General features: G+C 52.8%; 64 protein-coding genes, 2 tRNA genes and 1 pseudogene (1 of these 67 only partly in view). 36 read left to right on the top strand and 31 right to left on the bottom strand.

Annotated elements, in window-relative coordinates:
• The 12 genes from MWU64_RS11030 to MWU64_RS11085 form a co-directional block, all read left to right on the top strand.
• Window positions 1–581 carry the 3' portion of a YCF48-related protein gene (locus tag MWU64_RS11030; protein WP_247064366.1) on the top strand. 568 nt of this gene lie to the left of the window's left edge, so only the last 581 of its 1,149 coding nucleotides appear in the window; the start codon falls outside the window, past its left edge; its stop codon occupies window positions 579–581.
• Between the two features lie 45 nt (window positions 582–626).
• Entirely contained in the window at window positions 627–3,017 is a 2,391-nt protein-coding gene (locus tag MWU64_RS11035) for an MMPL family transporter (protein ID WP_247064368.1), read from the top strand.
• Between the two features lie 186 nt (window positions 3,018–3,203).
• A complete protein-coding gene (locus tag MWU64_RS11040) occupies window positions 3,204–4,187 on the top strand; it encodes a TAXI family TRAP transporter solute-binding subunit (protein WP_247064370.1) in 984 nt (327 codons plus the stop codon).
• Window positions 4,188–4,266: 79 nt separating this feature from the next.
• The gene (locus MWU64_RS11045; RefSeq protein ID WP_247064372.1) at window positions 4,267–6,867 is read left to right on the top strand and encodes a TRAP transporter permease; all 2,601 of its coding nucleotides are present in this window, start codon (window positions 4,267–4,269) and stop codon (window positions 6,865–6,867) included.
• Between the two features lie 160 nt (window positions 6,868–7,027).
• Entirely contained in the window at window positions 7,028–8,953 is a 1,926-nt protein-coding gene (gene thrS / locus MWU64_RS11050; protein ID WP_247064374.1) for a threonine--tRNA ligase, read from the top strand.
• Window positions 8,954–8,955: 2 nt separating this feature from the next.
• Window positions 8,956–9,492, top strand: coding sequence for a translation initiation factor IF-3 (infC, locus tag MWU64_RS11055; RefSeq protein WP_247064482.1), 537 nt, complete (start codon window positions 8,956–8,958; stop codon window positions 9,490–9,492).
• A 94-nt stretch (window positions 9,493–9,586) separates the two neighbouring features.
• Window positions 9,587–9,778, top strand: a complete 192-nt coding sequence (gene rpmI / locus MWU64_RS11060; protein ID WP_007151842.1) for a 50S ribosomal protein L35 — start codon at window positions 9,587–9,589, stop codon at window positions 9,776–9,778.
• A gap of 50 nt (window positions 9,779–9,828) precedes the next feature.
• Window positions 9,829–10,182 (top strand): 50S ribosomal protein L20, encoded by a 354-nt coding sequence (rplT, locus tag MWU64_RS11065; RefSeq protein ID WP_114333214.1) that lies wholly within the window; start codon window positions 9,829–9,831, stop codon window positions 10,180–10,182.
• Window positions 10,183–10,321: 139 nt separating this feature from the next.
• Entirely contained in the window at window positions 10,322–11,320 is a 999-nt protein-coding gene (gene pheS, locus MWU64_RS11070) for a phenylalanine--tRNA ligase subunit alpha (RefSeq protein WP_114333215.1), read from the top strand.
• A gap of 74 nt (window positions 11,321–11,394) precedes the next feature.
• Complete coding sequence (gene pheT, locus MWU64_RS11075) at window positions 11,395–13,767, top strand: phenylalanine--tRNA ligase subunit beta (RefSeq protein ID WP_247064376.1); 2,373 nt, start codon at window positions 11,395–11,397, stop codon at window positions 13,765–13,767.
• Between the two features lie 3 nt (window positions 13,768–13,770).
• Complete coding sequence (gene ihfA / locus MWU64_RS11080; RefSeq protein WP_022989370.1) at window positions 13,771–14,073, top strand: integration host factor subunit alpha; 303 nt, start codon at window positions 13,771–13,773, stop codon at window positions 14,071–14,073.
• Window positions 14,054–14,419, top strand: a complete 366-nt coding sequence (locus tag MWU64_RS11085; RefSeq protein ID WP_133006060.1) for a MerR family transcriptional regulator — start codon at window positions 14,054–14,056, stop codon at window positions 14,417–14,419. Before ihfA ends, MWU64_RS11085 begins: the two co-directional genes overlap by 20 nt.
• Before the next feature lie 82 nt (window positions 14,420–14,501).
• On the opposite strand, the gene MWU64_RS11090 is transcribed toward MWU64_RS11085, so the two are convergent.
• The 4 genes from MWU64_RS11090 to MWU64_RS11105 all read right to left on the bottom strand — a co-directional run bounded on the left by MWU64_RS11090 (window position 14,502) and on the right by MWU64_RS11105 (window position 18,678).
• Complete coding sequence (locus MWU64_RS11090) at window positions 14,502–15,638, bottom strand: glycerate kinase (protein ID WP_247064378.1); 1,137 nt, start codon at window positions 15,636–15,638, stop codon at window positions 14,502–14,504.
• Window position 15,639: 1 nt separating this feature from the next.
• On the bottom strand, window positions 15,640–16,983 hold the full coding sequence (locus tag MWU64_RS11095) for a GntP family permease (protein ID WP_247064379.1): 1,344 nt from the start codon (window positions 16,981–16,983) through the stop codon (window positions 15,640–15,642).
• A 136-nt stretch (window positions 16,984–17,119) separates the two neighbouring features.
• Complete coding sequence (locus MWU64_RS11100) at window positions 17,120–18,226, bottom strand: sugar diacid recognition domain-containing protein (protein WP_247064381.1); 1,107 nt, start codon at window positions 18,224–18,226, stop codon at window positions 17,120–17,122.
• A complete protein-coding gene (locus MWU64_RS11105; protein WP_247064383.1) occupies window positions 18,226–18,678 on the bottom strand; it encodes a winged helix-turn-helix transcriptional regulator in 453 nt (150 codons plus the stop codon). The genes MWU64_RS11100 and MWU64_RS11105 overlap by 1 nt, the downstream gene beginning before the upstream one ends.
• Before the next feature lie 200 nt (window positions 18,679–18,878).
• Here MWU64_RS11105 and putA point away from each other — a divergent pair, with 200 nt between their 5' ends.
• The gene (gene putA, locus MWU64_RS11110) at window positions 18,879–22,505 is read left to right on the top strand and encodes a bifunctional proline dehydrogenase/L-glutamate gamma-semialdehyde dehydrogenase PutA (protein ID WP_247064385.1); all 3,627 of its coding nucleotides are present in this window, start codon (window positions 18,879–18,881) and stop codon (window positions 22,503–22,505) included.
• Window positions 22,506–22,655: 150 nt separating this feature from the next.
• Complete coding sequence (locus MWU64_RS11115; protein WP_247064387.1) at window positions 22,656–23,219, top strand: NAD(P)H-dependent oxidoreductase; 564 nt, start codon at window positions 22,656–22,658, stop codon at window positions 23,217–23,219.
• Window positions 23,220–24,661: 1,442 nt separating this feature from the next.
• Here the strand turns inward: MWU64_RS11115 and MWU64_RS11120 are convergent.
• Window positions 24,662–26,056 carry a P-loop NTPase fold protein gene (locus tag MWU64_RS11120; protein WP_247064389.1) on the bottom strand — a complete coding sequence of 465 codons (1,395 nt, stop codon included), beginning with the start codon at window positions 26,054–26,056 and terminating at the stop codon, window positions 24,662–24,664.
• 193 nt (window positions 26,057–26,249) lie between these two features.
• Here MWU64_RS11120 and MWU64_RS11125 point away from each other — a divergent pair, with 193 nt between their 5' ends.
• From MWU64_RS11125 to MWU64_RS11140, 4 genes are all read left to right on the top strand, one after another.
• Window positions 26,250–29,027 carry a DNA methyltransferase gene (locus MWU64_RS11125; protein ID WP_247064484.1) on the top strand — a complete coding sequence of 926 codons (2,778 nt, stop codon included), beginning with the start codon at window positions 26,250–26,252 and terminating at the stop codon, window positions 29,025–29,027.
• Window positions 29,017–29,805 (top strand): hypothetical protein, encoded by a 789-nt coding sequence (locus MWU64_RS11130; RefSeq protein WP_247064391.1) that lies wholly within the window; start codon window positions 29,017–29,019, stop codon window positions 29,803–29,805. Before MWU64_RS11125 ends, MWU64_RS11130 begins: the two co-directional genes overlap by 11 nt.
• A 267-nt stretch (window positions 29,806–30,072) precedes the next feature.
• Window positions 30,073–32,163, top strand: a complete 2,091-nt coding sequence (locus MWU64_RS11135) for a DEAD/DEAH box helicase (RefSeq protein ID WP_247064393.1) — start codon at window positions 30,073–30,075, stop codon at window positions 32,161–32,163.
• On the top strand, window positions 32,153–33,328 hold the full coding sequence (locus tag MWU64_RS11140) for a GIY-YIG nuclease family protein (RefSeq protein ID WP_247064395.1): 1,176 nt from the start codon (window positions 32,153–32,155) through the stop codon (window positions 33,326–33,328). Before MWU64_RS11135 ends, MWU64_RS11140 begins: the two co-directional genes overlap by 11 nt.
• Before the next feature lie 125 nt (window positions 33,329–33,453).
• Here the strand turns inward: MWU64_RS11140 and MWU64_RS11145 are convergent.
• Window positions 33,454–33,530: transfer RNA gene (locus MWU64_RS11145), tRNA-Pro, on the bottom strand.
• Window positions 33,531–33,642: 112 nt separating this feature from the next.
• A complete protein-coding gene (locus MWU64_RS11150; protein ID WP_247064397.1) occupies window positions 33,643–35,286 on the bottom strand; it encodes an FMN-binding glutamate synthase family protein in 1,644 nt (547 codons plus the stop codon).
• Between the two features lie 266 nt (window positions 35,287–35,552).
• Here MWU64_RS11150 and MWU64_RS11155 point away from each other — a divergent pair, with 266 nt between their 5' ends.
• Entirely contained in the window at window positions 35,553–37,145 is a 1,593-nt protein-coding gene (locus MWU64_RS11155) for a BCCT family transporter (RefSeq protein WP_247064399.1), read from the top strand.
• A gap of 66 nt (window positions 37,146–37,211) precedes the next feature.
• On the opposite strand, the gene MWU64_RS11160 is transcribed toward MWU64_RS11155, so the two are convergent.
• From MWU64_RS11160 to MWU64_RS11175, 4 genes are all read right to left on the bottom strand, one after another.
• Window positions 37,212–38,159, bottom strand: coding sequence for an alpha-L-glutamate ligase-like protein (locus MWU64_RS11160; RefSeq protein ID WP_247064400.1), 948 nt, complete (start codon window positions 38,157–38,159; stop codon window positions 37,212–37,214).
• Window position 38,160: 1 nt separating this feature from the next.
• The gene (locus MWU64_RS11165; protein WP_247064402.1) at window positions 38,161–39,678 is read right to left on the bottom strand and encodes an inactive transglutaminase family protein; all 1,518 of its coding nucleotides are present in this window, start codon (window positions 39,676–39,678) and stop codon (window positions 38,161–38,163) included.
• The gene (locus MWU64_RS11170) at window positions 39,675–40,382 is read right to left on the bottom strand and encodes a RimK/LysX family protein (protein WP_247064404.1); all 708 of its coding nucleotides are present in this window, start codon (window positions 40,380–40,382) and stop codon (window positions 39,675–39,677) included. The genes MWU64_RS11165 and MWU64_RS11170 overlap by 4 nt, the downstream gene beginning before the upstream one ends.
• Before the next feature lie 234 nt (window positions 40,383–40,616).
• A complete protein-coding gene (locus MWU64_RS11175; protein WP_247064406.1) occupies window positions 40,617–41,000 on the bottom strand; it encodes a hypothetical protein in 384 nt (127 codons plus the stop codon).
• A 314-nt stretch (window positions 41,001–41,314) separates the two neighbouring features.
• Between MWU64_RS11175 and rmuC the strand changes: the two genes are divergently transcribed.
• Window positions 41,315–42,709 (top strand): DNA recombination protein RmuC, encoded by a 1,395-nt coding sequence (gene rmuC, locus MWU64_RS11180; RefSeq protein WP_247064486.1) that lies wholly within the window; start codon window positions 41,315–41,317, stop codon window positions 42,707–42,709.
• Window positions 42,710–42,713: 4 nt separating this feature from the next.
• Window positions 42,714–43,592, top strand: a complete 879-nt coding sequence (locus MWU64_RS11185) for a hypothetical protein (protein WP_247064408.1) — start codon at window positions 42,714–42,716, stop codon at window positions 43,590–43,592.
• A 3-nt stretch (window positions 43,593–43,595) separates the two neighbouring features.
• On the opposite strand, the gene MWU64_RS11190 is transcribed toward MWU64_RS11185, so the two are convergent.
• Window positions 43,596–44,618, bottom strand: coding sequence for an AraC family transcriptional regulator (locus tag MWU64_RS11190; protein WP_247064410.1), 1,023 nt, complete (start codon window positions 44,616–44,618; stop codon window positions 43,596–43,598).
• A gap of 187 nt (window positions 44,619–44,805) precedes the next feature.
• Here MWU64_RS11190 and MWU64_RS11195 point away from each other — a divergent pair, with 187 nt between their 5' ends.
• A complete protein-coding gene (locus MWU64_RS11195) occupies window positions 44,806–45,864 on the top strand; it encodes a CaiB/BaiF CoA-transferase family protein (protein ID WP_247064412.1) in 1,059 nt (352 codons plus the stop codon).
• Window positions 45,865–45,952: 88 nt separating this feature from the next.
• Here MWU64_RS11195 and MWU64_RS11200 read toward each other — a convergent pair whose 3' ends face one another.
• Window positions 45,953–48,700, bottom strand: a complete 2,748-nt coding sequence (locus MWU64_RS11200) for a hypothetical protein (protein ID WP_247064414.1) — start codon at window positions 48,698–48,700, stop codon at window positions 45,953–45,955.
• 472 nt (window positions 48,701–49,172) lie between these two features.
• Between MWU64_RS11200 and MWU64_RS11205 the strand changes: the two genes are divergently transcribed.
• Window positions 49,173–50,687: a fumarate hydratase gene (locus MWU64_RS11205; RefSeq protein ID WP_247064416.1), complete on the top strand. Its 1,515-nt coding sequence runs from the start codon at window positions 49,173–49,175 to the stop codon at window positions 50,685–50,687.
• Window positions 50,688–50,729: 42 nt separating this feature from the next.
• Here the strand turns inward: MWU64_RS11205 and MWU64_RS11210 are convergent.
• Both MWU64_RS11210 and MWU64_RS11215 read right to left on the bottom strand, forming a co-directional pair.
• Window positions 50,730–51,022: pseudogene (locus MWU64_RS11210) on the bottom strand (MGMT family protein).
• Window positions 51,023–51,044: 22 nt separating this feature from the next.
• Window positions 51,045–51,806, bottom strand: a complete 762-nt coding sequence (locus MWU64_RS11215) for an SDR family oxidoreductase (protein ID WP_247064418.1) — start codon at window positions 51,804–51,806, stop codon at window positions 51,045–51,047.
• Between the two features lie 129 nt (window positions 51,807–51,935).
• Between MWU64_RS11215 and MWU64_RS11220 the strand changes: the two genes are divergently transcribed.
• The 4 genes from MWU64_RS11220 (at window position 51,936) to MWU64_RS11235 (ending at window position 55,662) form a co-directional block, all read left to right on the top strand.
• Complete coding sequence (locus tag MWU64_RS11220) at window positions 51,936–52,448, top strand: FxsA family protein (RefSeq protein ID WP_247064420.1); 513 nt, start codon at window positions 51,936–51,938, stop codon at window positions 52,446–52,448.
• Window positions 52,449–52,644: 196 nt separating this feature from the next.
• Complete coding sequence (groES, locus tag MWU64_RS11225) at window positions 52,645–52,932, top strand: co-chaperone GroES (RefSeq protein ID WP_114333243.1); 288 nt, start codon at window positions 52,645–52,647, stop codon at window positions 52,930–52,932.
• Window positions 52,933–53,007: 75 nt separating this feature from the next.
• Window positions 53,008–54,669, top strand: coding sequence for a chaperonin GroEL (gene groL / locus MWU64_RS11230; protein WP_247064422.1), 1,662 nt, complete (start codon window positions 53,008–53,010; stop codon window positions 54,667–54,669).
• Between the two features lie 189 nt (window positions 54,670–54,858).
• Window positions 54,859–55,662 carry a MerR family transcriptional regulator gene (locus MWU64_RS11235; protein ID WP_247064424.1) on the top strand — a complete coding sequence of 268 codons (804 nt, stop codon included), beginning with the start codon at window positions 54,859–54,861 and terminating at the stop codon, window positions 55,660–55,662.
• Between the two features lie 121 nt (window positions 55,663–55,783).
• Here MWU64_RS11235 and MWU64_RS11240 read toward each other — a convergent pair whose 3' ends face one another.
• Window positions 55,784–56,773 (bottom strand): metal-dependent hydrolase, encoded by a 990-nt coding sequence (locus tag MWU64_RS11240; RefSeq protein WP_247064426.1) that lies wholly within the window; start codon window positions 56,771–56,773, stop codon window positions 55,784–55,786.
• A gap of 19 nt (window positions 56,774–56,792) precedes the next feature.
• Window positions 56,793–58,547, bottom strand: coding sequence for an SDR family oxidoreductase (locus MWU64_RS11245; RefSeq protein ID WP_247064429.1), 1,755 nt, complete (start codon window positions 58,545–58,547; stop codon window positions 56,793–56,795).
• A 242-nt stretch (window positions 58,548–58,789) separates the two neighbouring features.
• Here MWU64_RS11245 and MWU64_RS11250 point away from each other — a divergent pair, with 242 nt between their 5' ends.
• The gene (locus MWU64_RS11250) at window positions 58,790–59,632 is read left to right on the top strand and encodes an SDR family NAD(P)-dependent oxidoreductase (RefSeq protein WP_247064431.1); all 843 of its coding nucleotides are present in this window, start codon (window positions 58,790–58,792) and stop codon (window positions 59,630–59,632) included.
• Window positions 59,633–59,691: 59 nt separating this feature from the next.
• Here the strand turns inward: MWU64_RS11250 and MWU64_RS11255 are convergent, their stop codons facing one another.
• On the bottom strand, window positions 59,692–60,549 hold the full coding sequence (locus tag MWU64_RS11255) for a metal-dependent hydrolase (RefSeq protein ID WP_247064433.1): 858 nt from the start codon (window positions 60,547–60,549) through the stop codon (window positions 59,692–59,694).
• A gap of 161 nt (window positions 60,550–60,710) precedes the next feature.
• Between MWU64_RS11255 and MWU64_RS11260 the strand changes: the two genes are divergently transcribed.
• The 4 genes from MWU64_RS11260 to gspD all read left to right on the top strand — a co-directional run bounded on the left by MWU64_RS11260 (window position 60,711) and on the right by gspD (window position 66,056).
• Entirely contained in the window at window positions 60,711–62,219 is a 1,509-nt protein-coding gene (locus MWU64_RS11260) for an NAD(P)/FAD-dependent oxidoreductase (protein WP_247064435.1), read from the top strand.
• Between the two features lie 195 nt (window positions 62,220–62,414).
• The gene (gspN, locus tag MWU64_RS11265) at window positions 62,415–63,206 is read left to right on the top strand and encodes a type II secretion system protein N (protein WP_247064437.1); all 792 of its coding nucleotides are present in this window, start codon (window positions 62,415–62,417) and stop codon (window positions 63,204–63,206) included.
• A gap of 1 nt (window position 63,207) precedes the next feature.
• Complete coding sequence (locus MWU64_RS11270) at window positions 63,208–64,074, top strand: type II secretion system protein N (RefSeq protein WP_247064439.1); 867 nt, start codon at window positions 63,208–63,210, stop codon at window positions 64,072–64,074.
• A 32-nt stretch (window positions 64,075–64,106) separates the two neighbouring features.
• On the top strand, window positions 64,107–66,056 hold the full coding sequence (gspD, locus tag MWU64_RS11275) for a type II secretion system secretin GspD (RefSeq protein ID WP_247064441.1): 1,950 nt from the start codon (window positions 64,107–64,109) through the stop codon (window positions 66,054–66,056).
• Between the two features lie 359 nt (window positions 66,057–66,415).
• Here the strand turns inward: gspD and MWU64_RS11280 are convergent, their stop codons facing one another.
• Complete coding sequence (locus MWU64_RS11280) at window positions 66,416–67,534, bottom strand: AraC family transcriptional regulator (protein ID WP_247064443.1); 1,119 nt, start codon at window positions 67,532–67,534, stop codon at window positions 66,416–66,418.
• 157 nt (window positions 67,535–67,691) lie between these two features.
• On the opposite strand from MWU64_RS11280, the gene MWU64_RS11285 reads away from it, so the two are divergent.
• The gene (locus MWU64_RS11285) at window positions 67,692–70,190 is read left to right on the top strand and encodes a penicillin acylase family protein (RefSeq protein ID WP_247064446.1); all 2,499 of its coding nucleotides are present in this window, start codon (window positions 67,692–67,694) and stop codon (window positions 70,188–70,190) included.
• A gap of 244 nt (window positions 70,191–70,434) precedes the next feature.
• Here the strand turns inward: MWU64_RS11285 and MWU64_RS11290 are convergent, their stop codons facing one another.
• The 12 genes from MWU64_RS11290 to purE form a co-directional block, all read right to left on the bottom strand.
• A complete protein-coding gene (locus MWU64_RS11290) occupies window positions 70,435–71,298 on the bottom strand; it encodes a hypothetical protein (RefSeq protein WP_247064448.1) in 864 nt (287 codons plus the stop codon).
• A gap of 84 nt (window positions 71,299–71,382) precedes the next feature.
• A complete protein-coding gene (locus tag MWU64_RS11295) occupies window positions 71,383–71,955 on the bottom strand; it encodes a hypothetical protein (protein ID WP_247064450.1) in 573 nt (190 codons plus the stop codon).
• Window positions 71,956–72,040: 85 nt separating this feature from the next.
• A complete protein-coding gene (locus MWU64_RS11300) occupies window positions 72,041–72,622 on the bottom strand; it encodes a hypothetical protein (protein WP_247064452.1) in 582 nt (193 codons plus the stop codon).
• A 157-nt stretch (window positions 72,623–72,779) separates the two neighbouring features.
• Window positions 72,780–73,358 carry a hypothetical protein gene (locus MWU64_RS11305; RefSeq protein WP_247064454.1) on the bottom strand — a complete coding sequence of 193 codons (579 nt, stop codon included), beginning with the start codon at window positions 73,356–73,358 and terminating at the stop codon, window positions 72,780–72,782.
• An 84-nt stretch (window positions 73,359–73,442) separates the two neighbouring features.
• Window positions 73,443–74,960, bottom strand: a complete 1,518-nt coding sequence (locus MWU64_RS15480) for an LA2681 family HEPN domain-containing protein (protein ID WP_247064456.1) — start codon at window positions 74,958–74,960, stop codon at window positions 73,443–73,445.
• 92 nt (window positions 74,961–75,052) lie between these two features.
• The gene (locus MWU64_RS11315) at window positions 75,053–75,706 is read right to left on the bottom strand and encodes a uracil-DNA glycosylase family protein (RefSeq protein ID WP_247064458.1); all 654 of its coding nucleotides are present in this window, start codon (window positions 75,704–75,706) and stop codon (window positions 75,053–75,055) included.
• A gap of 258 nt (window positions 75,707–75,964) precedes the next feature.
• Window positions 75,965–77,947, bottom strand: coding sequence for a M48 family metallopeptidase (locus MWU64_RS11320; RefSeq protein WP_247064460.1), 1,983 nt, complete (start codon window positions 77,945–77,947; stop codon window positions 75,965–75,967).
• Window positions 77,948–77,957: 10 nt separating this feature from the next.
• Window positions 77,958–78,548, bottom strand: coding sequence for a LemA family protein (locus tag MWU64_RS11325; protein WP_247064462.1), 591 nt, complete (start codon window positions 78,546–78,548; stop codon window positions 77,958–77,960).
• Between the two features lie 20 nt (window positions 78,549–78,568).
• Window positions 78,569–80,638 (bottom strand): GGDEF domain-containing phosphodiesterase, encoded by a 2,070-nt coding sequence (locus tag MWU64_RS11330; RefSeq protein ID WP_247064464.1) that lies wholly within the window; start codon window positions 80,636–80,638, stop codon window positions 78,569–78,571.
• 251 nt (window positions 80,639–80,889) lie between these two features.
• Entirely contained in the window at window positions 80,890–81,468 is a 579-nt protein-coding gene (locus MWU64_RS11335) for a Fe-Mn family superoxide dismutase (RefSeq protein WP_247064466.1), read from the bottom strand.
• Between the two features lie 71 nt (window positions 81,469–81,539).
• On the bottom strand, window positions 81,540–82,658 hold the full coding sequence (locus MWU64_RS11340) for a 5-(carboxyamino)imidazole ribonucleotide synthase (RefSeq protein WP_247064468.1): 1,119 nt from the start codon (window positions 82,656–82,658) through the stop codon (window positions 81,540–81,542).
• Window positions 82,659–82,695: 37 nt separating this feature from the next.
• Window positions 82,696–83,187 carry a 5-(carboxyamino)imidazole ribonucleotide mutase gene (purE, locus tag MWU64_RS11345; RefSeq protein ID WP_247064470.1) on the bottom strand — a complete coding sequence of 164 codons (492 nt, stop codon included), beginning with the start codon at window positions 83,185–83,187 and terminating at the stop codon, window positions 82,696–82,698.
• A 175-nt stretch (window positions 83,188–83,362) separates the two neighbouring features.
• Between purE and MWU64_RS11350 the strand changes: the two genes are divergently transcribed.
• From MWU64_RS11350 to MWU64_RS11360, 3 genes are all read left to right on the top strand, one after another.
• Window positions 83,363–84,313 carry a hypothetical protein gene (locus tag MWU64_RS11350; RefSeq protein WP_247064472.1) on the top strand — a complete coding sequence of 317 codons (951 nt, stop codon included), beginning with the start codon at window positions 83,363–83,365 and terminating at the stop codon, window positions 84,311–84,313.
• A gap of 129 nt (window positions 84,314–84,442) precedes the next feature.
• On the top strand, window positions 84,443–85,303 hold the full coding sequence (locus tag MWU64_RS11355; protein WP_247064474.1) for a DUF2846 domain-containing protein: 861 nt from the start codon (window positions 84,443–84,445) through the stop codon (window positions 85,301–85,303).
• A gap of 255 nt (window positions 85,304–85,558) precedes the next feature.
• Window positions 85,559–85,634, top strand: a tRNA-Val gene (locus MWU64_RS11360).

Consider the following 85,634-nt stretch of genomic DNA (forward strand, 5'->3'; position numbering starts at 1 on the left):
ATAACCAGCACGGTTTTGCGGTTGGCGCTTATGGCATGATCCTGAGGACCCAAGACGGTGGTGAATCCTGGCAGGATTGGTCGCCGTACATCGATAACGCGCAGAACTTCCATTACAACGGCATTGATCAGGTCGCCGGTGGTGCGCTGGTGCTTGTCGGAGAAGCTGGTCAGATTCATGTGTCGGTTGATAATGGCGATACCTGGGAAAAGCGCGAAAGCCCGTATCCCGGCTCATTGTTCGGCGTTACCGGCACCGGAAATGTCAACGAAATATTGGCTTTCGGTCTGCGCGGAACGACGATTTTTTCCAGTGACCTGGGGCGCAGCTGGACCATCGTTCCAAACGAAGGCAACACCACGTTGAATAATGCGCTGGTGACAGAAGATGGCCGCATTACGCTGGTGGGTAACGGCGGAGCTGTTTTGATGAGCGCCAACGGTGGCCAGAGCTTCCGCGCATACTTCCGCAGTGATCGGGGGAGTGTCATGGGGGCGGTTCCGCTGTCCGACACCAACCTTTTGCTGGTTGGTGAGGACGGTGTGAAATTTACCGATTCTCGCGGCAAGAACCTTAAATAACGCCCTGGTGTGGCATCAACAGAATAAAGGATAGAGGGCTTATTAATGTCTGACCCGATGCATGACAGGGGTGAACATTACCTGACAACGCCAAAAGCGGAACCGTTTCTTGAGCGTTTGCTTTTTAATAACCGGGCGCTGATTTTGCTCGGATTTCTCGTGCTGACACTGTTTCTTGGCTATAACGCGGCCAAGATTCAGCCGGATGCCAGTTTCGAGCGGATGATTCCGCTTGAGCATCCGTACATCGTCAACATGCTTGATCACCGGGATGATCTGGAAAATCTGGGCAACTTCGTTCGGATTGCCGTAGCGGTTGAAGACGGTGACATTTTTGATCCCGAGTATATGGAAACCCTGAAACAAATCACTGATGAGATGTTCTATCTCAACGGTGTAGACCGTTCGGGCCTGAAATCGCTGTGGACCTCGAACGTTCGCTGGGTCGAGGTAACTGAACAAGGTTTCCAGGGCGGCACGGTTATCCCGGACAACTACGACGGATCGCGGGAAAGTCTCGAAAAACTGCGTCAAAACGTTCTGCGTTCGAACGAAGTGGGTCGTCTGGTTTCGGATAACTTCCAGTCAACGGTGGTTTACGCGCCACTTTACGAGAAGAATCCGGAAACCGGGGAAGCGTTGGATTACGCGGAGTTTTCCCGACAACTGGAAGAGAAAATCCGTGATAAATATGAGGGCCAGAACCCTGAAATCAGTATCCACATTGTTGGCTTTGCCAAGAAAGTGGGTGACCTGATCGAAGGCATTGGATCTATTGCCTGGTTTGCCGGTATTACCATTCTGCTGACCACCCTGCTGCTATTCTGGTACTCACGCTGCATCGCCGGAACGTTGGTGCCGGTGTTTACCTCGATCATTGCGGTGTTCTGGCAACTGGGGGCGTTGAAGCTGCTTGGCTACGGTTTGGACCCCTACTCGGTGCTGGTTCCTTTCCTGGTATTCGCGATCGGTATCAGTCACGGCGTTCAGATCGTTAACGCCATGGCGGTTGAATCGGCCAAAGGTTTTGACGCTGTCACCTCGGCTCGATTGGCTTTCCGGGCGCTTTATATCCCCGGCATGCTGGCGCTGATCTCCGATGCCATGGGCTTCCTGACTCTGGTATTCATTGAAATTGACGTTATCCGCGATCTGGCGGTGGCTGCCGGTTTGGGTGTTGCGTTCGTGATCGTGACGAACCTGGTGCTGCACGTTTTGATCATGTCTTACATCGGTATTTCCAAAGGCGGTGTGCGTCACGTTCAGAATCATGGTGAGAAACAGGACCGCAAGTGGCGGATCATGTCTTATTTCTCGCACCCGGGTGTTGCGCCTATTTCGCTGCTGATCGCGGTCATCGGTCTTGGTTTGGGTATGTACTACAAGCAAGACCTGAAAGTCGGTGACCTTGACCAAGGTGCGCCAGAGCTGCGGGCAGACTCGCGTTACAACAAAGACAACGCCTTCATCATCAACAATTATTCCACCAGTGCCGATGTGTTGGTTGTGATGGTGAAAACGCCTGAAGAGCAGTGTACGCAGTACAACGTGCTTCGGGCCATGGATAGCCTGCAATGGGAGCTGCAAAACACGCCGGGCGTTCAGGGGTCTGTCTCGCTGGCGGATGTGTCCAAGCTGGTCACCAAGGCGCTTAACGAAGGTAACTGGAAGTGGTTCGAGATTTCTCGTAACCAGACCATTATCAATGCGTCGATCCGCGATGCACCTTCAGGGCTGATCAACACAAGCTGTGATCTGACGCCGGTGCTGGTGTTCCTGGAAGACCACAAGGCCGAGACTCTGCAAACCGTTATTGAGCGGACTGAAGCGTTTGCTCAGGCGAACAGCAATGAGGAGCATACTTTCTTGCTGGCAGCCGGTAACGCCGGTATCGAAGCGGCTACGAACGAAGTGATTTCGGGCGCTAAGGACATCATGCTGCTGTTGGTCTACAGCGTGGTCAGTTTGTTGTGCTTCCTGACGTTCCGTTCGTTGCGTGCCGTAGCATGTATTGTGATCCCGCTGGGGCTGACTTCGATCTTGTGCGAAGCCATCATGGCTATGTCTGGCATTGGTATCAAAGTAGCGACCTTGCCGGTTATTGCTCTGGGTGTGGGTATTGGTGTTGACTACGGTATCTATATCTACAGCAAACTTGAGCACTTCCTGCTTGAAGGAAAGACCCTGCAGGAAGCCTATTACGAAACCCTGCGTTCCACGGGTAAGGCGGTTATCTTTACCGGTGTAACCCTGGGGCTTGGTGTGGTGACATGGATATTCTCCCCCATCAAATTCCAGGCAGATATGGGCTTCTTGTTGTTCTTCATGTTCCTGTGGAACATGGTTGGTGCAATCTGGTTGTTGCCGGCGCTGGCGAGGTTCTTGTTACGGCCTGATAAAATGCTGGCCAAGGCAAGAGCCGCGTCCAAGTCCTGATAGCAGTCAGATATTATGAAAAAGCCCGCATTTGCGGGCTTTTTTTGTTTTCTGTTCAGCTGTTTAGCGACACAATCGTTTCTTTATTTATCGCCTGATGTGTTCTATGTTTTAATTCGAGCGAAAGATTTGCCCATGGACAGAGTGGGCGAGTGACAATAACGACCTAAGAAGGGAAGAGTACACATGACACTAAAACTTAAAGCGTCTGCAATGGCTGTCGCCGCTGCCGTCAGCCTTGGCGCAGCCTCAACTTCTGTATCCGCCCAAGATCAGCGTTTCGTGACGATCGGCACCGGTGGCGTAACAGGTGTTTATTACCCGGCAGGTGGTGCAATTTGTCGTTTGGTTAACATGGACCGCAAAGAGCACGGCATTCGTTGTTCAGTGGAGAGTACCGGCGGTTCGGTATACAACCTGAATGCGATCCGCGCTGGCGAGCTGGACTTGGCTGTAGCCCAGTCTGATTGGCAGTACCACGCATACAACGGCACCAGCCAGTTTGAAGACTCAGGCAAAGACGAGAAGCTCCGCGCGGTTTTCTCTTTGCACCCAGAGCCGTTCACTGTAATTGCCAGCAAAGGTTCCGGCATCAAGAACTTTGAAGATCTGGAAGGTAAGCGCGTTTCCGTAGGCAACCCGGGTTCAGGTCAGCGGGCCACGGCTGAAGTACTGATGGACGCCATGGGTTGGGAAATGGATAAGTTCTCTCTGGCCGCTGAAATCAAAGCTGCCGAGCAGTCTCAAGCGCTTTGCGATGGCAACATCGACGCGTTTTTCTATACCGTTGGCCACCCGTCCGGTGCCATCAAAGAAGCCACCACTTCTTGTGACAGTGTTGTGGTAAACGTAGACAACAAAGCCAGCCAGAAGCTGATCGCTGATAACCCATACTACCGTCAAGCGACCATTCCGGGTGGCATGTATCGCGGAACCGATGAAGACGTGACCACCTTCGGTGTGGCGGCCACCTTCGTTTCCTCGACAGACGTACCCGATGATGTGGTTTACGCGGTTGTTAAAGCGGTGTTCGAGAACTTTGACAGCTTCAAGCGTTTGCACCCTGCGTTTGGCAACCTGAAGAAAGAAGAAATGGTTGCTGATGCTCTGAGTGCGCCTCTGCACCCAGGTGCTGCTAAGTACTACCGTGAAGCCGGCCTGATCGACTAACAGGCCGTGCACGCATCAGGGCGAGCACTGCTCGCCCTGAGTTTCCCATCAAGTTATCTACACATCACAGGTACATTCAATGACAAAGAATGACTCCGGTTCCGGCGCGAGTGTGGATGCTGCCAAAGTCGAACAGGTTTTACAGACGGAAACCGGGGGCAGGGCGCTTGTCGGGCCTGCAGCTGCAATCCTCTTCATTATTCCAGTGTGCTGGTCTTTGTTTCAGCTTTGGATTGCATCACCACTTCCGTTCATTCTGAATTTCGGCATCTTCAACTCTACAGAAGCGCGTTCGATCCATTTGGCATTCGCTGTATTTTTGGCGTTTTCTGCATTCCCCATGATCAAGGGGGTGCATACCACCAAAGTGCCCATTTACGATTGGATCCTGGCAGCGGCAGCGGCGGCTGCAGCCTCTTATTTATACGTTTTCTATGATCAACTGGCCCAACGCCCGGGTGCGCCCATTACTCAGGACCTCTGGGTTGCGCTGGGTGGTTTGGTTTTACTGTTGGAAGCAACTCGTCGGGCCCTTGGGCTTCCGTTAACGGTTGTGGCGGCAGTGTTCATCGGGTATTCACTGGCTGGCCCCTATATGCCAGATGTGATTTCTCACAAAGGCGTAAGCCTTAACAAACTGGCCTCGCACCAATGGTTGGGGACTGAAGGTGTCTTTGGCGTTGCTTTGGGCGTTTCAACCAGTTTTGTTTTCTTGTTTGTGCTCTTTGGTGCATTGCTGGAGCGTGCGGGCGCGGGTAATTACTTTATTAAAGTTGCCTACGCCATGCTTGGTCACATGAAAGGCGGCCCCGCAAAGGCGGCTGTTGTTTCCAGTGGTCTTAGTGGTGTCATTTCCGGTTCATCCATCGCCAACGTGGTGACGACGGGTACGTTTACCATCCCTTTGATGAAACGTGTTGGTTTTCCGGCGACGAAGGCCGGTGCTGTTGAGGTGGCGGCTTCCACCAATGGCCAGCTAACACCGCCCATTATGGGCGCAGCAGCCTTTCTGATGGTGGAATATGTAGGCATCTCCTACCTGGAAGTTATCAAACACGCGATTCTACCGGCGTTGATCTCTTACGTCGCTTTGGTTTATATCGTGCACCTTGAGGCCTGTAAGCTGAAGATGCAGGGCATTGAGCGCTTGAACCGCCCAACGCTGGCGCAGCGCATGCTGAACTGGGTGGTGGTCTTGCTCGGGTTGTGCGCGCTGACCGCGGTGGTCTATTACGGCATTGGCTGGACGAAAGAATACCTGGGCGCTGCGGCAATATGGGTGTTAGGCGGTGCCTTGTTGCTGAGTTACGTGGGTTTGATTGCCTACGCGACCAAATTCCCCGAACTGGAGGTGGACGATCCGGACGAGGATATGGGTGAGCTTCCGGAGGTGGGGCCCACGGTCAAAACCGGCTTGTATTATCTGTTGCCAGTTGTAGTGCTTGTCTGGTGTCTGACGGTTGAGCGTTTTTCTCCGCAGCTTTCCGCTTTCTGGGCAACCTTGTTCATGATTTTTATCGTCATAACCCAGCGCCCGTTGAAGGCTTTCTTCCGCAAGCACGGCGGCCTGATGAGCGAGTTCGTTGGTGGCATCTCAGACCTCTTTCACTCCCTGGCGACCGGTGGGCGAAACATGGTTGGCATCGGTGTGGCCACGGCAACAGCGGGTATTGTGGTGGGCACGGTTACCCTGACCGGCATCGGGTTGGTCATGACCCAGTTCGTGGAGTTCTTGTCAGGCGGTAATCTGCTGCTGATGCTCATGTTCACGGCAGTGATCAGCCTGGTGCTGGGTATGGGGTTGCCTACCACAGCGAACTACATCGTCGTGTCTACCTTGATGGCACCGGTTATTGTCACCTTGGGCGCACAGAATGGCTTGTTGGTGCCGCTTATTGCGGTGCATCTGTTCGTGTTCTACTTCGGGATACTGGCGGATGATACGCCGCCCGTGGGGTTGGCCGCCTATGCGGCGGCCGCGATATCCGGAGCAGATCCAATACGCACGGGTGTTCAAGGCTTCACCTACGACATTCGTACCGCGATCTTACCGTTCATGTTCATTTTCAACACGCAGTTGTTGTTGATCGGGCTGACGGGCTGGTTTGATCTGTTGGTCACCATAGCCAGTGCGGTCACGGCAATGCTGGTGTTCTCGGCAGCCACGCAAGGCTTCTGGTTCACTCGCACCCGTTGGTGGGAGACGATCGCGCTGTTGCTGATCACCTTCGCGCTGTTCCGCCCGGGTTTCTTCTGGGATATGGTCTATCCGCCCCACGAAGAAGTGCAGGGCGCAGCGATTATGGAGTACGTTGAAACGGCTCCGAAAGACGAAGAAGTCGTATTCAGAGTATCTGGAATGTCACTTGATGGCAGCGACGTAACCACCTACGTGCAGCTCGACATGCCCGCGGGAGACACCGGGGCAGAGCGGTTGGCCGCTGCGGGGCTTGAAGTTTCGGAGTTTGATGGCGCGTTGGCCGTAGATTTCGTCAACTTCGGTAGTCCGGCTGAAAAAGCTGGCATTCAGTTTGGTTGGACCATTGAAGCGGTTCAGGCCAAGTTGGATCGACCGCCGAGGGAGTTGGTGTTTATACCGGCTCTGCTCCTGCTCGGGTTTGTCGCTTACGGCCAGCTCAGGCGAAAGGCCAAAGAAGAGGCGCAACCGCAGCCGGCTTAAATTCAAGGGTAGGTTGGTGTTAGTAGAAGCCCGGCATTGTTGCCGGGCTTTTTTCTGTTAAACTCGCCCTCAAATCGGCCCGCGGTTTGTGTCGCGGAGGCTGACAACCATGTGATCTTTGGTATAGATCACCGCTGAGAAAAACCATCAGGAGAATTCCATGCCCGTCATTACCCTGCCAGATGGCAGTCACCGCAGTTTTGCAGAACCCGTTACCGTACACGACGTTGCCGCCGATATTGGTGCAGGCCTGGCGAAAGCCGCCCTGGCAGGCAAGGTGGATGGCCAGCTCGTAGATACCAGTTATTTGATTGAGAAAGATGCTGAACTGGCGATCGTAACGGAGCGTGATGAAGACGGCGTGGACGTTGTCCGCCACTCGACCGCGCACCTGCTGGCGATGGCGGTCAAAGAGCTGTTCCCGGAAGCGCAGGTGACGATCGGCCCCGTGGTAGACAACGGTTTCTACTACGACTTCAAATACGACCGTCCGTTTACTAATGAGGACCTGGCGCGAATTGAAAAGCGCATGGAAGAGCTGGCGAAGCAGGATATTCCGGTTTCCCGTTCTGTTATGTCCCGGGAAGACGCGGTCAAGCTGTTTGAAGAAATGGGCGAAGAGTACAAAGTCCAGATCATCGAAGACATTCCCGGTGATGAGGATCTGTCGTTCTATCGGCAGGGTGATTTCATTGACTTGTGCCGTGGCCCTCACGTGCCAAGCACGGGCAAGTTGAAAGCGTTCAAGCTGACCAAAGTGGCGGGCGCCTTCTGGCGTGGTGACCACAACAATGAGCAGTTGCAGCGTGTTTACGGCACCGCTTGGGGCAACAAGAAAGATCTTAAGGCTTACCTGAATCGTCTGGAAGAAGCGGAAAAGCGTGACCACCGCAAAATTGGTAAGAAGCTGAAGCTGTTCCATATGCAGGAAGAGTCCCCGGGCATGGTGTTCTGGCACCCGGACGGCTGGTCGCTGTATCAGGAAATCGAACAGTACATGCGCGGCAAACTGCGCAATCACGGCTATCAGGAAATCAAAACGCCGCAGGTGGTTTCCCGCACGCTGTGGGAAAAGTCCGGGCACTGGGACAAGTTCTCGGATGCCATGTTTACCACAGAGTCCGAGAAGCACGATTACGCGATCAAACCTATGAACTGCCCCTGCCACGTGCAGGTGTTTAACCAGGGGCTGAAGAGTTACAAAGATTTGCCGCTGCGTCTGGCAGAGTTTGGCTCGTGCCACCGAAACGAAGCGTCGGGTGCGTTGCACGGTTTGATGCGGGTTCGTGGCTTCACTCAGGACGATGCGCATATTTTCTGTGAAGAAGATGCGATTCAGGAAGAGGTGTCGGCGTTTATCCACCTCTTGCACGAGGTTTATGAAGACTTCGGTTTCTCTGAAATCCTTTACAAGCTGTCAACCCGTCCGGAAAAACGGGTGGGTTCTGACGAAGTATGGGATAAGTCCGAGGCGGCTCTTGAAGAAGCTCTGAACCGTGCCGGTGTTGACTGGGAATTGCTGCCGGGTGAAGGTGCGTTCTACGGTCCGAAAATCGAGTTCTCTCTGAAAGACTGCATCGGCCGAGTTTGGCAGTGCGGTACGATTCAGGTAGATTTCTCAATGCCCGGTCGTTTGGGTGCCCAGTATGTGGCCGATAATTCCGAGCGGAAAACGCCGGTTATGTTGCATCGCGCCGTTCTCGGGTCTTTTGAGCGATTTATCGGTATACTGATCGAAGAATACGAAGGTGCGTTCCCCACCTGGTTGGCCCCAACACAAATTGCGGTGCTGAATATCACCGATAATCAGCGTGATTACTGTGAAAAATTGGCCAAAAAATGGGATTCTTTGGGATATCGGGTAAATGCTGACTTGAGAAACGAGAAGATCGGCTTTAAAATCCGCGAGCATACTCTTAACAAGGTTCCCTACCTTGTCGTTGTGGGCGACAAGGAAATCGAAAACAATGCGGTTGCCGTGCGTACCCGCAAAGGTGAAGATTTAGGGACCTTATCGCTTGAAGCGTTTGAGCAGCTGTTGGCTGCCGACATTGAACGCAAAGGCAAAACTGAAACGGAGATCTAATTATTAAACAGCGAGCGAATCGGGGGCGTACTCCAAAAGCGCCTATCAATGAGAATATTGACGCAACTGAAGTCCGCTTGATCGATGCCGAAGGCAATCAGGTTGGTGTTGTTCCAATTGAGGACGCTCTTCGCATGGCGGAAGAAGCGACACTTGATCTGGTGCAGGTTACGGATTCCGATCCGATCGTCTGTAAAATAATGGACTACGGCAAGAAAATCTTCGAAGAGAAGAAGGCGAAAGCGGCTGCCAAGAAAAAGCAGAAGCAGACGCAGGTCAAAGAGCTTAAGTTCCGTCCAGGAACTGAAGAAGGGGATTATCAGGTAAAACTACGCAACCTGGTACGTTTCCTTGAAGCCGGGGACCGCGGCAAGATCACTATCCGTTTCCGGGGCCGTGAGATGGCACACCAAGAAATTGGTATGAAGCTCATGAACCGAATCGAAGCGGATATTGAAGAGCTTGCATCGGTAGAAATGCGGCCGAAAATGGAAGGCCGGCAGATGACCATGATTGTGGCTCCCCGCAAAAAGAAGTGAACCTGATCCAATGATGGGTCCCCCGCATTAGCGGGGGATTTGTCGTTCAGGGGCACAATTGTTTTTCCTAAAATAGAATGCGGAGTTTTAAAAAATGCCTAAGATGAAAACTAAGAGCGGAGCCACCAAGCGGTTCAAGAAAACCGCCACTGGCTTCAAGCACAAGCAGTCCTTCACCAGTCACATCCTGACCAAGAAGAGCCCTAAGCGTAAGCGTCAGCTGCGTGGCACCAAGCTGATTGCCAAGTCCGACGTGGCTTCAATCAAGCGCATGACGGCGTGCTGATTCAGCCGCTAACTTCTTGATCAAGTATATTAAGGTAGAAGGATAATAGTATGGCTCGTGTAAAACGTGGCGTGGTAGCACGTCGTCGTCATAAGAAGATTCTCAAGCAGGCCAAGGGTTACTACGGCGCTCGTAGTCGTGTATTCCGCGTTGCCAAGCAAGCGGTTATCAAAGCCGGTCAGTACGCATACCGTGACCGTCGTAACCGTAAGCGTGCTTTCCGCGCTCTGTGGATCGCTCGTATCAACGCTGGTGCTCGTGCAAACGGTCTGTCTTACAGCCGTCTGATCGCTGGTCTGAAGAAAGCGAATGTTGAGATCGACCGTAAGGTTCTGGCTGACCTGGCCATGAACGAGCAGCAGACTTTTGCTGTTATCGTTGAGAAGGCCAAAGCATCCCTGTGATCGCTTAAGCTCTTTCATCGATTACTGATCGATCAGGGCGCCTCATGAGTTCATGACGGCGCCTTCTGAATAGGGGAAGGGCACGCTCTTCCCCTATTTTTGTTTTAACCTACCTCATTTCAGGTTTGGAGCAGGGTCAATGGAAAACCTTGAACAGTTGGTTCAGGACGGATTGAGTGCAGTCGAAGCGGCAGACAACCTTCAGGCGCTTGATCAAATTCGCGTAGAGTACCTCGGTAAGAAAGGCTCTATTACTCAGCAGGCGAAAACACTGGGTAAGCTTTCTGCAGAGGAGCGCCCTGCAGCCGGCCAAAAAATCAATGAAGCCAAAGGGCAGGTTGAACAGGCGATTAACGCCCGCCGCTCCGATCTTGAAAAGGCCGCCATTGAGGCCAAGCTGGCCAGCGAATCCATTGACGTGACCTTGCCAGGCCGCGGGCAGGATCTGGGTGGTTTGCACCCTGTGACCCGCACGCTGCAGCGTATTGAAGAAATTTTTGCGCGCGCCGGTTACAGCGTCGAGCAAGGGCCGGAAATCGAAGACGACTACCATAACTTCGAAGCCCTCAATATCCCGGGTCATCACCCGGCTCGTGCCATGCACGACACCTTCTATTTTAATCCGGGTACGTTGTTGCGCACGCACACATCGCCTGTTCAGATCCGCACCATGGAAGCCGGCAAGCCGCCGTTCCGCATGATCTGCCCCGGACGAGTATATCGTTGCGACTCGGATATGACGCACACGCCGATGTTTCATCAGGTGGAAGGCTTGCTGATCGAAAAGAATGTGAGCTTTGCTGACCTGAAGAGCACCGTAGAAGAGTTTCTGCGTGTTTTCTTCGAACGTGATTTGAAAGTTCGTTTCCGTCCATCCTACTTCCCGTTCACTGAACCCTCTGCAGAAGTGGATATCGAGTGGGGCCGGGAAGCTGACGGCAGCATTAAGTGGTTGGAAGTGATGGGCTGCGGAATGGTGCACCCGAAAGTGTTCGAGCATTGCGGCATTGATGCCGAAGAATATCGCGGATTCGCATTTGGTCTGGGCGTAGAGCGCCTGGCCATGCTTCGCTACGGCGTAAAAGATCTGCGCATGTTCTTCGAAAACGACCTGCGTTTCTTGCGCCAGTTCCGTTAGGCCTCTGAAGGCTAAACGGCGCAAGCAAGTCTCCGAATCAACCGCATAAATGGCATCAGGACAAGGCTAGAACGATGAAATTCAGTGAACAGTGGCTGCGAGAGTGGGTTAATCCGAGCATAGATTCCCAGGCATTGATGGACCAGATCACCATGGCGGGTCTGGAAGTAGACGGATTTGAACCGGTAGCCGGCGAATTTTCCGGTGTGATCGTGGGTGAAGTGGTTTCCGTGGAAGCCCATCCGGATGCCGACAAACTGCGCGTTTGCCAAGTTAGCAATGGCGAAGAGACTGTACAGGTAGTGTGTGGTGCACCGAACGTACGTGAAGGACTAAAGGTGCCTTTCGCTGAGGTGGGTGCAGTCCTACCCGGCAACTTCAAAATCAAGAAAGCCAAACTGCGTGGCCAGCCCTCCCAAGGCATGCTGTGTTCCGAATCCGAATTGGCTCTGTCAGAAAGCCACGATGGCTTGATGGAACTGCCTGACGATGCTCCGGTTGGCCAAAGCATGGTTGATTACCTCAAGCTGAACGACATCGCCATTGATGTTGATTTGACGCCCAACCGCAGTGATTGCTTGTCTATCAAAGGCTTGGCCCGCGAAGTGGGTGTATTGAACAGCCAGGTAGTGGAAGCCCCTGAAATCGAGCCGGTTGAGGCCGTTCATTCTGAGGTGCCGGCCATTCGCGTTGAAGCGCCGGAAGCTTGCCCCCGTTATCTGGGGCGCGTTCTGCGTAACGTAAACCTGAAGGCCGAAACGCCGTTGTGGATGCAGGAAAAACTGCGTCGTTCCGGCATTCGTTCCATTGATGCCGCCGTTGATGTCACTAATTACGTCATGTTGGAGTTAGGGCAGCCTCTACACGCATTCGATCGTGAAGAAATTTCAGGCGGGATTGTGGTTCGTATGGCAAAGGCTGGCGAGAAGCTGGTGTTGCTGGACGGCCAGGAAGTCGAACTCACCGCTGAAACTCTGGTGATCGCCGATCACGACAAGCCGATCGCGATTGCCGGTGTGATGGGCGGTGAGCACTCAGGCGTGAATGAAAAGACTCAGGATCTGGTCTTGGAGTCCGCCTATTTCGAACCCATTGCTATGGCCGGAAAGGCGCGTCACTACGGTTTGCATACCGACGCCTCTCACCGTTTTGAGCGCGGTGTTGATTACGAGCTGGCCCGCGAGGCAATGGAGCGTGCAACCCGTCTGCTGATGGATATTGTCGGTGGTGAGCCGGGTGATATTGTCGAAGTGGTCAGCTGGGAAGATCTGCCGAAAGCAAAAACCGTTGACCTGCGTGAGAAGCGCTTGGCCGACGTGCTGGGTTTGGCGATTGACCGTACTACGGTAGAAGAAATTCTGTCTCGGCTCGGTTTACGTGTAGAAAAACTTCTGAAGGATGGTTGGCGAATCAGCGTACCCAGCTTCCGCCCCGATATTTCGATTGAAGAAGATTTGATTGAGGAAGTCGGTCGTATCTATGGCTACAACAACCTTCCGGTCACGGAGCCGACGGGTTCGTTAGGTTTGAGTGTTCGGGAAGAAGCGGTTCGGCCACTATCGGCGGTTCGCAACTTCTTTGTGGCTCAAGGCTATCAGGAAGCGATTACTTACAGCTTTGTGGACCCCAAAGTTCAGCAGTTGATTGATCCTGATCGGGAAGGTATCGCTTTGGCGAACCCGATTTCCGCCGATCTTTCGGTTATGCGCACCACGCTTTGGAGCGGCCTGATTAAAACGGTTCAGCACAACCAGAACCGTCAGCAGCCTCGCATCCGTTTGTTCGAAACGGGTCTTCGCTTTGTGAAAGATGGCGACCAGATTGATCAACAGCCCATGCTGGCTGGCGTTGTGGTGGGTAACCAGACCCCTGAAAACTGGACCAACGGCCGCCGTGCGTCAGACTTCTTTGACGTGAAGGGTGAGCTGGAAAGTCTGTTCCAGGTACTCGGTATCGAGATCCAGTTCCGAGCAAGTCAGCACCCGGCATTGCACCCTGGACAAACCGCAGAGCTGTTGCGAGATGGCGAAAGTGTCGGCTGGTTGGGAACTTTGCACCCTCAAGTGCAGAAAAACCTTGAACTTAATGGCACGATTCTAATGTTTGAGCTATTCTTGAATTCGATCGTGACCGGATATGTGCCTAATTTCAAAGATGTTTCGAAATTCCCGGAAGTTCGAAGAGATTTGGCTATCATTATCGGAAGCGAAGTGTCGTTCGCTCAGGTTGAAGAAATAGCTCGTAAACAAGCCGGCGAACACCTGACAGATATGCGTGTGTTCGATGTCTATGAGGGCGAAAGCCTGGGAGAGGGCAATCGCAGTTTGGCTCTGAGCCTGTTTTGGCAGCATCCAGAGCGCACGCTGAATGAAGACGAAGTGCATACGCTCTTCAACGGGGTTATTGACTCCCTTAAAGAAGAGCTGGGGGCAACACTGAGGAGTTGACGGATGGCGGCTTTGACGAAAGCGGATATGGCAGAACGCTTGTACGAAGAGTTAGGTCTGAACAAGCGGGAAGCCAAAGAAATGGTAGAAGCTTTCTTCGATGAAATCAGAGGTGCTCTCAGTCACAATGAGCAGGTGAAGTTGTCGGGATTCGGCAACTTTGACCTCCGTGACAAGAAGCAGCGCCCCGGACGAAACCCCAAAACGGGTGAAGAAATCCCGATCAGCGCCCGACGCGTCGTTACCTTCAGGCCCGGCCAAAAACTGAAACAAAAAGTAGAAACGTATGCTGGAACCGAGTCATAACAACGAGCTTCCCGTTATTCCCGGGAAACGCTATTTCACCATTGGTGAAGTTGCAGAGCTGTGTGCGGTCAAAGCACACGTATTGAGGTATTGGGAGCAAGAGTTCCCGCAGCTCTCGCCGGTCAAGCGCCGGGGTAACCGCCGTTACTACCAGCGTGCTGACGTGATCACTATTCGTCAGATTCGTAGTCTGCTTTATGATCAGGGCTACACCATTGGTGGTGCCAAGCAAAAGTTGAGCAGCTCTGAGGTGAAAGACGATACCTCACAGTACAAGCAATTGATCCGGCAAATGATTACCGAACTGGAAGAAGTCTTGGATGTGTTGAACGCTCCAGCCAAGTAATCGGAAGAAGATCAAAATCGCTGAACATAAAAAAACCGAGGCGCGAAAACGTCTCGGTTTTTTGCTTTATAACTGTGGTTCATTAGCCGTTGCGAAGAGCGTGGGTAAGCCGGGCGAGTTGCTCGGCACACTGCTCCAAATTGGCCGGGGCCTGGGCATAGGCACTTTGGAGCTCCATCGGCCCTCGGGTTATCGAAAAGGCCGCGGTCAGCCCTTTCGTTTGCAGAGCCGAAAAGTCTTGTCCTAGCATGCCGGCAAAGCCTACGACCGGCACGTTATATTTCTTGGCCATAAGCGCGACCCCGGCCGGGGTTTTACCGTAAGCGCTTTGGTTGTCGATGGCGCCCTCAGCGGTGATCACCAAGTCGGCGGTCTGGATGTGGCTTTCCAGTTCGACGGTTTCCATGACGAGCTCAATCCCCGGGCGCAATTGCGCGCCGAGAATACCGGCCACCATCCCGCCGATACCACCCGCGGCACCGCTGCCGGGGAAACTGGATATATCCCAGCCCTGCTTTTTGGCTAACCGGGCAAAGTGGGCCAGATTCGCATCCAGTTTTATAAGTTGCTGAATGCTCGCGCCTTTTTGCGGGCCGAACACAACTGCTGCGCCGTTCGGGCCGGTCAACGGATTATTGACGTCGCAGGCAACGACCAAGCGGGTGTCTCCGATGGCGTCGAGAGCCGGCTGCAAGTCCAGACTGGCGAGCTTGCCCAAACCTATACCGCCAGCCGGGATACGATTGCCTTCCTTATCGAGAAGCTTTGCGCCAAGCGCCTGCAAAATGCCGGCACCGGCATCCGTCGTCGCACTGCCGCCCAGCCCCATAACCAGCACTTTCGGCTTGTGTGATAGGGCTTCCAGCATGAGTTCGCCGGTACCGTAACTTGAAGCCGATAGTGCGTTTCGTTCATCCGGTGGAACACAATGCAGGCCGCTTCCTTCCGCTACTTCGATAATCGCTGTGCTCGCGTTATTTGCCAGACCGTAGCGGGCGACCACGGGTTCCCCGAGTGGCCCGGTTACAGTGACGGAATGCAGTTGCCCCTGAAGGGCTTCGGTCAGCGCAACCGTAGTACCTTCGCCGCCATCTGCCAGAGGCACTTCGATGACCTCGTCTCGGGGCGCGGCTTTTAGCCAGCCACGGGCCAGAGCGCTGGCAACCTGATCGGCTGCCAGGCATTCCTTGAACGAGTCAGGAGCAATAACAATACGCATGTTACAAAGCCACCAGTGAGGTTAGCCACACGCAGGTAATGGTCACCAGGCCCATCACCAGAGTTGCGGCGGTGTGTGACTTGTAGGCGGTTGCAACGTTCATTTTGCTGAACTGGGACACCACCCAGAAGTAACTGTCGTTGGCGTGGGATACTGTCATAGCGCCGGCTCCCACCGCCATGACGGTTAGTACCCGGCCTAAGTCGGAATCCAATCCCAGCTGCGGAAGCAACGGCGCAACCAGTGCAGATGCAGTTACCAAGGCAACGGTGGAAGAACCCTGAGCCGATTTGAGTGCAGCGGCAACAATAAACGGCATGATGACCCCCAGACCCAATGTGGAGAGAGTATCACCGAGGTAGCTGCCCAGTGGCGTGGCGGCCAGAACCGCCCCGAACGCACCGCCCGCACCGGTAATCAGAATAATAGGTGCAGCGACTTCCAGGCCTTTGCTGGTATGGCGGCCAAATTCTTCAAATTTGTTCCTGCCTTGCAGCAATGTGAGTGCAAATCCAAGGCCGATGAGCAGTGCGTTTAACGGCTTGCCGAGAAAATTCAGGATGTCATAGACCATCCCGTCACCCAAAGGTGCAGTCGGGTAGCTGGCTACTGAACCTATGCAAATCAATAGAATGGGAACGAAGATGGGCGCGAACGCTTTGGTGGCCGAAGGCAGCTCGCCATAGTGCTGTTTGGCTTCTTCGAAAGCCTCTTCTGCTTGTTCAAGTTCGGTGCTGGGCAGGTCTTTGCAGCGGGATGCCCAGAACAGGCCTGCGCAGGCAGCAATGATGGCGAATACCAGCCCGACTCCAATGACCATACCCAGGTTGTTTTCCAGGCCGAGGTTGCCAGCGGCTGCGATAGGTCCGGGGGTTGGTGGAACCAGCGTGTGGGTAGCAAACAGGCCGGTAGACAGGGCCACGGTCATGGCCACAGGGGATGCGTTGAGCGTTCTGGCCATAGAGCGTTTCAGGCTGTTCAGAATGACGTAGCCAGAATCACAAAATACCGGGATAGCCACGATGAAGCCGACAATCGACATAGTAAGCGTCGGGAACTTCTGGCCCAGCCATTTGACCACGCTTTCGGCCATCACAATGGCGGCACCGGTGCGCTCAAGGATCACGCCAATGATCGTGCCCAAAACAATCACCAGGCCGATGTAGCCCAGAATGTTACCAAAGCCGGCTCGAATGGTTTTTTCTATGTCGGCCAGCGGCAGGCCGAAGGCAAATGCCGCCAGAAACGAGGCCAGCAGCAGGGTAATAAAAGGATTCAGTTTTAAACGGCTGGTGGCGAACACAATAAAAATTATGACCGCGACCAATATCAGCACCAGATGCATTGGAAATCTCCAGAATCAACGCGATTGACGTACCGACTCTGTGGTCGATTATCTGGTGCTAAGTGTAAGAGCAGATTGACAAGAATTCGTTATGCATAAGAATAGAATTGATCTAATTTTGCTCGACTTTATTGTGTTACTGCACAGTCTGCCGGTTTGATTCCAGCGCCAGATAAAGAAACACGAGGTTTTCGAGCCGGAACGGTGACCACCCCGTTAAAGTCTCAATACCTTTCAGGCGATACCGAACCGAATTTCGGTGCAGATGTAGTTGCTCCGCGCAGCGTTGGATATCGCCGTCGGCATTAATATACGTGCGAAGAGTCTTGAGGTACTGATCACGACGGGGGTGATTGAGAAGAGGCCGAAGCGCCAGAGTGAGTTGATCTTGCTGCCAGCTCGGCTTCAAGCTTCGCCATAGGGTCGCCAAAGGAAATTCGTCATAGTGCGCGCGAACCGGTATAGGGTAACGTTGTTTGGCCGCTTGCAAGACCGCTTCGGCGGATTCATAGCAGGCTTTAAGATTGTGACTGAATACGGCGCCCGTGGCAGCCGATACTGACGCCGCTATCTTCTGAGGCAGGCGCGCCAGTGCTGCAGTCATTGCATCCGTTGGCGATTTCTCGATAAAAAAGCAAATAACGTTCTGGTCGGGTGTTTGAACGACCAAAGCCTCGGGCTCAACCCGCTCCATATCCCGGGCCAGCGAGGTGATATCGGTTAACCACGGCAGGTGGGGCTGGCTGGCCTCAAGCACCACCGCGATTCTGGGTTTGCTGAGGTCAATCGAGAGTTGTTTGAGCCAGTGGTCTGATACCGCCTCGCCGTTAAGTAAGGCCAACACGGTGTTTTCGATCTGGTGCCGGCGTTGGCGGCTTATTTCGATGAATGAGGCTTGCTCCAATATCAGCTCTGCGGTAATCCGCACCAGGTCCGCAAAAGGCAGGACTTTATCCGGGACGCCTGAAATACCGACAACGGCAACGATCTTTCCGCCCACCTCAACCGGCAAATTAACACCTGCGCGTGTGCCGCTGTAACGGCAAGCTTCTTGTTCTGTGATCACTACCGGTGCGCAGGTTTCCGCCACCTGCCGTGCGGCTTGGTGCATGGCTCCCACACGAAGGGAATCACCGGATGCGATGATGATGCCGTCTGGCGTCATCACGTTAACGGAATGGCCGATGACGGGCATCGCACGATCAACGATGCGCTGGGCGGTAGCTTGGTCAAGCGTTGTCATTACAGACCCCGGTCTTTTACGTTTTCCATGACAACAAAAGTGCTGCTTTGCAGCACATGGGGCAAGTTAGAAATTTGTTCCCCCAGAACCTGACGGTATTCAGCCATATTCCGTGTACGGATCTTCAGCAGATAATCAAAATTAGCAGCCATCATGTGACATTGTTCTACGGCTGAAATCTTTTTTACGGCATCGTTGAAGGCTGCAAGAGCCTTGCTGGACGTATCGCTCAGCGTCACTTGAGCAAAAGCTACGTGGGAGTGTCCCAGCTTCGTTTGGTTCACCATCGCAGAATAACCCGTGATGTAACCTTGCTCTTCGAGCCGGCGCATGCGTATCTGGCAGGGGGTTTTAGACAAGCCTACCCTCGATGCGAGGTCGGTGACGGTAATGCGCCCGTTGTTTTGCAGTTCTCGAACGATGGCAAGGTCGATCCTGTCGAGATCCGACATGGCTGCTATCCTTAGGGTGAGAGTTTGAATTATGGCTTTATAAGTCGATTTTCCTAATTTTAATCTATATCCGGTTTTTTTAATAATTTTGACGGGGTAATTAAAGGTAATAAGACCTGATAAGAGCGTCTAATAGGAAAATAGAATATACCGCCTTCGCTACAATGCGGTCAGTATTCCAATAATCAGGAGGCATAACCATGAGTTTGCAGCAATCCGCGGCAAAAGAGCTCCACGAAATTCGTCAGGCGCTTCGCGACAACTATCTGGCGGACGAGTATGAAGTGATTCACCGACTGATTGAGCAGGCTCAGCTGTCTGATGAAACCCGCCAAGCAATTTCTGCCCGAGCGGCAGAGCTGGTGCGCGATGTGCGCGACAACGCCAAACCGACCATCATGGAAAAATTTCTGGCGGAGTACGGGCTGACAACCAAAGAAGGTGTGGCACTTATGTGTCTGGCCGAGGCGCTGCTCCGGGTGCCTGATAACTTCACCATTCAGGATCTGATCGAAGACAAGATCACCTCCGGTAACTGGGGCGCCCACGTTGGTAAGGCCAAATCCGGTCTGATTAACTCTGCCACTCTGGCTTTGTTGATGACCAGTAATCTGCTTAAGGATTCGGAGCGTCAAAGCGTAGGCGACACCCTGCGTCATTTGGTCAAGCGTTTGGGTGAACCTGTCGTGCGCGTGGCCGCCGGGCAGGCTATGAAAGAAATGGGCCGCCAGTTCGTTCTGGGCAGAGACATCGAAGAAGCTCAGGAAAATGGTCGTGAAATGGAAGATCAGGGCTACACCTACTCTTACGACATGTTAGGTGAAGCCGCACGCACCGATGCCGACGCTGAACGTTACTTTAAAGCCTACGCCACGGCCATCGATAGCATCAGCAAGCGCTGTGAAGGCGACGTTCGCACCAACCCGGGTATCTCGGTGAAGCTTTCGGCTTTGCTGGCGCGCTACGAGTATGGTCAAAAAGAACGTGTGATGAACGAGTTGGTGCCCCGAGCGCTGGAACTGGCCAAAAAAGCCGCTGCAGCCAATATGGGCTTCAACATTGACGCGGAAGAGCAGGATCGTCTGGACCTTTCGCTGGATGTCATTGAAGCAATCTTTGCTGATCCTGCGCTGGACGGCTGGGACGGTTTTGGTGTGGTGGTGCAAGCCTTCGCCAAGCGCGCCTCACAGACTCTGGATTGGTTGTATGCGCTGGCTGAGAAGCATAACCGCCGCATCATGGTGCGTTTGGTCAAAGGCGCTTATTGGGATGCGGAAATCAAGCGTGCTCAGGTTATGGGGCTTGAAGGCTTTCCGGTGTTTACCCGTAAAGCTTGCAGCGACGTTTCGTACTTATCGTGCACCACTCAACTGCTCGGCATGACCGATCGCATCTATCCGCAATTCGCCACCCACAACGCGCATTCCGTATCCGCGGTTCTGGAGCTGGCCAAAGACTTAGGGCGTGACAAGTTTGAGTTCCAGCGACTGCACGGCATGGGTGAGTCTTTGCATGATCAGGTACTGAAAGAAAGCAAGGTTCCGTGCCGGATCTACGCTCCGGTGGGCGCTCACAAAGACCTGTTGGCCTACCTGGTTCGCCGGTTGCTGGAAAACGGTGCCAACAGCTCCTTTGTTAACCAGATAGTGGACACCAGCATTACTCCGGAGGAGATCGCCAAAGATCCGATCGATGCCGTGAATGCGCTCGGCCGGGATGTTTCCAGCCAAATGATCGTGAAACCAGCGGATATTTTCGGCGAGCAGCGCCGTAATTCGAAGGGTTGGGATTTGACAGACCCTGTCACCGTTGCCGAGCTGAATGAAGGGCGCGGCAAGTACAAAACGCATCAATGGCAGGGTGGCCCGGTCACTGTCTCGGCCGCGAAGGGTGGCGAGGTGGTAGACGTTCGCAATCCTGCCGATCTGGACGATGTGGTAGGCCAGATTACCTATGCCTCTGAAGCGGACGTGGATGCCGCTGTGGAAGCGGCCCGTGCCGGCTTCAAAGACTGGGCGGCCGTTCCCGCCGAGAAACGGGCTGAGCTGATTCGTAAAGTTGGGGACCTGTACGAAGAAAACGTGGATGAATTGTTTGCCCTGACCACGCGGGAGGCGGGTAAGTCTCTGTTTGACGCGGTGGCCGAGATTCGTGAAGCGGTGGACTTCGCCATGTTCTACGCCAACGAGGGTATCCGGTACCAAGACGCCGGGCAGGCCCGTGGCGTGATTTGCTGTATCTCGCCCTGGAACTTCCCGCTGGCTATCTTTACTGGTCAGATTCTGGCGAACCTGGCGGCCGGTAACACGGTAGTGGCCAAGCCTGCTGAGCAAACGTCTTTGCTGGCCGTGCGTGCGGTTGAACTGATGCACGAAGCCGGTATTCCGAAAGACGCGATCCAGCTCTTGCCGGGTGACGGTGGCACCGTGGGTGCGGCACTGACATCGGATTCGCGTATTGAAGGGGTTTGCTTCACAGGCGGAACCGACACTGCCAAGCTGATCAATAAAGCGATGACCAAGAACATGGCCCCGGATGCGCCGCTGGTGGCTGAAACCGGTGGTATGAACGCCATGATCGTGGACTCGACCGCACTGCCGGAACAGGTGGTACGCGATGTGTTGGCTTCTTCGTTTCAGAGTGCAGGCCAGCGTTGTTCCGCCCTGCGTATGCTCTACGTGCAGAAAGACATCGCCGATGGCTTGCTGGACATGCTCTACGGCGCCATGGAAGAGCTAGGTATTGGCGACCCGTGGGAGCTCTCCACTGACGTGGGGCCGGTGATTGACGAAGAGTCTCGTCAGAAGATTAACGACCACTGCAAGAAGTTCGAGCAAAAGGGCAAGTTGCTCAAAAAGCTGCCGGTGCCGGAAAAAGGCATGTTCGTCTCGCCTGCGGTTCTGCAAGTCAGCGGAATCGAGGAAATGGAAGAGGAAATCTTTGGTCCGGTGTTGCACGTTGCTACGTTTGAAGCCAAGGATATCGACAAAGTGGTGGATGCGGTGAACGCCAAAGGCTACGGCCTGACTTTCGGCATTCATAGCCGGGTGGATCGCCGTATCGAGCACATCGCCAGCCGAATCAAAGTCGGTAACACTTACGTTAACCGTAACCAGATCGGTGCCATTGTCGGCTCTCAGCCGTTTGGTGGTGAAGGCTTGTCTGGAACCGGCCCGAAAGCGGGTGGCCCGCAGTACGTGCGTCGCTTCATCAAGGGCGACGTTGTTGAAAAAACCGCGGGTGAGGGTAAAGCGGTTGGGGCGCGTAAGGTGCAGAAGCTGATCGATCAGCTGGCCAAGCTCGATGTGCCTGCGGCAAAAGATCGCCAACAGGCTTTGAGTCCGTTCTTTGGTGAGGTTCCGGCGCCGCTGGATCTCGGCTATGAAGAAATGCCAGGGCCGACCGGCGAGCAGAACCATCTGTCTTGCCACGCTCGTGGCGTTGTCTTGTGCCTAGGGCCAGATGCAGACTCGGCCGTTGAACAGGCCGGTACGGCGTTGTCGCAGGGTAACAAGGTTGTCGTGGTGGCCCCGGGTGCTGAAAAAGCGCTGGCGCGCGCGATCAATGCAGGGCTACCGGTTGTTGCCACTGACGGTTTGTTGGAGCCAGAGGCACTGACACAGCTTGATGGTTACGAAGCCGTTGTTAGCGTGGCTGAAAAACCGTTGCTGAAACGATACCGCGACGCGCTTTCAGTACGGGACGGCGCTTTGTTGCCCGTGATCACTGAGCACACGCTGGACCAGCGTTATGTCATCGAGCGTCATCTGTGCATCGATACTACGGCTGCCGGCGGTAACGCCAGCCTGATCGCTTCGGCGGAATAATCGCCGTTCAGGCTTGGGTTTAGAGGAACCTCTGCAGCGTTTGTTCAGTAATATTGAACAGATGCTGCAGATTTCTTTATTATTTTTTGATGGTTTCAGCGTCTATAGTAAGTGACTAACTCGCAAACCTGACGTGAAAGGAACTATAGTATGTCTCTCAAGCTTCAAACGATTATCTGCAGTACTCGCCCGGGGCGTGTTGGCTCTTCTGTTGCCGAGTGGTTCAGCACTGTGGCAGACGAGCAGGCTGGGTTTGAAAACGAGTTGATTGATCTGGCCGATTTCAACCTGCCGGTTTACGACGAGCCCAATCACCCGCGTATGCAGAAGTACGAGCACGACCATACCAAAGCATGGTCGGAGAGCGTGTCGAAAGCAGATGCTTTCGTGTTCGTGATTCCCGAATACAACTTCTGCCCGCCACCGTCTTTCATTAATGCGGTGAACTACCTGTTCAACGAATGGAATTACAAGCCTTGTGCCTTTGTAAGTTACGGCGGTGTTTCTGGCGGCCTTCGTTCCGCACAAACGGCCAAACAACTGGTGACCACGGTGAAAATGATGCCAATGACTGAGGGGGTTATGGTTCAGATGCCGTGGGAAAAGCTGGACGAGAACGGCAAGTTCCAAGCGGAAGAAGTGCACACGCAATCTGCGAACGTCACGCTGGAAGAGCTGGCGAAGTGGGCGCAAGCGTTGAAAACGATGCGCTAAGAAGCTTCAAGCTAAAAAACCGGGCAGCAGCCCGGTTTTTTTATGGTTAATGAAAGCGGCAAGGCTTCGTTAACTAGTCGCTAACCGGGTTTTCAGTCATCAGAGTTGAAAAAATCCGGCTCCGGAACCGACAGGGATCATCAAAGGGGAGCTCGAAGGCCCACCAAACCGAATACAGGCCCTAGCGGGAGATCGAATGGTAGAGTTCGATCGCATCTTCTTTGGAGCGCACAATGTATCGGTGGGGTTCCGGGTCTCTCCATTCGGCGCAGCGCACCACCTGGCAATTGTTTCTGTCAGTGGTTTCATTGACACATTGCCTTTTGGGGGCGCGGTTGCGGGGGTAGTCCCAGGACGCTTTAAAGGCAGGCATCAGTTCCACGCCTAGCCAGTCTTGAAGTATTGGGGGTAAGCGGTTTCTATGGTGACTGCTTTAAACTTATACCGGCCGGATTGATCGGCCGGCAAAGTGACAGACATTTTTGACACGCCGTTGACGGATACCAGATACCACCCATCGGGTGAGGTAGTCTTGGCTGGTGTTTCCCGTCTTTCCCTCTCCCGAATCCGGGCTTTGGCTGCGGCCAGTCCACGCTCATTCGCGGCTTTTTGTGCGCGCTCCAGAAGCCTCGCCATGGCGTCAAACGATATCGCTTCTTCACAATAATCCGGATACAGCGTTGAGCGCTCTTTGCTCTCATCAGGGAATCTTTCGTCTCTGCCTTGATCAGAAAATCGATTGAGTCTTGGCGGACTGCCTGTTCGTATGTCGCCTGCCTTCGAAAATTGCCCTGACGGAGAGTATAGGCTGAAGCTAGGTAACAGCGGCAGATTAATTGTGACCGCCTGCAAGTCATCCCACCACCGAACGCCCTTGTCAGGGCGCCGCTGGACGACCATGCAAAGAACTAAACTTCCGCCACTGTTATTCAGTCACTTACCCTCTAAAATCCACACAAAGTGCTAAATAGGCTAAGAGTAGACTCGAGAATTGGGTGCTCCTTCCGGTGACCTGCTCCAAACTCACCAGTGATGCCCTTACTGGTGGGAGCCTAGAAAAGCTTGAGCGGTATATGAAGCTTGCATTAAGGGCTCAGAACCAGGCTAGGGCCACCCTGCAAACGTTGGTCGAACTGAAAGCTCCAAAGAGGGTTGCCTTCGTTCAGCAGGCCAACTGTAGTGGTTCAATGATTCCGGACACCAGAGCGGAGAGCAAGGCAGGCGGAACTCATAAGGCATTGGCAGCCGTGGAAGCACAGCACTGGCCCTAATACAGAAGAAGGGAAAGCGACTGTCTCTCGCAATGCCTGGAAAGGTGGAGTGAGGCCCCAGCTGCGCGAATTGGCAAAGACGCTTAAAGGACTGGAGCAGCAGCGGCGGGAACTTTTATAGGCTCCCGCCAGCCTATGTGTCCTACATGTCCAGCGTTGCTCGTTAGGGTGTTAGTGGCCGTAGGGGGCGTCATCACGGCTAGAGCGGTATCCAAGCAGGCTGATCGTAGCTCCTACCATGTTCATATAGTTTGACCGAAACCGGCTGTTAGAGAGCTCAGTGGCAGCAGTAAGAACGGGCATCCAATAATCCACTTGGCTCGGTGATGCGTTGTCTTCCTCTACACGCTGCTGGGCACTTTGTTTAAGGCTTGATATGCCTCCTTGCCCTTCAAGTAAAAGTGTTATCACAGCCCTAAAATAACCCTCCTCATGAAAGGATTCTCTGAAAATTAGTTTGGTGTGAGGGCAGATATGTTCCCATGCTTCCGCCGCTGATATTTTCTTATTAAGAAGTGACTCGAAAATGCTGGCGTTCCTTTGTTTTTGTACCAGTAGCCAAAGAATGACCCGGGAGAGTAACGGTGGTAGCTGGGAGTTTGAGGCGTATACGGCACCGGATTCCATTAACAGACGTTCAATCTCGCGCATGGAAAGGTTGTAAGATTTTGCCAGTCGAGCGATAAAATCCGCCGAGAATGCGTTTCCCTCAGAATTGGATAGACCGCGGCCCTCAAAAATGGATTCCATACCAAGACGGTGGATTGTATTCAGGCAAAACTGCTCTAAGTCGGGTTCGGGTAACGTTAACTGAAGATGGAAAAATTTGTTGAGATAGCGGTGCCCATCATACCCCTGTCCATAATGTCCCTTTATAGTTTCTCCCAGTTGGTCAATATCCACACCGATGACAAAGACGACACCATCGACATTGAAAAAATGTTTGATTGATTCAAGGAGTTCCACAGCATAGTTTGGGCGGCAGCGATCCAGCTCATCCACGATTATGACGAGAGGAAACTCGTTGCCTTCATCCTCAAGCTTCTTGGCGAACTCGGTGAGCGAGTCCCTGAATCGGGCTGCTGAGTGTTTAGCATTCTCGTGATCTGCCAGTTTCTTCTCGACCAGCTTTGCTGCGAGATCGTCCACGCCGTTGATGTCCACTATGCCACCAGTCAGAACCCGCACAGCGAGCGGTGCTACGTGCCGTAGTAGCTCCCCGCCCTTGGCCTTAATCTGTTCAATCGACGGGGATTCGCTATCGTCATCGTCAGTCAGCTGTCCGCTCAGTTCCTGAATCAAAGCAACAAGGGCGTCGTGTGTGTAATCAACTTCCCAGGCGCTAAACTTGACCACCTTTGCTCCCTGCGACCGGAGCGACGCTGACCACATATCCAGAAAGCTGGTCTTTCCCGTCCCCCACGCGGCTGTGAGGGAAATTACAGCTGGCCCCTCAGCTTGCTTGACGAGATTGGTAAGCCGTTCCCCGGTATCGCTGAGCTCGAAGGCACTGGATGCCCACGGGTCGTTGTCTTCAATTTCCAGTTTTTGTGGCTCGAATCGCATTAGTCCATATGCTCCGTAATGTGGGTGTTCAAATAGCTGGTGCCGAGCTAGGCGCCGGCGGTTAGGTAGCTTGCTCGCTTGTCTGTTCCCTTTTCTATCACTTCTCTAGATCGGCTGGTAGACTTTCCTGTTGATCACTATTCTGGTTTCAACTAAATCAGTACCTTACGAGATTTTTGAAGGTGTATTGTCAATGAACGCAGTAGAAATCGAAGAAGCAATATCCGATCTCGCCCTGGAGGCATTCGATAAAGACGAGTTTCCCTTCGCATTCCTGCGTGCCTTTGGCAACAAAGAAACCACTATAAAGCGGCTGAGAGCTGGCACCACCAACAAATCCGATCTTGGGGGCGTGTTACAGACCAACAACATCCACATTGCGGTGGCCGATACTGGAGAGGTTACACAGAAGCTGGGTGAGCTCAGGGAAAGCCCTGCCACTGCCCGAGCTAAAGCGCGGTTTGTCCTCTCTACAGACGGCGCTAATTTTGAGGCTGAGGATCTGGAAACGGGTGAAACGGTTGCCTGTGAGTACCAACAGTTCCCTGACCACTTCGGTTTCTTCCTGCCGCTGGCGGGCATTTCTACCGTAAAGCAGCTGCGTGATAGCTCCTTTGATATACGAGCCACCAGCCGCCTGAACCGCCTTTATGTTGAACTGCTGAAAGACAACCCGGACTGGGGCGGCAGCGAGCAACGCCACGAAATGAACCACTTCATGGCCAGGCTTATCTTCTGCTTCTTTGCCGAAGACACGGATATTTTTGCCGGTGAAAGCCTGTTCACGGACACCATAGAGCAGATGAGTGCCCGGGATTCTTCCAATACCCATGAAGTGATCAGCGAAGTCTTCCGGGCCATGAACACCCGGGCAGCTGATCGCCAGGCTGCGGGTCTGCCAAGGTGGACAGAGCGTTTCCCCTATGTGAATGGCGGTTTGTTCTCCGGAAGTGTTCAAGTTCCAAAGTTCAGCAAGATCGCCCGTTCCTACCTCCTTCACATCGGGAATCTGGACTGGACTCAGATTAACCCAGATATCTTCGGTTCGATGATCCAGGCGGTTGCCGATGATGAGGAACGGGGCTCGCTAGGAATGCATTACACCAGCGTTCCAAACATCCTCAAGGTGTTAAACCCGCTGTTCCTCGATGATCTTCGTGAGAAGTTGGATGAGGCTGGTGATAGCCCTCGTAAGCTGCTGAACCTCCGTAATCGAATGGCCCGGATTCGTGTGTTTGATCCAGCATGTGGCTCCGGAAACTTCCTGGTAATCGCTTATAAGCAGATGCGAGAGATTGAGAACGAGATCAATGAACGACGGGGTGAGCCGGGGCGGAAAAGTGATATTCCACTGACAAATTTCCGAGGTATTGAGCTGCGTGATTTCTCAGCTGAGATTGCTCGGCTGGCATTGATAATTGCCGAGTATCAGTGCGATGTCGTTTACCGGGGACAAAAAGAAGCATTGCAAGAATTTCTGCCATTAGACGCTGAGAATTGGATTACCTGCGGCAACGCATTACAGTTGGACTGGCTGAGTGTATGTCCTCCCACCGGAGCAGGGATCAAGCTCCAATCTGACGATCTTTTTGAAACGCCACTGACCCAGGCCCAGATTGATTTTGAGAACGAAGGTGGTGAAACATATATATGTGGGAACCCCCCGTACATTGGAGATAAGAAACAGACAAAGGAACAGAAAGAGGAATCCAGGTCTGTCCTTGAGCGCTACACAAAAAGCTGGAAATCACTAGACTATGTAGCTGGTTGGTTTATCAAAGCTGCCGAGTATGGTTTGCAGACAGAAACAGCTTCGGCATTCGTTACAACGAATTCTATCTGTCAGGGACAGCAAGTTCCGGTGCTGTGGCCGATACTATTCAAACTTGGCTATGAGATATCATTCGCCCACACTTCTTTTAAGTGGTCTAACTTAGCCAGTCACAATGCTGGCGTGACGGTAATAATAGTTGCAATTTCAAATCAGCCTATCCTTCGGAAGAAGATTTTCTATCACGATGGGAGCAAGGGTGAAGCAAGTGTGAGAGTTGCCGGAAATATAAATGCGTACCTTTTAGACGGGAAGAGTGAAATAGTTAGTGCCTCCCGGAAGCCTATTTCTGATATTCCTGAGATGCTGCTTGGAAACTTCCCAAAAGATGGTGGGAACTTAATAATAAGTGAGCAAGAACGGCAAGGCCTCGATAGTGTGGCAAAGAAGTTCGTTCGTCCGATATTTGGGGGGAGTGAGTTCATTCAGGGAAAGGCGAGATTTTGTTTTTGGGTGCCAGAATCAGAATTGGAAACAGCACTTCAGAGCAAAGACTTAGCAAGACGCTTTGAGAAAGTCAGAGCTGTGCGGCTTGAGAGCAAAAAGCCATCAACGGTTAAGTGGGCAGATCAACCACATAGGTTTGTAGAAATTCGGTCTCCAGAGTACCAGCATGCCATTGTTGTCCCTCGGGTGAGTTCAGAGGGGCGAGCATACATGCCGGTTGGACAATTGCCGCCTAATTCGGTTGTGACAGAAGCATTTGCCCTGTATGACGCTCCGCTTTGGTGCTTGGCAATTATCGCTTCAAAGCTACATTTGTTGTGGATTAAAACAATTTGCGGACAACTAGAAACTCGGATCAGATATTCGAACACACTTGGTTGGAATACATTTCCGGTTCCTGTTCTCACGGAAAAAAATCGGCAAGATCTTACTCGATGTGCGGAGAACATCTTGCTTAAAAGGGAAGGATATTTTCCGAGTTCAATTGCCGACCTATATGACTCAGTTAAGTCCCCGAAGGAGCTTTTGGACGCGCATGAAAAAAATGATGAAGTTTTAGAGCGAATATACATTGGCCGCCGATTCAAGAATGACACAGAGCGCTTGGAGAAGCTGTTCAGTCTATACACAAAAATGTCGCCTTCCTCGGCCTTGAACAAGAATCCGAGTCAGAGAGGATCTAATGGGCGGTGAAGTGCTGTTTCAAATGTGGGAATCTTTTCGTCAATCTTTGATTGCCGCTCACCTTTTCTACGTCAAGCAGGCGCGACAACGCTTGTTGTCACAATTCGAAGACATTGAGGGTGAAGCTGACAAAGCTGCCGAGGTTTGGTTAGTTAATCATTCCCACCGATTTGATCCAGACGTTCATGTTCCTGGAGAATTTGAGGAACGTGCGTTTGATGCTGGTATCGAGTTTTATCAACTGTTGACAGAGATGAGAGACCGGACGCTTCTGAGTGTGGTTTCGGGAATGTATCACGAGTGGGATAAGCATTTTCGTCAGTGGTTGGTTAATGAGATAAAGCATTGGCACAGAGGTGATGTCGTTGCTTTTAAAGTATGGACTGTAGACCTTGGCAAGTTGACAGAATTGTTGGCTTCGGTTGGCTGGGATCCTCGTGGTAAGGATTATTTCGATAAGCTCGACGCTTGTCGTTTAGTTGTAAATGTTTATAAACATGGAAATGGCAACTCTCTGAGTGAATTGAAAGAAAAATATCCTGATTATCTTTCTGATCCGGCCAGTAACTTGAAAGGGCCTTTCGGTGGATTGGAGTTCTTGGATCACAATCATCTTTACGTTAGTGACCAGCAGTTACAGGAGTTTGCCGATGCGATTGTTGAATTTTGGAAAGACGTACCGAGTACTATCTTTGATAGCGCAGACATAACTGCGCCTGTTTGGTTTGACAAAGCTCGGGCCAAGGACGTTGAAGCGGCACAAGAGAGCAAAGGAGGTCGTGGATGAATGGGGTGGTTATTTTAGCCCCGACACCGGCCAGGTCCAGCCGTGTCTTGGGGCTGCGAGAGGGGATGTTTCGTTGTCCCTGCTGGAAATAACTGAGGTAACCCAGATCACAAAACGCAGCCTGTTACTCCTCGCCAAGGGCATCGCTCAAAGTGGCGGGTTAATCTTGGCGTCAACTGTCAAGGAATCCTTGATGGTTCGAGTTGGGATATTTGCTAGCCCCGTATGCCAGATAAACCCCAGACTGGGTTTAATAAGGAATTACTGATGACCAAAACCGTTCCGTCCGTTTCAGTCTCTTACGCCAGCAATGGCAGCTCTACTAAGTCCAATGAGCTGGGTATGCGGCCAATGCAAGAGCGTGCCTTTGAGCGGCGCGGAGAGCAGTACCTGCTGATTAAATCGCCGCCGGCCTCCGGTAAAAGCCGGGCGTTGATGTTTATCGCGCTGGACAAGCTACACAACCAGGGCCTGAAACAGGCCATTATTGTCGTGCCGGAGAAGTCCATAGGCTCCAGTTTCGCCGATGAGCCCCTGAGTACGTTTGGTTTCTGGGCTGATTGGCACGTAGAGCCGAAGTGGAACCTGTGTAACGCACCCGGTTCAGATAACGGCGGCAAGGTGAAGTCGGTGGGTGCCTTCCTGGCCAGCGACGACAGGGTGTTGGTGTGTACTCACGCCACGTTCCGCTTTGCCGTGGATCAGTTTGGTATTGAGGCGTTCGATGACCGGCTGATTGCGGTGGATGAGTTCCACCATGTTTCTTCAAATCCGGATAACCGGCTAGGTGCTCAGTTGGGTCAATTTATTACCCGGGATCGGGTTCATATCGTAGCTATGACAGGCTCTTACTTCCGGGGCGATGCGGAGGCGGTGCTGGCGCCCACAGACGAAGCGCGGTTCGATACTGTCACCTACACGTATTATGAGCAACTGAATGGCTACGAGTACCTGAAGCAGCTCGATATCGGGTACTTCTTCTATTCCGGCCCCTACTCGGACAGCATTCTGGAAGTGTTAGATCCGAATGAGAAAACCATCGTTCACATTCCCAACGTCAATTCCCGGGAGAGTACCAAAGACAAGATCCGGGAGGTTGAGCACATCATTGAGGAGCTGGGTGAGTGGCAGGGCACAGACCCGGATACGGGTTTCCAGTTGGTGAAAACCTCCGCCGGGAAGGTGTTGCGCATTGCCGACTTGGTGGATGACGATTCTGCCAAACGAGACCGTGTATCCGCTGCTCTGAAAGATCCTGCTCAGAAGAACAATCGTGACCATGTGGATATCATCATCGCCCTGGGCATGGCCAAAGAGGGCTTTGATTGGATCTGGTGCGAACACGCGCTGACGGTTGGCTACCGCTCGAGCCTTACGGAAATTGTTCAGATCATTGGCCGTTCTACCCGCGATGCGCCGGGCAAAACCCGGGCGCGCTTTACCAACCTGATTGCTGAGCCGGATGCTTCGGAGCAGGCTGTAGCGGAGGCGGTTAACGATACCTTGAAAGCGATTGCTGCCAGTTTGTTGATGGAGCAAGTATTGGCACCCCGCTTTGAGTTCAAGCCCAAGGTAGAGGCCACAGGCCCGGTCGAAGGCTATGACTACGGTGAGGGCGGCTATGATCCTGAGAAATGTAACGTCGGGATTAACGAAGAAACCGGCCAGTTCCAGATTGAGATCAAAGGCCTGGCAGAGCCCAAAAGCAACGAGGCCAGCCGGATTTGTACCGAAGATCTGAATGAAGTGATTGCCAGCTTTGTCCAGGACAAGACAACGATAGAACGGGGCCTGTTCGATGAGGAGATGATTCCCGAGGAGCTGACCCAGGTTCGTTTGGGCAAAATCATCAAGGATCGCTACCCGGAGCTGGATGCCGAGGATCAGGAGGCGGTTCGCCAGCACGCCATCGCGGCGCTGAACATGACTCAGCAGGCCAAGCAGGCGCTGCTCGAGACTATCGGTGGTGAGGAAGGTGGGGGCGAGGGTGTTGGCGGTGAGCCCAGCTTGAAGCCTAATACGGCTTTGATTGCGGGCGTGCGCAAGTTTGCTATGGATGTGACGGAGTTGGATATTGATCTCATCGACCGAATCAACCCGTTCAGTGAGGCTTACGCTATTCTGGCTAAAACCATGAGCGAGGACAGCTTGAAGCAGATCGCGTCTGTTATCTCTGCAAAGCGCACGTCTCTCTCGCCGGATGAGGCCAAAGAGTTGGCGATTCGGGCGGTGAAGTTCAAGCGTGAGCGGGGCCGGGCGCCCTCCAATACGTCTCAGGATGCCTGGGAGCGTCGAATGGCCGAGGGTGCGGCTGCGTTTATGAGATACAAAGAAGAGGGCCGTTACGATGGATCTTGATGAGCTGAGTGCTGAGCTACAGGAATTTGCCCAGCCCAAGAAAGAAAAGACCCTGACAGCCCGAGAAGAGCGGATTATTGCCGGCTTTGAGGAGATCCAGCGCTTCGTAGAGGAGCATGGTCGAATCCCCGGGTATGGTGAGGACAGGGATATCTTTGAGCGGTTGTATGCTGTTCGTCTGGATCGCATTCGTGCGCTGGAGGAATGCCGGGAACTTGTCGCTGGGTTGGATCACCAAGGCCTACTGGAGTGCGATGCCGGTATTCAGGACGAGTCTGCGGAGGCCATGGATGATGACGAGCTGCTGGCGGCGCTCAGTGATATGGCGCCAGGTGGTGAGCTGACGGAATTGCGCCACGTTCGTTCTACTGCTGAAAAGCGGGCCGTAGATGAGATTGCGAACCGAACCTTGTGTGAAGACTTTGAACAGTTCAGGCCGCTTTTCCGTCAGGTAGAGGCGGAGCTCAAGGCTGGTATTCGGGAAACACGGCGTTTTGGCCAGGATGCCAGTATCGAGCAGGGTAACTTCTTTATCCTGAATGGTCAGATGGTGTACGTCGCGGAAGTTGGTGAGATGTTCAAGGCCCCCAATGGAGACAACGACGCCAGGCTTCGGGTGATCTACTCCAATGAAACGGAGAGTGACATCCTGCTGCGTTCTCTTCAGCGCGCGCTCTATAAAGACGAAACTGGCCGCAGGATTACCGAACACGATGCCGGGCCGCTGTTTCGGGATACCTGGGAGGAGGATGACGTAGAGACGGGCACTATCTATGTGCTCCGGAGCAAGTCCCAGAACCCGTTTGTGGCTGAGCACCGGGAACTGATCCATAAGATCGGGGTGACTGGCGGCAAAGTGGAAACCCGCATAGCGAATGCCGAACACGATGCCACATATCTACTGGCAGATGTGGAAGTGGTTGCCACCTACAAACTGGCGGGGATCAACCGCACCAAACTTGAGGCGCTACTCCACAGAGTGTTTGCCCCTGCCCAGCTGGACCTTCAGATCAAAGACCGATTCGGGCACCCCGTTAAGCCCAGGGAATGGTTTCTGGTTCCGTTGTCGGCGATTGACGAGGCCGTTGATCGGATTCGGGATGGCTCTATCACTCAGGCGGCATACGATCCGGAAACCGCTTCCCTGGTTAACCTGCCTTCCTGAATTCTTGGGAAGGTAGGTTTCCAATTCGGTGGGGCAAAAAGTGGGGCAAAAACGAAGGGCCGGAAAAATCTCCAGGAATAAAAAAATCCAACCACCGCTAAGTGATTGGATTTTTTTGGGAATTCTGGTCGGGACGGTAGGATTTGAACCTACGACCCCTTGCACCCCATGCAAGTGCGCTACCAAGCTGCGCTACGCCCCGTAAACTGCTTGCCGCTAAGAAAAGAGGTTTATCTCAGTGGCTTAGCGGGAGCGAAGTATACGCCAGCCCCAAATAAAAATAAACAGGTGATCGGCGACTTTCTTCAGAACAATTATCGCAACTTGGTTTCTCTGAGTTTCAGGATGAATTCCGGCGGCTCGAAAGTGTCCGGTTGCGCGCACGTCCAGTATTTATCAAACACCGTTAACCCGGTTTCGCCCTCAAGCAAAATGCCAGGCTCCAGGAAAGGATAAAGATCGAGGTAGCTCTGAACCTTGGTTTTCGACACGCGCCGAACAATGTGCTCTGGCCCAAGTTCAGAAGGGTGGTTCAGACCAGAAGCTTCCAGCAGATTCTGGAGGGCATCAAGCGTTTTGGTGTGGTAGTTGTACACCCGTTCACTTTTCAGCGGCACGTCCAGTTTGTTGCCTCTGCGCGGGTCTTGGGTGGCAACGCCAGACGGGCATCGGCCAGTGTGGCAATTCAGTGCCTGAATGCACCCCAGAGCGAACATATAACCGCGCGCCGCGTTACACCAGTCAGCGCCCATGGCGAGTGTTCGGGCAATATTGAAAGCGGAGGTGATCTTGCCCGCCGCGCCTATGGCGATGTCGTCACGCAGGTTGGCACCTACCAAGGTGTTGTGTACCAGAAGCAGGGCTTCTTTTAGCGGCATGCCCAGGCGATTGATGAACTCCAGTGGGGCGGCACCAGTTCCACCTTCGCCACCGTCGACAACGATGAAGTCTGGTTTCTTGCCGGTTTTCAGTATGGCTTTGACGATGGCAAACCACTCCCATGGATGCCCGATGGCGAGTTTGAAGCCTACCGGCTTGCCACCCGAAAGCTCACGCAGTTGCTCGATGAACTCAAGCAATTCAATCGGTGTGGAGAACGCGGAGTGGCTGGCAGGCGATACGCAATCTTCACCCATGGGTATTCCGCGAGCCTCAGAGATTTCAGCCGTGACCTTTTCTGCAGGGAGTATGCCGCCGTGACCGGGTTTGGCGCCCTGCGATAGTTTGACCTCTATCATTTTCACCTGATCCAGACTGGCGTTCTCCTGGAATCGCTCGGGGCTGAAGGTGCCGTCTGGGTGGCGGCAGCCAAAGTAGCCCGAGCCAATCTCCCAGACCAGATCACCACCGGGTTCTTTGTGGTAGCGAGAAATGGAGCCTTCCCCGGTGTCATGGTAGAAGCCCCCTTTTTGCGCACCTGCGTTCAGGCTCAGTATGGCGTTAGCAGACAACGAGCCAAAGCTCATGGCGGAGATGTTGAATACGCTGGCGCTGTAGGGTTTTGCGCAACGTTTTCCGATCACAACCCGGAAATCATTAGAGGTTAGCTTGGTCGGCGTGAGGGAATGATTCATCCACTCGAAGCCTTCCTCGTACATCGATAATTGTGAGCCAAACGGGCGTTTATCCAGCACGCCTTTGGCCCGCTGATACACGATCGTGCGTTGCTCGCGCGAGAAGGGGCGTTCTTCCGTATCGGATTGGATAAAGTACTGACGGATTTCCGGGCCGATGGATTCGAGCAGATACCGGAAGTTCGCCATAATCGGGTAGTTGCGACTAACGGTATGTTTTCGTTGGAAAAGATCCCGGGTGCCTAAAATCGTTAGCGCGCCAAATATCAGAGGGAAGATGTACCCGGAGCCGGCCCACAGTGAAAGTGGAAGTGAAATGACTAATCCCGCGATGCTGATTGCGTAGGCGGAATAGCGAAAAGGGAAGGTGGTGGTTTTGACCATGTATACCTCTAGCGGCCCTGAAGTGTGGGTGCTTTCAGTATATGCCAGACCAGCCAGAGGAGAGCAAGCCGCTGTAAGGATTTGGAAAAAGAGCTCCGGGATCTTTTGTGTGGTCTATAATTCTGTGGAAGGAAGCGACACAACGCGTACTTTGATGTTTTGAGGTCAAAGTAATAGGATAACGCGCTTGTAATCTTTTAGAGCGGCTGGGAATGGCCACTCATCATCCATCTTTCAGACATCACACCAAAACCAGGAGGCTCCACGTGGGCGAGGTAGTGAAAGACGAATATCAAACGGACTACGTTGCAGGCCAGGATAATATCAATCCGTTTGGCCTGGATCTGCACAACTGGGTGTTCCCGGTTACGGCAGTGGTTGTAGTGGCGTTTGTCATAGGGACTCTCATGTTTCCGGCTTTGGCCAAGGAAACACTTGATGGAGCAAAGTGGGGAATCATCGCAAGTTTTGACTGGTTCTTCATGCTCAGCGCGAACATCTTCGTGGTGGTGAGCCTGGCGCTCATCTTCTTGCCGGTCGGTAAAATACGTTTAGGTGGCCAAGACGCGAAGCCTGAGTTCACCCGGCTTTCGTGGTTTGCCATGCTGTTTGCCGCAGGTATGGGTATCGGCCTTATGTTCTGGGCGGTTGCCGAGCCGGTTGCGTATTATACCGGTTGGTATGAGACGCCGTTTAACGTAGAGGCGAACACCGATGCGGCTCGTGATCTGGCCATGGGGTCAACCATGTACCACTGGGGTCTTCACCCTTGGGCCATCTATGCAGTCGTCGCTTTGTCGCTGGCGTTCTTTGCATTCAACAAGAACATGCCATTGACCATTCGTTCGGCGTTTTTCCCGCTGCTGAAAGACCGCGTGTGGGGTTGGCCGGGGCACATCATCGACGTGCTGGCAGTAGTTGCAACAATTTTTGGCCTGGCCACGTCTTTGGGCTTCGGTGCCCAGCAGGCTGCCTCCGGTTTGGATTACCTGTTTGAGACCGGTTCCGGCACCAATGTCCAGATGGCCGTTATTGTCGGTGTTACTGCACTGGCATTGATGTCGGTTCTGCGTGGCCTGGACGGTGGTGTGAAAATTTTGAGTAACATCAACATGATGACTGCAGCCGTGTTGCTCGCGTTTATCGTGTTTGCCGGCCCGACCATGACCATTCTTGAAACCATATGGGTGACAACGTCTTCCTACGTGGCGAATGTCGTTCCGTTGAGCAGCCCGTTTGGCCGTGATGATGCGGCTTGGATGCACGGCTGGACCATCTTCTATTGGGCGTGGTGGATTTCCTGGTCACCGTTCGTAGGTATGTTTATTGCGCGGGTTTCCAAAGGCCGTACTGTGCGTGAATTTATTACCGCGGTTCTGATCATCCCGACGGTTATTACAACCATCTGGATGAGCGGGTTTGGTGGCACTGCGCTTGAGCAGATTCAAAATGGTGTTGGTGTGCTGGCGGATAAAGGTATTACTGATGTATCGTTGGCGACCTTCCAGATGTTCGAAGGGCTGCCGCTGACCGGCATTATCTCCTTCGTTGGGATTGTTCTGGTGTTGGTGTTCTTCGTGACCTCATCGGACTCTGGCTCATTGGTTGTCGATAGCATTACCGCTGGCGGTAAAACCGATGCACCAACTGCCCAGCGCGTGTTCTGGGTGATTATGGAAAGTGCTATTGCAGCTGCCCTGATTTTCGGCGGTGGCGACGATGCACTCGGTGCGATTCAGGCTGTGTCGATCAGTGCCGGCTTGCCGTTCACCGCGATCTTGCTGATCATGACGTGGGGCCTGTTGAAGGGACTTTCTCAAGAGCGCAAGCTGCTTATTCAGAAGGGCGAGTTGCTTTGATTGAATGAGTCAGGCACAAAAAACCGGAGCTTAGTCTCCGGTTTTTTGTGCCTGAACGAATACTTGTTACATTCGACTGAAGCTGTTCATCGCGAACTGGGCGCGTTCACGTGGGCTAAAATGCGGACGCTTTAAGCCCTCGATGGCATTCAGGCGCGGCATCAAACCGCAGCCGTTGGCCATCTGAATTGCCAAGCCCGGGCGGGCGTTCAGTTCCAGAAGTAAAGGACCCTGATGCGCATCGACCACTAAATCCACGCCCATATAGCCAAGGCCCGTTGCCTCATAGCAACGAGAGGCCATTTCCAGCATGTTCTCCCAAGATTCAATCTGAATGTTCTCAAGCGCCAGCCCGGTATCCGGATGGAGCGTAATCGGGCGATTAAACTGAACGGCGTTCAGGCTTCGGCCTGTGCCAAGATCCAGCCCCACACCGACCGCACCTTGGTGCAGGTTCGCTTTGCCATCGGATGCCTTGGTGGCCAGTCTCAGCATGGCCATGATGGGATAGCCCTGAAATACGATAATGCGAATATCGGGTACGCCCTGAAACGAGTACTTGGCGAGATCGGGAGAGGACTCCACCAGATCTTCGACAATCGCAACATCCGGCGTGCCGGCCAGCGAATAAAGGCCCGCTAAGATGTTGGTTAAGTGGCGTTCCAGCATGGCAACAGAAATTCGTGCGCCAGACGCTTTGACGAAATCATCGCCATCTCGCCCGGTGATTACGGTGATGCCCTTGCCTCCGGAGCCTTTGGCGGGCTTGATCGCAAAGCCGGAAAGGTCTTCCGCTATCTCCCGAAAGTGGGAAATTTCGTGTTGTTGACGCACCACCTGAAGGAGCTTCGGGGTTTTTACATCGTATTCACCTACAGCCAGCTTGGTTTTCAGCTTGTTATCAACCAAAGGGTACGACGAGCGATCGTTGTACCGGGCAATGTAATCGACATTGCGCCGGTTCATATTCAGCATCCCGATTCGATTCAGCCTGCGTGGGGAGATCCAGTCCATATCAATCGTAGGCCTTCATCGGGTTAAAGCGACGAAGCTCGCTAAGCTTGTAGCCGGTGTATTGGCCCATCAGCAAAATCAGCCCCAGAATGACCAGGTGCAACTCGGGGAAGTTGAAGGTCAAGTGACCTGCCAACGGCAGGCTCATGACGAGGTAGGCGCATATGGCAACAAACAAGCTGCCGGCACCTTGCACAGCGACTTCACGGGGACCTTCTTCTTCCCAGAGGATCGACATGCGCTCGATGGTCCAGGCGATGATGACTGTGGGGAAGAAGGTTACAGTCATGCCGGTATTGAAGCCCATCTGGTAGCCGACGATACTCAGCCCGGCGGTGATGAATATCACCAGTATGATCAAGGCCGAGATTCGGGAAACGAGCAGAAGGTTAAGGCTTGATAAATAGCCTCTGAGCAGAAGGCCGATAGCGACCACGGATAAAAAGGCGATGAGTCCCGGCACGAGCGTCGTTTGGACAAACGCGACGGCGATCAACACCGGCATGAACGTACCTGAGGTGCGGACGCCGATGACCATGCGCATGAACGCTACCATGAGTGCACCAATGGGCAACAGCAGGAGCATTCTGAACATGCTTTGCTCTTCAATGGGAAGCTGGTAAAAACTGAGAGCGCTCAGGCCGTTAGAGGCCGCTTCCCGCGCAGCCAATTGCAGGGCAGGGATGGTTTGGCGAAGCATGGAGAAGCTGACTTGAGAGTTGTCACCGCCCACGACATCCAGCAGCGATTCCGAGCCTTGACGCCACAGTAGCAGATGCTCAGGCACGCCTTGTTCGGCGGTGCGTGGATCAAACGTGAGCCAGCGTTCGCCATCGTAGATTTGGATGAACGGCACAAGGTGTTGGCGCCGGCGCGCATCTTCAAGTTTCAGGGCGTCTGCCGTTCGTGCCGCAATGCCGGCGTGATTCAGCATTCGAACCAGAATCTGCAGGTAATTCTCGTCAGACACCAGCATGGTGGAATTCTGCGTGCGGTTGTCTGGCTGCATGAGGGTGATCAGTTCCCGGGTTAGACTCTCCGGGGAGCTGGAACGTTCTGTTGCCCGATTAAGCAGCTCTCGCACGGCCGTGGCCTGTGGTTCTTCCCAAAATACCGCTTGGGCTTGGGGTGGGCGTTTGGGTGGCTGCTGAACGATGGAATCATCAGGTACGAACTGTGTTTTGAAATAGAGGGTTTGTGGGCCGTTGACCTCGCGTTTGGTCCACTCGGCGCGACGGCTACCGTTATTCTCAAGTATAGAAAAACCGTATCCGGGTGACGCTGCCTGCTCGGTTAAAATACGAAAGCCGGGAGGTTGTTGCGGCACGTGCAAACTTACCTGTGCCGATTCGCCATAACCTTCGAAGTCCACCCGGGCTTCAACCATCCATACGGGTTGCTGCTCGCCGGTCATCCAGGGAATGCCCATCTCGAAATGACGCCAGGTTGCAACGGATAGCCCGGCAGTTATGAGTAGAAACACGGCGACATAAAATGGAATGCGGGACCTCACGGTCATGCGTCATCTCCCGTTTGGGTTTTGTTGCGGTAACTCTTGGGCAGTTCGGTGGCGAACTCTTTGCCCACATCAATCAGCATGACGTCTCGCAAAACGTTGCGGCCAATTAATACTTCGTAAGTTAGATTGGTGCGGTCGGCCAGTGTAAATTCGGCAACCTGCTCGTGATCGCCAATCGCAAATTGAAGCTCTACAACAACCCGGCGCTCCGCTTCATCAGCAGCGGACTGGATGATTTTGACCCGGCGGGAAACTTCTTTTTCCAGTGTTACCCATTCTTCACCGGAAGTGCCGGGAACCGGGACTTCAAACCGTACCCAATTGCCACCATCACGCTCGAAACGCTTTACATTCCGGGTGTGTATTGACGACGTTTCGGCGCCGCTGTCGACGCGAGCGGTGTATACCGTCTCAGCATCTGCCAGGTAGAGTTTTTCAACTTCACCGACAACAACCTTGCCTTTGAGGCGGTCGGCCCGGCCCGTATCTTTGGGGACAGGGGGGCAACTTCGCTGAACCACGGGTGGGCAAGAGGGTTTTTCAACCTGAGTGGCGATTGCGTCCAGAATCGTTTGGGTAGACTGCTTTTGATGGCCGAGCAACTGTTGCTGGCGAACGCCGGCGTTGCTCTCCATGGTCACCATCGTCGCTCGCTGTTTGTTTAGTGACGCGCGAATATCATCGACACCTTCCTTGGGAACCATAAAATACTGGTCCGCTGTACATCCGGATAAAGCGAACAAGACTGCTGTCATGCCGAACGCCATTAGTGGTCGAGGTTTGAAGAACCTGTCACCCATGCATATCCCCTGAAGTGGCTGCTCAATAGATCGGTCGTGGAGTTAGTGCCGATGAGCCTTCTTTGTGTTGTCGGTTAGGGAGAGAAGTATACTACAAGCTGCATATCCTACGCCTTTACAGATGGTTAAGGCGCGGGCTTATTTGCCAAGAAATGAACCTGTTCCGAGAGTGGTTTCGGATCGCAAGTATTCTTGGATGACTGGAGAGCAGTTGAGGTAGAACAGGAGCAATTCACGCTGGATATCCTGATCCTGAATGCGGGAGGCATAGCTGATCACGCCTTTCAGTGTTTCGTCATTCGCGGCGGGGTTTTCGGGAGCTACAAAGCTGTGATCGTAGCGGTCACGCAATAGCCGGTTTAGCCGTTCCAGATGAAACTCGCCTGTATGGGTGATGTGAGGCAGCATTTTGGCGCCACTGCGGCGCCCAGACGCCTGACTTTGTGCCCAGCTGGGGTCCTCTGCAGGCTCGTCGGTTTGCAGAATTTCTGAGCCCAGTTTTCTCCAAAGTTCTTTCAACATGCTCTTGTCCTGCAGGTGAGCATTTGGCTGGTTTGCCATAAAAAGTGAACGTCAGCTTCATTCTTTTTAGATGAATTTACTTCCTGCGTCTAGAGCGACTTAAGTGAATTGCGGTAAATGCCAAGCAGTCGAGGCTGGTATTGAGGTGTTTTTCCAATTTCCCCATAAAACGTATCTCTGGGTTAGACTGTCAGGCTGCAGTGGTTGACGACCGCGTTGATTAATTCGTTCTACAGTTTCAGGAGTTGCCGGCAGTGGTAGAGGGATTCGCTCAATTCAGTACAGCTAACCCGGAGATGATGCTGGGGGGTGCTATGGTTCTGTTGTTCGTTTGCGTTGGTCTGCTTGGCCTGCTGCTGAACAGAACGTCCCGGTTAAATGCGGCCCGGCAAGCCCAAGCGCTTCATGACCAGGAAGTTCAGCATCTGGCCGCGGCTTTGGCGGAAAAGCAGGAGCGTGCCGATAAGCTGGAATTCGCCGTAGATAACTGGCGGGATCAGGTTGCGGCGCTGAAAGCCGATCTGCGCGAGCAACAGGTTTCGCTGGAAAAAGAACGCCGGGCCGCCAGTGAAAAACTGGAGCTGTTGGAAAAGAACCGGGATAGCCTCAAGCAGGAATTCGAGAACCTGGCCAACCGCATTTTCGATCAAAAGAGCGAACGCTTCAGCCAGCAATCGAAAACCAGTCTGGACTCTTTGCTAAATCCGTTCCGCGATCAGCTGCAGGATTTCCGTAAGCGAGTAGAGGACGTTTACACCACAGAAACCCGGGATCGCCAAGCCTTACGCAGCGAAATCAAATCGCTGCAGGATCTGAACCGGCAGATAACCGAAGAAGCCGCTAATCTGACGAAAGCGCTGAAAGGCGATAAAAAGGTACAGGGTAACTGGGGCGAATTGATTCTCGAGCGGGTACTTGAGCGTTCGGGTTTGCGCAAAGGTATTGAGTACGAAACTCAAGGCAGCTATCGGGACAACGATAATCAGCTGTTGCGTCCGGATGTCATCGTTCATCTGCCTGACCAGCGTAATTTGGTGGTGGATTCGAAGGTGTCACTGGTGGCCTACCAGCAATGGGTGATCGCCGAGGATGACGAGGCTCGCGAACAAGCCTTGAAGCAACACGTTGAAGCGGTAAGAAATCACATTCGTACGCTGAGCGAAAAGGACTACAGTCAGCTAAACGGGTTGCATTCGCCTGACTTCGTACTCTTATTTATGCCCATTGAACCCGCGTTCGTGGCAGCTTTTCAACAAGATGATAACTTGTTCGCTGAAGCGTTCGAGAGAAAGATTATTGTGGTGACACCCACCACTCTGTTGGCGACGTTGCGCACCATTGAGAACATTTGGCGTTACGAACGGCAGAGCCAGAACGCGCGCCGCATTGCTGATCGCGCAGGCGCGGTATACGACAAGCTACGAGTGTTTGTGGAAGCCATGGAGCGGCTTGGCAGCCAGCTGCATACAGCGCAGGGTACGTACGATAATGCGATGAATACCCTGACCCGAGGCCGTGGTAATCTAATCTCTCAGGCTAACCGGTTTGTGGAGTTGGGAGTTCGGGTAAAAAAAGAATTGCCGAAAAGCATTGTTGAGCAAGCCGAAGTGGACGCTGACGATGTCGAGCGTGACGAAGCATCTGAATCGCGCCGTGAACCCGCGTCAGCAGACATGATTTCAAGCGGCACCGAGAGTCATCAGGAGTAGCAGTATGTTGTTAACACGAAAGCGGTGTACGCCGGTGGCCCGTTCATGGCTTGCTGGATTGGTGGTTTCTTCTTTTTTGATGTGCGCAGGGCCGGCTCAGGCTCTGGAGCCAGAGCACGAAGTTCGCCGGCTTATGCTGGCCACCGAAGAGGCTGTGAGCGCAGAGCGCTGGAGTGAGGCGGGGGAATACCTAAACCGTCTTCAGACCATGAAGGCCGAAAAGCCTGCGGAATATTTGTATTACCGTGGCAGAGCCATGTTGCAGGCAAAACATTTTAACGAAGCGCGCTCTGCGCTTGAAGGGTACGTCAGTCGTGCGGGGGCGGAAGGTAAGTACTACCAGCAGTCTCTCACCCTGATTACGGATATTGAGAAACAAAGTAAAGCCAATGCCCGTGCGTTGGTTGAAGGTAAGGTTAATGCGCGCGAGCCCGTGGCCGTGATCGAGCCCGCCGGTGGCGAAAAACTGGACACTTTGCGTAAGTTGTATCTCGCCAAAACCGACCGGGAAGCACTGATCATTCACTTGAATGCCTTACTGGATGCCAACGGTTGGCGCAAAGATAGAGCTGTGGTGCGCTTGGACCGGCCAGCGGATATTCAATACCGTGTGACCATAAATGGCAGTGAGCTTACGATCCAACAGGTACGGCGGGAAATCGATGGGACTCTGGTGCGCAAAACCAGCCCGCTACCGGTTTATGGTGTGAACCCACAACCACGCTGGGATTGCCAGGACGTTGTCGGCGCTTGTTGGATATACGACCCTCGGGACGGCTCACGATTGTTCCAGTTGGCGCCTAATCAAGCGAAAGTGAGCGAAATTGCCCAAACCTTGGGGCGGCTCATTCGTAACCTTCAGCAAGGTAGTGCCGGGAATTGAACGCTAGAGCGTAGCCAAGTTGCCCCGTTCGCCATCACGCCAGGCGCCCGGGGTAACGCCGGTCCACTTCTTAAACGCCCGATGGAAGGTAGACGGCTCCGTAAAGCCAACCCGCTCCGCAATATCATTGATCGGCAAGTCTTGATGGCTCAGGTAATAAATGGCCATATCCCGCCGTAGTAGATCCTTAATTTCCTGAAACGACGTGTTCTCTTGCTTGAGCCTGCGCCTTAGGGTTTGGGGGCTGGTGTGCAGCTCTTGCGCTATCCAGTCAAAGTCCGGCATGGGTTTGGAGAAGTCCCGGCCGATCAAGCCACGAATACGGCCCGTCCAGGTGTTGCTTTCATCGGGGCGGGATAACAAATCCGCTGGCGACGTTTTCAGGAATTGGCGCATCTCGGGCTTGTCCCGAATCACCGGTGCCGAGAGAAAGCGTTTGTTGAAGGTGAGGGCAGTGCAGTCCGATTCGAACGCCAGTGGGCAGCGGAAAATGTGTCGCAGTTCATCGCCGTGTTCTGGTTTAGAGTAATGGAACTCGGCTTTCTCCAGTTCCACAGGTTGCCCGATCAGCCAACTCGCAAGCCGGTGCCAGATAACCGGTAGGCTCTCTTGCAGGAAATGGTCCGGGTCGCAGTATTCACCCTCAATCTTCGACACCAGTCGCGCACTGTCTTCGTGGATCTCAAGCTTCATACCGGCCATGGGGTCGAACAGGCGGGAAAACTGGTAGGTTTGCCGCAACACCTCTTCTAACGTCTGGCAGTTGATGGCCAGTTCGCACATAGTCGCGAACGTGCCTGTTCGGGCCCGTCTTGGCCCTAGCCCCATAAACTCATCGCCGGTTCTGGTCCAGATCACTTGCATCAAACGGCTGAATTGGGCGCTGTTAACCCGGGCTTTCTCAATGCGCAGTAAATCGGGCGAGATGCCGGCTTCCAGTAACAGTTCGCGAACATCAAAACCCAAGCGCTCGGCGCCGGTGAGGGATGCTTCAACAAAGTGCTTGGAAACCGTAAGAGCAGACATACACGAACCTTTTGTGAGACGCCATTCATCATAAGTGCCCAGAAAGACAATGCAACCGCTTGAATGACCGCGAAGATGGAAGATTTCGCCAATGGGATTGGCCAAACGGGTAGTTGGCCGAGGCCCGAAAAACCGGCAGCATGAGTTCATCGACTCATAACGACAAACAAAACGACAGGAGATTGCCGTGACAGCCCCGCTCAAGGAACTGAAAGTCCTCGATTTCAGCACGCTATTGCCTGGGCCCTACGCCACCATGATGTTGGCCGATATGGGTGCCGAAGTACTTCGTGTTGAAGCGCCAGACAGAGTGGATCTGGTGAAAGTGATTCCGCCCTTTGATGGCAAATTCAGCACGGCGTATTCCTATCTTGGCCGTGGCAAGCAAACCCTTCAGCTCAACCTGAAGCAAGAGGGCAGCGCCGACCAAATCAAAGAGCTGGTAAAAGAGTACGACGTGGTGGTGGAGCAATTCCGCCCAGGCGTGATGGACCGCCTCGGCATTGGTTACGAGACTCTCAAAGCCATTAACCCTAAGCTGATCTATTGCGCCATCACCGGCTACGGCCAAACCGGCCCCTACAAAGACCGCGCGGGCCACGACATTAACTACCTCGCCATCTCCGGTGTCGCCAGCCATTGCGGCCGGGCCGACAGCGGGCCACCGCCCATGGGTATTCAGATTGCCGACGTAGCCGGCGGCTCCCACCACGCGGTGATGGGCATTCTGGCAGCTGTTATACGCCGCCAGCAGACCGGTGAGGGCGCTTTCATTGACATCAGCATGACCGATGCGGCCTTTTCTATGAACGCCATGGCAGGTGCTGCCGCCATTGCAGGCGGCCAAACTCAGAAGCCTGAGAGTGGCATGCTCAATGGCGGCACCTTCTACGACTACTACCAGACCAGTGATGGCCGTTGGTTGTCTGTCGGAAGTCTGGAGCCACAATTCTCGGCGCGCTTGTGTGATGCGCTAGAAATCCCCGAGATGAAGAGCTTTGCTCTTAGCCAAAACCCAAAACAGCAGCAGGCGTTAAAGAAAGCCATAAAGCAAAAAGTAGCTGAGAAAACCTTTGCGGAATGGCGGGAGATTTTTGCGGAGGTGGATGCGTGTGTGGAGCCGGTGCTGACTATTGAGGAGGCGGCGGAGCATCCGCAGATTGTGGCGCGGGGGATGGTGGTTGAGAAAGACAGGGGGGATGGTTTGGGGCAGAGGCAGTTGGGGGTGGCTATAAGATACGCTTAATCGTATTACCTAAAAGCGACAAAAAAGGAGGGTTACCCCTCCTTTTTTGTCTTTAACGTTACTTTTTCAGTTATTGCGGCCCTTCGTCCTATTCTTGAGCTTGCGTTCCGAAGAACGTGATCACATCATTTGCGATTTCCGAAAATGCACTCAATGGCTGAGCCGTCACGACCGTTGAGTGGTTGCCCGAAGCAAGGCGCTTCACTTCAATAGTCTGCCCTGACGTTGCGCCGGAATCTTCGAGGGCGTAGATCAGTGGCTCAGTTCCCGCAAGTGGGGCAGGTTTCGCAAGACCGAGTGGCGCTGTGTAGCCTTCAATGCTATTGAGTGCTTCGCCGTATGATTTATCGGCGGCAACAGGGACTGTCTGATCCTTAGTTTTGATGTCTGTACCATTGCCGTACACTTCATTTACGTATACGGGAGTGGTGGAAGCTAGAGATGCAGCAAAGTTAAGCGGTTCTGCGCTATCTATAGATGCCTGGGCTACATTGAGGAATAGCTCGAGTTCTCGGCTGCCCTGAGTGAGGCTAGCTTTCGCGAGTTGGCCTAGGACAGTCGGGCTGATGCTTGGCGAGTTCTCTAGCAGCTTGGCAACTCCAGCTCCTGGAGTGATTAGAGCTGCAGCTGTGATTTCGTTGATATTAGCATTGCCCAGTGTTGCATCTTGTGACGCGCCATTAGCAACGGATACAAAGGTCGTGCCAACAATGCCACCTAGAGAGTGTCCGGCGAAGAATAGCTTGCTACTGCCTCCTACGTCGATGTCTTCTCCTGCTGTGCCGTTATCGTCAAGGTCGAGGCCATTGAGGCTAGGAAGGCTGGCATTAAGATTGAGCAGGTCGACCACCGCTTGGCGTAGGTTGTCCCTAGCAACGGGTAAATTGCTGAGATTTAGGAAAAACTGACCTGATGAGCCGACTGCTTTGTCAGCATCAAGAGAGTACGTCATGCGAACTGGAGCACCATTCTTCTGGCCCCAGCCAAAGTGTCTTTCGCTAACCGGAAGCGGGCTGTCCACGATCTTACCAGTGTTAGGGTCTAGAGCTTTATCGGCACCAAACGCGAGAGACGGGTCCACACCGCCTGTAGCCAATGTTGGCGCAATGCCATGGTGCGGCAGGTCCATTGCTACAGTTACGAAGCAGTTATCTGCTAGTTGATTGCCAAGAGCTAGGCTATGAGAGCGGTTTCCAAAAATACCGTGCTGGTAAATTACAACATCCCATGGTTTGGCATCTCCGCACTTAGCCTCATCGGGTACAGAAAGCATTAGTGGCACGCTCACGTCACCCTGCTTGTCAGCAAAGGGGTACTTATATGTCACTTTGTCTGAACGGGGGGTTTTCCCGCTAGGGTCGATTTTAATGCCAAGTTTGCTCGACGCGGCCCACGGGGCATTAATGGCTTGAGGATTGGATTCTGTTGGGATGCTTAGGTAGTAAGGTAGTGTAATACCCCCTACTAGGATATCGGTGGGCTTAGCACTTTCCCCCAGTGCTACATGTGCAGGTATGCGCCCAGGGAACACTGAAATGGTGCTTGGTGCTGGGCTGCTAACTCCTAGACTCGGTAAGTTGAGCTTCGCTGCAGTCCCGGCTGCAATTTGTGCGAGTGACGGACTTGCCGCTTCCGCTTGTCCAACTGCCGTTTCTGCTGCAGTTTTAAGGCGGGTGTACTGTTCAGTTGGAGAAAGGTCGCTCCAGCTGTCCAAATTGCTAACCAACGTCTGCAATATTGCTCCTTGGCGAGTTTGTGTTAGCCCTTTCCGGTAAAAAAATTGTGCGGGTGCTGCAGCTGTTTCCAGAACGTCAGCGGTTCCGCCGGTGGTGAAGGTTAATGCTAAAGAAATGTTGTCATTACCAAGAGCAGGGAGGCCAACCTGCTTACGCACGATGTTCGTTACATTCTCAAAATAACCGCTTGCCAGTTGTTCCCAACTGTTGATCGCAGGGATTAGCGGAGCGAGCTGCTGACTAAGTAGATCAGCTGGGCTTTCGGCGCTAGAAATATTGTTGTATACCGGGTCGTTAATGAGCGGATCTCCGTCATAGTCAACGATCTCGTTAGTGACAACTACAAGGTATTTCTTTTTGGGGTCGAGAGGCTGAAGAGGTGTAATTCTCAGCGCATTGTCGGTTCCGCCATCGAGGTTAATAACCTCGACGCGATACTCCATCGCTTTTTCTTGCAGTTGTTTGCCGATGTCCATGAGCTGGGCGCCGATTGCCGGCTTGGAGGCATCCGGAGTATCCGGATTGGCAAGTGCTGCTTGCAACTGCTGAGCTGTCTTCAGCAAAATTCCCAGATCAAAAGTTGGGGTTTCGCCAGGAAGTACCACGCCTTCAGGTAGAGTGATACCGTTATCATCTGCGAGCTTCATGTAATGGTCTGAGTTATTCAGAAGTGCATCGCCACTAGGGAAGTCTAACCCTAAGAGAAAAACATTTTGCGTCGGATTAGGAATGAGGTTTCCATCTTGTTCAATGAGAACTCGGCCGTCCACTGAGTCTTTTTCGATGGTCCCAGATAGCTTGATATCGAACTGAGCGACTGTCGAAGCGCCGTCTAGAGCGTCTAAACCGATCGTAACAGCGTTATCGCTAGAGCCCGCCATGGTCCCGTCGGCTGCAAGTTCTTGAGCGAAGAGAATGTCGTTAGGTGTTGGGAGTTGCTTGGTCGCCGGATTGAAAATCGGCCAGGTCTTCCCATCGATAGCAGTTGATGTGTTCTGTGGGCTTGAGTTTGCATTCTTGTTGTCATCGCTGCTATCAAAGCAGCCCGTTAACCCTAGAGTAGAAGCCACGGCAAGACTTATTAGAGTTTTCTTGAACATGGGTGGAACCTTTTCCTGTTGTTGTATCGTTATATCCGGCTTAGACGGAACCGGTCGGCCCCTGAATTCCGCTCTTTTGCCTGTTCTGCTTATTTGTCTGAAATCGTAGCCAGCACTTTAAGCCAATTTCTGTAGCATCGACTATAGCGACACAGTGGCAAGTGTTGATCAGCCAAAAGTGTGATTCTGCGTTGCAACTCCACCCTCGCACAGTTGGAGTAGCCTCTTTGAAAAATAGAGCGCCTTTAGGGGTTTGTCGAGTTATGGGTAGCTGCTGTTGCGGGATTTAACAAAATGTTTCGAAAATGCCCAGAATGTCCTATAAATTCTGGCTAGCAAGGTCATAGATTGTTTCGCCTTCTGTCGCATCCCTCGCGTGTCGAAATTTCTGGTAAACTCTCGCTTCCTTTATAAGCAGGGCTGCTTTGACGGTTCTGCGCACTTCCATAATCAGAAAGCTGATGAGGCGACTATGACCACCGTAATCCGCCAGGACGACCTGATCGAAAGCGTAGCCGATGCGCTGCAGTTTATTTCCTATTACCACCCGAAGGATTTTATTCAGGGCGTGTACGAGGCCTACAAGAGGGAAGAGTCTCAGGCGGCGAAAGACGCCATGGCCCAGATTCTGATCAACTCCCGTATGTGTGCTCAGGGCCACCGCCCGATCTGTCAGGACACTGGCATCGTGACTGTATTCGTGAACATCGGTATGGATGTGAAATTCGAGTGCGACAAGGCGCTGGACGACGTGATCAACGAAGGCGTTCGCCGCGCGTACACTCATCCGGACAACGTTCTGCGTGCTTCTGTACTGGCTGATCCGGATGGTAAGCGTCAGAACACCAAAGACAACACCCCCGCCATCATTCATTACAAGATGGTTCCGGGTAACACCGTTGAAGTGCACGTGGCCGCCAAAGGTGGCGGTTCTGAAGCCAAATCCAAGTTTGCCATGCTGAACCCGTCTGACTCGGTTGTAGAGTGGGTTCTGAAAATGATTCCACAGATGGGTGCTGGCTGGTGTCCGCCTGGCATGCTGGGGATCGGTATTGGTGGCACCGCTGAAAAGGCGATGGAGCTGGCGAAAGAATCTCTGCTGGACCCGATCGACATTCACGACCTACAAGAACGCGGCGCCTCTAACCGTGCCGAAGAGCTGCGCCTTGAGTTGTTCGAAAAAGTGAACGACTTGGGTATTGGTGCCCAGGGTCTAGGTGGTTTGACCACGGTTCTGGACGTGAAGGTAAAAGATTACCCGACGCACGCTGCCAACAAGCCGGTTGCGATCATCCCGAACTGTGCGGCGACTCGTCACGCGCACTTCACGCTGGACGGCACAGGCCCGTCTCTGCAAACGCCGCCGAGCCTGGACGACTGGCCGGAAATCACCTGGGAAGTGGGTGAGAACGTTCGCCGCGTGAACCTGGACACCGTGACCCCGGAAGACGTGAAAGACTGGCAGCCGGGTGAAACCGTTCTGCTGTCCGGCAAGATGCTGACCGGCCGTGATGCGGCTCATAAAAAGATGGTCGATATGATCGAACGCGGTGAAGAATTGCCGGTGGATTTGAAAGGCCGCTTCATCTATTACGTTGGCCCGGTTGATCCGGTGGGCGAAGAAGTGGTTGGCCCGGCTGGCCCCACCACGGCTACCCGCATGGACAAGTTCACAGACACCATGCTGGAGAAAACCGGTTTGACCGGTATGATCGGTAAAGCCGAGCGTGGTCAGGTGGCCATTGATGCCATCAAGAAGCACGGCGCGGTGTACCTGATGGCCGTTGGCGGTGCCGCTTACCTGGTATCGAAGGCAATCAAAGGTGCGGAAGTGGTGGCCTTTGAAGAGTTGGGAATGGAAGCGATCTACGAGTTTGAAGTGGAAGACATGCCGGTAACCGTGGCAGTCGATTCTCGTGGTAGCTCCGTGCACCAGACCGGCCCGGTCGAGTGGCAGGAGAAGATTATCGCAGCCAAGGCTGTGTAATCTGAGTTTTCTGCTTTAATCAGTGCGGCCCTGAGCGATGGTTCAGGGCTGCCACTGAAACCTTTTCATAGATACCTTTCCTTTGTTTACTTCTACCCCTTCCAATCGCAACTTTTCAGTTTGCAGTTGACGGGTTTCTGTACCTTCAGGAAAAGCGATCTGGCCGTTGCTCCGGAGTACCCGGTGCCAGGGAATGCTGTGGCCGGCGGGCAATTTGCCCAGCGCCCCGCCATGGCGGCAACCTGGCCGTAGCTGGCCACGTTCCCCGGAGGGATTGCAGCCACTACTTGCCAGATCTTTTGTTCTTTAGTGGGTTCGTTACCGATTTCGTCCACCTAGAACTCCGCAATTCACCGACTAGAGGCGAAGCGCACCGTCAACTTCGATCATACGACCAGACACATAGTCGTTCTCGAAGATGAACGCGGCGGCTGAAGCGATTTCTTCGGGCTTACCCATACGCTTGAGCGGGATGCCTGCGGTCATTTTCTCCAGCGCTTCCGGCTTCATGGAGGCGGTCATTTCAGTTTCGATGAAACCGGGGGCGATGCCCATGCAGCGGATGCCGTAACGCGCCAACTCCTTCGCCCAAACCGGTACCAGGGCAGACACGCCGGCTTTGGCCGCGGAGTAGTTGCTCTGGCCCATGTTGCCGGCACGAGAAATAGAAGCGATGTTGATGATTGCGCCTTTGTCGCCATTTTCGATCATGCGGGTAGCGGCTTCGCGGCCACACAGGAAGACACCGGTGAGGTTAACGTCGATAACCGACTGCCACTGGCTCAGCTCCATGCGCTTCTCAAGCTTGCCGTCCTTAACTTTCACCATCAGGCCGTCGCGCAGGATACCGGCGTTGTTGATCAGGCCGTTTAGCTGGCCGAAGTCTTCAACGATGGCTTTGAATGTATTCTCTACATCTTCTTCCTTGGCCACGTTGCACACGTAGGCTTTGGCTTCAACGCCGGCTGCTTTGCAGGCTTCAACCGATTCGGCCAGCTTGTCTTCCATCAGGTCGATCAGCGCCAGTTTTGCGCCTTTAGCCGCCAAGTATTCGGCCATTGCACGGCCCAGACCCTGGCCGCCGCCAGTAATTGCGATTACGGAGTCTTGAAGTTTCATAGTTTGCCCTTAGTTAGTTTCTCAGTGATGGTAAGAATTAACTGTGTGCCTGTGGCTTTGAGTCATTATTTGTATGGCGCGGAGTATACCAGACGTTGCCGAACACACATTCACGACCTCGAGGCCAATATGCCGGTTTTTCTGTTTCTTTTTATTGTCATGCCCGTTGCCGAACTGGTGGTGCTCATCAAAGTAGGGGGCATGATTGGTGCTCTAAATACCATTGCGTTGGTGTTTTTAACGGCCATTATTGGTGCCTGGCTGCTACGTAAGCAGGGCCTGCAGACCTTATTGAGGGCGAATCAGCGACTCAACAGTGGTGAGCTGCCGGCGAAAGAGGTGGCTGAAGGTCTGATTTTGGCAGTGGGTGGTGCAATGTTGCTCACACCGGGCTTTATTACCGATGCTTTTGGTTTCTTCTGCTTGTTACCGGGAACACGGCATTGGCTGGCCGGGCAAGCGATGAAGCGCATGGTGGTGGCAGGGCAAAGCCGAAGTTTTCATTTTCAGGCTGGCGGCGGTTTTGGTTCGGGGCCCTTCGGCCCGCAGCGTCCGTTTGATCGCAATGCCGATGGCGACATCATCGAAGGCGAGTATCAGGATCAGACCGAATCTGACCGGGACAAGCTGGAAAAAAAGTAAAAAAATTTCATCGTGGGGTGTTGAAAACGTATTGGGCAGCCCCATTTAAGTTGCACAGATTCGCCGCAGGTCGAAAAGCTCTGGCTATCAGGTGTTTGGAGACCGGGCAGTTTGTCGGGTCCGGGGTTTCCGGCCAGACATTTTTAACAAGCAATTGTCATTGCCACATTAATCTAACTATTGGAGAAACCGAGCAATGAAGATTCGTCCGCTACACGACCGTGTTGTTGTGCGCCGTAAGGAAGAAGAAGAAAAAACTGCAGGTGGCATCGTGCTGCCGGGTAACGCTAAAGAGAAGCCGTCTCAGGGTGAAGTGATCGCTGTGGGCAACGGCCGCATTCTCGAGAATGGCGAAACTCGTTCACTGGCAGTCAAAGTGGGTGACACCGTTGTATTCGGCCAGTACGCCGGCAATACCGTGAAGGTAGACGGTGAAGAGCTGCTCATCATGAGCGAGAACGATATCTACGGCGTGCTTGAGTGATCGCGTAAGCGACTCGCACGAACGAACATTTATCCGATCGATCAAATTTCGGTTTAACGAACAGGAATTAGAGACATGGCAGCAAAAGAAGTTCAGTTTGGTGATAGCGCCCGCAAGCGCATGGTAAAAGGTGTAAACGTTCTGGCTGACGCCGTGAAGGTTACCCTGGGCCCCAAAGGCCGTAACGTGGTTCTGGAAAAATCTTTCGGTGCGCCGACCGTAACCAAAGACGGTGTATCTGTCGCTAAAGAAATCGAGCTGAAAGACAAGTTCGAAAACATGGGCGCGCAGATGGTTAAGGAAGTTGCTTCCCAGGCCAACGAAACTGCCGGTGACGGCACCACCACTGCAACCGTTCTGGCTCAGTCTATTGTTAGCGAAGGCATCAAAGCCGTAACCGCTGGCATGAACCCGATGGACCTGAAGCGCGGTATCGACAAAGCGACTGCTGAAGCCGTTAAAGCGATCCGTGAAATGGCGACTCCGTGCGACGACAGCCGCAACATCGCTCAGGTAGGTACTATCTCTGCCAACGGCGACGAAACCATTGGTAAGATCATCGCTGACGCCATGGAGCGTGTCGGTAAAGAAGGCGTGATCACCGTTGAAGAAGGCCGAGGCCTGGACGACGAGCTGGACGTGGTTGAAGGTATGCAGTTCGACCGCGGATTCTTGAGCCCGTACTTCATCAACAACCAGGACAACATGTCTGCAGAGCTGGACGACCCGTTCATCCTGCTGGTAGACAAGAAGATCTCCAATATCCGCGAACTGCTGCCAGTACTGGAAGCCGTTGCGAAAGCTGGTAAGCCGCTGCAGATCATCGCTGAAGACATCGAAGGCGAAGCGCTGGCGACTCTGGTTGTGAACAACATGCGCGGTATCGTCAAAGTGAACGCGGTTAAAGCGCCTGGCTTTGGTGACCGTCGTAAGGAAATGCTGCAGGACATCGCCATTCTGACTGGCGGTACTGTGATTTCCGAAGAAGTGGGTCTGACCCTTGAAAACACCACTTTGGATGACCTCGGCACCGCTAAGCGTGTGAACGTCACCAAAGAGAACACCACCATCATCGATGGCGCTGGTGCTCAGGCTGACATTGAAGCCCGCGTTGAGCAGATCCGTAAGCAGATCGAAGACAGCTCCTCCGATTACGACAAAGAGAAGCTGCAAGAGCGCGTAGCCAAGCTGGCTGGTGGTGTTGCGGTGATCAAGATCGGTGCTGGCTCTGAAGTTGAAATGAAAGAGAAGAAAGCCCGCGTTGAAGACGCGCTGCACTCTACTCGCGCTGCCGTTGAAGAAGGCATCGTTGCAGGTGGTGGTGTAACTCTGATCCGTGCTATCGCAGCTCTGGATAATGTAGATGCGATTAACGAAGAGCAGAAAGCCGGTGTGAACATTCTGCGTCGCGCGATGGAAGCGCCTCTGCGTCAGATCGTATTCAACGCAGGCGGTGAATCTTCTGTAGTGGTTGCGAAGGTTCGCGAAGGCGACAAGGCCTTCGGTTACAACGCAGCAACTGAAGAATACGGCGACATGCTGGAAATGGGTATTCTTGACCCAGCCAAAGTAACTCGTTCCGCACTGCAGGCTGCTGCTTCTGTAGCGTCGCTGATCATCACCACTGAGGCGATGGTTGCTGACGAACCGGCTGAAGAAGGTGCTGGTGCCGCTATGCCTGATATGGGCGGCATGGGTGGAATGGGTGGAATGGGTGGAATGGGTGGCATGATGTAAGCATCATGTAGCTAATTCGCTCGCGTCCATCGCGTTCGGAAACCCCGAAGGTCTCTGGCTTTCGGGGTTTTTTTGTTGGCGGGCCAGAACTCCGCCGAGGTCATAGTAGGCACGTTACCGCGTACTAAAGGGTCGATAACCTCTGGGATGTTAGTTGCCAAGGAACATGCCTGTTATATAATGCGGACTATGAATAATCCCACCAGCAATCGTCGCGGACGAAAAACGAGCAAAAGCCAGTTGGCCGATGGCGAGTACACAATCGACGATCTCGCGCGCCGCTGCAGTACCACTGTGCGTAACATCCGAGCTTACCAAGACCGAGGGATTCTCGAGTCTCCTGAAAAGCGCGGGCGTTTGGGCGTTTACTTTGACTCGCATGCCGCTCGACTCGATATTATTAATAACCTGCTAGATCGTGGGTATTCCATTGATAATATCCGCGAGTTGCTCGCTGCATGGACCGACGGACGAAACTTAGAGGACATCTTGGGCTTGGAGAAGGCGATCACGCTTGCTTTCTCGTCTGAAGCGCCCCGAGAGTACAGCCTTGCCGACCTCATTAAGATGTTTGGCCTTAATAGTGACAGCAAGAGCATGATTGATGAGGCCGTAAAGTTGGGCCTGATTGAACGCAAACGCACTAAATTTGTGGCACCGAGCCCTAGGCTCATTGAAGCCGGTGCTCAGTTGATCAAGCTGGGCATGCCATTTGAAGAAATTCTCGACCTCTTGCGGCTTTTGAGGGGAAATGTACAGCGTGCCGCCGACGGCTTGGTAAAAATTGCTGTGGCCCGCTTCGACGATTTTGGGGATGAGCTACCGCCCTCCGAGACTATCGGAGAGCTTTCTCAGCTGATTTGGCGGCTCCGTCCGCTCGCACATCAGACCATTCGGGCTGAAGCAGAGCTTGCTCTTAATCGCTCTCTACGCAATTTCTTAGGCGATCGCCTCTCGGCTGTAATAGAAAACATGCAAGAGGAGCAATCATGAGACTGACTTTACGTGGCAGATTCGTTCGGAATTTCACGTTTTTTTAAACGGCAGGAGCTTCCTCGCAGAGGGGGTCTACCCGCAAGGAAGCTCAGAAGTGACTGGCGTTCAGTTTAATGCATCAAGCGGATTCGGCGATGGCCTTTGCTTCAGGCTTTTGTGTGGCGAGATAGGCGGGCGAGCCGTTTAGATAGTTCAAGGCGAGTTCTGTTGATCCTTCGTTAGAGGGATTATAAAGCGGTGACAGAAAGGATAGCTCTTTCAGGGTCAGCCAGCTCAGACTTGGCAGATGACCTGTTTTCGCAGCGCGACTCCATTCACGCCAAATCCACGGCCGGAAAATGCTGGGTCTTTTTTTGGCGAAGCGTGGGTCCTGTTTCATCAGATGTGCTGCACCGTCGGCCCACAATCCGAAAATAAGAGGGAAGGTAATCAGCGCCAAATAGGAGCGAGAGACATAGCTGCCGCCAAGGTGCTGATATAAATCAAAGGCCACACAACGGTGTTCAACCTCTTCAGCGCCATGCCATCGCAACAGATCGAGAAGCACTTCATCCGCACCAGCATCGTCCCACGTTTCGTTTTCTAGCGCGTACATGCCAAGAACGCACGTCATGTGTTCGATGGCTGCGACTAAACCTAAGCGAAATACCAGCCAGTTCCGCTCTAATCGTTTGGGAATTTTTTGTCCAAACGGATTGTCGGCCAGTGCCACCTTGAACAGACTATCCATGAAATCGGTATTTCGAGCCGTTTCTATGTTGTGGTTTTGCAAGTATTCCTCGACGGCGCCGCCATGAGCGCGTGCGTGCATGGCTTCCTGTCGGATAAAGGCTTGAACGTCCTCTCGGAGTTTCTCATCGGTGATGTGTGGGAGGGCCTTGTTAAAAAGTCGGCAAAACCAATATTCTCCAGCGGGCAGGATCATATTGATTTGATTAATGAAATAACTCGCAAATGGTTGCCCGGGAATCCATTCCAATGGCGTGTCTGCCCAGTTGAATTCCACACGACGCGGAGTGAGAGAATGCGGGCTTGAAGAGCCTTTTTGCTGTTTTTGAAAGCGCGGCCAGTTTAACTTGCTAGCTTTTGAAGCAGTGGTTGTTGCCATTGTTAATCTCCTGTTGATGTTAAGCCAGCTCTAGCTTTGCCAGCCAGCGGCTCAGTGACGGAGAGGCCCGCCCGATGAGGTTCAGGCCGTATGCTTCCGGGCCAACCAGCACCTCATCTTGGTCATTTATCAATGCCTTAATAATGCTGGTGGAGACGGCTGCGGGGCTGAGGTTTCGACGGGCATACAACTTGGATGCCCGGTTTCGGTCTTCGTTTTCGGCTTCAGCGCTTTTGCCCACAAATCGTGTCCGATCGGTAATTCCGCTGTTCACAATGCCTGGGCATACAGTGATGACTCTGACACCGTGATGGGCCAGATCGGCCCGCATACAATCGGAAAGCATGCGAACAGCGGCTTTGGTGGTGGAATAGGCGCTCATGGAACGATTAGGTGAGAACGCTGCTGCAGACGAGACGTTGATAATAACGCCACTGTTTTGAGCTTCGGCCATTTGTTTGCCGAAGAGCTGAGAGCCGTGAATGACAGACCAGAGGTTCACATTGAGAATCCGTCTCCAGTCTGCGCGGCTGGTTTGCAAAAAGGGGCCAGCCATCCCGATGCCGGCATTGTTGATCAGAATGTCGGGGACTTGTTCTTTTTTGGCGAGCTCGCGTGCGAGTTTATCCCAGCTACCGGCGATTCCTACGTCCATGGTATAGCTCGTTGCTCGAGCACCGAGAAGGCCTACTTGTTCAGTGGTACGCGCAGCGGCATCAGGGTCAATGTCGATTGCGATGACATCTGCGCCGGCTTTAGCGAGCTCGAGCAGTGTCTCTCGCCCAATGCCATTTCCGGCTCCGGTCACAACCGCCAGTTTGCCGCTGAATACCTTTCGCTCTCCCTGAGCACGGTGGCGATCCAATCCGGATGGAGCATCGCTATCGGGTACGCCGGATTCAATGAAATCAACAAAGCGACAAAGACGATTCGCTACAACCTCAGGATGGCTAACCTGTATCCAGTGTCCGCAATTGATTTCTTCGCACCAAAGTCGCGGAACCCACTTGTGCAAGTCTTCAAATAGCATTGGGGTTACAAACTTGTCTCGTTTTGGAACAAGAAGCTGTACGGGAAGTTGTGTGGACTTCTCTTGTGGCGAGGTTATTCGCGGGATTACGTTGGCGCGGTATAGGCGAACGCCCACTGCCCCATCTTTCCGCTGACTGTCAGAAGAGGGGCATTCTGCAATACCTTCAACGTGCTGAAGCAAACGGGGCCAAAGTTTATCCAGTCCCGATTTCCATAACGTGGGGGCTAAAACGGGAAGGTGAAACGCAGCGATGTACCATGAGTGAGCGACTTGTTTGGCTATTTTGTTAATTTTCGCAGGTTCTCCGCTCTTCAGGCCTTGTTTTAACCAATAGCCAACGTGGTCCAGACTGGGGCCTGAAATTGAAGTGTATGACTTTATGCGCTCTTGAAGGTTGGGATGAGTGGCAAACTCCCAGCATTGTATTGAGCCCCAGTCATGGCCAACAAGATGCACAGGCTTTTCGGGGCTAACTGCGTCCAGAACGGTACGAAAATCAGCCGTTAGATGCTCCAGGGCATAGTCCTTGGTGCGTTGGGGGGCGTCGGATTTCCCCGCACCGCGTACATCGTACACGGCGACATGAAAGCGTTTTGCAAGCTCGTCTATTGTGGCGTCCCAGATATGGCTGCAATCGGGGTAACCGTGCACAAGCACGATGGTCGTATCGGTGCTTTTGTTCCACTCGCGAACGCGAAGACGAAGCCCTTTATTCTCGATGTATTGGCTGCTTTCGTTCATGGCTTGATCTCTCTCTTTATTATTACATTATCTAGTGTAACAATAAGGTGTGGCTCGGTAAATAATGTGTAAAACTTGGCGGGTGCGCAGGCAAAGTGTTCTGGCAGGTCTGATCGCTGTTATATGTTACATTCGTTGATGTTAAGAATGTTAAGGTGTTCTTGTGAGGATATGAGCCGCTTGATGTGCTGACGTACCCCTTAAAAAATCAGTCTAATTCATGATTATCGGAGTATTTCTCAATGAAAAGTTTGCAAAACAAAGTGGCGGCCGTGACCGGGGCTGCGTCTGGTATAGGGCAAGCTCTTGCTAAAGCCCTTGCGAAGGAAGGTTGCCACCTCGCGTTGAGTGATGTGGACTCCGTAGGGTTGAAGAAAACGGTATCTGAGCTGAAACAGTTCGATGTCAAAGTGTGTCACGACGTATTGGATGTGTCTGATCATGCGGCGATGAACAAGTGGGCCGACAACGTTGTTGGTTATCACGGTAAGGTAAATCTGATTTTTAACAATGCCGGTGTGGCGATGGGCGGCACTGTTGAAGAAACGCCTTTGGAAGACTATGAATGGATCCTGAATATTAATTTGTGGGGCGTGATATATGGCACCAAGGCGTTCTTGCCCTATTTAAAATCGACGGGTGAAGACGGGCATGTGGTGAACATTTCAAGTGTGTTTGGCTTGTTCTCGCAACCTACTCAAAGTGCTTACAACACTTCAAAGTTTGCAGTGAGGGGATTTACGGAATCGCTTAGACAAGAGCTGGATCTGGAAGGAGGGAGAGTGTCAGCAAGCTGCGTTCACCCAGGCGGCATTAAAACCAACATCGCAAAAAATGCGCGAATGAACAAAAGCGTTGAGCGTATCGGTAAGCAAGCGAGCGCGGAGGAAATGCGCGATCAGTTCGAGAGCCTTTTCATCACCACCGCTGAGAAAGCGGCGACCGTCATTTTGAAAGGAGTGAAGAGTAACCAACGCAGAATACTGATCGGACCAGACGCCAAGCTTCTGGATGTCATGGCGCGAGCGTTGCCGGCCTCGTATCAAACCTTGGTGGAAAAATCGCTGGCGTTCACAGCGAGGTAGTCATTCTGAGAAAGGGCGCGGACTGTAAGGCATACAGTCCGCGTTCTGACGCTTCATAGTCAGGCGGCTATGGTTTCCTGATCGGCGAGAAACTGGTCGATTTGCTGCAGGTACTCACGGTTGTCGTGATCCCACGGGTGAAAGTCGGGTCGAAAGTAATCCAGATAGTTGCCGATTTGACGGCGCAGTAATCCAATATCTCCCATCGTGTATCTGAAAAAGTTCTTCCAGCCGTCCCAGTTGGTGATTTGTCCCTCATTGCGCAATGCTGCAATAAACGCAGGAATCGTTAAACCCCAAAAAATCACGGTCGCAGTCACGAGGCCCGCACTTCGGCCCAGGTAGGCGCCTGCACCTCGCCCCATGACGACATCCCAAACGTCATAAGCAACGGCTTTGTGCTCGGTTTCTTCCAGAGCGTGCCAGCGCCACAAAGCGGCATATTGCGGATCCGCACCTTCGGTGGCAAGTGGTTCGGATAACACTCCGTCAGCCAACAGGGCCGTAAAATGCTCCAAAGCGATCGTCGATGAAAGCCCGAAAGATTTGGGTGCATGCTTGGTCGCGCTTTTAAGCAGTTTGGTCACTACCCGTTCAAACGTTCTGGCGGCCGGCGTTTTGGCTAAGAACGCGGAATTGTACTCCTCATGTTCACGACCATGCATCGCCTCTTGACCAATAAAGGCTGTGACGGCTTTTTTCAGCTCAGGGTCTTCAATCTTGTCCCGGTAGGCTCGAACGCTATCGATAAAGAATCGCTCACCGACAGGAAGAATGGTTGAAAAAATATTGAGGAACGTCGTGAAAACCGGGCCGCCAGAATAGTGCCACTCACTAATAATCTTTGGGTCCAAGGCGAACCGAATGTCGCGTCTTGTCGGCATTAACATCGGTGTGTTCGTGTTTGGCTGACTCATATTAGCCTCCAACTGGAGTTGGTTTATTACGTGCACTAATTGATCTCCTGTACAACGTTACATTGACCAGTGTAGCATTGTCTACAGGTTCCGTTTACTCTGATTGAATCGTGGGGTGCGGAGGGTGATTCTGTGGTGGGGCTAGTTGACGCGGAGATAATATGAGTAAGCACGTTGATGTATTGATCATAGGGGCCGGCTTGTCAGGGATAGGGGCAGCGGCTCATTTGAGAAGAAATTGCCCGCAAAAGACATTTGCGATCCTGGAAAGTCGATCGTCTATGGGCGGCACTTGGGACCTGTTTCGTTATCCGGGTATACGGTCAGACTCTGACATGTTTACGTTGGGTTATAGCTTTAAACCATGGACAAGTGAGAAGAGTATTGCCGACGGCGCTTCGATCCTGAACTACATAAAGGACACTGCACATGAGTACGGCATCACAGAGAAAATCACCTATGGAATGCAGGTTGTCCGTGTCGAGTGGGATAGTGCGAAAGCGCAATGGACAGTCATTGCTATTCTGAAAGATAGCAACGAAGAACATGTTTTCACGTGCAATTTTTTGATGGGTTGCACGGGTTACTATAACTACGATTCGGGTTATACGCCTGAGTTTCCGGGCATTGAAAAATTCAAGGGAGAGGTTGTTCACCCGCAGAAATGGACAGACGACATTCAGTATCAAGGCAAAAGAGTCGTAATTATCGGGAGCGGGGCCACGGCCGTTACCTTATTGCCTGCGATGTGCGGTCAGGCGGAGCATGTGACGATGTTACAGCGGTCGCCAAGCTACGTGGCATCTGTACCGGAGAAAGATCATATTTCTATTGGCTTGCGAAAGGTCTTGCCTGAGAAGCTGGTCTATAAATTAGCTCGGGCAAGAAACGTTGGTGTCCAGCTTGGCGTTTACCGGCTTTCCAAACAAAAGCCTCAAGCGGTTAGGCGCCTTCTGCTGATGGCCGCCAAGCGCCAGCTGGGCAGGGATTTCGACATGACACACTTCTCACCGCACTATAATCCGTGGGATGAACGGCTATGCGCGGTACCCAATGGCGACTTATTCAAAGCGTTGAAGCAAAAAAAAGCTTCTGTGGTTACTGATCATATCGACAGCTTTACCGAGCAAGGGATTCGGCTGAAATCCGGTAAGGTGCTGCAAGCAGACATGGTTGTGACAGCGACTGGATTGGATATGAAAATATTTGGTGGGGTCACGCCCGTAGTCGATGGGCGAGCTGTAAATATCGGTGAATGCCTGATCTATAAAGGCTCCCTGGTCAGCGGCCTGCCGAATTTTTCTATGACGTTCGGATACACCAATTCATCCTGGACGTTAAAAGCCGATATGATAGCTGAGTATTGCTGCCGCCTGATCAACTATATGGATAAACACGGGATCCCTTACTGCGTCCCCGAAGCTCGGGGCGATGATTACTCTGATGCGCCGTTTCTAGACTTGCAGTCGGGATATGTGGCACGGGCCCGGCATTTGTTGCCGAGACAAGGCAATAGTGGCCCGTGGAAAGTCATACAAAGTTATTTGCACGACACCGCGGTGATTCGTTTTTCAAAGGGCAGCGAGCCTGGGCTGAGGTTTGCTAAAGCAAATCCGAAGAAAAAGGCAATAGCGGCCTTGCTTGGCCCGGTAGGACTCAAGTTTTCCTGAAATTCGGGCTGGGGGTAATCGTTTCTGCTCGCGAGAATTGACGCATAACAAAGTTCAGTTTTTTGCTCTTTTTTGGTTTGTATAGAAAACCCCGCGCTGGATCACATCCACGCGGGGTTTTTTGTTGCTTTAATCATGCGCTTGGCAATTGTGTTTGTTAGACTCGGCAACCGGCTTACAAATGTGCACGATGCAATGAGTGAAGATACCCCAAAACCTTTTTTTCGCCCCGGCAAGTTCATCTTGCTGTTGCTACTTGGGCTGTTTGTCTTTGCGGTGACGCTTGTTATTCGGATGCCGATTGGCTGGGCCTGGCATCAGGTGTCGGGGCAGATAGACCTTCCGCCTCAGGTACAGGTCCGTCAAATGTCGGGCAGTTTGTGGGGTGGTGCGGCGAAAGTGCATTTGGCGGGATTCCCCGCGCGGCTACAGTGGCAACTGGATTGGCCATCGTTTACTGATTTGACCCTTCCACTCGCATTCACAGTTTCTTCGCCGCAATCTCGTTTGAAAGGTATGGCCTCAGTGAGTTTGGCTGGCAATTTTGAAGTTGAGGCCGACGGTATCGTGACCGTTGCCGAATTTAAAGACCTTATCCGCCAAAGCGGCGGGGCCATGATAGACGGCAAGGTGGTTATTGATCGCCTGAAACTGCGTTGGGCTGATGAGCGGCTGCAACACGCCCAAGGCTTGGGGCGGTGGGATGGTGGTTTGGTTACCTGGCCAATGGGGAATCAAACCGGTCAGGCTCAGTTTCCGCCAATGCAGGCGAACCTGGATACGGTAGAAGGTGGTGTCGCATTAGATATTTCGGAGCAGGGCGGTGATGGCCCCGCGGCGGATGCCAGTATCCTCTGGGACGGCATGATGGAAATTCGTGTGTACAAGCGGATGGTGGATTTGGCGCAACAGCCTTGGTCTGAAAACAGCAGCCCAAGCGATGTGGTTTTTCGGGTTAAACAACCTCTTTTGCCGGGAGGTTTATAAAATGTCTGTTTTGTCCGTGAAATCACAAGAACGAATGTCTCGAACATTGGCCAATCTGCTGCTCCTTGCTTTGGTGATGTATTTGGGAGTGGAGCTTGCACGGGTTGCCTGGCTGTATGCCTGGCCGGAGCAGCCTGTGCCGGAATTGTATGGGCAAGGAACTGGCGCGCAGAGTGCTTTACTAGGCAGTGGCTTGGCACCGATAGCCGGGTACGAATTGTTTGGCCGGTCTGCGTCTCAGGCCGGTGTTGCGGATGTTATTCGAGAAACCGCACCGGAAACTGGCTTGCGTTTGCGCTTGGAAGGCGTGTTGATAGGGCGGCGTCCGGAAGACTCCGGTGCTATAGTTGCCGGAAGCAACGGAGAAACGGAATACTACCGGGTAGGCGATAGGCTGCCGGGTAACGCAGAACTTGCTGAAGTTGAGCCCACTCGCATATTAATCAGGCGAGGCGGGCGATACGAATCGCTGGCCTTTGAAGAGGTGCTCGGGGTTGACGGGATTGTGGCGAAAACACCAAAGGAAGAATCTCGTCCCCTAGGTTCGCCTGACGACATTCTGGCCAGCGCCAGGGCTCAACTGGATGCTCAGGGCGCAGCGGCTCTGCGCGCTTACGGGTTGAGCCCCGCCAGCGACAATGGCCAATCCGGATACGTGTACGATGGCTCGAATGCCATGCTGAACGCCGTTAATCTGAAACCCGGTGATGTGATCACAGCATTGAATGGCCAGCGGTTGGGCGATTTTGAACAGGATAAAGCGTTGTTTGACGAATGGCGCAGCCAGCCGCGGCTGGATATAGAAATAGAACGTAACGGAAGTCTACTTACGGTCAGCTACGCCATTCCCGAGCAATGGCGCAACTGATCGGGTAATTCAATACAGGACGATACCGCCAGATGTATAACCATAAAACAAACATCCTCAGGGCACTCTTATTTGTTTTTCTGCTGCCGTTAGTGGCCGTGGCACAGGCGCAGGAAGAAACGTGGAGGCTGAATCTCAAGGAAGCAGATATACGGGCCTTCGTAACTCAAGTTGCGGACATCACCGGCTACAGTTTTGTGGTAGACCCGCGAGTGAAGGGCAAAGTCACGGTGCTGTCGAGCGCACCGATGAACAAAGACGAAATTTACGATCTCTTTTTGGCGGTACTGAACGTGCACGGCTTTACTGCCATTCCTGGCGAAGAGGTCGTGAAAGTGGTGCAACAGGTGGATGCTAAACAATCCGCTGAAATACTGGATCGGTTTAACGCAACACCCTCTGAACAACTGATTACCCGGGTTATCCAGATTGATAATGCCAACGCGCTGGAGTTGGTGCCGATTCTTCGCCCCTTGGTTGCTAAATACGGGCATTTGGCCGGAGTGGCGGCGGCCAATGCCCTGATCGTGAGTGACCACTCATCCAACATTCAACGCATCGAACAGATCGTTCGTGAGCTCGACAGCCCCTCCCGTTCTGAGGTGGAAGTCATCCAACTTCGTGAAGCTTGGGTTGGCGACATGGTGAAGTTGCTGCAGGAATTGGCGCCAAGTGAATTGGGCCGTGCCGGTAACGACAATGTAGCCAAAAAATACAACGTGACGGCCGATGAACGCAGTAATCGCCTGATTCTGCGCGGCGACGAAGTCTTCCGTGAAAAGATGCGAGTGCTGATCCGCAAACTGGACCAGCCCTCCGCAAGCGGCGGCACAACCAAAGTCATCCGCCTGCGCCACGCCGATGCCAAAACCCTGACCGAAATACTCAAAGGCGTTATGGGCGAAGCCATTAAAGAAAGTGGCGGCTCTGGCGGCACCGGTGGCAGTGCAGGAAACCCGAACAACAACTTTGCTGTTTTCGCAGATGAAGGTTTGAACGCCCTGGTGGTTCGTGGCGACCCTTCCTTGATGCAAGAAGCGGAGCAGATTGTTTCTCAATTGGATGTTCGCCGTGCTCAGGTGATGATCGAGGCGGCGATCGTTGAGATCAGTGATGAGCTGGGCGACCAGCTCGGTGTGCAACTGGCCGCTGGCGACGAATCCGCGTCGGCTCTGCCAGTACTGGGAACCAACCTGACCAGCGGTTCGGGTATGGTTGGCCTGAATTCCGTAATCGGGGCGCTGGTTGGCGACGTGGTACCTCAGCTAGGTTCGGGCGTCACCATTGGTGCGGGCAACCGTGACGAGAACGGAATTACCTGGGGGGTGCTGATTCAGGCATTGTCCTCAGCGTCGGCGGCAAACCTGTTGTCTACGCCGAGTATCATTACACTGGATAACCAGGAATCAGAAATTATTGTGGGTCAGAACGTGCCATTCCGCACCGGGCAATCTACGGTCACCGGCGACGGCACAACCAACCCATTCACCACCATAGAACGCCGCGACGTAGGCTTGTCACTGAAAGTAACCCCAACCATCAGTGCAGATGGCCTGGTGCGGATGGTGGTTGAGCAGACAACCGAGGATATTTCGGCGACGACCGTAGCCGGAGCCTCCGATTTGATTACCAATAAGCGGGAGATCAAAACCACCGTGCTGGCAGACGACGGCGAAACCGTTGTACTGGGTGGGTTGATCAAAGACGACTATCAGGTCAATACGAGCAAGGTGCCGCTGTTGGGCGACATTCCATACTTGGGCCGGCTGTTCTCGTCTGAGAGTGAAAGTCGCGTGAAGCGCAACTTGCTGGTGTTCCTGCGCCCGACCATCATGCTTGGAAAGCAAGATGCGGCAGCAGCGACCCTGCAGAAGTTCAACCGTTTGTGGGATGTGAATCTGGAGGTTCGCGAGAAATTGGGCTTGCCGGAGCCTAATGCCGAACCGGCAGTGGAAATGCTGTTTGATGGGCGTCGCTATTAAACACTGATCAAGCATGAAGGGGGCCAGTTCCCGGCACACTTCAAGGCTTACGAGCCGTGCCGGGAGCTGGCCTTTTTTTGTGCTCGGGATTGGCGTCAAGACGGAGGGGGCTGCGTTGGTCGCAAAGCGAACGTTCGGATTTGGGGTAACCTTATGCGATACCTTGAATAAAGGGTTCGATGGAGACTGCATGTCGACTGATTTACTAACTATATGTGGCACGTGAACACCAACAAAGCGCTGGCGATTGTTCGTAACCCTTCTCCGGATTTGTCTGACAATGAGCGTTACTAATATAGGATTAAGGTTTGGTTCTATCTGCTAGGCACTTTTTGGAGCAGTCAGTAGTATCGCAACCTTCACTGTGACGAATGTTTTTTGCGATATTGGGTCGGTGTGCAGCCCATTTGTTTGCGAAAAGCAGTGTTGAATGTTGATTTCGAGTTGAACCCCACTTCGTAACAGATCTCGGTAACGCTATGGCGCGTATCCTTCAGTGCCTCGCAAGCCGCTTTAATGCGGTATCCATTAATCCACTCATAGAAATTCGAACCGGTACAAAGATTGATGGCAGCCGATGCCTGATGGGTCGTGGTGCCACAGGTCTCAGCGAGCACCCTGAGGGTTAGTGCATTCTCTCTGAAGAGCCCCCTTTCCATGGCATTACCAAGTTCTTTGAAAAGTGTTATGTCGGTCTCATCAACAAGCGCTGGATTGTTTTGCTTGGCTGATTCCTTTGATGCCAACGGGACAGGTGCGGTTCGCTGTATGTGCATGGGTGGATGAGCATGGGTCAACAGCAGGTAGGTAAGATAGGCAGTGGTCGGTGCCAGTACAAAGGCAACGGAAAAACTCTCACCAAAAACAAAGTAGACAAGGATTCTGATGGTCAAACTGGCAGCAATAATTAACTGGATGAGCTGGAGATGTCCCACCCATTCACGCACGGCTGCCTTGCGAGTATTGATGCCCTTTTTTCGTTGCAGCCACCAATAAAATAGACTGGAAGCACCAATAACGGCCAAATAGGAATTGCCATAAAGCGTGATCGGTTGCCAGAGCGACTCAGCAATTCTGCCCTTAAACATCCAGTGAACCTTGAGTTCCCCCGGCATGCTCCAGAAAGGTATCGCAAGGGCAGCGACCAGAATCATCGGCGCGGCATGTAGCCACCAATCCCCGGCCTTGTTTAACGCGTTATCGCCCTGAATGGCTCGAATATAGCCGAAGATACAGAAAGGCATCATCACGATAAGCGGGTCGAAAAGCTTGAGAAAGAACGGAAACCGTTCCATCAAATCGCTGGCCTGGTACATGAATTCCAGAGACTGAAGGATAACGAGGCACACCAGAGCAAGCAGGTATGCCATTGGAAGCCTGTCCTGCTGCCTGTTTACAAACCAGCTCAAACTGGCGAAAAGCAGGATGACCCCGATGCAAAGGCATATCAGTGCGACGGTACCCGTCCAGTAATTCATCTCGTCTCCATATACGAATCGATCGATTCGAACTCACAGGCTATTGTTTTTTAACGTTAAATAAAAAAGTAATCGAATCTATCGATGCGGACGACCCGATCCGACGGATGCCGTTAAATAGTCCTCGCAAAAACACAAAAACAACGAGGACTCCTCTATGGAAATTCGCTCAGGCACGGCCCTTCTTGTACTTGGCACGGTGATTTTATCAGGCTGCAACGGTGGGTCGGATAACGCAAGTTCTTCGTCATCACCGGATCAGGCTCAGTCCTATCAAGCTGATATCCGTTACACCGAGTATGGTGTGCCTCACATTACCGCAAATGATTATGGCTCTCTCGGATACGGTGTTGGTTATGATCATGCCAGAAACAATCTCTGCACACTGTCCGAACAGCTGGTCAAACTGAAATCCCAAAAGTCCCGTTACTTCGGGCCTGGCGAGCAGAACGTAAACCTGCTGACGGACGTTGGCTACAAAGCTCTTGATTATCCAGCCCAGGCTGCTGAATTATTCAAAGAACTGTCCCCTCCGTCCAGCGAACTTTTGAAGGGTTACGCAGCAGGCTTCAATCGCTCTCTGGCGGAACGTCAGGGCCCCGGTGATTATCCGTCACCCTGCCGCGGTGCGGACTGGGTTGAGCCGATAACAGCTCAGGATTTGCTCGCCTACCAGCTGGATCTTGCCGGGCTGGCCAGCGCCCGAAATTTTATCGAAGCGATCGCCGTCGCGCGGCCACCCACTTCCAAGGCGGCCGCATTTAATGTTCGGCTGGATCCTGCCAAAGTGTTTACTTCGGAAGGTATTGGTAGCAATGGCTGGGCTCTGGGGAATGAAAAAACCGACGGTGCCAACAGTCTGCTTCTGGGCAACCCGCATTTCCCCTGGGATGGCGAGCTGCGTTTTTACCAAAACCACCTGACCATTCCGGGCGAACTGGACGTAACCGGCGTTACGATGATTGGTTTGCCGGCAGTAGTGATTGGTTTTAATAACAATCTGGGATGGACTCACACAGTCTCCCAATCCAAACGATTTACCCTGTATCAACTGGAACTCGATCCGGCTGATGCAACCCGTTATGAATACGACGGTGGTTACCGTGATATGGCGACCAAAACCGTGGAAATACCGGTGAAACAGCCGGATGGTAGCCTTGCTAACTACAGTCAAACAGTCTATTTCAGTCACCATGGCCCAGTCGTTAATCTGGCTTCTTTATCGCCAGCTTTAGGTTGGACAGAGGGCTCGGCAGTCGCCTTCCGGGACGCCAACCACGGCAATACCCGGATGCTGGATCAGTGGCTTGCGATGGGCAAGGCTGAAAGTCGTGAGGTTTTCTTCCAGGCATTTGAAGAAAATCAGGGCATTCCCTGGGTAAACACCCTGATGATCGACCGCGAAGGTACCGCCAATTATATTGATGGAACGCTGGTACCCAACCTCACGCCACAGGCCGAGCAATACTGGCGGGCCGCGTCGCAGTCTCCGCAATTGGCGCCAATCTGGCAGGATGGTGCCGGCAGTGTCCTGCTGCCCGGAAACAGTTCCAATTTTGAGTGGCTGGATACCGGTGAAACTTTGTCGCCAGGGTTGATCCCTTTCAGCAAGGCACCGCAACAGACCCGCAACGACTATGTCTTCAATGCCAACAGCAGCCACTGGCTCTCAAACCTGGAGCAACCACTTGAAGGTTTCAGTATTCTTTACGGGCCAGAACAAACCATTCGAAGCACACGCACTCGTTTCAATGCAAAGCTGCTCACTGACACCAGCAGTTCCGGGCTGGCCGGTTCGGACGGCCGTTTCTCTCTGGAGGAACTCAAGAGTGTGATGACGCACAATGGTTCGCTGTTCGGTAGTGAGTGGAAAAACGCTCTGACCCAGCGTTGCACCACTTACCCGACGGTTACCTATCAGAGCGCAGCATTTGATCTTAGCGCTGCCTGTCAGGCCTTGATCAACTGGGATGGCCGCTACAATATCAACAGCGCGGGTGCACACCTGATGCGGGAGTTCCTTGCAGCATTCCGTGTATCCAGCCATCGGGAATTGGACGACGACCTGTTTGCTTCGGGCTTTGATCCCGATTCGCCGGCAATGACGCCTTCCGGTCTGGCGCCGATCGATCCTGTTGACGCAACTAATGATCCGGTGCTCCAGGCCCTTGCGGCAGCGGCGACAAGGTTGACGGACAATAGTCTTTCGCTGAATGCCTCTTTGGGTTCGCTGCAGTATGTCCTGAAAGCTGACGGTGAGCAGCCTATTCCTGTCTCCGGAGGTTATTCGTTTGAGGGCGTGTTCAACATGGCCGAAACCAAGGCGAGTTCCCGAAGCACGTCAGACCTGGCGAACACCCTGACGGGGCAGCCAACTGAAGACAGCCCTCTGTTCGCTCTGGACGAAGACGGTGATGGCCAGGATGAATTGGCTTACCGGATAAACTATGGTTCCAGCTTTGTGATGGCGCTTCAGTACACAGCTGAAGGCCCTAAGGCTGATATGTTCCTCAGCTATAGCCAGGATCACGATCCTGAGGCCGAACACTTCAAAGACCAGACGGAGCTATACAGCGACCTGGAGTGGCGACCGATTCTTTTTAAAGAGGAGGACATCGCAGCAGCGGTCGTGGAAACCGTTAATCTGCGCGAGTAATTCAGGCGTGAGCGGCCCCGTTTATCGGGGCCGCTTCGTATTGATCTGCTCCCAACTTTCTAATTCACCGCGACCTTAGTAATGTTCAGAAAAAGCGACGGATTCGGATGCCCGCCTTTGTTTAAAAGCTTGGGAAGCTCGGCTTGGTCGCAAAGCGAACATTCAGATGGTGCGATAAGGATTGGCTTTGTGGGGTGCCGGAGCGCAGCATAGGCGCGTCCGCCAACAGCCGTTTATTTTAGAATCATACTTCGATGATGATCCTTTGCATTACGTCTTTATAGTATTCAACGTAGATGGGGTAAACGCCGTCTGCTCCAAGAGATATAGCAATGCCTGCCCCCAAACGGCCATTCGAAAAGGACAGGTGACGGATTTTTTTATAGTCCGGGTCGCGAAGATTGCCGGCAATATAGCTGGTTTCTATGGCAGGTAACGCTCCATTGTAGTCAATCTTTTTAGTTAACCCATTTACAGCCATCTCTTGCGCGGTTAACTCTTCTTCCAGCCCCAAAAGCTCGGAAGGAAATGGGTCATTTTCATCATCGGTACAGAACAACTCACCTGTAGTGATGACCCGGTACATATGTTTCTGTTTTGGAAGTTCTAGCTCCTCAATTTCTGGCGGCATATTCAGATACCAAGGGTCACAGATCATAAGGCTAGCGCTATCCACGCAGACTGAACCTATGCATCTCTGCTCCAAGTCACTGTCAGAAACTTCAATAAAGTCCTTTTCCTCAGAATCCCAGACTGTGATGCTGTTTCGATACTCAGTTGCCTTTTCTAGTGAGTCTCGAAGCGATCCAATTTCTTTGTTCTTTAGCTCAATTTGCTCTTCATGGGAGGCACTATCCTCAACTAATCTGGCAAGTTCTTCCTCTCTTACCCTTATTCTGTCGCTGAGTTGTTTTTCTACGAACTCCGGCGCTCTGCGTTCTAGCTCTAGGGCCTTATCCTTCCAAAGCTTTAAATTCTGCTCAGAAACTTTTAGCTGAGTCTCTTTAAGCTGGTTGACCGCACGAAGATTCTTTATGTATGCAGCATAGATAAAACCAATAACCGCTAAAGCAGTTAGGTTCGTAGCCGCAGCAATTATTTCATACACGACATTCCCTCAATTTTATGAGCAAGACTCAGCTCACTTGTAACGCCAAGGCCACCCGTGTGACGCGCATTGTTGTACGTCTGACTACTCCACTTTTCTGTCGACAGTTTCCATACCTGGATCGAGCGCATGTGAATCCCAGTCACAGTTCCAAGTTCGACTCATTATCTCGGCTATGTCTTGCCGAACCTGAAGAGAGTTTTCTGGGGTGCAAAACTGTTCTGTTTCGGTACGCAGATTCCAGGGAATGCTATCAATGTCATCGGTCAGCTCCCCAACTGAGATAATCTTTTCCTCTCTCAAATTCTCTTCTTTGGGGTGTGCCATGTTGTCGCGGAACGACAAGAGCTGTGTCACTGACTGATAAGGACGTTTACCAAAGTCCGCTCCAGAGTCAGCTGCTTTGAAGATAGCCTTAACCCTTTCCTTCGTTCCAGGTATTGCTAGGAGATCGTAAGTATTCGGAAGATTCTGGGCAACAACGGTTGCATACCCCTCGATAAAGAACGCTTCCATAACCAACCCGGCCATCCGAAATAGCTGCGAACCTCGCGGGTACTCACGCGCATGTTTATCCAAATGATAAGAAATATTCGCAATCGTAGCGTGGGGTTTAACAATTCTTTTCCTAGTCTGGATTACTTTTTTATCTGCCATATGGTTTCCATCTCAGGACTTACAACGCCATGGCTTTGCGGCGCACCGGAGCGCCAGCGCAGGCGCGTCCGACAACAGCCGATTGTTAATGGTTTTTATTGAAGACTCCGATCTCCATGATGTCCGACGGAGGTACGTCTACGTTTATGAAGGCCTCGCAGCACTCTGAAATATCACCGCTCAAATACCTCCTCACCCTATCCGACTGAAATGGTAGCATCGCATTCAATGGAATAGATGCTGTAACCACCAGCGGCTCTCCAATCGACTCAAGGGCTTTTCTTACCTCACCAAACTTTGGCACCTGCTCTGCAAGCTTATACAGAGCCTCTCCGCCAAAGTATCGAAAAAGCTTTTCACAACCATCATCGTCTTCGAAGAGGGCCCTGTTGAGGCAAAAGCATATTTTCCCTTCCCGACTTCTCAAATTTTGACCACTTATAAACCGTCGAACTTCAGAAAAATAATCATCAAGCAGTCCACGGGAAAGGCCACCCGCCATCAGCACTCCGTCCAAATATTGGATACGCTCCTCTAAGTCGAATTTTTTCAGACCCGAAGAAGCAATATCGCCCCTTATTGCACGAGTACAGTGATAGGCCTTTACACGGACTGAACGCGGATCACCGGTGAGAGCATTCTTATGCTGATCTAGATCTATGACCACTGGATACCTTTCACGCTTTTGTTTACGAATTCGAGGAGTACAGCCCGGTCGCAAAGCGGACATTCAGCCTTGGGGGTGACGCAGAGCGCTCCGCTCCAGTGGCCTTGACATAGCGAAGCGGAAGCAAGGGCATCCGTGTGACGCGTATTGTTAAACCTTACCCGATTTTCAGTTCTGAGCGCATTTGCCGAACGATATCCTCGAAGAGCTTTTGAGATCTTTCCCCCTCAGCTTTCATCTCTCCACTGAACATGGATGTAGGGTCCGCCAGATCAATTTGCTCGAGCCGACGCAGCACCGCGCAGGATTCGTCCATTAATTTACGCTGGATATTCACATACTCATTTATCAGTTCCTGTAGCTTGTCTGAACAGACCAGCCGGAGACCATTGAGCTCACCCGTAGCTTGAGAAAACGAGGTTCTAATTCCGGCCATTAGATGATTCAGCTCCTCATTCAAACGGATAACTGGATCACTTGACTGGCCCTCAGACGCAAGAATCTCGCTCAAGCATTTTGCGTATGTCTCGGTCATGAATTCTTCAAACTGGGCATGACTGGTTGAAGAGATCTGCTCCAACGCTTTCAGGTAATGCTTATATTCAGAAAACCGAATCTCAAAATTTCTCCGGTTTTTCTCATCCCATCTCCGGAGACCAAAGAAAATTAGAGGCCCGATGATTGCGGTTACGATCGTCGGAATAATGGCTGACTGTATAACTGCCTCTAATTCCATAGGTCTCCTGGGTTTAACGCTTGGCTTTTTGGGCGCGCCGGAGCGCAGCGTAGGTGCGTCCGCCAACAGCCACTTGTTAGATTTTCACCCCTCGAGCCCACGGATATATTCATGAGAGGGCACGAATAGTGGTAAAGAAACACCGTCTCTCTCCCCGGAGAGCCGTCTTTCTCTAATTAGGACCATTTGCACGAAATAAACCACACCAGCCCTAGCCAGCTTGAGAGTTTGGAGAGACTCGCGTGCAAACTCTTGAAAACGGTAGTGTTCAACACAATCTGACTCGCCACTCTCATGTCGCAACCCCATGTCGTGGAGCACGGTAAATCGATGTGTTGAGGAATTTCTTGAGCTTTGTTTTATTGCCAAAAAACCCTGTTCATTCGATAAATCTCTAGAAATCTCAGTCATTGCCAGAAGTGCGGTATTGCCTTTCTCAACCTCTTCTTCAATTACTGGGGCCAACTCTCTCGTTTTTTGGCCCTTCTTAACTTTCTTAAACCAGGCAGTCTTCATCGATGCACCCTTGGCCCCATCAATCCCCAAGTAAGACAGTGAAGCCACCGCGATTTTATCAAGGATGTCCAAAGCACTACGTTGGGCCAAAGCTAAAGCTGACTGATTTACGCCGTAGCAAGCGTAATCGAGAGTGTCATTATAATTGCCAGTTTCTTTGAAGCGCTCATGGGATGCGTCGAAGAGTAATTGCCTTGCCAGTATGTACTCAGATTTTAGGACGTTGACCATCGCAAAAATCTCAGGAACGCTCCCGCCTGATCCTGTAGTCGATATTACCGACGCTATATTAATATTGTCCCAGTATTGAGAACCATGTGCGTGGGAGTGAATGGTCGGCGAGAGCGTCAGATTGTTTTTTACGACGAAGCCCTCATAGTTATCAACATGAGCGACTTTCTCTGTTTTTTTGATTGGACGAATATCAGTTATTTCGCCCGTGATCCCGTTGACCCCATGTTCACCAGAGTATGAATGTATTGTTTCGATATTCTGACTAACATGATCTGCAAGGTGTTCCATTTCTGACTTCACCAATTCGGGCTCGCCCAAGCCTTGATTCAATGCATACCTGAGCATTTTTAAGGCGCCAGAGCTTGCGACCCCATTTTTTGGGTTTTCCTCTAGGGCTTGAGAATATAAATCATATGCTTCTACCCAGCGATAGGAGGACCAAAGAAGATTACCCAAATTAGTAAAGGACTGAGACCGAGTGTCATGAGATGCTTCCGAATCAATCGCTGCTTTGTAGAAGAGCTGGCGTGCTTCTAATCGATACTTTTCAGTTATTCCATACCAGCTATACCCTTCGTACCTCGTAGACAAGGCAAGAGCGTGCAGGCCATTCGCCAAGTTATAGCTGAGCTCCGAGTTTTCTTTACACTTGCCGACAATAAACCGAAAAATTTCAACTCCTTTAAAGACTGAATCAAAGTCCTTCAGTAACCCTCCAGCGTCCACCAGAATGACTGCTTTCAACATATCAATGTTGATACTCCCGGAGAGCTCCAGCGCTTGACGAATAGCTTCCTGCGGATTCTCATCGACCAAGCGATTCAGCTTTTCCGCTTGTTCAGCAAATTCCACTCAGCCTCCTGAAAATCTAACGCCCCGCTCACGCGGCGATTGGGAGCCGCGAAGCGGCGGAAAATCGGTCGCCGTGCAGCCGATTGGTATATTCACAGATGCTCAGCTAACCACTGCACTACTTGAGGCTTCCCCACAGGGGAGTAACGACTCAGATGTGGTAAGCCTGCCACATAAACTGGCCTATCATTTATACGACAACGAAAGCCTTTTACCTGCCAGTTGCCATGACCCGATGGCATATTCTCTTCTTTTCCCCCAAACATCGCGTGCAAATATCCGTAAGGGGAATCGACAGAGTTTCCGAATGCGATTATTAGCTTCGGTTGTACTACTTTCAGAATGGCTTCGTGAACTGGCCAGCATCTCTTGGCTAAAGAAAAACTTATGTCGTTAGCCAATCGACTTTGAAAGAAAATCAGGTTACTCGCACAGACCGCTGAAGTTTCCAACCCAAGTTCGTTGAGCAACCAGTGAATTCTTTTTTGAAGTGGAGCCTCCCCAGGCTCCCATGCACCATTACCATTGCTCCAGCGCTCATCAATGTATGAGTTATCACTGAATGACAACATCGACTGTACGCTTTCACCAAGTGGCGCTCCATTGCTGCCACCCGGATTAAAGCCGAGCAAATAAACACTTCCGGGCTTCAATGTCTCATGGCTGCTGTAAAGGATGCCTCCTGGCTCCCCCAAGAGATCCGAGAGGCTCTCCTTAGCAATGCTCGGAATTTCATCCTTTGTCATGCGCGTACTCCTTTGAATATAGCGCCGCCATAAACGGCTGCTGATCTTGCACCACTTTGGTGAACGCTTTGAGCACTGAGCTTTTCATAGGTGTATTGCTGAAGGCAAATGTTTGCCTCAGTCGGGGAATTTGGGGAGCTCGACTGGTGCGGGGCGAATGTTCGCTTTTGTTTAATAGCAAACCTATCAGTAGTCCTCAGGGTGTGCCTACATGGTTATAAAATGTCGAAGCGGTCCCAATTATGGTTTCCAATACACTTACAGTGGCGGCATAGGGCAATCCAGTTGATCGGCTACCAGCCTCATCAATTCGTATTCCCGAACCTCCACCTTGCCGTCATGCGCAATGCAGTGACCGCACGCATCGATGATGCCGGGCTTCAATAAGGGCGACAACCTGCTCAGAGAGGCTAGAGCGGCCTGTAGCTCTTTGATAGAGACTGTTGAAGCCGGAGGTTGATTTGGCTCTGAGAAGAAGCCTGCGATGGCTTCCTGGTAGAGTTTGGCTGCCTCTTGCTCGGAATGGGAGCCAGCGCGGGCGAATAGCCCGACAACACATTCAATGTCAGCCCTTACCGAGCGATAGTTCCTGTGCCTTACCGGCACCGCCTGTTCTGCGTTGGGAGCCAGGTGCCGGTTCAGGAAGGTGTTCAATGCCAGTTCGAATAAGCTCAGCCGATTATCGGCAGTGACCAGTTTTTGGACGTTACTCAGGAGTAGGCGGCGTTCGTCGGCATCTAACTTTCTGAGTGCCGGCATTGCCAATTCGAGAATCGGGAATCGGGCGGCTTCACCTAACGTTTCAAGAGTGGGGTACAGCTTGGCCAGTATGTCCTGCTGTTCCCCCATCAGTGTGTGTTCGGGCAAAAGTGCTAAGCAGCGCTCGCGCTCGTTGGCGGGGAGGTGGTACGTCAGTAAACCGTAACAAAGCTGGATGGCACCGGCCCGGGTGTAGAGCAGATTTCGGAAAGTAGCCGGCAGTTGCTGCAAGAGGTCGGCTGCAAAGGCTTCGCTCTGTGGCGTAACGGTGCCCACCCGAGTGGACAACTGGGCCGCAGGCTGAGGTGCGGTTTCGTTGAAAGAGGACCGCAACGGAGAAAGCCGGGCGCCTGGTGTGCCACGTGCAGGGCCAGCAACTTGGTTGGCCAGGTCCGCGAACCGAACAGCCTCTGCTTGAGGGGCGTTTGTTTGTAATTTTGAGCTCGGCTCGGTATCTCTCAAGCGGCTTCGAAGGCGCGCTAATAATCCGGGTTGTATCGCGTTAATGCGTTCATTGACGGGCGGGTGTGAAGCCAGCAGCGAGCTGAATTTCATGCGGGCAGACTCACCAAAACACATATGGTTCATGTCGCTGGCATGGCTGGTGGTGTCGAGGTACGCACTGGCCATGCCAATTTTGAACAATGCACCGCCAATGCCTTCCGGATTTCGGGTGAACTGTACCGAAGACGCGTCTGCCAGCATTTCCCGTTGGCGTGACACTGCCGCTTGAATCAGGCGGCCGAAGAAAACGCCTACGTAGCCGATAATCATCAGAACCAGGCCCAGAACGCCCATGGCGAATTGCGCGCGATTGTCGCTGTTTCGGCTACGTGTGGCGCTGCTGTAGAAGCCCGCTCGCAGGAGGAACTGGCCAATCTGGCCAATCATCAGAATGCCCGCAAGAATGGCAATCAGCCGTACATTAAGGCGCATGTCACCATTTAGAATGTGGCTGAACTCGTGGCCCACCACGCCTTGCAGTTCGTCCCTGTCGAGTTGCGACAGAGCCCCTTTGGTGACCACCATCACCGCTTCACCCGGGCTGTAGCCCGCCACAAATGCGTTGATGCTGGTTTCACCGTCCATCACGTACAGGTCAGGTACGGACACGCCACTGGCAATCGCCAGTTCTTCGACAATATTACGCAGTTTGCGTTCGTCGGGATCGCGGGTGTCCGGATCGATCAGCCGTGCTCCGACCATTTTCGCCACGCGCGAACCGCCGCCAGCCAGATCAGCCCAGCGTACGAGCGAGCCAATTCCGATCAAAGCGACGACTGCCACCGCGGTGGTTATGCCGTGCGAAGACAGCAGCCAATGATGAAAGGGCAGGGGGGAGCTTTCACTGCGGGTGACGAGGTAGCCGACCAGACAGACCGCCAAGGTGATGAGTACAACGGCGGTGAGAAACAAAAAAACAAGAAGGCTGGTATTGCGCCGGGCGTTCGCCTGGCGCTGAAAGAAACCGGGTGTTGCCATCAATCAGGCCTCAGAAACTGACTTTCGGGGCCTGGCGGGCTTCAGGAGATTCCAGTTGAAGTTGGGCGGTTTCTTTAAACGCAAACATCCCGGCGATGATGTTGTTGGGGAACTTCTCACGGAAGATGTTATAGGTCATTACGCCATCGTTGTAGGCTTGGCGTGCAAAGGCAACCCGGTTCTCGGTGCTGGATAGCTCTTCCATCAGTTGCTGAATGGTTTCGTTGGCCTTCAGCTCCGGGTAGTTCTCGGAAACGGCGTAGAAGTTGGCCAACGCCTTGGTCAGCAAGTTTTCGGCGCTACCCAGTCTCTGCATCTTAGTGTTGTCGGTCGGGTCTTTGGCGGCGTCTTTCTGTGCGCTAACGGCGTTGTTGCGCGCTTCCATAACCTGAGTGAGGGTAGATTTCTCATGGTCCAGATAGCCTTTGGCGGCTTCGACCAGGTTGGGGATGAGATCGTGTCGACGTTGTAGCTGTACGTCTATCTGAGCAAAGCCGTTTTTGAACTGATTGCGCAGTGATACCAGGTTGTTGTAGATGAATATCAGATAAATCACGACAACCGCGATAACAACAAGGCCGATGACTGTTGTCATTCCCATGCTTAACCCTCGAGCTGTATTTAGGCGTTATTTTCCACGATGTTGGCGTGGAAAGTCTTTACAAATTTCTCAAAATCGTCCGGCAACAACGGCTTACTGAAAAAATACCCTTGTGCGAGCTTGCAGCCGCGTTGGGTGAGGTAGTGCTCTTGCTCTTCCGTTTCTACACCTTCCGCAATAACCGTCAGGTTCAGGCTTCGGCCCAGATCGATGATGGTGTTGGCAATTCGTGTGTCTTCCTCGTTGACCAGAAGGTCCTGGATAAACTGTTTGTCGATTTTCAGGTGCTGGACCGGCATCTTTTTCAGATAGGTCAGGGATGAATAGCCGGTGCCGAAGTCGTCGACGGCAATGCTTATCCCGGCACGGTGCAATTGATGGAGCTTGGCGACCGCATCGGTGATGTTGGTCATGAAACTGGTTTCGGTGATTTCCAGTTCCAGGCGGCCTGGCGGAATTTGGTACTCGGCGATACGCGTCAGAATATCTTCCACAATGGAGTCCTGTCGTAATTGGACGGCTGACAGGTTCACTGCGATCCTCAGGTGGGAGCCGGATGCTGCCCATTCTGCAACCTGCTTGCAGGCTTGCTCCAGCACCCATTTACCAATGTTGACGATGTGGCCGCTGGTTTCCGCGATTGGAATGAATTTGTCCGGGGGCACAAAGCCGTGATCGGGGTGCACCCACCGCAGCAACGCTTCGGCACCAATAACCCGCTTGGTTTCCAGATTGATCTGGGGTTGGTAAACAACATGGAATTCCTGGTTTATTATGGCTTGAGCCAGGTCTTTTTCCATCTGTTTTCGGTCGCGGATCTCTTGATCGATGCTGGCCACGTAAAACTGAAAACGGGTGTGGCTGTTCTGTTTCGCCAGTGCCATCGTTTGTTCGGCGCTTTGCAACAACCGGTCGGCTTCGCAGGCATCGTTCGGGAAGATCGAGATGCCCAGCGTTGATGTCAGTGAGATGCGATGGCTGCCCGCTTCGACAGGGGTGCCAACAATCGCCAGAATTTTTTCAGCTGTTTCCGCAGCGTGAAAGTTGTCGCAGAGTTTTTTCTCGACCACCACAAATTGGTCACTTCCCAGGCGCGCGAGTGTGAACCGGTCTGCAGTGAAGTTAGCGGTCAAACGGTTGGCGACGGTTTTCAGAATCAGGTCTCCGGTACGAAAGCCGCATTGCTCGTTCACCGATTTAAAATCATCGATGCCGCAAACCATCAAAGAGAAGGCGTTGCCCCTGGCTTTGGAAGCTTCGATGATCTGTTGCAAGTCCTCAAGGAAGGCATCGCGGCTGGGCAGTCCAGTCAGGGTGTCAATGCGTGCCAACTCGCTGACCCGGTCTTCCGCTTCACGATACTTTTGCTGGCTCTCGGCGATCGCAACAAGCAAATTGTTGGTCGCATTCACCCAAAGGCCAAGTTCGTTTTTCTCGTGCCCCTTAGGGACCGAAAGGAGGTGTTCATCCGGGTAGTCAGGGTTGACCTTTTTCAGGGCGTGCACAATCCGCAGCAAGGGGCCAGCCAACAGCCAATTGAACAGTATGAAAAGAGTTAATCCAAGTATTAAAGCAATCACAATGCCCGAGATAAAGGTTGTGAGTGCCCGCATCAGCCATGTGTTGGCATCGTGTGCGGTGTCGAGGTGAATTTCGATGAAACCGTATGGTTCGTTCGGATTTTCGTTACGCTTGAGGACTTCTCTGTAGACCCACACCTTGCCGAAGATAAGATCGGTAATGGGTCGGAAGTCCAGGTGGCTTGGGGTACGCTGTCGACTACTAAGCTCGCTGCCATCAAGATGTGCAATCCGAGCAAAATTAATGGCTTCGAGGGCGAAGAGGCCGTCAACAACCTGCTGCCCTAACGTCTCATCAATGCTGAATACGGCTTGAGTAGCTGCGTCATACACCATCGCAAGCGTTTCTTCTGCCTGACGCTCGAGCTCTGATGATACCTTTTGTGCGTCCAGCACAACCTGCACGGTACTAAGTGCGAGCCCTGCGATTAACGCAACAGCCAGCACCCACCCCAGGATTCTAAACCCCAGATGGTTTTCGGCTTCAAGCGTTTTTCGTGTGCGGATCATTACAGCTCATTTGTGTTGGGCTAAAAGGGGGATTTGGGTCGCGTTAAAAGGCAGCCTGCACAACAGTATGGTTGATGCTGAATACGGCGCCACCGAGTATGCCTGAAATTTGTGTTATGTCTTGAAAATGCGTGTATCGTTTTGTTGCAGTTTGAACGATTTCAAAAACAGAAACGCCCGCTTAGAAACTCTAAGCGGGCGTTTCTGGTCTGACAGCGAGATTTTATTCGCTGTTCGTTCTGGATGCCTTATTAGGCCAGGTTTTCGTTCACGAAATCCCAGTTAACCAGCTTCCAGAAGCCTTCCAGGTAGTTTGGACGGCTGTTGCGATAATCGATGTAGTAGGCGTGTTCCCATACGTCGACAGTCAGAACAGGCTTGTCTGCACCAGTCAGTGGGGTTTCGGCGTTGCTGGTGTTGACGATTTCAACACTGCCGTCGGTCTTTTTAACCAGCCAGGTCCAGCCAGAACCGAAGTTGTTGGCGGCTTTGTCGTTGAACTCTTTTTTGAAGTTGTCGAAAGAGCCGAACGCTTTTTCGATGGCTTCTTTAGCTGCACCCGTTGGCTCGCCACCACCGTTAGGTGTCAGGCAGTTCCAGAAAAATGTGTGGTTCCATACCTGAGCGGCGTTGTTGAACAGAGGGCCGCTGGCGCTCTTGATGATCTCTTCCAGAGACTTATCCGCATTGTCAGTACCTTCAACCAGGCCGTTCAGCTTGGTTACGTAAGTCTGGTGATGCTTGCCGTAATGGAACTCAAGAGTTTCCTGGGACATGTGCGGTTCCAGAGCGTTCTTTTCGTAAGGCAATGCGGGAAGTTCAAATGCCATGAGGTCGTTCTCCCTGTCTCTCTTTGTTTGTGAATGTGCGTACAAGCAATATAGGGGCGGATTTCTTTTATTCAACCCTTAGCTGTAAGACTGCACGTAAATTCGGGGCTGCCAGGTAGGAACTGGGCGCAGTTTTTCACACGCCAGACCAGTTCTTCGTAGCTGTCCGCCAGAATATTGATGTGCCCAAGCTTGCGCCCGGGGCGTTCGCCTTTGTTGTAAAGATGAACGTGAGCGTAGGGTAACTCGAGAATGCGTTCGATGTCGCCATGCTCGCCGATGATGTTGATCATGCAGCTAAATCCTCGAGCTTCAACACTGCCGAGTGCGTGGCCGCTGACTGCGCGAATATGGTTCTCGAACTGGCTGGTCATGGCGCCTTCGATGGTCCAATGACCGGAGTTGTGAACCCGGGGCGCCATTTCGTTTGCAACCAGGCCGTTCTCTGTTTCGAACAACTCCAGGGTGAGCACGCCGACATACTCCAATTCGTTGAGCAGTGCTTTGATGTACCGCTCGGCGTCTTGCTGAACGTGGGCCGGGAGCCCGGGCGCTGGCGCGATGGAGTAGCGCAGAATACCTTCGTGATGGGTGTTTTCGGCAATCGGGTAGAAGGCGACATTGCCGTCTTCCGAGCGCACAGCAATCAGCGAGACTTCGCGGCTGAAATTGACGAATTTTTCGACGATAACTCGTGGGTGGCCTATCGATGCCCACGCCGCTTCTGCTTCTGCCGGGGATTTCAGAACCGCCTGGCCCTTGCCGTCGTAGCCTTCCGTGATCGATTTGGCGACTACCGGGCAACCGAGCGCTTCGGCTGCGGCTTTCAATGATTCAGCGCTGTCTGCTGTCTTCCATTCGGGGGTTGGGATGCCCAGTTGGCCGAATAAGGTTTTTTCCTCTTCCCGATTCTGGCATACCTTCAGCGCACGGGGGCAGGGGTGTACCGGCTTATGCTGAGCCAGCTTTTCGGCAACATCTACCGGCAAGTGTTCGAATTCGTAGGTGACTCGGTCAACCTTTGATAAGAAGTTGTCCAGCTGTTCCCCGTTCCGGTCTACGATGGTTTCGCCAAGGCCTGCGCTGGGGCTTCCCGACATGTCGTAAAAGACAAAGTCTTTGGCTAGCGGGTATCCGGCGAGTGCCAGCATGCGCCCTAGTTGGCCAGCTCCTAGTACACCGATTTTCATTCGAACGCTCCTGCCTCTTAAGGTTTGGGAGTGGGCATTACTGATCGCTGGGATCAGGATTGTCCAGCACGGTCTGTGTTTGAGTTGCCCTGAATTCGTCAACCGCTTCGCGCACCTTGTCGTCAAAAGTGCCGATGATCTGCGCTGCCAACAAACCGGCGTTAGTCGCGCCGGCTTTGCCAATGGCGAGTGTGCCGACCGCGATGCCGCCGGGCATCTGTACGATTGAAAGCAACGAGTCCAGGCCGTTCAATGCTTTGGACTGAACCGGCACGCCCAATACCGGCAGCGAGGTTTGTGATGCAACCATGCCCGGAAGATGTGCGGCCCCGCCAGCGCCAGCGATAATGGCCTTCAAACCACGATCTGAAGCGGTTTTCGCGTAATCAAACAGAAGGTCAGGCGTGCGGTGGGCAGAGACAACTCGTGTTTCATAAGGCACACCGAGTTTGTCGAGCATGTCGGCGGCGTGTTCCATGGTGGGCCAATCGGATTTTGAGCCCATGATAAGACCTACAAGCGGCTGCATAAGCAACAGTCCTGTGATAATTGGAAAGCCGGCCATTGTATGGATTGGTCCCCCGCCATGCAAGACAGAGGCTGACGCCAAACAGGGCACCTGTATGGTTATTCATTTTAACGTTTTGATTGGCGAGCGTATTATCTAATCTACCTTATCAAACCCTTTGTATTCAGGAGTTGTAATGGAACCCATTCGTCCCGATGACGATGAGCTGCGAGCAGACGAGCCGTTTGGCGGTGCCGAGCCAAGAGAGCCTGTAAAACCAAAAACGAAACAAGAGAAGCTTGGGAAACCACAAAAATCACCATCGCCAGCCAAAGACAAGGGTAGTGCGAGTGGCGGTAACGCGTTGCTGTGGGTGCTGTTGGTTATTGTGGCTGTTGCGGCCGGGGCCGGTTGGTACCTGCAGGAGCAGCGTATTCAGGTTCTCGAAAGCCAGCTACAGGATGCCGATTACTGGGCGCGGCAAAGCAATCTCGCGCTCGCTCGCTTTGAGGGGGAGTTGTCTGAAACGGGCGAGTCGTTGCAGGAGCGGGGTGCTCGCTTAGAAAAGCAGATTGCTGGCAATGAAAAGCGTCTGGACTCGGCCGATAGCGAGATACGTAAGCTTTGGGTTATCGCAAATGAAAAGAACAAACAGCGGCTGAATGAACAGCAACAAAAAATTGCCAGCCTCGAGAAACAGCAGGCGGGCGCAGGGAAAGTTGTTTCCGACCTTGAGGCGCAGTTGGAAAAAGTGCGTACCGGGTTAGCAGGAGATGTGGCTCAGGTGAACGAACGATTGAAAGGTGCGGTTGCCGCCCTCGAGCAGTCAGATAAAGCGACGGAAAAACAGGTTGCAGCCGTTGAGCAAAAAATTGAGGGAGTCGCGCCGCTGGTTGATCGTCGTATTAAGCGTTTTGAGCAAGAGCAGAAACTCGGTATTGATGGGATGGAGGCTCGTATTGCGACACTGGAGAAAAAGGTGGGCGCGCAAACCGAGAACAGGGAGGTTCGAGCATTGAAGGCTCAGTTGTCGGAGTTGAAGCAAACGGTCGCGTCGATCAATGCTTCAAGGGCGCAGTTAACCTCCCGGTTGGTGCGTTTGTCTGAAGAGGTGAATCAGATTCGTTCCGGAGCGGGCAGTCAGTGATCTGAGCTGAAAGTACGCGAGGGTTGAATGTAACGGTTTGTATTCATCCCTTGCGGTAGCTCTCATTTCTCTCGGGTAGCAGTTGATATGATCAGGCAACTCGAAAAGGGATGAAGAGTGTAAAAAACAATGAGAATCCGAGTGCCTTTCGTCAAAAGCGCCGCCATGCTCTGCTGTGTGGTGGCGTTCTCTGGTTGTACGGTGTACCAATCCATTGGTAAGAGTGTCGGTGGTTTTCTGCATCCGGTGTCGGGTCATAACTTTGTACACATCGATACCGATGACTGGGACCAGAATAATGCGTTGCTCTATTTCTACCGAACCGACTCTGAATGGGCGGGCGACGAAATCGAAGCGCCCAGCGTCTACATAGATGACCATCATTACTTCAATATCCGAAATAACAGCTTTACATGGCTTGAGGTAGCGCCTGGCGAGCGGCACATTGCCATGCGCCGGCCTCTGCTGGGGCTTGAAGGGCTGGGTTCATTCAGTTTGAGCTTGATTGCGGACGCCACGCTGACTGTTGAGCCGGGCCAAATTTACTATCTGCGTTATAACGAGCTCAGCGAGCCGGACGAGCGCCACCCGGAACTGGATCCTGATGATCCGTTGGCATCGGGTGATCTGCAGCTGGTTACCCGAAGCTATGCGATGAAACCGGGTGAAATCGTTTCAACGTTGTTCCTGAACAGTGATCTGTTGGCACCGAACCACGCTGCCACGTCTATCGTTGAGGAAAACCAAGACGACGATTATGAAAAGCGAAAGGTGGCCCTTGAGGAAGAGCGAGAGCTGGAGATCGAACGGCTGAAAGAGCAGGGTAAGTACGAGTCCGCTTCATGGTACTGGCCGTTCGGCGGCGGCCCCACTGAGCCGCTTGAAAGCGACCGACGGTTAAAAGAGCTTGAGCAGCAGTACGCACAACTCGAGCAAGAGCGCGAGCGCCGCAAAGAGGCGGAATCCTCTGGGGGCTGGTGGATTTTTTGAGGGGTGAGCGGTTACACTAAGGCGGCGGGCTAGAGCATAGCGCCATTTGGGTTCAAGTTGCTGTTTTTGGTCAATAAATGCTCGGTTTTGGCGGTGTTTTGAAAAACTTTAGATTTTTTCGGGAAAACGTTTGACACCGCCGAAGAAATGCTTAAAATGCGCATCTCACTTGGTTGAGACAGCAACGCTGAATCAACAAGCGCTAAAGCGCGCAAGTGACTGCTTAAGGCTTGAAGAACAGTAAAGCCTCGAAGTGGGTGGTTAGCTCAGCTGGGAGAGCATCGCCCTTACAAGGCGAGGGTCACTGGTTCGATCCCAGTACCACCCACCA

This window comes from Marinobacter sp. S0848L (assembly GCF_023016065.1).
GTDB lineage: Bacteria > Pseudomonadota > Gammaproteobacteria > Pseudomonadales > Oleiphilaceae > Marinobacter.

Excerpts from the sequence above, each read along its gene's own strand:
- MWU64_RS11270 (WP_247064439.1), top strand. The coding sequence starts at position 63,208 with ATGTCTGTTTTGTCCGTGAAATCACAAGAACGAATGTCTCGAACATTG.
- MWU64_RS11355 (WP_247064474.1), top strand. The coding sequence starts at position 84,443 with ATGAGAATCCGAGTGCCTTTCGTCAAAAGCGCCGCCATGCTCTGCTGT.
- MWU64_RS11305 (WP_247064454.1), bottom strand. The coding sequence starts at position 73,358 with ATGGAATTAGAGGCAGTTATACAGTCAGCCATTATTCCGACGATCGTA.
- putA (WP_247064385.1), top strand. The coding sequence starts at position 18,879 with ATGAGTTTGCAGCAATCCGCGGCAAAAGAGCTCCACGAAATTCGTCAG.
- MWU64_RS11315 (WP_247064458.1), bottom strand. The coding sequence starts at position 75,706 with ATGACAAAGGATGAAATTCCGAGCATTGCTAAGGAGAGCCTCTCGGAT.
- MWU64_RS11035 (WP_247064368.1), top strand. The coding sequence starts at position 627 with ATGTCTGACCCGATGCATGACAGGGGTGAACATTACCTGACAACGCCA.
- MWU64_RS11045 (WP_247064372.1), top strand. The coding sequence starts at position 4,267 with ATGACAAAGAATGACTCCGGTTCCGGCGCGAGTGTGGATGCTGCCAAA.
- MWU64_RS11220 (WP_247064420.1), top strand. The coding sequence starts at position 51,936 with ATGCCGGTTTTTCTGTTTCTTTTTATTGTCATGCCCGTTGCCGAACTG.
- MWU64_RS11150 (WP_247064397.1), bottom strand. The coding sequence starts at position 35,286 with ATGGTCAAAACCACCACCTTCCCTTTTCGCTATTCCGCCTACGCAATC.
- MWU64_RS11335 (WP_247064466.1), bottom strand. The coding sequence starts at position 81,468 with ATGGCATTTGAACTTCCCGCATTGCCTTACGAAAAGAACGCTCTGGAA.
- MWU64_RS11350 (WP_247064472.1), top strand. The coding sequence starts at position 83,363 with ATGGAACCCATTCGTCCCGATGACGATGAGCTGCGAGCAGACGAGCCG.
- MWU64_RS11115 (WP_247064387.1), top strand. The coding sequence starts at position 22,656 with ATGTCTCTCAAGCTTCAAACGATTATCTGCAGTACTCGCCCGGGGCGT.
- MWU64_RS11085 (WP_133006060.1), top strand. The coding sequence starts at position 14,054 with ATGCTGGAACCGAGTCATAACAACGAGCTTCCCGTTATTCCCGGGAAA.
- MWU64_RS11095 (WP_247064379.1), bottom strand. The coding sequence starts at position 16,983 with ATGCATCTGGTGCTGATATTGGTCGCGGTCATAATTTTTATTGTGTTC.
- MWU64_RS11340 (WP_247064468.1), bottom strand. The coding sequence starts at position 82,658 with ATGAAAATCGGTGTACTAGGAGCTGGCCAACTAGGGCGCATGCTGGCA.
- MWU64_RS11105 (WP_247064383.1), bottom strand. The coding sequence starts at position 18,678 with ATGTCGGATCTCGACAGGATCGACCTTGCCATCGTTCGAGAACTGCAA.
- MWU64_RS11295 (WP_247064450.1), bottom strand. The coding sequence starts at position 71,955 with ATGGCAGATAAAAAAGTAATCCAGACTAGGAAAAGAATTGTTAAACCC.
- MWU64_RS11245 (WP_247064429.1), bottom strand. The coding sequence starts at position 58,547 with ATGAACGAAAGCAGCCAATACATCGAGAATAAAGGGCTTCGTCTTCGC.
- MWU64_RS11120 (WP_247064389.1), bottom strand. The coding sequence starts at position 26,056 with ATGCGATTCGAGCCACAAAAACTGGAAATTGAAGACAACGACCCGTGG.
- pheT (WP_247064376.1), top strand. The coding sequence starts at position 11,395 with ATGAAATTCAGTGAACAGTGGCTGCGAGAGTGGGTTAATCCGAGCATA.
- MWU64_RS11090 (WP_247064378.1), bottom strand. The coding sequence starts at position 15,638 with ATGCGTATTGTTATTGCTCCTGACTCGTTCAAGGAATGCCTGGCAGCC.
- MWU64_RS11100 (WP_247064381.1), bottom strand. The coding sequence starts at position 18,226 with ATGACAACGCTTGACCAAGCTACCGCCCAGCGCATCGTTGATCGTGCG.
- MWU64_RS11325 (WP_247064462.1), bottom strand. The coding sequence starts at position 78,548 with ATGGGAATGACAACAGTCATCGGCCTTGTTGTTATCGCGGTTGTCGTG.
- MWU64_RS11165 (WP_247064402.1), bottom strand. The coding sequence starts at position 39,678 with ATGACCGTGAGGTCCCGCATTCCATTTTATGTCGCCGTGTTTCTACTC.
- rplT (WP_114333214.1), top strand. The coding sequence starts at position 9,829 with ATGGCTCGTGTAAAACGTGGCGTGGTAGCACGTCGTCGTCATAAGAAG.
- MWU64_RS11320 (WP_247064460.1), bottom strand. The coding sequence starts at position 77,947 with ATGGCAACACCCGGTTTCTTTCAGCGCCAGGCGAACGCCCGGCGCAAT.
- rmuC (WP_247064486.1), top strand. The coding sequence starts at position 41,315 with ATGGTTCTGTTGTTCGTTTGCGTTGGTCTGCTTGGCCTGCTGCTGAAC.
- MWU64_RS11160 (WP_247064400.1), bottom strand. The coding sequence starts at position 38,159 with ATGGACTGGATCTCCCCACGCAGGCTGAATCGAATCGGGATGCTGAAT.
- gspN (WP_247064437.1), top strand. The coding sequence starts at position 62,415 with ATGAGTGAAGATACCCCAAAACCTTTTTTTCGCCCCGGCAAGTTCATC.
- MWU64_RS11170 (WP_247064404.1), bottom strand. The coding sequence starts at position 40,382 with ATGGTTCCCAAGGAAGGTGTCGATGATATTCGCGCGTCACTAAACAAA.
- MWU64_RS11240 (WP_247064426.1), bottom strand. The coding sequence starts at position 56,773 with ATGGCAACAACCACTGCTTCAAAAGCTAGCAAGTTAAACTGGCCGCGC.
- MWU64_RS11200 (WP_247064414.1), bottom strand. The coding sequence starts at position 48,700 with ATGTTCAAGAAAACTCTAATAAGTCTTGCCGTGGCTTCTACTCTAGGG.
- rpmI (WP_007151842.1), top strand. The coding sequence starts at position 9,587 with ATGCCTAAGATGAAAACTAAGAGCGGAGCCACCAAGCGGTTCAAGAAA.
- MWU64_RS11130 (WP_247064391.1), top strand. The coding sequence starts at position 29,017 with ATGGGCGGTGAAGTGCTGTTTCAAATGTGGGAATCTTTTCGTCAATCT.
- MWU64_RS11205 (WP_247064416.1), top strand. The coding sequence starts at position 49,173 with ATGACCACCGTAATCCGCCAGGACGACCTGATCGAAAGCGTAGCCGAT.
- MWU64_RS11235 (WP_247064424.1), top strand. The coding sequence starts at position 54,859 with ATGAATAATCCCACCAGCAATCGTCGCGGACGAAAAACGAGCAAAAGC.
- MWU64_RS11125 (WP_247064484.1), top strand. The coding sequence starts at position 26,250 with ATGAACGCAGTAGAAATCGAAGAAGCAATATCCGATCTCGCCCTGGAG.
- MWU64_RS11040 (WP_247064370.1), top strand. The coding sequence starts at position 3,204 with ATGACACTAAAACTTAAAGCGTCTGCAATGGCTGTCGCCGCTGCCGTC.
- MWU64_RS11280 (WP_247064443.1), bottom strand. The coding sequence starts at position 67,534 with ATGAATTACTGGACGGGTACCGTCGCACTGATATGCCTTTGCATCGGG.
- MWU64_RS11140 (WP_247064395.1), top strand. The coding sequence starts at position 32,153 with ATGGATCTTGATGAGCTGAGTGCTGAGCTACAGGAATTTGCCCAGCCC.
- MWU64_RS11250 (WP_247064431.1), top strand. The coding sequence starts at position 58,790 with ATGAAAAGTTTGCAAAACAAAGTGGCGGCCGTGACCGGGGCTGCGTCT.
- ihfA (WP_022989370.1), top strand. The coding sequence starts at position 13,771 with ATGGCGGCTTTGACGAAAGCGGATATGGCAGAACGCTTGTACGAAGAG.
- MWU64_RS11255 (WP_247064433.1), bottom strand. The coding sequence starts at position 60,549 with ATGAGTCAGCCAAACACGAACACACCGATGTTAATGCCGACAAGACGC.
- MWU64_RS11215 (WP_247064418.1), bottom strand. The coding sequence starts at position 51,806 with ATGAAACTTCAAGACTCCGTAATCGCAATTACTGGCGGCGGCCAGGGT.
- MWU64_RS11330 (WP_247064464.1), bottom strand. The coding sequence starts at position 80,638 with ATGATCCGCACACGAAAAACGCTTGAAGCCGAAAACCATCTGGGGTTT.
- MWU64_RS11190 (WP_247064410.1), bottom strand. The coding sequence starts at position 44,618 with ATGTCTGCTCTTACGGTTTCCAAGCACTTTGTTGAAGCATCCCTCACC.
- MWU64_RS11175 (WP_247064406.1), bottom strand. The coding sequence starts at position 41,000 with ATGTTGAAAGAACTTTGGAGAAAACTGGGCTCAGAAATTCTGCAAACC.
- MWU64_RS11135 (WP_247064393.1), top strand. The coding sequence starts at position 30,073 with ATGACCAAAACCGTTCCGTCCGTTTCAGTCTCTTACGCCAGCAATGGC.
- MWU64_RS11260 (WP_247064435.1), top strand. The coding sequence starts at position 60,711 with ATGAGTAAGCACGTTGATGTATTGATCATAGGGGCCGGCTTGTCAGGG.
- purE (WP_247064470.1), bottom strand. The coding sequence starts at position 83,187 with ATGCAGCCGCTTGTAGGTCTTATCATGGGCTCAAAATCCGATTGGCCC.
- MWU64_RS11285 (WP_247064446.1), top strand. The coding sequence starts at position 67,692 with ATGGAAATTCGCTCAGGCACGGCCCTTCTTGTACTTGGCACGGTGATT.
- pheS (WP_114333215.1), top strand. The coding sequence starts at position 10,322 with ATGGAAAACCTTGAACAGTTGGTTCAGGACGGATTGAGTGCAGTCGAA.
- thrS (WP_247064374.1), top strand. The coding sequence starts at position 7,028 with ATGCCCGTCATTACCCTGCCAGATGGCAGTCACCGCAGTTTTGCAGAA.
- MWU64_RS11185 (WP_247064408.1), top strand. The coding sequence starts at position 42,714 with ATGTTGTTAACACGAAAGCGGTGTACGCCGGTGGCCCGTTCATGGCTT.
- groL (WP_247064422.1), top strand. The coding sequence starts at position 53,008 with ATGGCAGCAAAAGAAGTTCAGTTTGGTGATAGCGCCCGCAAGCGCATG.
- groES (WP_114333243.1), top strand. The coding sequence starts at position 52,645 with ATGAAGATTCGTCCGCTACACGACCGTGTTGTTGTGCGCCGTAAGGAA.
- gspD (WP_247064441.1), top strand. The coding sequence starts at position 64,107 with ATGTATAACCATAAAACAAACATCCTCAGGGCACTCTTATTTGTTTTT.